Source organism: Bacillus sp. 16GRE42 (assembly GCF_019837435.1).
Lineage (GTDB): Bacteria > Bacillota > Bacilli > Bacillales > Bacillaceae_G > Bacillus_A > Bacillus_A wiedmannii.
Window position 1 is genome coordinate 346,029 of record NZ_JADAXF010000001.1, and the last position, 115,343, is coordinate 461,371.

At 33.3% G+C, this 115,343-nt stretch carries 123 protein-coding genes and 6 pseudogenes (2 of these 129 cut by a window edge); 38 read left to right on the forward strand and 91 right to left on the reverse strand.

Annotation, left to right across the window (positions count from 1 at the left end):
* The 4 genes from ILS93_RS01860 to recQ form a co-directional block, all read right to left on the reverse strand.
* Positions 1 to 1,129, reverse strand: partial view of a HelD family protein gene (locus ILS93_RS01860; RefSeq protein ID WP_222659801.1) — the 5' portion only. It extends 947 nt beyond the left edge of the window; only the first 1,129 of its 2,076 coding nucleotides appear in the window; it begins with the start codon at positions 1,127 to 1,129; its stop codon lies off the left edge, out of view.
* A 116-nt stretch (positions 1,130 to 1,245) separates the two neighbouring features.
* Complete coding sequence (locus ILS93_RS01865; protein WP_222659803.1) at positions 1,246 to 1,989, reverse strand: class I SAM-dependent methyltransferase; 744 nt, start codon at positions 1,987 to 1,989, stop codon at positions 1,246 to 1,248.
* 181 nt (positions 1,990 to 2,170) lie between these two features.
* Complete coding sequence (locus ILS93_RS01870; protein ID WP_064475507.1) at positions 2,171 to 2,554, reverse strand: gamma-glutamylcyclotransferase family protein; 384 nt, start codon at positions 2,552 to 2,554, stop codon at positions 2,171 to 2,173.
* Positions 2,555 to 2,579: 25 nt separating this feature from the next.
* On the reverse strand, positions 2,580 to 4,697 hold the full coding sequence (gene recQ / locus ILS93_RS01875) for a DNA helicase RecQ (protein WP_064475508.1): 2,118 nt from the start codon (positions 4,695 to 4,697) through the stop codon (positions 2,580 to 2,582).
* 279 nt (positions 4,698 to 4,976) lie between these two features.
* Here recQ and ILS93_RS01880 point away from each other — a divergent pair, with 279 nt between their 5' ends.
* From ILS93_RS01880 to ILS93_RS01895, 4 genes are all read left to right on the forward strand, one after another.
* Positions 4,977 to 5,138: a hypothetical protein gene (locus ILS93_RS01880; protein WP_170957602.1), complete on the forward strand. Its 162-nt coding sequence runs from the start codon at positions 4,977 to 4,979 to the stop codon at positions 5,136 to 5,138.
* A gap of 684 nt (positions 5,139 to 5,822) precedes the next feature.
* Positions 5,823 to 6,446, forward strand: coding sequence for an acetylglutamate kinase (locus ILS93_RS01885; RefSeq protein ID WP_222659805.1), 624 nt, complete (start codon positions 5,823 to 5,825; stop codon positions 6,444 to 6,446).
* Positions 6,447 to 6,575: 129 nt separating this feature from the next.
* Positions 6,576 to 6,932, forward strand: a complete 357-nt coding sequence (locus ILS93_RS01890; protein ID WP_064475510.1) for a hypothetical protein — start codon at positions 6,576 to 6,578, stop codon at positions 6,930 to 6,932.
* A gap of 139 nt (positions 6,933 to 7,071) precedes the next feature.
* Complete coding sequence (locus tag ILS93_RS01895) at positions 7,072 to 7,524, forward strand: SET domain-containing protein (RefSeq protein WP_064475511.1); 453 nt, start codon at positions 7,072 to 7,074, stop codon at positions 7,522 to 7,524.
* A gap of 2 nt (positions 7,525 to 7,526) precedes the next feature.
* Here ILS93_RS01895 and ILS93_RS01900 read toward each other — a convergent pair whose 3' ends face one another.
* The 3 genes from ILS93_RS01900 to ILS93_RS01910 form a co-directional block, all read right to left on the reverse strand.
* Entirely contained in the window at positions 7,527 to 7,724 is a 198-nt protein-coding gene (locus ILS93_RS01900; protein ID WP_120340933.1) for a hypothetical protein, read from the reverse strand.
* A 308-nt stretch (positions 7,725 to 8,032) separates the two neighbouring features.
* Positions 8,033 to 8,482, reverse strand: coding sequence for a DUF6884 domain-containing protein (locus ILS93_RS01905; protein ID WP_064475513.1), 450 nt, complete (start codon positions 8,480 to 8,482; stop codon positions 8,033 to 8,035).
* A gap of 20 nt (positions 8,483 to 8,502) precedes the next feature.
* The gene (locus tag ILS93_RS01910) at positions 8,503 to 9,708 is read right to left on the reverse strand and encodes a hypothetical protein (RefSeq protein ID WP_064475514.1); all 1,206 of its coding nucleotides are present in this window, start codon (positions 9,706 to 9,708) and stop codon (positions 8,503 to 8,505) included.
* 161 nt (positions 9,709 to 9,869) lie between these two features.
* Between ILS93_RS01910 and ILS93_RS01915 the strand changes: the two genes are divergently transcribed.
* Positions 9,870 to 10,067, forward strand: a complete 198-nt coding sequence (locus ILS93_RS01915) for a DUF4017 family protein (RefSeq protein ID WP_046954126.1) — start codon at positions 9,870 to 9,872, stop codon at positions 10,065 to 10,067.
* 18 nt (positions 10,068 to 10,085) lie between these two features.
* Here the strand turns inward: ILS93_RS01915 and ILS93_RS01920 are convergent, their stop codons facing one another.
* From ILS93_RS01920 to ILS93_RS01935, 4 genes are all read right to left on the reverse strand, one after another.
* Complete coding sequence (locus tag ILS93_RS01920; protein WP_222659807.1) at positions 10,086 to 11,732, reverse strand: M3 family oligoendopeptidase; 1,647 nt, start codon at positions 11,730 to 11,732, stop codon at positions 10,086 to 10,088.
* Positions 11,733 to 11,840: 108 nt separating this feature from the next.
* Positions 11,841 to 12,770 (reverse strand): manganese-dependent inorganic pyrophosphatase, encoded by a 930-nt coding sequence (gene ppaC / locus ILS93_RS01925; protein WP_000416841.1) that lies wholly within the window; start codon positions 12,768 to 12,770, stop codon positions 11,841 to 11,843.
* Positions 12,771 to 12,931: 161 nt separating this feature from the next.
* Complete coding sequence (locus tag ILS93_RS01930; protein ID WP_064475516.1) at positions 12,932 to 13,597, reverse strand: lytic polysaccharide monooxygenase; 666 nt, start codon at positions 13,595 to 13,597, stop codon at positions 12,932 to 12,934.
* 237 nt (positions 13,598 to 13,834) lie between these two features.
* Entirely contained in the window at positions 13,835 to 14,338 is a 504-nt protein-coding gene (locus ILS93_RS01935) for a GNAT family N-acetyltransferase (protein WP_064475517.1), read from the reverse strand.
* A gap of 105 nt (positions 14,339 to 14,443) precedes the next feature.
* Between ILS93_RS01935 and ILS93_RS01940 the strand changes: the two genes are divergently transcribed.
* On the forward strand, positions 14,444 to 15,085 hold the full coding sequence (locus tag ILS93_RS01940) for an HD domain-containing protein (RefSeq protein WP_064475518.1): 642 nt from the start codon (positions 14,444 to 14,446) through the stop codon (positions 15,083 to 15,085).
* 247 nt (positions 15,086 to 15,332) lie between these two features.
* Here the strand turns inward: ILS93_RS01940 and ILS93_RS01945 are convergent, their stop codons facing one another.
* The 7 genes and pseudogenes from ILS93_RS01945 to ILS93_RS01975 form a co-directional block, all read right to left on the reverse strand.
* Positions 15,333 to 15,770: a carboxymuconolactone decarboxylase gene (locus ILS93_RS01945; protein ID WP_139326442.1), complete on the reverse strand. Its 438-nt coding sequence runs from the start codon at positions 15,768 to 15,770 to the stop codon at positions 15,333 to 15,335.
* 30 nt (positions 15,771 to 15,800) lie between these two features.
* Positions 15,801 to 17,291, reverse strand: a complete 1,491-nt coding sequence (locus tag ILS93_RS01950) for an alanine/glycine:cation symporter family protein (protein WP_064475519.1) — start codon at positions 17,289 to 17,291, stop codon at positions 15,801 to 15,803.
* Between the two features lie 130 nt (positions 17,292 to 17,421).
* Positions 17,422 to 18,905 (reverse strand): annotated as a pseudogene (locus tag ILS93_RS01955) (aldehyde dehydrogenase family protein).
* An 18-nt stretch (positions 18,906 to 18,923) separates the two neighbouring features.
* Complete coding sequence (gene dapA, locus ILS93_RS01960) at positions 18,924 to 19,820, reverse strand: 4-hydroxy-tetrahydrodipicolinate synthase (RefSeq protein ID WP_064475521.1); 897 nt, start codon at positions 19,818 to 19,820, stop codon at positions 18,924 to 18,926.
* A gap of 22 nt (positions 19,821 to 19,842) precedes the next feature.
* On the reverse strand, positions 19,843 to 20,784 hold the full coding sequence (locus tag ILS93_RS01965; protein WP_222659812.1) for a proline racemase family protein: 942 nt from the start codon (positions 20,782 to 20,784) through the stop codon (positions 19,843 to 19,845).
* Positions 20,781 to 21,818 (reverse strand): proline racemase family protein, encoded by a 1,038-nt coding sequence (locus tag ILS93_RS01970; RefSeq protein WP_064475523.1) that lies wholly within the window; start codon positions 21,816 to 21,818, stop codon positions 20,781 to 20,783. Before ILS93_RS01970 ends, ILS93_RS01965 begins: the two co-directional genes overlap by 4 nt.
* The gene (locus ILS93_RS01975) at positions 21,815 to 22,990 is read right to left on the reverse strand and encodes an NAD(P)/FAD-dependent oxidoreductase (protein ID WP_064475524.1); all 1,176 of its coding nucleotides are present in this window, start codon (positions 22,988 to 22,990) and stop codon (positions 21,815 to 21,817) included. The genes ILS93_RS01970 and ILS93_RS01975 overlap by 4 nt, the downstream gene beginning before the upstream one ends.
* 181 nt (positions 22,991 to 23,171) lie before the next feature.
* On the opposite strand from ILS93_RS01975, the gene ILS93_RS01980 reads away from it, so the two are divergent.
* From ILS93_RS01980 to ILS93_RS01995, 4 genes are all read left to right on the forward strand, one after another.
* Positions 23,172 to 24,833 carry a sigma-54 interaction domain-containing protein gene (locus tag ILS93_RS01980; protein ID WP_064475525.1) on the forward strand — a complete coding sequence of 554 codons (1,662 nt, stop codon included), beginning with the start codon at positions 23,172 to 23,174 and terminating at the stop codon, positions 24,831 to 24,833.
* A 71-nt stretch (positions 24,834 to 24,904) separates the two neighbouring features.
* The gene (locus ILS93_RS01985; RefSeq protein ID WP_000182228.1) at positions 24,905 to 25,177 is read left to right on the forward strand and encodes a (2Fe-2S)-binding protein; all 273 of its coding nucleotides are present in this window, start codon (positions 24,905 to 24,907) and stop codon (positions 25,175 to 25,177) included.
* Positions 25,174 to 25,506, forward strand: coding sequence for a (2Fe-2S)-binding protein (locus ILS93_RS01990; protein WP_064475526.1), 333 nt, complete (start codon positions 25,174 to 25,176; stop codon positions 25,504 to 25,506). Before ILS93_RS01985 ends, ILS93_RS01990 begins: the two co-directional genes overlap by 4 nt.
* Complete coding sequence (locus ILS93_RS01995) at positions 25,503 to 26,738, forward strand: NAD(P)/FAD-dependent oxidoreductase (protein ID WP_064475527.1); 1,236 nt, start codon at positions 25,503 to 25,505, stop codon at positions 26,736 to 26,738. The genes ILS93_RS01990 and ILS93_RS01995 overlap by 4 nt, the downstream gene beginning before the upstream one ends.
* Before the next feature lie 40 nt (positions 26,739 to 26,778).
* On the opposite strand, the gene ILS93_RS02000 is transcribed toward ILS93_RS01995, so the two are convergent.
* Both ILS93_RS02000 and ILS93_RS02005 read right to left on the reverse strand, forming a co-directional pair.
* Positions 26,779 to 27,072 carry a YxcD family protein gene (locus ILS93_RS02000; RefSeq protein ID WP_103655049.1) on the reverse strand — a complete coding sequence of 98 codons (294 nt, stop codon included), beginning with the start codon at positions 27,070 to 27,072 and terminating at the stop codon, positions 26,779 to 26,781.
* Entirely contained in the window at positions 27,060 to 27,509 is a 450-nt protein-coding gene (locus ILS93_RS02005; RefSeq protein WP_000914488.1) for a hypothetical protein, read from the reverse strand. The genes ILS93_RS02000 and ILS93_RS02005 overlap by 13 nt, the downstream gene beginning before the upstream one ends.
* Before the next feature lie 259 nt (positions 27,510 to 27,768).
* Between ILS93_RS02005 and ILS93_RS02010 the strand changes: the two genes are divergently transcribed.
* From ILS93_RS02010 to ILS93_RS02020, 3 genes are all read left to right on the forward strand, one after another.
* The gene (locus ILS93_RS02010) at positions 27,769 to 28,533 is read left to right on the forward strand and encodes a DUF1836 domain-containing protein (RefSeq protein WP_000447228.1); all 765 of its coding nucleotides are present in this window, start codon (positions 27,769 to 27,771) and stop codon (positions 28,531 to 28,533) included.
* A 234-nt stretch (positions 28,534 to 28,767) separates the two neighbouring features.
* On the forward strand, positions 28,768 to 29,373 hold the full coding sequence (gene uptA / locus ILS93_RS02015; RefSeq protein WP_064475528.1) for an undecaprenyl phosphate transporter UptA: 606 nt from the start codon (positions 28,768 to 28,770) through the stop codon (positions 29,371 to 29,373).
* A 171-nt stretch (positions 29,374 to 29,544) separates the two neighbouring features.
* A complete protein-coding gene (locus ILS93_RS02020) occupies positions 29,545 to 29,769 on the forward strand; it encodes a hypothetical protein (protein WP_222659814.1) in 225 nt (74 codons plus the stop codon).
* Positions 29,770 to 29,808: 39 nt separating this feature from the next.
* Here ILS93_RS02020 and dltD read toward each other — a convergent pair whose 3' ends face one another.
* The 7 genes from dltD to ILS93_RS02055 form a co-directional block, all read right to left on the reverse strand.
* Complete coding sequence (dltD, locus tag ILS93_RS02025) at positions 29,809 to 30,990, reverse strand: D-alanyl-lipoteichoic acid biosynthesis protein DltD (RefSeq protein WP_098094607.1); 1,182 nt, start codon at positions 30,988 to 30,990, stop codon at positions 29,809 to 29,811.
* A 333-nt stretch (positions 30,991 to 31,323) separates the two neighbouring features.
* Positions 31,324 to 32,946 carry a peptide ABC transporter substrate-binding protein gene (locus tag ILS93_RS02030; protein WP_222659816.1) on the reverse strand — a complete coding sequence of 541 codons (1,623 nt, stop codon included), beginning with the start codon at positions 32,944 to 32,946 and terminating at the stop codon, positions 31,324 to 31,326.
* Positions 32,947 to 32,966: 20 nt separating this feature from the next.
* Positions 32,967 to 33,968 carry a C40 family peptidase gene (locus tag ILS93_RS02035; RefSeq protein ID WP_222659818.1) on the reverse strand — a complete coding sequence of 334 codons (1,002 nt, stop codon included), beginning with the start codon at positions 33,966 to 33,968 and terminating at the stop codon, positions 32,967 to 32,969.
* Positions 33,969 to 34,007: 39 nt separating this feature from the next.
* Complete coding sequence (locus ILS93_RS02040; protein WP_142315085.1) at positions 34,008 to 35,069, reverse strand: dipeptide epimerase; 1,062 nt, start codon at positions 35,067 to 35,069, stop codon at positions 34,008 to 34,010.
* Positions 35,070 to 35,223: 154 nt separating this feature from the next.
* Positions 35,224 to 35,550 carry a DUF3870 domain-containing protein gene (locus tag ILS93_RS02045; RefSeq protein ID WP_064475534.1) on the reverse strand — a complete coding sequence of 109 codons (327 nt, stop codon included), beginning with the start codon at positions 35,548 to 35,550 and terminating at the stop codon, positions 35,224 to 35,226.
* A gap of 259 nt (positions 35,551 to 35,809) precedes the next feature.
* Positions 35,810 to 36,166 carry an FtsB family cell division protein gene (locus ILS93_RS02050; RefSeq protein WP_064475535.1) on the reverse strand — a complete coding sequence of 119 codons (357 nt, stop codon included), beginning with the start codon at positions 36,164 to 36,166 and terminating at the stop codon, positions 35,810 to 35,812.
* Between the two features lie 394 nt (positions 36,167 to 36,560).
* A complete protein-coding gene (locus tag ILS93_RS02055; protein WP_098112140.1) occupies positions 36,561 to 37,151 on the reverse strand; it encodes a DJ-1/PfpI family protein in 591 nt (196 codons plus the stop codon).
* A 257-nt stretch (positions 37,152 to 37,408) separates the two neighbouring features.
* Here ILS93_RS02055 and ILS93_RS02060 point away from each other — a divergent pair, with 257 nt between their 5' ends.
* Entirely contained in the window at positions 37,409 to 37,840 is a 432-nt protein-coding gene (locus ILS93_RS02060) for a cytidine deaminase (RefSeq protein ID WP_064475537.1), read from the forward strand.
* Between the two features lie 261 nt (positions 37,841 to 38,101).
* Here the strand turns inward: ILS93_RS02060 and ILS93_RS02065 are convergent, their stop codons facing one another.
* The 3 genes from ILS93_RS02065 to ILS93_RS02075 form a co-directional block, all read right to left on the reverse strand.
* Entirely contained in the window at positions 38,102 to 38,332 is a 231-nt protein-coding gene (locus tag ILS93_RS02065) for a hypothetical protein (RefSeq protein WP_000789031.1), read from the reverse strand.
* Positions 38,333 to 38,706: 374 nt separating this feature from the next.
* Positions 38,707 to 38,970: a hypothetical protein gene (locus tag ILS93_RS02070; RefSeq protein ID WP_064475538.1), complete on the reverse strand. Its 264-nt coding sequence runs from the start codon at positions 38,968 to 38,970 to the stop codon at positions 38,707 to 38,709.
* 202 nt (positions 38,971 to 39,172) lie between these two features.
* Positions 39,173 to 39,937 (reverse strand): class I SAM-dependent methyltransferase, encoded by a 765-nt coding sequence (locus tag ILS93_RS02075; protein ID WP_064475539.1) that lies wholly within the window; start codon positions 39,935 to 39,937, stop codon positions 39,173 to 39,175.
* A 194-nt stretch (positions 39,938 to 40,131) separates the two neighbouring features.
* Between ILS93_RS02075 and ILS93_RS02080 the strand changes: the two genes are divergently transcribed.
* Positions 40,132 to 40,413 carry a hypothetical protein gene (locus ILS93_RS02080; protein ID WP_098102868.1) on the forward strand — a complete coding sequence of 94 codons (282 nt, stop codon included), beginning with the start codon at positions 40,132 to 40,134 and terminating at the stop codon, positions 40,411 to 40,413.
* A 62-nt stretch (positions 40,414 to 40,475) separates the two neighbouring features.
* Here the strand turns inward: ILS93_RS02080 and ILS93_RS02085 are convergent, their stop codons facing one another.
* The 3 genes from ILS93_RS02085 to ILS93_RS02095 form a co-directional block, all read right to left on the reverse strand.
* Positions 40,476 to 42,269, reverse strand: a complete 1,794-nt coding sequence (locus ILS93_RS02085) for a Xaa-Pro dipeptidyl-peptidase (protein WP_222659821.1) — start codon at positions 42,267 to 42,269, stop codon at positions 40,476 to 40,478.
* Between the two features lie 185 nt (positions 42,270 to 42,454).
* On the reverse strand, positions 42,455 to 43,831 hold the full coding sequence (locus ILS93_RS02090) for a sensor histidine kinase (protein ID WP_222659823.1): 1,377 nt from the start codon (positions 43,829 to 43,831) through the stop codon (positions 42,455 to 42,457).
* On the reverse strand, positions 43,824 to 44,471 hold the full coding sequence (locus ILS93_RS02095) for a response regulator transcription factor (protein WP_222659825.1): 648 nt from the start codon (positions 44,469 to 44,471) through the stop codon (positions 43,824 to 43,826). The genes ILS93_RS02090 and ILS93_RS02095 overlap by 8 nt, the downstream gene beginning before the upstream one ends.
* Before the next feature lie 121 nt (positions 44,472 to 44,592).
* On the opposite strand from ILS93_RS02095, the gene ILS93_RS02100 reads away from it, so the two are divergent.
* A complete protein-coding gene (locus tag ILS93_RS02100) occupies positions 44,593 to 45,009 on the forward strand; it encodes a hypothetical protein (protein WP_222659827.1) in 417 nt (138 codons plus the stop codon).
* 58 nt (positions 45,010 to 45,067) lie between these two features.
* Here the strand turns inward: ILS93_RS02100 and ILS93_RS02105 are convergent, their stop codons facing one another.
* From ILS93_RS02105 to ILS93_RS02125, 5 genes and pseudogenes are all read right to left on the reverse strand, one after another.
* Positions 45,068 to 45,517: a GNAT family N-acetyltransferase gene (locus ILS93_RS02105; RefSeq protein ID WP_064475545.1), complete on the reverse strand. Its 450-nt coding sequence runs from the start codon at positions 45,515 to 45,517 to the stop codon at positions 45,068 to 45,070.
* Between the two features lie 390 nt (positions 45,518 to 45,907).
* The gene (locus tag ILS93_RS02110; protein ID WP_222659829.1) at positions 45,908 to 46,612 is read right to left on the reverse strand and encodes an alpha/beta hydrolase; all 705 of its coding nucleotides are present in this window, start codon (positions 46,610 to 46,612) and stop codon (positions 45,908 to 45,910) included.
* Between the two features lie 169 nt (positions 46,613 to 46,781).
* On the reverse strand, positions 46,782 to 48,161 hold the full coding sequence (locus tag ILS93_RS02115; RefSeq protein ID WP_064475546.1) for a 5'-methylthioadenosine/adenosylhomocysteine nucleosidase: 1,380 nt from the start codon (positions 48,159 to 48,161) through the stop codon (positions 46,782 to 46,784).
* 22 nt (positions 48,162 to 48,183) lie between these two features.
* Positions 48,184 to 49,773 carry a M3 family metallopeptidase gene (locus ILS93_RS02120; protein WP_064475547.1) on the reverse strand — a complete coding sequence of 530 codons (1,590 nt, stop codon included), beginning with the start codon at positions 49,771 to 49,773 and terminating at the stop codon, positions 48,184 to 48,186.
* Between the two features lie 116 nt (positions 49,774 to 49,889).
* Positions 49,890 to 51,158: pseudogene (locus ILS93_RS02125) on the reverse strand (APC family permease).
* 142 nt (positions 51,159 to 51,300) lie between these two features.
* Here ILS93_RS02125 and ILS93_RS02130 point away from each other — a divergent pair.
* Positions 51,301 to 51,735: an Lrp/AsnC family transcriptional regulator gene (locus tag ILS93_RS02130; protein ID WP_000357671.1), complete on the forward strand. Its 435-nt coding sequence runs from the start codon at positions 51,301 to 51,303 to the stop codon at positions 51,733 to 51,735.
* A 33-nt stretch (positions 51,736 to 51,768) separates the two neighbouring features.
* On the opposite strand, the gene ILS93_RS02135 is transcribed toward ILS93_RS02130, so the two are convergent.
* Entirely contained in the window at positions 51,769 to 52,629 is an 861-nt protein-coding gene (locus ILS93_RS02135) for a DegV family protein (protein WP_000538283.1), read from the reverse strand.
* A gap of 834 nt (positions 52,630 to 53,463) precedes the next feature.
* On the opposite strand from ILS93_RS02135, the gene ILS93_RS02140 reads away from it, so the two are divergent.
* Positions 53,464 to 53,895 carry a GNAT family N-acetyltransferase gene (locus ILS93_RS02140; RefSeq protein ID WP_222659831.1) on the forward strand — a complete coding sequence of 144 codons (432 nt, stop codon included), beginning with the start codon at positions 53,464 to 53,466 and terminating at the stop codon, positions 53,893 to 53,895.
* Positions 53,896 to 54,192: 297 nt separating this feature from the next.
* On the opposite strand, the gene ILS93_RS02145 is transcribed toward ILS93_RS02140, so the two are convergent.
* From ILS93_RS02145 to ILS93_RS02160, 4 genes are all read right to left on the reverse strand, one after another.
* The gene (locus tag ILS93_RS02145) at positions 54,193 to 55,191 is read right to left on the reverse strand and encodes a BC_2427 family protein (protein ID WP_483861618.1); all 999 of its coding nucleotides are present in this window, start codon (positions 55,189 to 55,191) and stop codon (positions 54,193 to 54,195) included.
* Between the two features lie 123 nt (positions 55,192 to 55,314).
* Positions 55,315 to 56,010 carry a CsxC family protein gene (locus ILS93_RS02150; protein WP_001294980.1) on the reverse strand — a complete coding sequence of 232 codons (696 nt, stop codon included), beginning with the start codon at positions 56,008 to 56,010 and terminating at the stop codon, positions 55,315 to 55,317.
* 521 nt (positions 56,011 to 56,531) lie between these two features.
* Positions 56,532 to 57,302 carry a GNAT family N-acetyltransferase gene (locus ILS93_RS02155; protein ID WP_222659835.1) on the reverse strand — a complete coding sequence of 257 codons (771 nt, stop codon included), beginning with the start codon at positions 57,300 to 57,302 and terminating at the stop codon, positions 56,532 to 56,534.
* 259 nt (positions 57,303 to 57,561) lie between these two features.
* The gene (locus ILS93_RS02160; protein ID WP_222659837.1) at positions 57,562 to 58,341 is read right to left on the reverse strand and encodes a BC_2878 family exosporium-associated protein; all 780 of its coding nucleotides are present in this window, start codon (positions 58,339 to 58,341) and stop codon (positions 57,562 to 57,564) included.
* 253 nt (positions 58,342 to 58,594) lie between these two features.
* Between ILS93_RS02160 and ILS93_RS02165 the strand changes: the two genes are divergently transcribed.
* Positions 58,595 to 58,915: a hypothetical protein gene (locus tag ILS93_RS02165; protein ID WP_001062728.1), complete on the forward strand. Its 321-nt coding sequence runs from the start codon at positions 58,595 to 58,597 to the stop codon at positions 58,913 to 58,915.
* A gap of 54 nt (positions 58,916 to 58,969) precedes the next feature.
* On the opposite strand, the gene ILS93_RS02170 is transcribed toward ILS93_RS02165, so the two are convergent.
* The 5 genes from ILS93_RS02170 to ILS93_RS02190 form a co-directional block, all read right to left on the reverse strand.
* Positions 58,970 to 60,505, reverse strand: coding sequence for an MDR family MFS transporter (locus ILS93_RS02170; RefSeq protein ID WP_000229631.1), 1,536 nt, complete (start codon positions 60,503 to 60,505; stop codon positions 58,970 to 58,972).
* 23 nt (positions 60,506 to 60,528) lie between these two features.
* Entirely contained in the window at positions 60,529 to 61,236 is a 708-nt protein-coding gene (locus ILS93_RS02175) for a cytoplasmic protein (RefSeq protein WP_098103611.1), read from the reverse strand.
* Positions 61,237 to 61,254: 18 nt separating this feature from the next.
* The gene (locus ILS93_RS02180) at positions 61,255 to 61,965 is read right to left on the reverse strand and encodes a bactofilin family protein (protein ID WP_098103612.1); all 711 of its coding nucleotides are present in this window, start codon (positions 61,963 to 61,965) and stop codon (positions 61,255 to 61,257) included.
* Between the two features lie 13 nt (positions 61,966 to 61,978).
* Positions 61,979 to 62,602, reverse strand: coding sequence for a YhbD family protein (locus tag ILS93_RS02185; protein WP_000102255.1), 624 nt, complete (start codon positions 62,600 to 62,602; stop codon positions 61,979 to 61,981).
* A 159-nt stretch (positions 62,603 to 62,761) separates the two neighbouring features.
* Positions 62,762 to 64,498 carry an ABC transporter substrate-binding protein gene (locus tag ILS93_RS02190; RefSeq protein WP_222655311.1) on the reverse strand — a complete coding sequence of 579 codons (1,737 nt, stop codon included), beginning with the start codon at positions 64,496 to 64,498 and terminating at the stop codon, positions 62,762 to 62,764.
* A 101-nt stretch (positions 64,499 to 64,599) separates the two neighbouring features.
* Between ILS93_RS02190 and ILS93_RS02195 the strand changes: the two genes are divergently transcribed.
* The gene (locus ILS93_RS02195; RefSeq protein WP_098103614.1) at positions 64,600 to 65,826 is read left to right on the forward strand and encodes an MDR family MFS transporter; all 1,227 of its coding nucleotides are present in this window, start codon (positions 64,600 to 64,602) and stop codon (positions 65,824 to 65,826) included.
* 65 nt (positions 65,827 to 65,891) lie between these two features.
* Here ILS93_RS02195 and ILS93_RS02200 read toward each other — a convergent pair whose 3' ends face one another.
* The 8 genes from ILS93_RS02200 to ILS93_RS02235 all read right to left on the reverse strand — a co-directional run bounded on the left by ILS93_RS02200 (position 65,892) and on the right by ILS93_RS02235 (position 71,183).
* Positions 65,892 to 66,560, reverse strand: a complete 669-nt coding sequence (locus ILS93_RS02200) for a YjgB family protein (protein WP_154131825.1) — start codon at positions 66,558 to 66,560, stop codon at positions 65,892 to 65,894.
* 17 nt (positions 66,561 to 66,577) lie between these two features.
* Positions 66,578 to 67,435, reverse strand: coding sequence for a gluzincin family metallopeptidase (locus ILS93_RS02205; RefSeq protein ID WP_222659839.1), 858 nt, complete (start codon positions 67,433 to 67,435; stop codon positions 66,578 to 66,580).
* Between the two features lie 215 nt (positions 67,436 to 67,650).
* On the reverse strand, positions 67,651 to 68,046 hold the full coding sequence (locus ILS93_RS02210) for a hypothetical protein (RefSeq protein ID WP_000847586.1): 396 nt from the start codon (positions 68,044 to 68,046) through the stop codon (positions 67,651 to 67,653).
* Between the two features lie 77 nt (positions 68,047 to 68,123).
* A complete protein-coding gene (locus ILS93_RS02215; RefSeq protein WP_064475557.1) occupies positions 68,124 to 68,366 on the reverse strand; it encodes a GlsB/YeaQ/YmgE family stress response membrane protein in 243 nt (80 codons plus the stop codon).
* A 165-nt stretch (positions 68,367 to 68,531) separates the two neighbouring features.
* Positions 68,532 to 69,497, reverse strand: coding sequence for a nucleoside hydrolase (locus tag ILS93_RS02220; RefSeq protein WP_064475558.1), 966 nt, complete (start codon positions 69,495 to 69,497; stop codon positions 68,532 to 68,534).
* A gap of 77 nt (positions 69,498 to 69,574) precedes the next feature.
* Entirely contained in the window at positions 69,575 to 69,763 is a 189-nt protein-coding gene (locus tag ILS93_RS02225) for a DUF3970 family protein (RefSeq protein ID WP_000621879.1), read from the reverse strand.
* A 69-nt stretch (positions 69,764 to 69,832) separates the two neighbouring features.
* Positions 69,833 to 70,618 carry a class I SAM-dependent methyltransferase gene (locus ILS93_RS02230; RefSeq protein ID WP_098103616.1) on the reverse strand — a complete coding sequence of 262 codons (786 nt, stop codon included), beginning with the start codon at positions 70,616 to 70,618 and terminating at the stop codon, positions 69,833 to 69,835.
* A gap of 196 nt (positions 70,619 to 70,814) precedes the next feature.
* Positions 70,815 to 71,183, reverse strand: coding sequence for a hypothetical protein (locus tag ILS93_RS02235; protein WP_098103617.1), 369 nt, complete (start codon positions 71,181 to 71,183; stop codon positions 70,815 to 70,817).
* Between the two features lie 478 nt (positions 71,184 to 71,661).
* Between ILS93_RS02235 and ILS93_RS02240 the strand changes: the two genes are divergently transcribed.
* The 7 genes from ILS93_RS02240 to coaW all read left to right on the forward strand — a co-directional run bounded on the left by ILS93_RS02240 (position 71,662) and on the right by coaW (position 77,404).
* Positions 71,662 to 71,814 carry a YqbF domain-containing protein gene (locus ILS93_RS02240; RefSeq protein ID WP_071723536.1) on the forward strand — a complete coding sequence of 51 codons (153 nt, stop codon included), beginning with the start codon at positions 71,662 to 71,664 and terminating at the stop codon, positions 71,812 to 71,814.
* Positions 71,815 to 72,104: 290 nt separating this feature from the next.
* Complete coding sequence (locus ILS93_RS02245) at positions 72,105 to 73,307, forward strand: MFS transporter (RefSeq protein ID WP_000269247.1); 1,203 nt, start codon at positions 72,105 to 72,107, stop codon at positions 73,305 to 73,307.
* A 165-nt stretch (positions 73,308 to 73,472) separates the two neighbouring features.
* The gene (locus tag ILS93_RS02250; RefSeq protein ID WP_370458089.1) at positions 73,473 to 73,760 is read left to right on the forward strand and encodes a hypothetical protein; all 288 of its coding nucleotides are present in this window, start codon (positions 73,473 to 73,475) and stop codon (positions 73,758 to 73,760) included.
* Positions 73,761 to 73,930: 170 nt separating this feature from the next.
* Positions 73,931 to 74,293: a hypothetical protein gene (locus ILS93_RS02255; RefSeq protein WP_064475563.1), complete on the forward strand. Its 363-nt coding sequence runs from the start codon at positions 73,931 to 73,933 to the stop codon at positions 74,291 to 74,293.
* Between the two features lie 533 nt (positions 74,294 to 74,826).
* Entirely contained in the window at positions 74,827 to 76,026 is a 1,200-nt protein-coding gene (locus tag ILS93_RS02260) for an LL-diaminopimelate aminotransferase (RefSeq protein WP_222659841.1), read from the forward strand.
* Positions 76,027 to 76,082: 56 nt separating this feature from the next.
* A complete protein-coding gene (locus ILS93_RS02265) occupies positions 76,083 to 76,481 on the forward strand; it encodes a 3-hydroxyacyl-ACP dehydratase FabZ family protein (RefSeq protein WP_098102550.1) in 399 nt (132 codons plus the stop codon).
* A gap of 92 nt (positions 76,482 to 76,573) precedes the next feature.
* Positions 76,574 to 77,404, forward strand: a complete 831-nt coding sequence (coaW, locus tag ILS93_RS02270) for a type II pantothenate kinase (protein WP_088046644.1) — start codon at positions 76,574 to 76,576, stop codon at positions 77,402 to 77,404.
* Between the two features lie 6 nt (positions 77,405 to 77,410).
* Here coaW and ILS93_RS02275 read toward each other — a convergent pair whose 3' ends face one another.
* The 4 genes and pseudogenes from ILS93_RS02275 to ILS93_RS02290 all read right to left on the reverse strand — a co-directional run.
* Positions 77,411 to 77,920, reverse strand: coding sequence for a 2'-5' RNA ligase family protein (locus ILS93_RS02275; RefSeq protein WP_222659843.1), 510 nt, complete (start codon positions 77,918 to 77,920; stop codon positions 77,411 to 77,413).
* A 118-nt stretch (positions 77,921 to 78,038) separates the two neighbouring features.
* Complete coding sequence (locus ILS93_RS02280) at positions 78,039 to 78,518, reverse strand: CcdC family protein (protein WP_064475568.1); 480 nt, start codon at positions 78,516 to 78,518, stop codon at positions 78,039 to 78,041.
* Positions 78,519 to 78,559: 41 nt separating this feature from the next.
* Positions 78,560 to 78,871 (reverse strand): annotated as a pseudogene (locus ILS93_RS02285) (DUF4052 family protein); the annotation flags it as partial.
* Positions 78,871 to 79,240, reverse strand: a pseudogene (locus ILS93_RS02290) (DUF4825 domain-containing protein); the annotation flags it as partial. The pseudogenes ILS93_RS02285 and ILS93_RS02290, both read right to left, overlap by 1 nt.
* Positions 79,241 to 79,679: 439 nt before the next feature.
* On the opposite strand from ILS93_RS02290, the gene ILS93_RS02295 reads away from it, so the two are divergent.
* Genes ILS93_RS02295 through ILS93_RS02325 form a run of 7 tightly spaced genes read left to right on the forward strand, consistent with a single transcriptional unit; the run spans position 79,680 to position 80,835 of the window.
* On the forward strand, positions 79,680 to 79,820 hold the full coding sequence (locus ILS93_RS02295) for a YrzI family small protein (protein ID WP_000156189.1): 141 nt from the start codon (positions 79,680 to 79,682) through the stop codon (positions 79,818 to 79,820).
* Between the two features lie 27 nt (positions 79,821 to 79,847).
* Positions 79,848 to 79,991: a YrzI family small protein gene (locus ILS93_RS02300; RefSeq protein ID WP_064475571.1), complete on the forward strand. Its 144-nt coding sequence runs from the start codon at positions 79,848 to 79,850 to the stop codon at positions 79,989 to 79,991.
* Positions 79,992 to 80,019: 28 nt separating this feature from the next.
* Positions 80,020 to 80,163, forward strand: a complete 144-nt coding sequence (locus ILS93_RS02305) for a YrzI family small protein (RefSeq protein WP_017560126.1) — start codon at positions 80,020 to 80,022, stop codon at positions 80,161 to 80,163.
* A gap of 26 nt (positions 80,164 to 80,189) precedes the next feature.
* A complete protein-coding gene (locus ILS93_RS02310; RefSeq protein WP_098111721.1) occupies positions 80,190 to 80,333 on the forward strand; it encodes a YrzI family small protein in 144 nt (47 codons plus the stop codon).
* 26 nt (positions 80,334 to 80,359) lie between these two features.
* Positions 80,360 to 80,503 (forward strand): YrzI family small protein, encoded by a 144-nt coding sequence (locus ILS93_RS02315; RefSeq protein ID WP_000668981.1) that lies wholly within the window; start codon positions 80,360 to 80,362, stop codon positions 80,501 to 80,503.
* A gap of 25 nt (positions 80,504 to 80,528) precedes the next feature.
* On the forward strand, positions 80,529 to 80,669 hold the full coding sequence (locus ILS93_RS02320) for a YrzI family small protein (RefSeq protein ID WP_000669812.1): 141 nt from the start codon (positions 80,529 to 80,531) through the stop codon (positions 80,667 to 80,669).
* Positions 80,670 to 80,694: 25 nt separating this feature from the next.
* Positions 80,695 to 80,835 (forward strand): YrzI family small protein, encoded by a 141-nt coding sequence (locus ILS93_RS02325; RefSeq protein ID WP_064473550.1) that lies wholly within the window; start codon positions 80,695 to 80,697, stop codon positions 80,833 to 80,835.
* A gap of 239 nt (positions 80,836 to 81,074) precedes the next feature.
* Here the strand turns inward: ILS93_RS02325 and ILS93_RS02330 are convergent, their stop codons facing one another.
* Positions 81,075 to 82,160: an AI-2E family transporter gene (locus ILS93_RS02330; protein ID WP_064475575.1), complete on the reverse strand. Its 1,086-nt coding sequence runs from the start codon at positions 82,158 to 82,160 to the stop codon at positions 81,075 to 81,077.
* A 149-nt stretch (positions 82,161 to 82,309) separates the two neighbouring features.
* Between ILS93_RS02330 and ILS93_RS02335 the strand changes: the two genes are divergently transcribed.
* The gene (locus tag ILS93_RS02335; RefSeq protein WP_064475576.1) at positions 82,310 to 83,131 is read left to right on the forward strand and encodes an HNH endonuclease; all 822 of its coding nucleotides are present in this window, start codon (positions 82,310 to 82,312) and stop codon (positions 83,129 to 83,131) included.
* Between the two features lie 228 nt (positions 83,132 to 83,359).
* On the opposite strand, the gene ILS93_RS02340 is transcribed toward ILS93_RS02335, so the two are convergent.
* From ILS93_RS02340 to ILS93_RS02470, 27 genes and pseudogenes are all read right to left on the reverse strand, one after another.
* On the reverse strand, positions 83,360 to 83,452 hold the full coding sequence (locus ILS93_RS02340) for a putative holin-like toxin (RefSeq protein ID WP_001289320.1): 93 nt from the start codon (positions 83,450 to 83,452) through the stop codon (positions 83,360 to 83,362).
* A 223-nt stretch (positions 83,453 to 83,675) separates the two neighbouring features.
* Positions 83,676 to 84,788: an FMNH2-dependent alkanesulfonate monooxygenase gene (gene ssuD, locus ILS93_RS02345; protein ID WP_064475577.1), complete on the reverse strand. Its 1,113-nt coding sequence runs from the start codon at positions 84,786 to 84,788 to the stop codon at positions 83,676 to 83,678.
* 177 nt (positions 84,789 to 84,965) lie between these two features.
* The gene (locus tag ILS93_RS02350; protein WP_064475578.1) at positions 84,966 to 85,814 is read right to left on the reverse strand and encodes an ABC transporter permease; all 849 of its coding nucleotides are present in this window, start codon (positions 85,812 to 85,814) and stop codon (positions 84,966 to 84,968) included.
* 16 nt (positions 85,815 to 85,830) lie between these two features.
* Complete coding sequence (locus tag ILS93_RS02355) at positions 85,831 to 86,817, reverse strand: aliphatic sulfonate ABC transporter substrate-binding protein (RefSeq protein ID WP_098102407.1); 987 nt, start codon at positions 86,815 to 86,817, stop codon at positions 85,831 to 85,833.
* Between the two features lie 15 nt (positions 86,818 to 86,832).
* Positions 86,833 to 87,588, reverse strand: a complete 756-nt coding sequence (locus tag ILS93_RS02360) for an ABC transporter ATP-binding protein (protein ID WP_098102406.1) — start codon at positions 87,586 to 87,588, stop codon at positions 86,833 to 86,835.
* 227 nt (positions 87,589 to 87,815) lie between these two features.
* Positions 87,816 to 88,544 (reverse strand): hypothetical protein, encoded by a 729-nt coding sequence (locus ILS93_RS02365; RefSeq protein WP_222659845.1) that lies wholly within the window; start codon positions 88,542 to 88,544, stop codon positions 87,816 to 87,818.
* Positions 88,541 to 88,915: pseudogene (locus tag ILS93_RS02370) on the reverse strand (TetR/AcrR family transcriptional regulator); the annotation flags it as partial. The gene ILS93_RS02365 and the pseudogene ILS93_RS02370, both read right to left, overlap by 4 nt.
* A gap of 59 nt (positions 88,916 to 88,974) precedes the next feature.
* On the reverse strand, positions 88,975 to 89,469 hold the full coding sequence (locus tag ILS93_RS02375; protein WP_001057918.1) for an NUDIX hydrolase: 495 nt from the start codon (positions 89,467 to 89,469) through the stop codon (positions 88,975 to 88,977).
* Positions 89,462 to 90,511, reverse strand: coding sequence for a hypothetical protein (locus ILS93_RS02380; RefSeq protein ID WP_064475583.1), 1,050 nt, complete (start codon positions 90,509 to 90,511; stop codon positions 89,462 to 89,464). Before ILS93_RS02380 ends, ILS93_RS02375 begins: the two co-directional genes overlap by 8 nt.
* Positions 90,512 to 90,523: 12 nt before the next feature.
* Entirely contained in the window at positions 90,524 to 90,997 is a 474-nt protein-coding gene (locus tag ILS93_RS02385) for a tetratricopeptide repeat protein (RefSeq protein WP_064475584.1), read from the reverse strand.
* 137 nt (positions 90,998 to 91,134) lie between these two features.
* A complete protein-coding gene (locus ILS93_RS02390) occupies positions 91,135 to 91,824 on the reverse strand; it encodes a phosphopantothenoylcysteine decarboxylase domain-containing protein (RefSeq protein ID WP_064475585.1) in 690 nt (229 codons plus the stop codon).
* A 12-nt stretch (positions 91,825 to 91,836) separates the two neighbouring features.
* Positions 91,837 to 92,637, reverse strand: coding sequence for a BA2930 family N-acetyltransferase (gene aacC / locus ILS93_RS02395; RefSeq protein WP_222660543.1), 801 nt, complete (start codon positions 92,635 to 92,637; stop codon positions 91,837 to 91,839).
* A 377-nt stretch (positions 92,638 to 93,014) separates the two neighbouring features.
* Complete coding sequence (locus tag ILS93_RS02400) at positions 93,015 to 93,959, reverse strand: methyl-accepting chemotaxis protein (protein ID WP_064475587.1); 945 nt, start codon at positions 93,957 to 93,959, stop codon at positions 93,015 to 93,017.
* Between the two features lie 201 nt (positions 93,960 to 94,160).
* Positions 94,161 to 95,408 carry a glutathionylspermidine synthase family protein gene (locus ILS93_RS02405; RefSeq protein ID WP_222659847.1) on the reverse strand — a complete coding sequence of 416 codons (1,248 nt, stop codon included), beginning with the start codon at positions 95,406 to 95,408 and terminating at the stop codon, positions 94,161 to 94,163.
* A 20-nt stretch (positions 95,409 to 95,428) separates the two neighbouring features.
* Positions 95,429 to 96,040, reverse strand: coding sequence for a hypothetical protein (locus ILS93_RS02410; RefSeq protein ID WP_064475589.1), 612 nt, complete (start codon positions 96,038 to 96,040; stop codon positions 95,429 to 95,431).
* Positions 96,041 to 96,229: 189 nt separating this feature from the next.
* Positions 96,230 to 97,420, reverse strand: a complete 1,191-nt coding sequence (locus tag ILS93_RS02415) for a DUF418 domain-containing protein (protein ID WP_149173531.1) — start codon at positions 97,418 to 97,420, stop codon at positions 96,230 to 96,232.
* A gap of 301 nt (positions 97,421 to 97,721) precedes the next feature.
* Positions 97,722 to 98,132: a GNAT family N-acetyltransferase gene (locus ILS93_RS02420; protein ID WP_098111960.1), complete on the reverse strand. Its 411-nt coding sequence runs from the start codon at positions 98,130 to 98,132 to the stop codon at positions 97,722 to 97,724.
* Positions 98,133 to 98,188: 56 nt separating this feature from the next.
* A complete protein-coding gene (locus ILS93_RS02425; protein ID WP_088046647.1) occupies positions 98,189 to 99,127 on the reverse strand; it encodes a DMT family transporter in 939 nt (312 codons plus the stop codon).
* A 69-nt stretch (positions 99,128 to 99,196) separates the two neighbouring features.
* Positions 99,197 to 99,718 carry a DinB family protein gene (locus tag ILS93_RS02430; protein WP_222659849.1) on the reverse strand — a complete coding sequence of 174 codons (522 nt, stop codon included), beginning with the start codon at positions 99,716 to 99,718 and terminating at the stop codon, positions 99,197 to 99,199.
* Positions 99,719 to 99,733: 15 nt separating this feature from the next.
* Positions 99,734 to 100,234, reverse strand: a complete 501-nt coding sequence (locus ILS93_RS02435) for a GNAT family N-acetyltransferase (RefSeq protein WP_064475594.1) — start codon at positions 100,232 to 100,234, stop codon at positions 99,734 to 99,736.
* 34 nt (positions 100,235 to 100,268) lie between these two features.
* Entirely contained in the window at positions 100,269 to 100,814 is a 546-nt protein-coding gene (locus ILS93_RS02440; RefSeq protein WP_222659851.1) for a GNAT family N-acetyltransferase, read from the reverse strand.
* 15 nt (positions 100,815 to 100,829) lie between these two features.
* The gene (locus ILS93_RS02445) at positions 100,830 to 101,531 is read right to left on the reverse strand and encodes a nucleotidyltransferase domain-containing protein (RefSeq protein ID WP_154132153.1); all 702 of its coding nucleotides are present in this window, start codon (positions 101,529 to 101,531) and stop codon (positions 100,830 to 100,832) included.
* A 16-nt stretch (positions 101,532 to 101,547) separates the two neighbouring features.
* Positions 101,548 to 102,231 carry a DNA alkylation repair protein gene (locus ILS93_RS02450; protein WP_222659853.1) on the reverse strand — a complete coding sequence of 228 codons (684 nt, stop codon included), beginning with the start codon at positions 102,229 to 102,231 and terminating at the stop codon, positions 101,548 to 101,550.
* Between the two features lie 240 nt (positions 102,232 to 102,471).
* The gene (locus ILS93_RS02455; RefSeq protein WP_222659855.1) at positions 102,472 to 103,419 is read right to left on the reverse strand and encodes a PLP-dependent cysteine synthase family protein; all 948 of its coding nucleotides are present in this window, start codon (positions 103,417 to 103,419) and stop codon (positions 102,472 to 102,474) included.
* A 166-nt stretch (positions 103,420 to 103,585) separates the two neighbouring features.
* Positions 103,586 to 103,975 carry a VOC family protein gene (locus ILS93_RS02460; protein ID WP_064475599.1) on the reverse strand — a complete coding sequence of 130 codons (390 nt, stop codon included), beginning with the start codon at positions 103,973 to 103,975 and terminating at the stop codon, positions 103,586 to 103,588.
* Between the two features lie 205 nt (positions 103,976 to 104,180).
* On the reverse strand, positions 104,181 to 105,002 hold the full coding sequence (locus tag ILS93_RS02465; protein ID WP_222659857.1) for an MBL fold metallo-hydrolase: 822 nt from the start codon (positions 105,000 to 105,002) through the stop codon (positions 104,181 to 104,183).
* 688 nt (positions 105,003 to 105,690) lie between these two features.
* On the reverse strand, positions 105,691 to 105,951 hold the full coding sequence (locus ILS93_RS02470) for a hypothetical protein (protein ID WP_222659859.1): 261 nt from the start codon (positions 105,949 to 105,951) through the stop codon (positions 105,691 to 105,693).
* Between the two features lie 217 nt (positions 105,952 to 106,168).
* Here ILS93_RS02470 and ILS93_RS02475 point away from each other — a divergent pair, with 217 nt between their 5' ends.
* Positions 106,169 to 106,996 carry a peptidoglycan-N-acetylglucosamine deacetylase gene (locus ILS93_RS02475; RefSeq protein WP_064475601.1) on the forward strand — a complete coding sequence of 276 codons (828 nt, stop codon included), beginning with the start codon at positions 106,169 to 106,171 and terminating at the stop codon, positions 106,994 to 106,996.
* Between the two features lie 280 nt (positions 106,997 to 107,276).
* Positions 107,277 to 107,948 carry a TerC family protein gene (locus ILS93_RS02480; protein ID WP_075307552.1) on the forward strand — a complete coding sequence of 224 codons (672 nt, stop codon included), beginning with the start codon at positions 107,277 to 107,279 and terminating at the stop codon, positions 107,946 to 107,948.
* A gap of 58 nt (positions 107,949 to 108,006) precedes the next feature.
* On the opposite strand, the gene ltaS is transcribed toward ILS93_RS02480, so the two are convergent.
* Positions 108,007 to 109,980: a lipoteichoic acid synthase gene (gene ltaS / locus ILS93_RS02485; RefSeq protein WP_098101519.1), complete on the reverse strand. Its 1,974-nt coding sequence runs from the start codon at positions 109,978 to 109,980 to the stop codon at positions 108,007 to 108,009.
* A gap of 528 nt (positions 109,981 to 110,508) precedes the next feature.
* A complete protein-coding gene (locus ILS93_RS02490) occupies positions 110,509 to 112,134 on the reverse strand; it encodes an ABC-F family ATP-binding cassette domain-containing protein (RefSeq protein ID WP_000633871.1) in 1,626 nt (541 codons plus the stop codon).
* Between the two features lie 164 nt (positions 112,135 to 112,298).
* On the opposite strand from ILS93_RS02490, the pseudogene ILS93_RS02495 reads away from it, so the two are divergent.
* Positions 112,299 to 112,472: pseudogene (locus ILS93_RS02495) on the forward strand (stress protein); the annotation flags it as partial.
* 29 nt (positions 112,473 to 112,501) lie between these two features.
* Here ILS93_RS02495 and ILS93_RS02500 read toward each other — a convergent pair.
* A protein-coding gene (locus tag ILS93_RS02500) for an MMPL family transporter (RefSeq protein WP_222659861.1) crosses the window boundary here: on the reverse strand, positions 112,502 to 115,343 show its 3' portion. Its footprint extends 275 nt past the window's final position; only the last 2,842 of its 3,117 coding nucleotides appear in the window; the start codon falls outside the window, past its right edge — the gene reads right to left on this strand; it ends in the stop codon at positions 112,502 to 112,504.

Genomic DNA, 115,343 nt, shown 5'->3' on the forward strand with positions numbered 1-115,343 from the left:
CATACTTTTTCAGTTCAATTTCAATCCAGCGCTTCATTCTGCCGACTAATCTTTCTCTTCTTTTCTTTAATGGATAATGTTTATATTCAACTTGCATCCATTTTTTTATGTCTTCTACCGGAATAATAGCTTTGTCCCATGCCTCAAAATCACTTGTTGGTACTAATTCATTTTCAAATTGAATCATTCTCTCTTCAATAAAGGACTTAAATTCTAGTGTACCTTTCAATTTACCGAGCATAACCTTTTCTTCATCACGATTAATAGAAAATGCTTCTTTCAATTTTTCTTCTGTCTGCTTCAGTTTCACCGAATCATCTAACGTACGTAATGCCCAATCTGGAAATGTTGTTTGACTAATATTACCTACACCTAATTCAGGAAGCACACTCGAAATATAGTCTAAAAACAGACTATTCGGAGCGAATACAATCATTCTCTCAGCTTCTAATTGTTCACGATATTCATAAATTAAAAAAGCAAGGCGATGTAAAGCGATCGTTGTTTTTCCGCTTCCTGCAACCCCTTGAATTAATAATGGTAAGTTTCTTTCCGCACGAATAATATCGTTTTGCTCCGATTGTATCGTTGAAACAATATCCTTTAGTTTATTATCTTTATTCTCACCTAATCGATATAGAAGAAAATCATCGGCATGAGATACATCTTCATTTCCTTTTACATATGTATCAACAACACGTTCTAGTTCTCTTTTTCGGATTGAGATGTTTCGCTTTAAATAAACATCACCTTCTACTAATCCATCTGGCGATTGATAAAACGCTAATTCATCACCGCCGGTAAATGAATAAAACATACTTGCGACAGGTGCCCGCCAATCAATTACAATTGGTTTCATCGTATCTTTATGTGAAACACCTACTTTACCGATGTAAATCGGCATAACATCTTCCTTACCATCCTCCTGAAAATCTAATCTTCCAAAGTATGGCTCCTGCACACCAATACGTAAGTTTTGTCTATTAGACTCCCTCATACTTTCAAGAATTTGCTCTTTAAAATCTTCTCCATAATAAACTGGAATTTTTTCAAGTTGTTCTAATTGATCCTCCATCGTACATAACGTATCTTTCATTTTTTGTAACTCTTCGTCAAAAATGCTGTTCATTTGATGATTCCCTCCTGTCCGTTCTAATTTTTCAGTCGAGATACAATTGTATTAAAAATCCATTTATAAAGTCAATAGATTTAGCAAGAATTTTCTAAATCAAAAAAGAGTAGAGATTAATCCCTACTCTTCCTTACTTTAATTCGATATGCCAAACATTCATTTAATGTTGCTAATTCTTTATATTTTCGTTTTTCAAAATCATATGCTCCGCCTGGGAAGAACCCTACAATACTTAATCCAGCTTCAGCACATAGATTGCTAATCTCATCTACCGTATAACATCGTAAAGACTGTGTAACTATATCATTGGGATTATTAGGGTGCCACCAATGATCTAACATTCTTTCATTTATACTATCATATTCGTATTTTCGCATAGCTGCACTTAAGGTCATTTCTTGTCCACTTACTTTTTTCCAATACAATGGTTGATACATATCAATAAGTGCACATCCATCATCCTTCATCCAGTTTTTAATGCGTTTTAATAGAATCAATTGCTCATCATCTGTTCCTACACCAAATCCATCAAAATAACTAACAACATCAAACTTTTCTTCAAAATTAATTTTATAAAAATCAGCGCAATGAATATCTATATCATTAGTAGAATGTTCTTTTGCAAACATAACTAACTCTGGAACAAGCTCAACAGTAGTCATCTTTACACGTAACTTAGACATCGCCCTTGCGAATCCACCATTTCCTGCTCCTAGTTCCAACATCGAATGAAATGGATATCCAACTTGTTCTTTAACTTCTTTCGCAACTTGCTCTAACCAGCTTTCTGTATTGATATCGTAATTGGATAGTTTAAATTGTTTTTCGTAAAATTCTCTCACATTTAATTCGTTCATTATTATTCTCCTCCTGCAATAGATTTTTCTTCTACAGGTGAAAAACTAAATCTCTAACACCCATGAAAAAAACCATTCAAATTTCCCTATATTTACAATTTATCAAAATAATAAGAATTTTGAAAGTACCAATATAAAAAGCAGATAATGGATGATACCACTATCCGCTCTATGACTGCTATTATTTTTCTTGTTGATACTCTACCCAATCACCAGAAATGATAACTTTCTTTAACATCCCTATATCTTGAGCAACATACACAAATGCACGTATTTCTCTATCACCTAAATAAACCGTTTCGGTGATTCGGTCATATAAATCACTTTCTGCATTACCTGTATATTCTTCAAGTTCATCTAATTTTTGCAGAACAACCTCATTTACTTCATAAACTTCTCCGTATACTTTGTCCTCATTTGAACAAATCATTGCCGGATACCCTTCGTTTGTATCAAATAATTTACCATACGTCCATGCTCCGTCTGCGATGCATATTGCCCCTTGCATAAAATGAGCATTCGTTTGCTCTTTTCTTAATGTGCCATACACGAAAACGTGATGCATATATCCCTATCCCCTTTTTATATATCTACTTTCTAAATTGTAAATATGCACGAATCATAAAGTAACTCACTTCATTTGGAAGTTGTTCCTTAATTGATTTCAGACCACCCTCTGCATTTTGCACGGCAGTTTCAATCAGTGATTCATATTCTGCAGGAACAAAACTGTTCCAGTCTATTTCCATTCCATCCTCAAAAGAGCGAATTAAATGATTTTCAATTGTTTGTCTTGATAAGCCACGTTCTTTCGCAATTTCATCTAGATCAATGCCTTGTTTATACATTTCATACGTTTCTAAATGAGAATTTGCTGAAGCTTTCCCTGACTTTTTCCGCTCTGTCACCACTTCTGTTTTAACTGTTTCAGCATAGTTTGGATTGTCCTTAATAAAGTGCTGAACTGCTTGTAAGAAATGAGAACCATACTTCACAAGTTTATGTTCGCCGATCCCTTTCACAGTTAAAAGTTCAGAGTCACTATGCGGCATTTTTGCACACATATCTTTCAACGTTTGATCAGAGAAAATAACGAATGGAGGTACACCTTCTCCTTGCGCAATTTCTTTACGTACTTCGCGAAGCACTTCAAATAAAGGATGATCTTGAACAATTTGTCTTGTCTCTACTCGTTCTTTACGTAAAACATTCTCTTTACCTAATAATACTTCTTTCCCTTTTTCTGTTACTTTTAATGTTGGATACGTACCATGTTCAACTGCAATTAACTCATCTGAAATTAGAAACTCAATAAATTCACTGACTTCTTTGACGCTTCGATTTGATAGTAATCCGTATGTTGGTAAAGTATGAAAATTAAATTCAATAACTTTCTTATTTTTAGATCCAGTTAGTACTTGTGCAATCATTTGTTTTCCAAATCGCTGGTTCGTCCTAATCATGCAAGATAGAACCATTTGTGATTCTCTCGTCACATCGATACTTTCGCGGTCGTCCGTACAATTACCGCAGCGGCCGCAATCTTCTTTCGGTTCTTCTCCAAAGTATTGCAAAATAAATGATTGTAAACATTGTTCTGTATGACAGTAATCAGTCATATTTTGCAGTTTTTCAAGTTCATTTGAAAAACGAGATTCTCCTGTCGATTGGTCAATTAAAAAGCGCTGTACTTGCACATCTTGAGAAGAATATAACAATATACATGCACTATCTAATCCATCACGGCCAGCACGTCCTGCTTCTTGATAATAACTTTCCATGTTTTTTGGCAGTTGATAATGGATAACGTAACGAATATTCGATTTATCAATTCCCATCCCAAATGCAGATGTCGCTACCATTACACTCACTTCATCACGTAAAAAGAGTTCTTGCTGCTCATTTCGATCTGTATCACTCATACCAGCATGGTATTTTGATACAGAAACTCCTGCTTTCATTAAATCTTCATACAACTGATCAACTACTTTTCTAGTAGCTGCATATATAATCCCAGATTCTTTTTGATTTTGACGAATATAATCCGCTAAATATGCATTACGATCTTGTCCTTTAATAACAGAAAATGATAAGTTCTCGCGCTCAAACGTTGTCATAATCGTATTTTCTTGATTAATTCCAAGCGTGTTGCAAATATCTTCACGAACTTGTGGTGTTGCCGTCGCAGTTAATGCTAGAACAAGCGGTTTTTCTGGAAGATAATCTAATATGCGATGTATATGTAAATAACTCGGACGGAAATCATGTCCCCACTGCGAAATACAGTGCGCCTCATCAATTGCAATCATCGGGATTTTCATATCGATAAGTTGGTCAACAAATTCCATTGAATCAAGACGCTCCGGCGCCACATAAAGTAACTTATAATGTCCTTGTTTTGCTAATTGAATTCGTTGATTCGCTTCCGCAATCGAAATAGAACTATTAATATAAGTAGCTGAAATACCGTTTTGTACTAATGTATCTACTTGGTCTTTCATAAGTGAAATCAAAGGTGAAATAACTAATGTCGTTCCTTCGAATACTAATGCGGGAATTTGATAACAAATTGACTTACCACCGCCCGTAGGCATGATACAGACTGTATCTTTCCCATCTAATACATTTTTAATTGTTTCATCTTGCCCTCTTCGGAATGACGAATAACCGAAATAAGACGCTAAAAGTTCTTGTGCTTTTGTAAACAAAAAAGAGTCACCTGCTTTTCTTTATCTTTCATCTATTACTATTATATCATCACTTATGTGTCATGAAAGTGATGAATACAAGACTAACAGCTTGCTTTTTCATTATTTTATGCTTCTCTACGTTTTAGAGGTTGTTTAGCAACGGTGTTTTAATGGCTATTTATAAATTTTAAAACATAAATAAAGCACATATAAAATGAATTACAAAATAAATATACATTTTATTAATCTTCCTTGAATACTACTAATCTTATACATATGAATTCAGGAGGTTACTATATGAAACAGCAGAATATTAGTTCCACCAAGCAGAAAACAGTACCGAATCAACTCCAATTCTCGAATCATGATGCGTGGAAATATGAATCATATTATAAATACCAGCCATTATTTTCTTATAAAAAGCTTTTTCATTTTCTTTCTCAACTTTTTAAACGTTAATACGTGTGCGAAATATATCCATTCACAAAACTTTTCTCAATATAAACCTTATAGACTTAATACAATACAGTTGATATCATATGACATATTCTGTTGGATAAAACTCCTTAATTTGACCTGCTTATATAAGCAGGTCTTTTTTGACTATTATATATTTCATTACGCTTTTAGATGCTTGCAAGTCTTTTCTCCATTTTATAACCATACTTCACTTACAACAAATGATTATATTAACCAGAAGTAAAATATAAGTTCTTAACATTTAATGAAGTAATTCTTTTTTTCTCAATACACAAAACGATTTTTACTTGTTACTATAAAAGTACTCTAGATGAGTTTTTGCTCATCTACATTATCTAGTTAAAGGGATCTGCTGCGGGAAGCGGATCCCTTTGACTTTATTAAAGATTCACTTTTATTTGGACACATTTACCAGGTTTTTTTAATAGAATTTTATGATAACATTACTTAGTCGAGTCCGACATCTCGGCAATACCCTTTTGAGGCTCTGCAACTTCCCTTGCAGAGCCTTGTTTATTTTTATATTCATTTTATTTATATATACCACAATAAAATCCTTCATCTTTTTCCACATCAATTTCTGAAATTAATCTAGGACACGTAACTAAAAATAAATTCCCATCATACTTTGAGTTATACATGTTCAAAGGAGTGTTACCGTTTATGTATTCTTATTGGCAATCGTATTACTCCCCCTATCATAACCCTTATGTACACTTTGATACATCTGTACGTAATTACCGAATTAGTAAAAATGAAAACTTTTTAAAAGGTTATATGCGTTCTTTATGGGAACAACATGTCGCTTGGACGAGATTAGCTATTATAAGTATTGTCTTTAATTTACCAGACGTTAACGTTACAGTTGGACGTCTTCTTCAAAATGCAACACATATGGGATTATCACTTGAACCATTCTATGGTGAGGATGCTGTAAAAAAATATAGTGCATTAATTAAAGACCACTTAGTCATTACTGCGGATCTAGTTAAAGCCGCAAAAGCTGGTGATCAAAATGCAGCTGCCGCTATAGAGAAAAAATGGTACGCTAATGGTGATGAAATTGTGGCGTTTCTTGCTAGCATCAACCCTTATATAGAAAAAGAAGAATTCAGAAAAATGTTTTATGAACATTTAGCACTTACGAAAGCAGAAGCGCTTGCCTTCCTAAATAAAGATTTTGAAGCAAGCGTAAAACTATATGATAAAATTGAAAAAGAAGCATTAGAAATGGCTGATATGATAACAAACGCAATCGTAAAACAATTCCCGCAAGTGTTTCAATAATAATAAGCCGATTTGAAAACACAAATCGGCTTATTAAACTTTCTATCAATGAAATTTCACCTCTCCTCTTTACATTTAACGTATATCGATATATTTTATTAATATCCGTTTTTTATAGGAGGAAATAGTTTGATTAACGCCATTGGTCTCGTATTTATCCTCACAAATAAACACGAGAAAAAGAAGAAAGTTTATCTAAATGAAAAATTCGCATTAATAGACATTATTGATTCTAAAGAAGTAATTGATGAAGAAGGGAACTCACTAGTAGAACTAACATGTAAATACAGTATTTATCTAGATGAAAAATATTACTGTAAATCTCTCGATGATTATACTGGACAAGTATTTCCGTTCTTGAGCGCTAAAATAGGAAAAGGTCTTCTTAGAAACTTAAATTACTATTTCTCTTACGTTGATGCCTATGATAAAAAACCACCCGTTAAAGAAATTAGACCACTTATGAAACAAGTAACGAACAGATAGCGAAATATACGCAAAAAAGAAAGCATCTAACTTCGGATGCTTTCTTTTTTTGAATCAAGCACTCGTTAACTTCTATCTTTCTTCTAAAAATATGTATCTAGGCATACTTTAAATTAAAAACATTGGAGGATTAAACTGGATGAAATACTCAGAAACAATTGTTAGTAAACGGCTTCGAACACTTAAAATATTTACTATGTTTATCATGCTAGTTTTAATCGCATGGCTTGGATATACAAAATTAATTTTTGAAAACGGATTTCTTCAAGAAAAGAAACTTTCAGTTGAAGTAATGAATACTAGTATTACAGGTGAAATCGAACAAAGTTTCCATGTGAATTTACAAGGTTACCGTAAAATAGACGTTGATACTATTATAGATGCAAGTAAAACCGATCCGAGCGAACTATCATTAATCGAGCTAATTAATACATCTTGTTCGCGAGATTGCATAAGTGAACCATTGACATATGTGGACGAAAACAATGGATATATCTTTTATAAGGAATCTACCGGAACTAATGTAGCTATCAAGATTAAAAAACAAGACACGTGGGAAATTGTAAAAAAATCTGTTCAAGATGGAATATAACCTTAAAAAATTAAAGAGTACTTAGCGTACTCTTTTTTATTATTAATACCCTTCATGTTTACAATGACATTTCGGTTTCTCTTTACAATTGCATTTTTCACAATCACACTTCGATTTCTCCTTGCAGCGACACTCGTCACAATCACATTTCGGTTTCTCTTTGCAACGACATTCGTGACAATCCCTGCATTTACATCCACATCTTCCGAACATTAAATCATCCCAAAATGAACGCCTGCAATTACAATGATTCCGCATAAATATTCCTCCTCCTAAATAGAATTCATCATATTCTATGATGAAAAGTAGAAAGAGGTTTGTTTACTAGTCTACATTCTAGATTTATAAGTATAGTTATAAATGTTATACTTTTCTATTAGTTGTACCTAATATATTTAAAGAGATTACTACAAAGAAAAAAGCCCAATATTTGGGCTTTAAATTAATATGTATTTTCTATTTTTTTGCTCACAATATATATAACTAAAAAGCTCTTACAACAAGTTGGCTATAGTTCCTTTCCTTCCCCCACAGCCCCTTTCAACCTCTGTAACATATATCCAATTCCTTTACATCCTGCTAACGGATACGTAATGTTTTCTTCTGGATATAATTGTGTCACTACTTTCTTATGCTTCTTGCCTGCAAGTAAAACAATTTCATCAAACTGAAGCAAGTCTTTTTCAATCATCTGTTGTTTTAATTGTTCCACGCTAATAATCTCATCGCTTTTTGAATCAAATGCAAGGTCATAGTTTTCTAGAACAATATCATTTGGTCTTAAAAATCCATGCTTCGCCGATAAGATAACCCAATTCTCGAAAAACAGAGTTGCATACGCCTGACATGCTTTTCCGAACGGGCTAATATATACATCTTTTGCCTCCATCGGTCCGAAATCTGGATACTTATCCCAAATCTTCTTTTTTCCGCATGGAATTATGCATAACCTTTTCATCTTTATTTCTTACCTCACTTCTAACTTTTTAAATATAAAAATATAGAATTCTCTTCTTCTTCATACTCAGCTTCTATATCACCAACACCCACTACGTTCCAACCATTATTTGTTACTATCGGCTTTTCATTCATTATAATATGAACTTGTGTCATATTTTTAAAATTTTCTTCAAAAGATGCTAAAACAGGTTGATTTATCATATATGTTTTATTATGTATACATACACTTAAAAAGGTTTTATGTAACGCTTTATTTTTGTTTAATTTTACATTCATTGGATTAAACGAATTTAATTTTATATTCCCTACAATATACAGATGATACCCTTCTTCTTTATAAAATTGCATAAAATCCTTATCCCTTTCGTTTTGTACAAAATGAAGGATTTGCTTCGTTTCTTTACTTATTGCAAATTCATTATTTAAACTTAAAACAACATTAATGTTTTGTTTTAAAAAAGCATATAATGATTTATCACTATTAAAGAAGCTCGTTCTCCATTCAGAATGCATCTCATCTAATAATAAACATAAAAGCATTCCTGAGCTATAGCAACTCTTCCTAATGTTACAATTAGCATCATATATATCTAAAATAAGTCCGCTATATTTTCGTAATGTTTCACTTTCATCATTTTTACATACTGCAATGTGGGCGTTCATTTCAACATACCAAGCAGGCCCCTCTATACTTTCAACCATACACTCATAAGTGATAAACTCTTCTTTCATAAAACTAGTTCTTTGCTCTCTTAGTTCAATAAATTGCTTAATATAATTATATTTCTCAGCTTGTGACTTACAATGCACAGCATCATATAAACACATTCGTTCTTTATTTCGCAATTCTATATTTCCCTCTATTATAGGATATTGAAATCCTAAAGTTTCATTTGGAAATCTACTTTCTTTATTCAAATATTGATAGCAATGAAAAAGTTCGTGCACCACAACTGCAAGTAAACTTTCATAATCTCTATGCCTATTCATATTCACGATGGCAGTCGGATAATCTTTTAATAGGATAAATGTATCAGCCTTAAATTGTTCATCCCGCTTTAAAATGGCATACTCACCATCATCTTTCAAAAATAATGGATGATGAAATACATACACATGCTCATCATTATATAGTGCAAATGCAGCCCTATTAAAACCAGGCCATAGTGTATTCAATAATTCTATACTTACATCTTTCTTTATTCGATTTAATATATTGTTCATTATATGTAACACCCCTATATCATTCTACATACACCTATTCTATTCCACTTAATAACAACCCTTTTATTTACATAAATGTTAGAAAAACATATATCTTTTCTCAAACTATAATGTATTATACAAATATACATGTGATAATTTTATGAAAAGGAGGTGAACAAATGAAAAATATAATCCCTGCACTAGTACTCTATATTATTGTTTGCATAATCGCTATGATTGCTCCAGCATCTGAAGGTTATAATCATATTGGCTGGAAGTTGTTTGTTGGGCAAGCGTATGCCATACCTATTTTCATCATTGCGGCTATTATTACATTTTATATAAACAAGAAAAAATCTACGAACAAACAGTTATAAGGATAGCAAATGCTATCCTTATTTTAATTCATTAATTAGATCAAAAATTACACTTGCAGTACTTTCTATCCTTTCTTCCGAAAAGTCAAACGTGATACCTGTTTTTTCATATATTTCTTGCATGGATAAATTCCAATCTGCACTCGCACCTTCTTTAAAGAAAGCAATCGCTTTTTCTGGGTCTTCTCGATAAATTTGAAACAATTGCATTGCTCCTATTTGTGCAATTGCATATTCAATTTTATAAAAAGGAAACTGAATAAAATGAAATGATTCTAACCAACTTGAACTAATTTCATCTTCTAATCCAGCAATATCGACTGATGAATATTGATACCTTTCGCATAGTTCCATATATTTCTTATCACGTTCTCCTGGAGTATGGTTTGGATTTGAATACAGCCAGTGCTGAAATACATCTCCTGCAATTGACGACATTAACAGTGAGAAAGCACGATATAATTGTACGCGCTGTACTTCTTTATATTCATCCTCTTGCTTATAAAAGATATGCAGCTTATCCATTACTAGCAACTCAAGACTGAGAGAATAAAGCTCAGCCACTTCTTCGCGAAGATATTTTTCTTGCATACTACTATCATTGTTAAATTGTTTATAAAAATGAAAGGCATGCCCTACTTCATGTATAAGTGCATTAATTGCATAAAATGATGGACTAAAATTAGAATACACAAAAACCTCTTTACTATGAGGCAAGGTAAAACAAGCGGCTCCTGGCGCTTTATTTTCACGTTCTTCTACGTCAATGAATCCAGCTTTCCTTATATGAATAAATTTCTCATAAAAATATAAATCAGTCTTCCGAAACACTTCTTCCACCCCATACAATAAATCAACGGTATTTTGAAATGGGACTTTTAGTAAATTACAAGGCGTTAGATCCCACGGGCGATACGTTTTTACACCGAGATTCTTTTTAGAAAGACTTCCCAACTGTTTCCAAATTGGTACAACATACTTTTCTATAGATTCATGAAGTTTATAACACTCTTCAATACTATAATCTCTATTTTTTTGTTTAAAAGCATATTCACTATAATTATTAAATCCTGCATGTAAAGCTGTCTCATTCCGCAATTGTACGAGTTCATTCATAATACAATCTATTTCTATTTTCACTACACTTCTTGCTTCACATAAAGCGTACCAAGCTTTTTCACGAATAGCTCTATTAGGGTTATCTAGCTTTGCTTTTACATATGCATACGTCTTTTGCTCGCCTTCCCAATTAATAGATATGTTAGACATTATTTCTCTATATTTCGTAATAAGCTCTTGCTCTTTAATGGTAAGAGCAATGTTCTTGTCATTAAACATTTTACTTTTTATCAATCTTGCTTTTGTCATAAAACCGTATTTCTGCTCATCTAATAAGTCGGAAAACGGAGACTCTATAAATTTCTGGTCAAATTTTGCATTGTATCTTTTTAAAAGTGGTTGAATTGTATTTTGATTATACATATGTAAATTACGTTTATTTCTGTCATTTGTATCTCTATACGTGGCGATTAAACTACTTGTTATCTCCTCTTCTATTTCAGCGGTTACACTCTGTTCATCCAAAAGCCAATTCTCTAATTCTGAAACAGAAGTAATATTTCGCTCTAAAAGTGACTGTAATTTACTCTCCAAATCATTAAGCATACACAATCCTCCTGTTTTAAAATTTTAATTTTCTGTTTTTTAGAGATAGAAAAGGACAAATAGCCAATCCGACTACTTGTCCTTGCTGTTTATCTGTACTTAATAAAATTAAGCTTGGAATGCTTCTGTTAATACTGGTACGATTTGTTTTTTACGAGATACAACACCTTTTAATGTAGCAGTGTTGTTTTCTAGAGATACGTTGTATGCTTTCTCAACAACGTTTGCTGCTTTACCGATCGCAAGACCGACAGAATCGTTAGTTAAGATATCAGTTACAACGAATAAGAATAGGTCTAAACCTTTTTCTTCTACTACTGCAGAGATAACTTTTTCAAGTTCCGCTTGGTGTACAAGAACGTCGTTTGTATCAACAGCGTTTACTTGTGCGATTTCAACTTTCGCATTACCCATTTGGAATTCTTTAGCGTCAAGAGAGATTAATTGCTCCATTGTTTTTCCGCTTAAGTCAGCACCAGCTTTTAACATTTCTAAGCCGTAGCTATCAGCATCTACACCAGCGATTTCCGCTAATTCACGAGCTGCTGCTACGTCTTGCTCTGTGCAAGTTGGAGATTTGAATAGTAAAGAATCTGAAATGATTGCAGATAACATTAAGCCTGCAACTTCTTTACGAATTGTAACGCCATTTTCTTTGTACATTTTGTTTAAGATTGTAGCTGTACAACCAACTGGCTCACAACGGTAGTAAATAGGATCGCTTGTTTCAAAGTTAGCAATACGGTGATGGTCAATAACTTCTAACACACGAACAGATTCGATATCGTTAGCACTTTGTTGACGCTCGTTATGATCAACTAAAATAACGTTGTCCACTTCGCTTGCAACTGTCTCAACAAAACGCGGTCCTTCTACTTTAAAATGATCTAACGCAAATTGAGTTTCACCGCTGATTTCACCTAAACGTACAGGCTCAGCATTCATTCCTAATTCTTTTTTCAATTCTGCATAAGCAATTGCAGAACAAATTGCATCTGTATCTGGGTTTTTATGCCCGAAAACTAGTACTTTTTCCATGTTTTCCACCTCTTCATGAAAAGGATATCTTAAAGAAGCAAATATGACAATATTTAAAGCCCATTTTTTTATAAATAATTGCACTTTCTTCTATATTTTTCATCGTTTTTCGGAAAAAAGATCATCTAAAATGAATTAGATGATCGAAATGTATATTTTATTTAAAATAAGGTAGGAGCCTGCACTACATGATTTAGCGCGAAATTTGATGCTAAACCGTTATTTACAAGGTTAACATCTATAACTTGATAAAATGCATTCCCAGTATCTGCAATTTCCCAAACAGCTAAAATAAGGTGATATCCATTTCTATCAGTAGGTACATTTGCTTCATGTGTTACTGAAGTTCCTGGTCTAGTTCCTCCATCATTTTTCACATAGAATGGCACTAAATCTAAATCAGACCTTGTTAACGGCTTATTTGGATTCCAATCTTTTTTCGTAATATAGTATTTCCATTCTTTCGTACTATGAGGTGCCGTTAGTTTCCACTTGAATGTATTCGTCCCGCCGTTTAACGTAACTTTCTTCCACCTATCAACTGTTTGAACGTCTAAAGCAGGAAAATGGCCAGCTCCGGCAATTTGTCCATCAGAAGGTCCTAATTGCGGGAATCCACCTATTCCTTCTACACTTTGTGGCTCATATTGAATCGGTCCGCAATTCACATTTACCCCTTGCTTACATAAATAAGAACGGCTTGCTGGTGATTCAACATATCCATGAGCTGAAGCTTTCTCTGAAAAACCGAAAGTTAACAATCCCGTAAGTAATATGCTACCACTTAACATAACTTTCTTCACCTTCTGTAAACCTTTCGTTTTCATCCCGACATCCCCTTTCGCATAATAAAGCGAAAACAACTATAGTTGCCTAGTCATCTCCTCTACATTCATTATAAGATGAGAGACTATACAAACATAACCCTCTAAAAACTTTCTCAAATTCAATTAGTACATTAAATTAATTTTATTGATACATTCAAATAACACCGCTAGAGAAATATAGGCGGTGTTAAAAATCGGAGTTTATTATTTTTAGCATAATAGCTTTTTAATCATAACTTATAAAACTTTATAATAAATAACTGTAGCATCTAAATCACCACTCGGAGAAATTGCGTATTCTGGTATTTTTCCAACTTCTTTATAGTCTAATGATTTATACAATCTATTAGAAGGGTCTCCTTCTCTCGTATCTAGTACAATAAGAGACCTTTTTTCTTGCTTTGCTCGCTCCTCTGCTTTTTGCATAAGTAAACGCCCAATGCCATTACGTCTAAAGTTTGGATGAGTCATTAACTTACAAATTTCAGCTCTATGAATCCCATTAAGTTTTGTAACTAAATGTAATTGAATACTCCCGGCCACTTCATTATTTATTTTAGCGACATATAAGATTACTTCTGGTGCTAATACAGTTTCCCAATACTTCGCTGATTCTTTCCGTTCCAGTGGAGGTAAAAAACCAATTGACGCCCCATCATTTACAACCGTTTTCAAAAGTTTAGAAAGCTCTTCCACATCATCTTTTATTTGCTTAATTTCTTCAATTACTACATTTTGCATTACTAATCCCCCTTTTATGTCATTGTACCAAGTTTTAAGGAAGGAAAAATGAATTACTAAGATGAAATTATTTAAAGTACAATTTTTTAGAGAAAGGATACCTATATGAAGTATATATTAGATAGGACATATGCAAGAGAATTACTCGAGTGGGCATATAAACAAAGCCCAGGTCCGTGGTTCGAACATTCATGTAATGTTGCCCTTGCAACTGAAAAGATAGTTGTAGAACTTATTAATAATGGGTATGACCTAAATGCTGACATAGCATATAATGCTGCTCTGCTACATGATATAGGAAGGTATAAAGGTTTTACTAAATCTGTTATTCATTCCTATGATGGTTATATGTATATGAATGATTTAGGGTATACAGGAAACGCAATTATTTGCGTGACACACTCTTTCCCGTGCAAAAATGAGCATTTAAATATCGCAGCGGAGTGGAGCCTTGTTCCTGATTATATGAAAAGCCAATTAATTGAAATATTAAATGAAAATAGTGACTACGACTTATACAGTAAGGTCATTACCCTTTGTGACGCACTTGCTGATGCGGAAGGCTTTACTACTCTTGAAAAAAGATTGATTTCAGTTGGTTTACGACATGGAACAACCCCTCATTCCTCTTTACATTGGAAAGGTTTCTACACAATTAAAAACGAATTAGAATCTTTAATCAGTAAGAGTATATACAGAGTTCTTCCTGACGTAGAGAAATCGATTTATAAAAATATGGAATATTAAATTACATACAACTTAATAACGATAGAATTTGTATGTAAACAAAAGAACAAAACAAAAGCTATTGATTATATGAAACAATTAAAACTTTTTAGAAAATCTTAAAACTAAATAAATAATTGTGCTTTCACATTCCCACAAATTTAAAAACCTTACTTTATTACATCACATACCAGATAATTTTTATACTCAAATTTAATCTCACGTAAAAGAACGTTTTAAACATAAAGTTTAAAACGTTCTTTTATATTCAATGCTTTTGATTTTTCAGTTCACTTAAACACTCTTGTACTAATGTTACTGCTTGACTCATTGCAGCTCCGCCAGCAAATGCTGCTGAAACACCGCATGCTTCCAGAATTTCTTTATCTGAACACCCTTGATCAAGACAACCTTTTGTATGATAAATGGTACAGTACTCATCTTGCGTTGCTAGACTAATTCCTAATGCAATAAGTTGTTTTTCTCTTTTTGTTAAAGAACCCTCTTGAAAACAAGCTTGCGTGAATGCATTATATGTTTCAGCAATTTCAGGGATTTGGTTAGTAAAACTACCGATACCTTCTTTATAATGATGTAGAACATCATTTACTGAACTATGTTGTTCGTGTTCCATCTTATTATTACCCCCATTCAAATTATGTGTACCTATTGTAGTATGTGATGAAAAGAAGGCAATATACCTCATTTAAAAGAATGAATATTCAGTTTATTCAGGTTACAATTTCAGACTATCATCCACTACAGATTGTTCCTTATAGTTTTTCCTTTCAATCTCTTTACTTCTCTCTTCCCAAAAAACTAATCCTTCAATCCCAACATTTTTAGGATTAAATACTGGATCTTTCCCTTCTTTTTTCTGTGCTTCATAATCTTTTAACACTTTTAATGCGATTTTACTTAATAGTAGAATCGCAATTAAGTTTAACCATGCCATACTACCGATTCCTAAATCTCCAAGATTCCATAAAAGCGACGCTGATTCAACGCTACCGATGTAAACCATAATTAAAAATCCAATTTTTAAAACTGGTTTTAACCAGCTATGTTTAAGATCACGATCTAAATAAGTAAGCGTCGTTTCAGCAATATAGTAGTATGCGAGTAATGTTGTAAATGCGAAGAAGAAAATTGCGATTGAAATAAATAATGGACCAAACCCTGTCATAACAGTTTCAACTGCTTGTTGTGTATAGATCGGACCTGCATCAACATTCCCTATGTTCTTTACAATAGCGCTTTTCCCTTCCGGTATAACATTATACATACCTGTTATTAAAATCATAAGAGCTGTCGCTGTACATACAACAATAGTATCGATATATACAGAAAATGCTTGAACTAATCCTTGTTTTGCAGGATGGGATACTTCAGCAGCAGCGGAGCTATACGTTGCTTCTCCAACACCTGCAACATTTGAAAATACAGCGCGCTTTACGCCCCATGCAATTGCTGCACCGACGATTCCGCCAAACATTTCATTTACACCAAAAGCACTAGAGAAAATTAAAGCGAACATACTTGGAATTTCTGTTACATTCGCAATTAATACGATACATGTAACAATTACATAACCAATTGCCATAAATGGAACAAGCATTTGCGAAACGCCCGCAATTCTCCTTACGCCACCAAAAATGATTGATGCTAATAAAATAACTAATAATATTCCAGTTATATATTTGCTAATGCCATTAGAGTTTTCAAATCCAACTGCGATACTACTAGACTGAATACCTGGTAATAAAACGCCATATGAAAGTGTTACAACAACCGCTACAATGACTGCAAACCATTTCATTTTCAGGCCTTTTTCAATGAAATATGGTGTACCACCGCGGTATTCATTTCCGACTTTACTTTTATATACTTGAGATAATGTTGATTCAACAAATGCACTCGCTGCTCCTAAAAGAGCCATTACCCACATCCAAAACACGGCTCCCGGTCCGCCAAAAGCGATAGCTGTCGCGACCCCTGCGATATTACCTATTCCAACCCTACCTGATAAGGCTAAACAAAATGCTTGAAAGGATGAAATTCCCGTCTCCGAGCTCTTCCCTTCAAATAATAGTTTAATCATCTCTTTAAAATAACGAATTTGCAGAAAACGAGTGGCAATTGTAAAATACACACCTGCCCCTAATGCAAAAACAACTAACCCAATACTCCATACTTGCCCTACTAACCACTCTACTAATTGCTCCATCCAAATCCCCCTTAACATTCTTTTGAAAACTATTTTATATATAAGAAAACGGACAACTATTATTAAACCTTCCAGTTGTCCGCAGCTCTTATTATTGCACCCCTCTATTTATTAACAGTTAGATTCTCTATTACTTTATATTTACCCAAACGCTTTCACTTCTGTATAGTTATCAAGCGCATATGAACCTAACTCACGACCGATACCAGATTGTTTAAAGCCACCAAATGGTGCAGCTGCATTTTCTAAATTATAATCATTAATCCATACTGTTCCTGCTTTTAATTTATTAGCAACTTGATGTCCTGTTTTAATATTTTGTGTCCATACGCCCGCAGCGAGTCCGTATGAAGAGCGATTTGCTCTTTCGATTACCTCTTCTGTTGAATCAAATGGAAGTACAACGACAACTGGTCCAAAAATTTCTTCTTTCACAATTGTCATATCATCAGTAACATTTGTGAATACTGTCGGCTGTACAAAATATCCTTTTTCAAATGCCCGTTCACCACCAGCAGCAACAGTAGCACCTTCTGCCTTTCCTTGTTCAATGTAATGTAGCACACGCTCTTGTTGCTTTTTAGATACAAGTGGACCCATTTCCGTTTCCTTCTCCATACCTGCTCCAAGCTTCACGTTATTCGCCATTTTCACTAGTTCATTTACGACTGTTTCGTAATGTTTTCGGTGAACGAATACGCGAGATCCGGCACTACAATTTTGGCCGTGATTATACATAATGCCGTGGAATGCACCGTTAATCGCTTCTTCTAAATCAGCATCTTCTAAAATGATATTTGGTGATTTACCACCAAGTTCTAACGTTACATGTTTAATTGTTTCTGCAGATTGACGCATAATATATTTTCCTGTAACTGTTGAACCTGTGAAGGCTACTTTATCAATATCATGATGGTTTACGATTGCAGCTCCTGCTTCTGGGCCAAAACCTGGAACAAAGTTTACAACACCGTTTGGAAAACCTGCTTCTTTAAAGAGCTTCGCTGTATATAATAACGATAAAGGCGTTTGCTCTGCTGGTTTTAATACGATTGTACAACCTGTTGCTAGTGCAGCTCCCATTTTCCAAGAAGACATAACGAGTGGAAAATTCCAAGGAATAATTTGACCTACAACGCCAACAGGTTCATGGCGTGTGTAATTTAAGTAATCTTTTGAAATCGGAATCGTTTGCCCGATAATTTTTGTAGCCCATCCTGCATAATAGCGATAATTTTCTACAGTCGCTGCAATATCATCATCCAGTGCTACTTGATATGGTTTCCCATTATCTAAAGCTTCTAACTGCGCTAATTCTTCTCCATGCTCTTCAATTAAGTCTGCTAATTTATAAATAAGGTGTGCTCTTTCAGCGGTAGTCATTTCTGCCCAAGGTCCTGATTCAAATGCAGATCTTGCCGCTTTTACAGCGACATCAATATCATCTTCTTGCGCTTCACATACGACAGCCAGAACATCTTCTGTTGCTGGATTGTATATCTCAAATGTCTTCCGACTAATGGAAGGAACAAATTCACCATTAATAAACATTTTAATTTCTTCATTTAAAAACGCTTTCACTTTTGGTCTCAGCTCAATGTTTGTCGCTAACATATATGATCTCCTCCTTATTTAAACAGCTGCATGAGCTGCAATTTTTGAAATAATCGTTTGAAGTTTTTGATCTTCTTCTTCAGTTAATCCGAGTCTCGGATAACGAGAAGGCCCCCCCGCTTGTCCGTGTAATTCCATTGAGCGTTTAACGATTTGTACATATTTTCCTGATCCTTCAAGAAACTCGCAAAGAGGTAAAATAGCATCGTTTATTTCCCAGGCTTTTTCTAATTCACCATTTTGGAAATGCTCATGCATTTTCGTAACAAGTCCCGGTACAATATTTCCTGCTACTGAAACCCATCCCGTTGCACCTACTAAATAAGATTCCATAACTAAATCTTCAGATCCACAGAATACTTGAAAAGCACCTTCGCCTTGTCTTACTAAATCTCTTGCTTTACGAATATCTCCGCTAGATTCTTTAATATGTGTAACATTTTCACATTCTTTTCCAATACGTAGCATGAGCTCTGTACTCATATTGATACCAGATGTAAACGGATTATTGTATAACATAATTGGTATATTTACAGCGTTTGAGATTTCTTTAAAATGAAAATAAATTTCCTCTTCTTTCGGCTTACAATAGTACGAGTTAATAATTAATGCGCAATCCGCTCCGTGTGCTTCTGCATGTTTCGTATATTCAATCGTTTCTTTCGTCGTTTCTGCTGCAGTTCCTACAATAACTGGAATACGGCCATCAACTTCTTTTAATACTGTTTCTACCATTTTAAATCGTTCTTCTTTTGATAAACTAACAAACTCACCTGTGCTTCCATTAATAATAATGCCAGCTACCTTTTGATCGATAAAATAGTTTACGTTTTGTTTTACACCGTTCCAATTAATTTCTTGAAACTCATCCATCGGTGTGATCAATACTGGAAATGCCCCTTTAATTTTTTTCATATTTATCTCTCCCTTTACTATTTTATTTTAATAAAAATCCTGTCGGAAATGGATCTGTAGGGTCTAATAGAAACGTCTGCATCCCTGTAATAAATCCTCTACTTTCAAAACTGAAAATGTAACCCGTTTCTTCCTTCTTCACTTTTTCAACTGTTATAAAGCTATTAAATATACTTTCATTTATAAAAGGTTTATCCGCCAAATAATCATTTTTAAATAACGCATGAACATAAGATACAATAGTAGAAACAAAACCTGGCGAACGTACGATAAAGTTATCTTCATGAAATGTAATCGATTTTATATAGTTCTTATCTTTCTGCGAAGAATCTACTAAAATAAGCCTTTTTATTAACGACTGTTTTTGTATAGCTTGTAGTGTAGCTTCTCCCCATTTTTTCAATTCAGAAATGTTTTCAATACGAATGTCTGGTGAATACGTATCTTTTTCTACAACTGCATATACTTTATCTGCTTGAATGAGAGAGTAACTTATATTACCCACTTGTAAATTTTTCTCAATCATATAACATAGTTTACTTTCAAACGAAACTGATACAACTTCATCATTCTCTACATACGCATGGATTGAAAATATACCAGATAGCGTTTCGATTTTGTATTGGTTCGTCTCTCTCTTTTTTAAATACCCGCTTTCTAGTAACATCGTTATTACTGCGACAATGCCTCCATAATGAAGCGGAATGGATCCTTCATGATTAAAAAATAATACAGCGGCATCGACTTCCATATGAATAGAAGGAACGACAATACATCCATTTAATCCGATAAAACCACGTGGCTCATTTAATAAAAGCTTCATTCCTTCTGCTAATTCACCTGAAAATTGTTCGTTTAATTGCTCTAAACTGTAGTAGTATTTGCATGGTACATCTTTCATTACACGAAATGCTTCACCATTTACATGTACGTCTACTGCTGTATACATTTTTTGAATGTTCATTTTACATCCTCCGTTTCATGTTCCATCGGCGGAATTAGCAAAAAGCCTTCTTTCAGTGGGTCCTTTTCATTATAAAAAAATCTATGCATCCCCATAAGCCAAGCTGAACCTGTAATTTTCGTTACGACAGCTTCAATATTTTCTACAGATGTTGTATTTATGACGCACCCTTTAAATAAAGAGCCAACGATACTCTCATGAATAAACTCTTCATCCACTTCAATTTTTTGATTTGCGTATAATACAGCTAACTTCGCTGATGTTCCTGTACCACATGGAGAACGATCAATTCCTCCTGGCGGAACGACAACTGTATTTTTCACATGAGCACTTTCATGAGTAGGATCTGTATAAAATTCAATATGGGTTAACCCTCTAATAAACGAGTACTGCGGATGAATGATTTCAAATTCCTCATTAATGATATTTCTAATATGAATTGCCTTATCGATAATTGTAGATGCATTTTCCGGTACTAACTCTAAACCTACTGACTTCGCATCGATAATGGCATAAAAATTCCCTCCATACGCAATATCTGCTTCTACAGTTCCAATTCCTTCAACTTGTACAGTAATATGTTTCAGTAAAAAAGCTGGTATGTTACAGAAAGAGACTTCTTTCGCTTTTCCATCTTGAACAAAGATATCAACTTCAACTAAGCCCGCTGGCGTGTCTAACTTTAACGAAGTAATCGGTTCAACTACCGGAATTAAACCTGATTCAATTAAAGCTGTACATACACCAATTGTATCGTGACCACACATTGGTAAATATCCACCTGTCTCTATGTATATAACACCAATATCTGCTTCAGGATGACATGGATCTGTTAATAATGCTCCTGACATTACATCATGACCACGCGGTTCATTCATTAACAATTTGCGAATCCAGTCATACTCCTTTTTCATATGTAACATCTTCTCTGCCATCGTCTCTCCAATTAACTTTGGAAGTCCGCTTATCAATGTCCTCGTCGGATTCCCGCCCGTATGTGTATCAATCGTCGTAAAGACTCTTTGTGACCTCATCCGTTTAACACCCTTTCTGTAAAACGACTCAAACGAAGTGGTTCAATAGGAATGATTGTTTCTTTTTCATTTAACAACTCTTCAATCACTTTCCCTGTAACTGCTGCCAGGCTAATGCCATCCCCTTCATGCCCCGCGGCGATAAAGTAGTTCGGGATATGTTCCACGCGTGAAATGATTGGCAAATGATCTTCTGTCCACGGGCGTAATCCAGCATATGAACGAATCACCATCATATCCGCCATTTTCGGATAAAAACGAATTGCTCTGTTTGCAATACATTTAATAACCTCGTTGTTTATCTTCGTATGAAAGCCTACAAACTCTCTACTACTACCAATTAAAAAATTTTGGCTTTCTGTCGGCTCAAACACAAGAGCTATCCCATATTTCTCAGTTAAAGCATCCACTTTTCGTTTTCCGCCAAATTTAGAAATTAAATAACCAAATTCCATTACTTTACGGCAACCAACGTGTTGTTGCCTTGAAGCTACAATAATATGTCCTTTTCTCGGTTCAATTGGGATATTTACATCCAACATTTCTCCGATTTTTGGAGCCCACACACCAGCTGCGTTCACCACTTGCTTCGCGGTAAACGTCCCGTTAGTCGTTTCTACAATAAAGGAACCGTCTATATCTCTTTTCATTTCTTTTACTTCCGTATGATTAAAAGCTTTCGCACCCATTTTTTTCGACTCTGCTAAAAGTGAAAATGCAAGGAGATATGGATTTACAGTAGAATCCGTTGCGCATTCTAAACCACCCAATAAATCGTCCGCAAAAAATGGCGATTCCGCTCTTATATCTTGCCTATCAAGCATTCGGAACGGTAACCCAACTTCTTTTTGACGATTCACCCATTGCTGTGCTGCTGCCATTTCTTCATCTGATTCACATACGAGAATACTTCCTGGCGCCCTATATTCAAATGAGTGCTCTAACTCTTCACTTAAATCATTTACTAATTTTTGACTTACTAACGACATTTGACTATCAAATCCTGGGTCTTTATCAATAGCCAAAATATTCCCGTCACACCGTGAAGACGTCCCACTGACAAATTCTCCTTTTTCAATGATTGTTACGTCTCTTCCATATTTTGATGTGTAATAAGCGATAGAACAGCCTATAATTCCACCACCTATTATTAAAACGTCACAGTGCCTCACGTAGCACCCCTCCCTTCTTTTTAATCCCTCACTTTCTTTCATGCAATTGACGTGCCAACTATACATATATACACTTTTTAAAAAAAATATTTTTATTTGTAAAAATATTTTAAATTTATCGTAAATAGGTGTATTATTTTTTTATCACTGTCAAAATTTTTATACATAACAGGAGGACAATATGGCATTCTCATTTCCCACAATAAAAGAATTTCTAAAAATTTTATCCATCGATCATACATACAGCATGCAACCTACCCAGCAAGTTAACGAAAAATTTTATTACCGCCCTTCTACTACAGAAGAATATAACTGCGCAGTTATATATGAAGATGACTCATTCACTGCTTTAATTGACGCGTTTTCTAATGAAATGGCCGTTATCGTAATGAACAAAAATAAAGAGCCTATATGCTGTATAACGTCTCAGCAAATCATTCCGTTTCTTATTAAGTCTTACAATGAACTACAATCTTTTTATAACACCGTAATACAAACAACGGATTCTTCTGTTACAGTTATCGATGATAAAGAATGTGTTCGCACTTGGACAGATGGCGCCGAAAAGATTTTTTCAGTCAACTATACTGAAATTATTGGACAACCTATCACTCGTTTTTTTGACTATAAAGATTTGGAAATCTTGCAATCATTACATGACGGAAAAAGCATAATTGCTCAGTTCCATCAGCCTCGTCCAGATTTGTTCGTATTAATTAATTCAAATCCAGTGTATTGTAACGATGAAATTATCGGAGCTGTCGTTTCAGAAACTGATGTAACAAATCAAGTCGCTTTAAATGAAAAACTATTTAATATGTCACATGAAATGCACCGTTTAGAACAAGAGGTTGCAAAGTACAAAGATGAATCCGACCCTTTCCTTGCGATGAATGGAAAAAGCCCTGTTATACAAAGAACGATACAATTAGCTAGAAAAGTTTGTTCGGTGAAATCAACTGTTTTAATACTCGGCGAAAGTGGTGTTGGAAAAGAAGTATTTGCAAAAGCGATTCATGAAGCAAGTGAATCAGCTAAGGCACCTTTCATTTCAATTAACTGTGGCGCCATTCCAGAAGCGTTATTTGAAAGTGAATTATTTGGGTATGAACGCGGGGCGTTTTCTGGTGCAAGTAGTAAAGGCAAAAAGGGTAAAATAGAGCTCGCGCAAGGCGGTACTTTATTTCTAGATGAAATAGGAGAAATGCCGCTCGATATGCAAGTAAAACTATTGCGTGTACTACAAGAACGAAAATATTACCGAGTTGGTGGAGAAAAAGAGATTCATATTAATTTCCGCATTATCGCGGCTACAAATCGTGATTTACAAGAAGAAATGAGAAAAGGTACGTTCCGAGAAGATTTATACTATCGCCTAAATGTAGTTAGCTTGCATATTCCACCGCTGCGAGAAAGACGCGAGGATATTATTGAATTAACTTATTCTTTCTTAAACGATTTTTCAATCAACTACAACAGACCAATTCGTGACTTACCTTCTAGCATTATGCATGAACTGCTTCATTACAATTGGCCAGGTAATATTCGCGAGCTTCGTAACGTCGTTGAAAGACTTGTCGTATTTGCGACTGACGGGATTATAAAACAAGAATATTTACCATTTCATACAACTGAAACGTTAGACAATCATACGGCTCATTCCGTATTACTCAGCAACAATCATACAATCCTCTCCTTACAAGAAGAGATGGATGAACATGAGAAAAAAGTCATCGAGAGGGCTTTACGCATTTTAAATGGGAATAAATTAGAATGCGCGAAACAGCTCGGTGTTACGAGGGCCACTTTATATAACCGCCTAAAAAAACTCGGGTTACAATAAACCTTCCTTCTCTATTTTGGCATAGTTTTTGCATAATAATTTGTGCAAACCGAACTAGAGGAGGAATACATATGACGAATAAAGATCACTTAATTGTTTGTCGATGTGAAGAAGTTACATACGGACAACTTCAATCGACAATTGCTGCATATAAATGCTCGGCAAGAGAATTAAAACTAAGAACACGTGCTGGCATGGGATTTTGCGGTGGCCGCACATGTAGAATGATGATAGATCGAATGATTGAAAGTGCAAATCCCGACGTAAACACTAATGAAATTCCATTAAAATATCAACCACCAGTTCGCGCAGTTACCTTTGGAGCGGTAGGTGAAAATCAATGAATAGAATTACACATCACCCTATTTTAGGAAGTTTAAATAGTAGGAAGCGCATCACTTTCCAATTTAACGGGCAACAGTATGAAGCCTATGAACATGAAACGATTGGGGCGGCTTTACTTGCAAACGGAATAAGAACTTTAAGAGTGCATGAAGATAGCGGAACACCGCGAGGTATTTACTGTAATATCGGGCATTGTTCTGAATGCCGCGTGACAGTAAACAATCAAACGAACGTACGAGCATGCTTAACTGTTGTTGAAAAAGATATGGTAGTTGATAGCGGCAAACAGCATCCAAATATCGTGAGAGAGATGGTGAAAAAGCGATGAACGATGTCATTATTATCGGAGCTGGACCAGCAGGTTTGTCAGCCTCCATCTCTTGTGCTCATTTTGGACTAAATGTACTTGTTATTGATGAATTTATGAAGCCTGGCGGAAGGTTGCTCGGACAATTACATCAAGAACCTACTGGAGAATGGTGGAACGGAATAGAAGAATCAAAACGCCTTCACGAAGAAGCAAAATCACTTTCAGTTGATATTCGATGCGGCATTTCCGTCTATAATTTAGATAAAGATGAAAGTTCTTGGTTCGTACATACGAATATCGGTACGTTAGAAGCACCGTTCGTTTTACTTGCTACTGGCGCTGCTGAATACTCCATTCCCCTTCCTGGTTGGACACTTCCAGGAGTCATGTCAATCGGGGCAGCCCAAGTAATGACAAATGTACATCGCGTTCAAGTTGGGCGAAAAGGAGTAATCATTGGTGCTAACATTTTGTCCTTCGCTATTTTAAATGAATTACAATTAGCAGGTATTAAAGTGGAACATATCGTACTTCCTGAAAAAAGTGAATTAAGTCAAAAGGCTGGTGAACCAGAAGAAGTTTTAAACTCTCTATTACATGCTGCACACCTTGCCCCTTCGCCTTTATTACGTATAGGTAGTCGATTGATGAAATATAATTGGGCGAAACAAGCTGGATTAAACTTCTATCCAAATAACGGTATGAAAATAAATGGCACACCGCTTCACCTTCGAAAAGCAGCTCTTGAAATTATCGGTACAGATCAAGTTAAAGGTGTACGCGTTGCTACTATTGATACGAAAGGAAACATCATAACTGGATCGGAACAAATATATGAGGCAGACTTCGTTTGTATTGCCGGCGGCTTATACCCTCTTGCTGAGCTAGCCGCTGTAGCTGGTTGTCCTTTCCGTTACATTCCGGAATTAGGCGGGCACGTTCCTCTCCATTCCGAAACGATGGAAACCCCTCTTACCGGTTTATTTGTAGCCGGCAATATAGCTGGCATTGAAAGCGGAAAAATCGCTATGGCACAAGGAACTGTTGCTGGATATTCAATCGTAAAACAAGCAAATACAAAATCCCATTCGGTTGAACTACACTTGCAACAGGCGATCCAACATGTACATACCGTACGACAACAAGCTGCCATTCAATTTAACCCGATGATTGATGTCGGTAGACGGAAAATGAATGAAATTTGGCGTGATTATTCCCTAGCATATGCACATACTAAAAAGAGCTGCTGAGATTACTCTCAACAGCTCTTTTTTCTACTCATTTGAGTTATTAAAACTTTGCTAATGCGTAAATGCCTTCTTCATCGTCTAATTCAAGTTGTAACCTTGCTGCAAATGAATTGACATTATATTCTCTATCAAGCAATAAGCGTAGTGCTTCGATTAAGTTCGCTTGAATTAAAATTTGTTTGCGACCATTTACCTCTACTTCAGCAGAGAAACCATAGTCATCGTCATACATTAATTCAACTAAAACTTCTTCTGGACCGACTTGTCTTTTTTCAGCGATATATACGCAAAGTGCATTTATTAATTCTTGTTCAGAAATTTTTATTGTTTCCATGCTACTTCATCTGCCTTTTTCTTACGTTGATCTTTGAAGTATTTAAATGCACGAACTGCTAACATTACGATACCAGCCATTACTAACATATTTACCATAAACGCTAATACAGAACCAAGAGCTCCCATATTTGCAAATAAGCTACCCATTAGTAAACCACCAAGACCACCTAGTAATAAACCTTTCATAAAGCTTCCTTTATTACTTTTTGGTGCTGTGTTTGTTGCTTTGTTTTTTGAATCTGTTGTTGTTTTTTGTGAATTCACGTTAGTATCTTTTTTGTTCAAATCAACTTTTGACTTTTGACCAGAACTTGGTGTGTATGATTTTTTACCAGATTTGTAACTCTTCGCTGCTGCGTGATCTACAAACATGAAGCTACTAGCTCCAAAGATAACCATGAATGCTGTCATGACTGCTACAAGTTTTTTCAACATATTATATCCATTCTCCTTTTATATAGATATATGTGAAATCTACCTTTCTAGTAAATTCAGAATGATAGATTTGTTTTTAAAAACATTTTAAAGGTTCTTATGAACTTATTATATGAACTTTTGTCGAAATATGCAAGCTTTATTTACTTACAACAGTTTGGTGACAAAGGAAAAATTAAGCAAAACAGAATTGACTTTAAATGAAACAAAACATATTATAGGTTCATAAGAACTTTTTAATATTTTTGGAGGTGAAAAGATGGAAACATTTCATCTCACACGAAACGAAATGGCTACCCTTCTTCTATCTTTAAGAGGATGGAATACGAAAAAGCCTCTCGGTATTTTACAAGAAGCGTGGGCAAAGTCACATAAAAAAGATATTGAAAGCGGACAAAGCGTAACTGCTTTTATTACTACCGCACTTTCACCTATTTTTGAAAAACTGATTAAAATTGATGATACAGACGTCGGTTTTTCATTAAATGAAATAGTTGCGCTTGGAAATCAGATTGAAAATACAAGTTTCTCAGTAACGGCCATGCAAAACTGGGTAAAACGAGATATTAAAGAAATGATTGGCTCCCCTCAAAAAGGGAAAAAATATTCAATTGAACAAGCAGCCTTACTATTCATTGTCGAAGATTTAAAAACAGCACTTGATTTTGAATCCATTCGTAAGCTATTACGCCTTATCGTAAATGACCCAGCCGATCGAAGTGATGACTTAATCAATCCTGTTCATTTATATGGAGCATACTCTTCCCTATTTGAAGAACTCAATCAAGGGAATTGCTTACAACTAAATGCAACAGATACAGTTCATACAATTGAAAACATCGTAAAAGAAAAAGCTGATAAAATCGCAAGCAAGTTCGATCAGGTTAACAACGAACAACGTGAAGCAATTCGTAACGCTATTATTATTGCGACACTTTCTGTACATACCGCTTATGTACAAATGTTAGCGAAACGTTACGTAACAGCAACTTTATTTTTACAAAATTTAGAAGTGAAACCGTAAAAAAAATAGGAGCAGCAATGCTTCTATTTTTTATGAGAAATTTTTAATAATTTTTTCATTATCTCTTCATGAAAACTGGGCTTATATCCTTCACTATAATACTTATGAGAGACATAAAAGAATTGAAATAGCAATCCCCTATATAAATAAGGTATAATCTACATATAGTGAACCTTTTACATTGTTAAATAAAGGGACATTTATTCAAAAATACATAAACTAGAAGGTGCAACAATGGTAAGTAGTTTTATTCATTCAGTATTAACATTTTTTGAAGGATTAGGTTATTGGGGCATTATGCTTGGTCTAATGATTGAGATTATTCCAAGTGAAATCGTCCTTGCTTATGCGGGATTCTTAGTATTCAATGGTAGTATCTCATTTGTAGGCGCCGTTGTATTCGGTACAATTGGCGGCGTTATTGCTCAAATCTTTATTTATTGGCTTGGACGATACGGTGGACGACCTATATTAGAACGATACGGAAAATATATTTTCATTCATAAAAAACATATAGATGCAGCTGAAGATTGGTTTAACCGTTACGGGACTGGTGTGATTTTCACTGCACGCTTTATTCCAGTAGTACGTCATGCGATTTCAATTCCTGCTGGTATTACAAAAATGCCATTATTACGTTTCACTACATTAACAGCACTTGCAATCATCCCTTGGTCTATCATTTTCATTTATTTAGGTGAAAAACTAGGTCAAAATTGGGAGAATATTAATGATATTGCTGGGCCATATGTGAAATCATTCGCAATTGGCGGTGTCATACTCGTTCTTTTATACTTCATCATTAAAAAATGGACAAAAAAACGTAAAAATCTTGCTTAAGATAATAAATAAAAACCGCTATATATTCATTACGAACTATAGCGGTTTTTTATGTTTAAATTGACTAATCTTGAGAAATCACAAGAAAACCCCTCAGTTTAACATTTACATGGATAAGCAACAATTCACTCGTCCATTTCGTATATTATCTCAAAAAGGAGTGATTTCCCTATGCATTGGCAACAAAAAATACAATACTTAATCGGACGCCCTATCGGTATTTCTTTCATAAATGGGCAAGGAACTTCTGGTGTATTATGTTCAGCACATGATGGTCAATTATATGTGAATGAATACCTTTATCAAGCTCAATTCGCAATGAAGCATTATGATTTTAGACAAATTCAAGATATACATGCCTTTCCGAATTGCCCACATCAAAATCCTCTGTACTAAAAAAAGGAACAGCTTATAGCCGTTCCTTTTTCTCCACACTTATTTTTCAGTATAAAAGTTATGCACTGCTTCATCAAAGTAAATCCAGCCTTTCCAACCTAAATGAATTGTATCTTTTAAGAAATACTTATCATATTCATGGCCAGAAAAATCAACTACTGGGTATCCTGCTTTCTCAACTTGTTCCCGAACTTTTTTATAATACACTTCGCGGCGTTCTTTAGGGAAACCAGCGTAATCATACCACGGTCCATTTACAGGTACAGAAATGAATAGTGGCTTAACATTTTTCTCTTTAAATATATTTAAAACAATTTGTAAGTCATCATATTCTGGTGATTCTTCATATGATTCATTTGCTCTAAAGTTTTTTAAACCTTTTAATTTTTTCTTCAAATTATGTTTATAGTAATACGGATTTTCAATTCCGAATGTGTTTGTAGTAGATTCCAATTTCCCTTCTTCCTCCGCATGTTTACGTGCATCTACCCAAGAAATTGAACGTAGTCCTATATTTGTTTTTTCTTTCATCGGTTCAATCTTAAATAAAGAGTTAAATACATCTCTATGATCTAAAATATTTCGATGCATATAAGCAAGCGGTTTGACTAAACCTGCTTTTATGTTATGTTTCGTATCATTATATACAATACCTTCTAATGAATTTTTTAATATATCATCTTTTTGAACAACTTTATAGTCTAATAGTCGTTTCGCAATTTGCTTCTTCATTTCAGTATTTATTTCATCATTAAAAATAAAATGATATGCTTGTTGTTTAGAGAAATTGTTAGTGAAATCCCCCTGTGATACCCCTGTCTTTGTAAACCATTGTGGCGATAAAACAAAGACTACTTTTTTACCTTCTAATCCATCCATCGTAGACGTCATATTCAATATATGAGCTAAACTTTGCGTACCGCCAATTCCCATTAAATATGGTGTAAAACCTGCGGGATTTACTTTAAAGTAATTAGACGGATGATATGCATCCATTCGTAAAAATTCAGATGAACCATACATCGGTAAATACTGCGAATTCTCTAACATTTTTTGCTGCAAGAAAACACTTTGCAATTTTTCTTTTTGTAAGGAAGTTGCCGCATCTTCTACCTTTTTATCACTAATAAGTGATACTAAACTTTTCGATGGAATGAGTATGATAATGAAAAAAAGCACACACGCTAAAATTATGGGACCAAAAGCATGCTTCATTTTCATCGTCTCTTCCTCTTTCTATCGCTATTAAATTGTAACCCTTGTTTTTGACACGCCATCATTTCTCTCCTTTTTCTCTTTACATGTTCCATTCTATTTATCTATTATATACATGTATGTATTTCTTTCCTTGTTCTATTAAGTCCTATATAAATAGTACAAGAAAATGTTTCCATAGAAACACGTTAATTATACAAGATTCTACATGAATTTCACACTGGAATTTTACTAATAATTTTATTTTTAAGACATGAAAAAATATATAAAATGTCTATACATTTGAAACTGTACAAAAAAACAGACAATCACATACGTGAAGTCTGTTTCTCCATAATTTTATTTCTGCACATCTGCCCATTTTAAACTTGTAGCTGGACCGAATTGATGTACATATAAATCTTTCACATGCGGCTTTTGTAAGTATGATAATCCGCGCTGGAATACCGGTGCAATTACTGCATCATCGAGTAATATTTTCTCAGCATCTTGCATTGCTTTCCAACGAGCTTTTTCATCATTACCTAATTCTGTTTTAATCTTCTTAATTAACGCATCGTAATCTGGGTTTGCATATTCTGTATTGTTCACACTGCTTCCAGAAAGGAATACTTCTAAATAAGTCATTGGATCTGGATAATCTGGTAACCAGCGTGATAATGACATTTCATATTCCTTCTTCTTCTCTAACGCCAGTTTTTGCGTATGTGGTTGTAATTTTACATTTACCTTTAAGCCTGGTAAGTTTTTCTCTAGCTCTTCTTTAATGTATTCTCCTACTTTTTTGAAGTTTTCTAAGTCATAGTTTAATAACTCAAGCGTCACTTCATTTGTACCAGTCTCTTGCTTCGCCTTTTCCCAATATTCTTTCGCCTGTTTTACATCAGTTTTATTAAACTCACCTGCTGTACTTCTAAAATCTTTTTTATCTGGACCTTTTAAAAATCCTTTTGGTACGTAATAGTTAGCAGCAACCGAACCATCATTTAAAAATGAATTCGCAAGTCCTTTCTTATCAAACACTGTACTTAGCGCAAGCCTTGCGTTTTTATTTTTAAGAATAGGTACATTTTCATTGAATCGGAAGAAGTACATAACCGGATCTGTATATTGTTTTAGCTCTTTATTATTTTTATATTTATCGACGAATTCTGTAGAAATGACAGCTCTATCCACTTTATCTGTTTCATATAAATTTACCGCAGTTGAAATTTCCTTTACAATTTGATAGTTTATTTCATCTAGCTTCACTTCTTTTTTATCCCAATACTTATCGTTTTTCTTCATTGTAAAACTCGCTTCATGCTTCCACTCCGATAATGTAAATGGCCCGTTATATACCGCTTTATTTGCTTCTAATCCGTATTTATCACCTTGTTCTTTCGCATATTTTTCGTTAATTGGATAGAAGGACGGTAAAATAAGTAGTTTTGTAAAATACGGTACAGGATGTTCTAACTCTACAACGAACGTTTTATCATCCTTTGCTTTTACTCCTAATTCCTCTAACCCTAGTTGTTTTTTATTTATTTTCTCCGCATTTTTCACATCGTACGCAATGTATGCATATTGAGAAGCTGTATCTGGATTAATAAGCTGCTTCCAAGCGTATACGTAATCTTGTGCTGTTACTGGATCTCCGTTAGACCATTTCGCATCAAGTAAGTGGAATGTATATGTTTTCCCATCTTGACTCACTTCATATTTTTGTGCTCCAGCTTCAATCACTTCATCATTTTTCGATAAACGGAATAATCCTTCCATTATGTTATTTAAAACGTTAAACGATACCGCATCTGTTACTTTCCCTGAATGTAAAGACAGAATTTCACCTGTTTCTAATAACTGTAATACTTTTTTCTCATCTTTCGGCTTTGTCGTTGTTTTTTCTTTTGCGCAGCCAACTAAAAATGAAGAGGCTAATAAAGTACTAACTAATGAGTAACGAACAACTTTTTTCATTTGAAAACCCCCTCTACTTTTTATGGTAAGTAACGACGAGCACCAGCGTATTCTTCTATATATCCTGGTGTATTAAGCGGTATAATCTCTACTGATCTTTCAGCTCTCGGCGAGTGAATCATATTTCCGTCATCAATATACATCCCCACATGATGAACACTGCCTTTTCCTTGATCATGTGCAAAGAAGATTAAATCTCCTTTTTGTAAATGTTCTTTATCAACTGCAACTCCATTTCTCGATTGCGGACCTGAATCTCGCGGAATTGTAATACCGTGCGATTTATAAATCGTATGTGTAAATCCAGAGCAATCAAATCCGAAACCACTTGTACCAGCCCATATATACGGTAATCCTAAAAACATTTTCCCTGTGTTTATTAAATCATCGGCCGCCGGAGTTGGAATATCATTTTGAGAACGGTAAACCGTTCCATCATTTTTTCGTAGCCAAGCTTTCTGTCCGTTTGGTAACAACACGCGATATGAAATCGTATCTTCACTAAGTAGCGGCAGTCGCGTATTATAACTCACTTCAAGCGATTTATGTTTTTCAGAAGGATTTATATATAAAATGGCTGTCGGTTTCGTTACTAATACGAAAGGTTCATTTGTTTTATCTGCAAATTCTTGATTATATGTTAACTGTTTTTCAGGCATCCACCCTGGGTAGCCTTCTTCATTTCGCGGTGTTGGCTGACCGTGGACTAGCACTTTCACCCAGTCCCCTTTTTTATCAACAACCGTTACTTCTTGACCTAATAGCGCTTGCGTTTCTAATTTATTTGCATTTGTTAACCAAAGTTTCTCATCAAGCGTCATCGATTTCGTCCACTTCCACAAATCAACTGGATTTGTAGCACTCGGTGCATCAATTGGTCGTAATGAATCAGGTGCAGTCCAAAGTGTTGCGGCAGATACATCGATAAACGCCTTACTATCTTTCTTTTCTTCAGCATGTACTGATGTAAACGATGAAAATATAAATAAAGTTGTTAAAAATGCAGTTCCTACTTTTTTCATACATATCCCCCTTAAAAGATAGTTTACTTGTCTCTTCTCCTAAGATTTACTATTCACTGTTGATTGAAGGTTTACCTTTGATCCCGCATAAGTCATTCCTTCCGGTTCTTCCATTAACCAAAGTGGTGCATCCAAATCGAAGTAATGAATATTAGGATGTGCAGCAGCTAAATGGGCTACAGCACTAACAGAAAGTGAGGATTCCATCATACTTCCGACCATACATTTCACACCAGCTGTTTCAGCAATATCGGCAATACGCCACGCTTCACGTATACCACCACATTTCATTAATTTAATATTGATTAAGTCTGCATATCCTCCTTGAACAATTTTCAATGCATCACTCGCTGAAAATATGCTTTCATCTGCCATAATGGGCGTTTGCACATGATCTTTGACGTACTTTAATCCATCCCAATCTTTCGCATGAACAGGTTGTTCAATAAATTCAATATTTAAATTGCGATTTTCCATCTCTTTAATGATCGTAACCGCTTCTTTTGGATTCCACCCTTGATTTGCATCTAATCGTAACGTCGTATTTTTTGGTACGCTATTTCGAATCGCTTCAATACGTTCTAAGTCTAAAGGAGCAGATTTTCCCACTTTAATTTTTAAAATTTGAAATCCTTTTTCTACATGTTGCTTTGCCTCTTTCGCCATAATAAAAGGCTCATCTACACTCACCGTAATATCTGTATGAATATCTTTCTTCCCGCCTAATAATGCGTAAAGTGGAACGTTTTGGTGTTGACAATACACATCATATAAAGCAATATCTACCGCCGCTTTCGCACTTGGGTTTCCAATACAACTCATCTGAATGTGCTGTAGTAACTGCTGAAATTGAATGATATCTTGACCAATTAAACAGGAACGCATCGGCCCAATTATTGCTTCTTCAATCCCGTTAGCGAAATCACCTGTAATAACGGGTGTTGCGGTTGCAGCCCCCTTGCCAACAATTCCTTCATCAGTATGAATATATACATCTAAACTTTCTATTTCAGTTACGGTACGAAGCGCTGTTTTAAACGGTGTGTGAAGATTAACACGTCTACGATTTACTTTTACATCAGTGATTTTCATATTGTTCATCCTTTCGTTGTCTAACAAAGTGGAACCTTACTATTTAAAAATAAATTATGTTTTTACGTACAATTCATCTCCTCCTTTGCTTGCTTTTCATGTAGGAGGTTAATGTGAAATAAAAAAATCCAGCCATAAGAAGATTCTTACGGCTGGATTTTGTCTAGGAATGTGTAGACAAAGCAGCGATTTGATTATATTTTTTCCGCGCATCTTTTAACGCTACAAGTAGTGCTTTTTGAGACGAACCGAAGTATCTATTTTTTATTTCTGTTACTAATAGTGGGTCATTAATATTTTTATGTAGAAACAAATATTTAACGAATTGAGATGTTAATGCAATTGTCGCTGAGCAATCTGCATCTACAATTTCCCCAGTCTCCTTAACAAGTACAAACGCTACAAAATAGCTTTTAAACTTTTCGGTAATGGGATTATTTTGAGGTGCTTTCGCATCCCCTACGACATAAATTGTATTTGAAGCGTACACAGCTATCTTCCTTTCTAATACGGGATAACGGTTTTCTTAATAGTCGCATGAGTGATAAACTCAACGTTGATTAAAAAATGTATCCGCTTACCTTGTATTATAATATAATTAACAGAATTTTAACAACATTTATTTCGGTATATATTCCATAACTATAAAAACAGCTCAAACTCTTCATGTTTACAATATGTGATTGTTTCTTGTACCATGCCATTCATACATGAAAAAACAGTTAGCTATCGCTAACTGTTCTATTACACTACTTCGGCAACACAAATATAGTTTCATTTGACTTAGAAAACTGATATTCTTTTCTCGCAAACTTCAAAATTTCTTCCTCATCGTCTGTTAAATTTTCTATGTTAGTCTTTAAAGAAGCCTGATTTTTCTTTAAAGAAACCAATTGTTTTTTTTGATTCGTTATTGTATCTTTTTTTTCTACGATTATTTCTTGTTGTTTCGTTAAAATAAATTGAAGGTACAAAGTAGCCGCCACAATAAATATAAACATGAATATAAATCGTCTTAGTTTTTTCTTATTAATTGCTCGCTTCTCATTAGGCTGTGATAGTTGCTCTTCTATATTAGGAACATTTATTCGCTTGAGTTTCCTCATTATGAAATCCCCCTAACACATATATTTTCACTACCCTCGGCATAATCCCTTACTAACTTTAATTCTATTCTTATAAAATAAGCTCCTTCACAAAAATATCTCACAAATTAACCAATTAAAGATAGCATTCGACGACATTTCCATATTTACATTGCATTTTTTTATGTATGCTGCCATAAAATAGTAGTTTCTGTTATTCTTTTTCTACTATTGTAGAAGAGTTTTTTCACACACAAAATTTCTCCTTGTTATAACATGCTTACAAGGAGGGAAAAGATAAATTATCGTATATTCGATAAAACTGGAATTACTGTTTTAGAACTAAGACTTTGAGCATAGATCACCTGTTAAGAAACTTTACTAAATAAAAAAGCCCCAATTGGGCTTTTTTATTTTACAATTCAATTTCATATTCCATGCTTTTTGCCGTATTCTCAGCATTCTCCTCACCTAACAAATTTTTCACGATATGAAATGACATGTTAATACCAGCTGAAATACCTGCAGATGTAATAATGTGTCCTTCATCTACAAATTTCACATTCTCCATTACTTCTACATTCGGAAAATCTTTTTTGAAGGTTTGAATACTAGCCCAATGCGTTGTTGCTTTTAAGCCTTCCAGTAAACCGGCTTTCGCAAGTAATAGCGCACCCGTACAAACTGAAGTCATTAGCTTTACTTCTTTCATTTGCTGACGGACCCAATTTATTATAATATCATTTTTCACTTCATTTTCCCGAACTCCTTTACCACCTGGAATGATTAAAATATCAACTGATGGTAAATCTTCAATACTATAATCCGGCAGTACCTTTAATCCGTTTCTTGCTGTAATCATTTCTCCATTTTGGCTAACTGTATAGACAGTAAATGGTTTTTCTTCATCCGCTTCGGTTACAGAAAAAACTTCAAATGGCCCAGCAAAGTCTAACACTTCTACCTCGTTAAATAAAAATATGCCTACACTCCATTTATTTATCATACGTTCACTTCCTGTTTTTAATAATGTAAAAGGTGATCATGTCCTTTTGCTAATGCAATATGAAATGCTGTTCCCCCATCTTTCAAAATATTTAAGTATCCCTTCTTCTATATGTTCTATTGATTATGATATTTTCCTGTTAAAACTAAAGTTTACATAATAATATTATCTATCTAATTCCCATCTTTTGTTTTAAATGTTAAAATTTCCTGTCAAAATAACTATGATCATGTTTAATACGGAGGATAACATATGATATGTTACAAGTAATGCATTTAAATAATGAAGACTATGATTTAATTACAGCTGCTAAAAAAGTAATTGAAAAAAAATATAAATATGGCCGTCATCATATCGGTTCAGCTGTAAGAACTAAAACAGGTAATATTTATGCAGCAGTGCATGTTGAAGCGAATGTTGGAAGGATAACAGTATGTGGTGAAGCAATGGCGATTGGAAAATCTATTTCAGAAGGCGATTATGAATTTGATACCATTGTAGCAGTTGCTCACCCGCACCCTCATAAAGACATAGAAAAATGTTGGGTTGTTGCTCCATGTGGTATGTGTCGAGAATTAATAAGTGATTACGGAAAAAATACGAACGTTATACTTTCTTATAATGGTGAACTTGTAAAATGTAACGTAATGGAATTATTACCTGAAAAGTATACAAGTGAAGTAGAATAATCATTCATACTTTCAACATATCAAATAATATTATTCCAATAAAAAAACAATTCATTTTAAAAACGGATTGTTTTTTTATTTCTTTTTTATGCAGTTTATTTTATTTTTCTATTTTCGATAATTATGAAATTAACATTAACAAAAATGAAATACAAATATTTAAGTACGTATTGCGGTTCGTTTTTCATTTGAAAGTAAAAATATAATTTCTCCTTACATTTGAAAAAAATCAATATGGACCCTCTAAAATCAGCAGTCTTATCATACCAATCTATAACAATTCTGTCTTCTTCCCTTACCAGTTTCCTTTAACACATATGATTTTAAAACAAGGGCCGTTAATGAATCTGTTAATGTTTTATATGATAAATTAGATAATGCCAATAGATCGTTCGTATATAACATTCTATGCTTCTCTAATAATAATAGTACTAATCGTTCAGACGGTTTTAATGCCTCATCACTTTCTAGTATAAAGTCTATATTTTTCATTTCTCTAATTGTTACTCCTTATATAAAAAAATACTTGCACAACTAATTTAATATAAAAATAATACACAACAAGATTTGAAGTATATTAAAATAACATCATTTCGAAACACTATTATACTATAACATAGAAAAAGCATTTCCCGAAATAGGAAATACTTTTTAAAATTTCTTATATATTTCTTCCAAACTTACATTATATTTCGAATTCTTATCCGTACAATTTCCTCCTAATTTTTGCTGGTCATACAGATGTATTTGTATTAAATTAACCTATTCTAAATTGATTTAAATAAATAAAAAACGGTTAGTCTATTATGCTCTAAACATGAATGACTAACCGTTTTCCAGCTTCTTCTCAATTATCATGTTCTACCTTAAATATTTCTTGCAATATGCGGCTTACTGTAATGACTTGTACCACCGCCACCTACTACTACTTTACCGCCTTTTTCAAAAATCAGTAATTTACTTGAACCATCTGCAAGAAGTACTATTACTTCAGCATTGTTACTTGTTGCTACATAAATTACATAACCACTTTTTGATATACACGTTTCCCAATTCGCATCAAATTCTGATCTTAATACACGATTGGAATACACTTGATTTTCAACTCTATCTTGTGCTTCGTTTCCCAAAATTTATCCCCCTAATTCTCCAAAATATCATTTACAAAAAATAACGATTCTATTTAAAATAGTAACTGTCTTTAATATAAATAGTATATGTAGGTAGTAGAAAAATGCTTGGACAATGAAAACGTAATAACATGTAAGTAATATACAATTGAAATAAGGCAATCGATACAGTATCGATTGCCTTATTTTCATAAATAATTCTTTATTTTTCATTTCGCATAGCTTCAAAAGTAAACATTTGATTTGCATTTGACGGTTCATTTTCATAAACATAGTCAGCCGAGCAAGTAATGTTAGAGAAACCTATACTTTCTAACAGAAGTTTAAACTCGTCTATTCCATACCAGCGCACCGCAAAGCGTTGCAGTTCTGATTGTACTAACTGTCCCTTACTCCATTTTTCATATTTTAAATATGATAGAGTAACTTGGTTCAACCAATCTATTTCAATTGATTTATTTTCTAATGTAATTCCGTCTCCGCTTGGCAAAGAAAAGGTCGATGTATGAATCTCTCCAGTCTTCCAGTCATGCGGAAGCATAATATCTACGATTAAACGCCCGCCTGGATTAAGGTGTTCATAAAAACATTTCAATGCGTTTATAGAATCCGCACGATTTTCAATTAAACAAAAGGATCCAGTAGGAATGATAATTGCCTCATATTTATGCGGCAGTGAAAATTGTTGTAAACTTCCTTCATACAAATGAGGATGTAAGCCTCTCTCATTACATCGTATACGGCACGATTCTAGCATTTCAGGTGAATAGTCAATCCCATCCACTTTAAAACCAGCTTCAAGAAGTGGGATGATAACACGCCCTGATCCGACTGCCGCTTCGAGAATTCTTCCTCTACCATTTTTTAAACGTTCTTCGTAATACTCAATATCACCATTTAAAGAATACCCGACAGGCTTTGTGTAATCATAAAGTTCCGTGCAAAGTGTACTATAAAAACTAAACATTTATTTTCTCCTCCGTTTTATACGTACGGAAGATTTTAACTCAATTAATCTTCCTGCACCTTTATTTTTAATAAAAATTCGAAAGAGCTGACTGTCATAATATATCACTCGCTTTCCATACAATATAATTATATTGTATAATATTCCATTCAAAATGAACATATGAAAATTCAGAATTATATTGAAAGGAGGATATGATGAATTCATTAATTGGATTTATTTTTCTTCTTATCACTTTTAATACACTGATTTTCTTTATAGCAAAGAAATATCAACGAATATGGAAAATAGCCAGTGGTATTTTCATACTTTCTTCTCCCGTTGTTTTCTTCGCCACTTTGCACGTAATTGGTGAAAAAGTAGGAGATGGATTCGCTGGAGGTTTTGCTGGGCTTACCTTTAGTGGTCTATTGATCATGAATGCAATTTTTTTATTTGTTGTAAGCATTTTTGTATCTACTAATAAAAATTCATAATAAACTCCCCATTTCAAAGTTTAAAGAGCTTACTATGCAGTAAGCTCTTTATTCATAACTATTTATTTCACAATCGGCAATGTTACTTCACTTAATTTTACTGTAAGCTTCGTGCCCGCTTTCGGTCTAATTGTATAATCATAGTCACTAGCGATTAAAATGACCCCTATTTGATGCCCCGCTTTAAATACATAATCATCAGGCTGCATATCCCATGTAAATGTATAATCTTTGCCCGGTTGAATCGCTGTTGAATTTTCTATACTCTTTAAGTTTTGTGGATCCATCCAGCCTCTCGTTACAATTTCCGGCTTTGCTCCACCATAATCAACAAGTAAAGCAGTTAAATTTGATACAGATCGATCAATATTTCCTCTAATTGAAATCTTTGGTGTACCGCTTATACGCGTATCTTTTTGAAGTACAGGCATTGTATACACTAATCGATTGGCTACTTCTAATTCTGGGTTTGCTATTAATTGATTTGATTTCATTTTTGCATCATCTACGAATGAGAAAACTTTATTTGCAGAGCCCATACTTAATGGCAAATTAACTGCTTTGTTACTTAAATACATACGAACTTTTGACGGTACAGCTGCTGGATCCGGCCAATTTTTTATTTTATCCCAAGTTTTATTTTCACGTTGAACATCAACCATTGGTTCATTCATAATTCCATTTTCAATTCCATACAACCAATAATCGAGCCATTTATTTTGTGTTCTTTGCCAGTCATTCGTTGATGTTCCACCATGTCCACCCTGATGTAACCACATTTTACGAGGAACATTATTTTCTCCAAGTGCATCCCACCATTGCGCGAACTGCTTCGTCTTTACATTCCAATCATTTAAACCATGAACAACAAATACGCTTGCTTTTACATTTTTAGCATCTTTTACATAATTACGTTTATCCCAAAAATCATTATAATTACCAGTTTTTCGGTCTTGTCCAGCTGTTAACTCTTTTATTACTTGTCCGCAAACTTCAGGATTTTCTCTTGTTAGAACTGCTTCTGCCATATTATCAGTATCTTCTCCTTGGTATCCACCTGGCGCAATGACTGCACCGTTTGCACGATAATAATCATACCAACTACTAATCGCTGCGATTGGAATAATTGTTTTTAAACCTTCAACACCAGTCGTCGCTACAGCATTCGGTAACGTACCATTATAAGAAACTCCTGTCATACCTACATTTCCTGTAGACCAATCAGCCTTAACTTCCTCACCATTTTCTGTATACGCTTTCGCACGTCCATTCGCCCAATCAATGACCGATTTCGTCCCTAATATTTCTTGCTCATCCCCAGTAGTCGGACATCCATCTGATTTACCAGTTCCAATACTTTCACCTAAAATGACTGCATAGCCTCTTGGCACATAATAATTTCCGTATGAACCAAGATTAACAGCTCCATACGGTTTCCCTTCATACGCATACAATTCTTCATCTACATTATATACAGGAACATCTTTTAAGCCAGATCGATATGGACTCATTTCATAAATAACGGGAACTTTCACATTCGAATCAGTTTTTGGACGCATAACTTTTACTGATACACGATCCTTTTTTCCATCTCGATCACTATCAACTTCTGTTTCTACAAATAAATTTTCAATAATTGCTTCATCAAGCGAATAAATCGGTTTTGTCATTCCATTTTCTAATTCTATCTTCGTGTTTGAACGTACCGCTTCTGAAACATTTCCATTTAACTTCACATCATTCTCATTTATGTAGTTTGTTTCTTTACTGTCTGCATACGCAGTCATACTAGAAACTCCTGACGTAATTGATAAAGATAATATTGCTGATAGTGTTGCTATTTTCTTTTTCCCCATATATTTCTCCTTTTACTATACACTAAAATTACAGAAAATTCAGTTTATATTTTATGCAACAACTTGAAAAATTTGTATAACACTCTTCAAACGAGCTTTCGAGTTTATATTTTATGATTTACTGCTCTCATATAATCAATAAAAAACATCGCCTAATAATAGACGATGCTTCTAATAGTATTGAATTAAACATTCTTCATATCAATATAAAATCGTATTTCTCCATCTATAGTAGATACTCCATATTCAAAACCATGTCTTTCTAAAATACTTTTTACGATCGCTAAACCTAATCCTGTACCTGAATGGTCTTTACTGCGAGAAGATTCTAAGACGTAAAAAGGTTCCCAAATTTTATCGATATCTTTCATTTGCTCAGTGTTCATACCATTTTGAATTTGAAAATATATATTTTCATTTCGATTTTCTAAAGTAATTTTTATATTTTGATTTGCTGTATATTTTATCGCATTAGATATTAAGTTTTGAAACACCATTCTCATTTTATTTACATCAGCATAAACAACTGCATCGCCAACATTATAGTTCACATGCAAATTAATTTCTTTCGATTCCAGTTCAATCTTATGCTTATCTAATATACTTTGTACTAGTGATTTAATATCGAATTCTTCTTTTTCTAAAACATCTCTTTCTAGTTTAGAAAATCGTAATAACTCTTCAATTAGGTTTGAGATGTGATCAGTTTGTTTTATGATTGTATCTATGTATGTACCATCATCTAAACCATCTTTTATTCCCATAGAATATGCTTTCACTAATGCGATTGGAGTTTTTAATTCATGCGTCACATCACCCATAAATCGTTTTAAATGTTCATTTCGATCTGTTAAATCTTCATGCGCTTCATGTAGTTTCTCACTCATAATATTAATACTATTAGCTAAGTCCCCTATTTCATCATTTGTTTTCACTTTCGCTCGTTCAAATTTCAAATTTGAAATATCTTCTGCAACATTACTTAATTCTTTCAATGGTCTGGTAATTGTTGTTGAAAGTATCCATACAAGTACGATAATGAGAAAAATCGTAATGCCAAAAATATAAAAATAAAATGAATTTAACGTTTTTATTACTTCATTAGAATTTGCGATCGAAACTCCTACCAAAATTAACATATCGTCTTTCGCAATGTATTTCACAAAAAAACTAGATTTAATCTTTTCTTGATCATATATTTTATTCGCTTGCCCGAAGTTCTTTACTTTCATTACTTCTTCTTTTGTAATCCAAAGTTTATTAAGGGCAACCCTTTTCCTTGTAAGTTGCATACGTAACTCATCATTAATTTGATCTTCCGAATTGTTAATCAATGTATACGCAATCGTAACATTTCCTTTATTTTCAATACTAGTAATTGCTTCATCCAGTTGTTTGCTCGGTATGGACTGTATTTGTGCTGTAATACCTTCTAAACTTTCTCGCGTTTTGTAAATATTATATTTCGGTAAAAGATAGTTAATTAATAATAAAGAGATTGTAAAAATAAGAATAACAGTTAAAGAAATGCTGAGAAATAGCTTTTTTCCAAGTTTATTCACTCTGCTCCTCCAAACTATATCCTAAACCACGATGCGTCTTTATAATATTTTCTCCTACTTTTTTACGTAATCTTCTTACATGTGTATCAACAGTTCGCTCTTCTCCAAAATAGTCAAATCCCCATACGATATCTAACAATTTTTTACGAGTTAAAATCATGCCTTTATGATTTAAAAAACATTTTATTAATTCTAGCTCTGTTTTTGTAATATCTAACTCTTTGTCATTTTTATAAACTTTATTTTTAGTGAAATCTATTTTCAAATCTTGAACTTGAATGACATCATTATGCTGTATAAGCTTTTTCACCCTAGTTATTAATACGCCTGGATGAAATGGTTTTTTTACGTACTCATCTGCACCACTTTGAAGCGCCGCTAATTCGTCTTCGCTTTCACTTTTCGCCGTAAGCATTAATACTTTAACGCTTGAGTTCTTTTTTATTTCCTGACAAACAGTAATACCACTATGTTTCGGCATCATCCAGTCTAAAACAGCTAAATCAATTTTTTCATCATAAAATATTTGAAGTGCTTCTTCTCCATCTTTCGCTAATAAAACTTCGAAGCCTTCTTTCTCGAAATAAGCTTTTAAAATCCTTAACATATCTTGTTCATCATCTGCTATTAATACTTTCATACATTATCCTCCATTGCTTTTAAACAAAAACCAATTGTATTATATAACTTCTTTGTTACATAAATGTGACAGAAAAATATTTAAACTTTTTAAGGGTATAGTAAAGACGAGGTGTTGTACTATGATTAAAAAAATCGGGTTCATTACTCTTCTTTGTTTCTTATTATCAACAAATGTGTTCGCAAATACAAATCAACAAATTGAAGTGTTTGATTGTCAAAAAGAAATGGTCGTTCAAAAACAATCTTTAGATCCAGCTATCCAAAAAGAAGCTGTTCAATATGCTAAATCCATTACTGGCCCGTTCAAAAACTTAAACGTCGTTCCAAAAGATGGTCACATGATAAAGATCCCTTTATCTAAACCAGTTTCTATTACAAATCAATGGTTACATACAACAATTGATGAAGTACTAATTCTTCTACCGCTTAATCAAAAGCCTTATATTATGCTTTACGATGATGAAAACAACCCGCATTTTTATTATGTGAAAGGTGATCCTGGATTACTATTGAAACAAATGAATGTTAAAACATAATTGATTAGCAAAAAGAGACTTCATAAGCTTATTTTTCGAAGCTGGGGTCTCTTTTTTACTAATATAATACTTTATAGTGACTAAATCCTTTATATACTTCCCCCTTCACAAATCCATTTACAGTATAAAACGCATCGCCTTGCTTTGTATCTGTATGTAAAACAACCACTTTAAAATACTTTTCCGAATGAGATAATAGCCGGTTTAATAACAAGTTCCCTAGCCCTACACGACGATAGTCCTTTGAAATATAAAATCTCCTTACCCTACCAATCTTATTGTTTTCTGTATATGGATCCTCATTTAGCCCTCCTATTCCAATTAACTTTTCCCCTTGAAAAATCCCAAATAAGCATTCACCATTTTTATTAAATGTGTTTATTTTATTTTCATATTCACTTATTAGTTTTATTAGGAAATAAAACCCTTCGTCTTTGCTTTCTTGAACAAGGTAATCGTGTTCGTATATCATTAAATCTTCTATTTGTTGAATATGTATATCTTTCAAGTGATTTCCCCCTTAATTTGAAAATACATAAAAATGCTCAAGAATCATTTATTCTGAGCATTTTTATGGTTGTTACTTTATTCAATTCGTAACATGCGTATTCTTCACTTCAGATGTAAATCGATAATATAGTTGTTTTATTTTATTATGAAAATATAAGAGCCTTGCTACACTCTAGTGTGTGGTAAAGCTCTTTAAAGTTATTTAATTTCTATACATATAAAGATATTTGTACTCAAAAAATCATTAATAAAGTTGTTTAATTCTTATTGAACTAAGGCAATTGTTTGTTTAAGTGAATACTTTTACATTTATAATGTCTCTCAAATATAATATTAGTTTATATATTCACTATTCTTCTCTAACAGGTTCATGATAAATTATAATTTGTTAATCGATATGTTTGTGTAACCACTGTTCAAATATCTTGAACTGTTCTTCAGTATGAAAATAATGTTCACCTGTCTCCATGACTTCTAATTTACAACGATGTTTTTTTGTAAAATAGTTAATAGTTTCAAATTCGCACAGTTCATCCTTGGATCCGTACATAATATATGTATCTGTATTCCATGTATTAATAGGATGTTCTTTTACATAACATAAATAATCCCAATATAACTTTTGACCAATCGGTGTCTCTATAGTCATTTCTTTTTGCAAAAGCTCTGGTGTTACATTAAACCATTTCATCATATTTTCGATAATTCGTTCCATATTAACTACTGGTGATAAAAATAATGCCTTTTCTATCACATCATTTTGATAAGCTAAAAGGCTAAAATAAGCTCCTATACTACATGCAAACACGCTTACTTCTTTCCAATGTTCTTTTGCGTAATTCATAATTATAGATAATTCACTAACACAAAACTGTACTTTGCAAGGAGTATTATCATTTTTTCTGTCTCCATGCTCAGGTAAATCAAAGCTTAATACTTGATAACCTTTTTGATTAGCTTCTTCAGCTAATATTTGAATAACTGCATCTTCCTTATTTGATATATTTCCATGTACTGCAATAAAAACTCTTTCACTTTTATCTCCCCACAAAACCGCGGGAATATTACTAATTTTAAAATTATCTTTCAGCATATTTCCTCCGTGGAATAAGATATATAGGAATTGGCAAAAAACTGCACACACTTAATAATCCTCTACTCAGTTTTTAAAAAAATCAAACTATTACTAATTTATCACAAATGATTCTACTCCGTTCGTGGAAGAAGGATTTTTAAAATATTATATGATTTGTTAAATGACTTTATAATCTCTGCACAGTAGGCAATATCCCCTTTAGCTCCATTAAATCATCTATTACTAAATCCGCCTGCGCAAGTTCATCTTCTTGTGCAAAATCAAAATTACATCCAATCGCAATCAAGCCATTATCTTTAGCTGCGTTTATATCAGATAAACGGTCCCCAACTACCGCTGCTTCTTTTATCTCATATTTGTTCAAAATACTTTTTACTAAGTCACTTTTATTAAGTGAGTTTATTTGTTCAATACTAAACGTTTCAGTAACCCACTGGTCTAAAGAATAATAAGATACGATTGCTCGTAAATATTCAGTTAAACCATTACTAGCAATATATATTGAACAATTATTTTCTTTTATGTATGTAAAAACTTCTTTTACGTTCGGATATAAAGCACCTTTTCCACTCTTAATGTTTTCAATTAGTCTTTCTAAAAAATATGCATCTGTTTGTTCTCTTACTTTAAGAGAATGATGCGGTAATAAAGCTTCCCAAACTTTCGGTAATGGCACACCCATAATTTCACGATATTTTTCAATAGGTGTTACCGTATCCCATAACTGTAATGATCTTAAGTGATCAAATGTATCATCTAACGATAATTCTAAAATTTTATCTGTCTGAAATAACGTTCCGTCCATATCAAAAATTAATGCTTGTAACATGTCATTCTCTCCTTTTGAACTATAAGTATTACTCGATATATTTTTCAGCATCTCCACGATAATTTCTGAACAATAATTTGCGGCAGTTTTCGCGAAGTCATCATAGGAAACTTGCGCTTCATCGTCTGCACTGTCAGAAATACATCTTATAACGAGAAACGGTACTTCATTTATGTAAGCAACATGTCCAATTGCTGCACCTTCCATTTCTGTACAATGCGGCGCATATTCGTCTATTAATTTCGCTTTTAGTTTTGAATCTTCAACAAAACATTCACCGCTGACAATTCTTCCTTCATGAACCTCTATATGTAAACTACTACTATTGCATGCTGTACGTGCTAACTCTATTAATTCCTTACTTGCATTAAATTCTTCTTGGAACGGGAATAAGTTTTTCATTTGAGTTTTACTTACATCATGATGGGTAACATTCGTTGAAATAACTACATCACCAACTTTTACACCCGGGTGTAATCCGCCAGCAATACCCGTATTGATAATAGCATCTACATGAAATTTATGAATTAATGTTTGCGTACATGCGGCTGCATTTACTTTTCCTACACCACATCTTGTAATAATCACTTCAGTTCCCATGAATTCGCCAATGTAAAAAGGCATTCCCGCAATCGTCTGTTCCTCTTGTATAGCTAGTTTTTCTAAAAGTAAGTCTATTTCAATTTGCATTGCTCCGATAATGCCGATTCTGTTCATGTATCTTGTCCCCTTTTTCACTCTAAATAAGCCTCAAATATTCATCAATATCTTTAGAAATTTGTCTAAAAGCTTTATCCCAGAACGCATAACCTGTTATATCTATTTCAAAATGTTTTTTCATAAGCTCTTCCACTGGAGCTTTTCCTGTTTCTCGTAAAAACTCTTTATATTTCGAATGAAAAGTACTTTTACTTTCTTGAGCTATTTCTAATAAACTAAAACTAGCTAAATACCCAAATGTGTATGGATAATTATAAAAAGGAACATCTACAATATAAAATTGAACATATTTCATCCAAACAAACGGCTGATATTCTGATAATGCATTCCCGTATGCTTTTTCTTGCGCTGCTATAGATAATCTCTCGATTTCATCAGCACTTAAAGGACCTTCTTTACATTTTTCATAAAAATTCTTCTCAAATTCAAATGATGCTCGAATTGCCATTACATAATTACAACAGTTTCTTATTTTCCAACTAAGCAATGACTTTTTCATATCTATACTATCTGTTGTTTGAATTAGATAGTTTATAAGCACGGTTTCAAAGAATATAGACGCCGATTCAGCCGTACTCATTGGCAAATAATCATCTAAAAAAGAAGAGGATTGCTCAAAACTCATATTATAAAAGTGCCAAGCATGTCCTAGTTCGTGTGCAAGTACTCTTACACTATCAATACTTCCGTCATAACGCATAGAGATCCGTGATTCTTTTTCACCGAAGAAAGGAGCACAAAAGCCACCTGGTGGTTTATTCTCTCTCGGTTCCGCATCTACCCATCCATTCTCTATTGCATTCCGTGCAAATTCTGCTAATTCTTTATCTATATTTTCAAACGCATCGTATATGCTTTGAAGTGCTACTGAAAAAGGGATATTAACCTCATTATTTTCCTTTACTGTCATAAGTTCATGCCATGTAATTGAAGATTCCCCCTTCTTATACACGTTTAAAGCACTTACTAATGTATCAAGATTTTCTTCTGTCGCATTCCACATTTGTAATAATACAGTTTCAGAAATACCATTCGCATGTAGAGATTGAGTTAAAATCACTCTATCTTCTAATTCATTACTCTTTGTATTGCGTAATCTCCCTATTTGATTTAAGACAGTAGCGAAGATTTCTTTTTCCTTATGTAAGGCACTTGTTAATAACTCGAATACTTCTAATCTTTCCTTTTCATTATCACTATTCATTTCAATATTATTTGCTTGGCCAAATGATAATTGCTTATTATCGTGCTCTATTTCTATTTTATTCCTTAATTGTATGTACATATTTTCCCATGCGTTAAGTTCATCTTTTATTAACCTAGTATTAATATTATCGGAAGTTTCCACTTCACTTTTTTGTATTACTTGCTGCACTTCTCTTTTCAGATTTTTTACTGTAGCAGTCAATATGGTAAGATCAGATGAAACACTTTCTTCAGCTGATCGGCAATACAAAAAGTATTCTGCTTTTTCAATAGCTTGTATAAGTTTTGAAAGAATCGCTACATCTTTTGTCGCATAATATTGTTCTTTCAGCCCCAATATTGGAGTTAGAATATCCTCAATCGGATACAATCGATCTAAATCCCACTTAGCAATTTCATTCACTTTTATAGCCGCCTCCTATTTTTACAAATAGTTACAGATGTTTCTCCCCACACAATTATAAACGAAATGTAAAAATTTTAATATCTTTAAATATTTCGATTTATACAAACACATTCTTATTTATATTCTTTTCTTCTGCTACTGAAACGCACATAACATAAACATATGAATGCTACGGCTACTGGAATCAGTATTACTCCTCCAATAAAAGGATAAACTACTATACAACATGTAAAAGCTACTATAGAAAAAATTTTACCTAACCTATTCTTTATTAATTTCATTCCAGAAGCAGTACCTACTATGTATGTAACAACCCCTAACGAATTCGGTATTAAAACAATTTTATCTATACTAATATGGAAAACGAAACTTATTAACAAACCTATTATTGCAATACAACCTACAACTTTTACTGCATTTGTTGGTGTTTCTCTTTTTTTATTAATATGTGCTAAATAACGCGGTGCAACTTCTTCTTTTCCTAGTGAATAACCTAGGCGCCCCATACTTGCGATAAATGCATTTGTCGTCCCTAAACAAATGATAAAAGCTACAAATCCAATTATCCATGAAAATTAGCCGCCTAATGTTTGCTTGATTACAAGCACGAGAGCTGTCGTATTATCAGTATTTATATGATAAGATTTCGTTCCAATTACTGATAATGCAATACCAATATATAAAACTCCAATAATAACGATCGCAAATCCCGTAGATAAAATAATATTTCTTTTTCTAGGTGTTTTAAATTCTGGAGCCAAACTTGCAATGGCTTCCCAGCCGAAAAAAGACCAAAAAATTAATAAAGATGCATCTAAAATCGAATTTATTTTTTGCATAGAAATATATACATTTATATTTTTCATTTCAATATAAGGTAGTGAGCTAATAATCGTTACAATTAAAATAAAGAAAGTTAATACACCAATACACACTTGAAACCAACCACTCATTTTTAACCCGTATAAATTAAAACCAATTGAAATACTTAAAATAATAAGCGCTATAACGTAAGAGAAATATGGTGATAAAGCAAACACTCTCACTATATACATTCCACCAGTCATTGAGACTACGATTTGACCAACACTACCCGCAATAAAAAAACACCATCCTATAATAGCACCTATATTTTTACCGAAAGCTTTTTCTGCAAACGTGGCAATTCCACCTGCACTTGAGTACTCAATCGATAAAAAAGCGAACGTAAATGCAAGTGGAATACTAAGTAATATCATAACAAGCCAAGAAACAATCGCATTCCCTTCTGCTACACTCGCGGTCATACCAGGTAATATAAGGATTCCCGATCCTAAAACTGCTCCGACATATAAGGCTGTTCCCCTTTTAATAGAAATTGTTTCGTCAAAATGATTAGACATTACAAGCACCTCCATTTATATTTTAATTATAGAAAGTTATCAGTCTATTCAATATACAAAAGTGTATGTAATTTAACTTAAGGTTTTATATTATGTATTTGTTTAAGAAATTTACTTTCAATTTTGCAAAGGAGTATAATTCATGGATAAAATTGACAAGAAAATAACCCTATTGCTACAAGAAGATGCCAGAATGACAATTACAGAAATGACTGAGCACTTACACCTCAGCCGCCCTAGTGTTACCGAAAGACTAAAGAGATTACAAGATGCAGGAATAATTGAGAAATATACCGCACGGATATCATTAGATGCAGTTGGAAAATCAATTCAAGCATTTTTAAGAATTGAAAATCTAAAGATTCCTTGTAAAAAATTTGAGGAGAAAATCTACGAAGAATATAGAATACTCGAATGTCATCGAGTAACAGGTGAAAGTAGCTATTACTTAAAAGTAGCAGTTCACTCTATGAAAGAATTAGAGGAATTAATTGATATCGTTATTCCGTTTGGCACGGTGAAAACTTCGATGATATTATCTTCACCGATACCATATAGACCGATTATTACAGATTAATAAGAAAAAAGGATTGATCAAAAGACCAATCCTTTACTCTACCTCATTTAAGAAGAACAATGTTAACGCACCAGGTCCTGTATGCGCACCGATTGCTGCTCCAATTGTATTTACAATAAATACTTCACAACCAAATCTTTCCGTAATTAATGTTTTTAAAGCCTCAGCTGTTTCTAAGTCATCACCGTGAGTCATAGCGATTGTTTGACCTTTAAGGTCTTTTCCGCGCTCTTCCATAATATCTACAATTCGGCCAAGTACTTTCTTTTTCCCTCGTACTTTTTCAAGTGGTACAAGCTTTCCTTCTTCCACGTTTAAGATTGGCTTAATATTTAGTAAACCACCGATAAAACCAGCTACTTTACTTAAACGTCCACCTTTCACAAGGTACTGTAAATCAGCTACAGTGAAGATGTGCTCCATATGGTTCATTAGAAAATCAACACGTTTTAAAATATCTTCCTTTGATGCGCCGTCTTTTGCCATTTTAGCAGCTTCTAATACGACAAGCCCTTGACCAAGCGAAGCACATTTCGTATCGATAATTTCTAAATCTAAATCAGCATATGTTTCTTTCACTTCTTCTTTAATAACAACTGACGATTGATATGTACCAGACAGTTCAGATGAAAAAGCTAAATATATACAAGGATTACCTTCTTTTGCATAAGAAATAAATTTTTCTTGGAAAGTTTCAAGTGAAGGCAATGACGTTCTATAAACAGCGCCTTCTCTCATGTTTTGCAATAATGTAACTGACTCTAATGTAACTCCATCTAAATACTCTGTTTCTGCTTCATCATAAACACGGAGTGGAATTAAATCAATATCATATGCTTGCAGCAATTCTACCGGTAAATCCGCCGCACTATCCGTAATGATTTTAACACCCATTTTTAAACCTCTATTCTGTTATAAATATAAAAAATATAAAATAAAAATAGTACTTTTAAATTATATACGTAAAACTTAAATGAAGAAAGGAAAAGACTTTATATTGTATGCACTATTCTTCAAAACTTGAACTGTTATTAAAAATCATTCCATTTTAACCATTTTTTTATTGTTATTTTTTCTATAACACAAATAATTTTATGGGAATTTTACATAATTGCATTTAAATTATTTAATTTAGGATAATCTTTTCAAATTTATACTGTTTAAAATTTAAAAGCTAAATCCAATAAAGTAGTGCTTTGTTTTACTGAAAAGAGGTTGCGGAAACAACCGCCTATTTATTTGGAATAAAATAAATCTTTTATATAAAGGGTCCATAATTAAATACACTTAACTTCATATGATATATTGCATCCTTTCTTTTTAGAATGAGTAGTCATTACTGAAGGGCACTTTTCGAAGTGCTCTTATATTTAAATCCCTCTTCCTTTTCCCCTATTTCAAGAGGAGTTTTTGACCAAATCTTAATACGATTTGTATCACTCAGGCTGGCAATTACCACATTTCCTTAATAGTTTCAATTAATACAGTAGCTGCTAATTAAAATAACTCTATGATCTCTATACGCATAAACTAATTTTCATTTTGACTATGTAACACTAAATTCACAAGATTATTATCCTCTGTTTGGTGAAGCCATCATTTCAATACCAGTAAACCCATACCTTCAACTAATAACTTAAATAAATGTGCTATATCAAGGTTCTTTTGATATAGCATCTTATGTTTTATATAATGAAGATAGCGCTAATATTCCGAAGGAGGATGTATATGAGTATTCAATTGGCCACATCTAACGATTTAGAATGGATTAACAATCAATATGATTCAATAGGATTTGTACGAAGTGATTTAAAAAGTGATAAAGTTGCAATTATTACATACAACAACGAGTATGCAGGTATGGGTCGATTAGTCCACATAGATGAAGATACTATAGAAATGGGCGGGATTTTTATTCTTCCTAAATTTAGAGGTCTACAATTAGCTAAGAAGCTCGTGTCATTCTTAATACAAACTGCGAAAACATTAGAAATACAAAACGTATATTGTCTTCCTTTTGAAGAACTCGAGAGTTTTTATAAAACATACGGCTTTACTGATGTTGATACAACGAAAGAAATTGTCCATCCAATTATTCTAAAAAAATATAATTGGTGTTTAGAAAATTATGATAAACATGTATTACTATTTAAATTGTGAGTCCTGTAAAAAAAGAAGTGAATACACTTTATTTTACACATCAGTTTATAACAAGTAATTATCAATGTTTTTTATTAAATTCTTAAATTAAACCACATATAATCCAAATTTTATATCTGTTTTTAATAAGTGTTAGTAAGTTTGTTTTCAAACATGTTAGCACTTATTTTTTTATAGACCTAAATAGATTCATATAATAAAGTAACTATCCCCGTTAGCAAAAATTAGTATTCATAAATATTACACTGAATTTATTGAGGAAAAACCATTTGTAGCATTTAGAGAATATATTCATTTTTATTTCATTCGTACTTGTACTTCCTGTTCTTGTATTACTTGAACGACTAATTCCAGTACAATATTTTGCATTAATTGATACATATTATTATGAAATGTACTTTGTTCTGATATGTATTCAATACATTGATAAATATAGCCTTCTACAAATAAGCTCCCTTTTTCAACTGTAAATGTATTTTGTCCATTTTTTATTACTTTTGGCACTAAGAATTCAGTTTTTGTCAAAACAATCTCCTGTTCCACCTCTTTTATTCCTATGACTTTTTCTTTAAATACAACTTTTTCTCGTAAAATAATTTCACCTTTATATTTTCCTATTTCTATTGGTAGCTTGGCTGTTATAACATTATTTATTTCTCCTTCATTTTCACCCTCTAATACTATGCTATGTATTGGGGTCCATGAAGATGTCTCTACCTTTTTCTCTTCAATATTCCCTATAACTTTTTTATTATATAATTCCATAAGCACTCTCTTTTCATGAAGATTAAAAGAAACTATTTCACAATAAGCCTCCGAATGATACTGTTGTACTGTAGTTAATAACTTAGAATCTAATTCACGCCTACCTACATCTTTTTCATTTTGAAAAACAAACGCTTCTTGATTTTTTATGTTTATTTTTGGAAATATTTTAAAACTTGACACTTCAGAAATAATAGAAAATGGTGTTTTCACTACCATTGAACGCACTGAAGATTCTAATTGTGATTCAGATGTTGCATTTTCTTTCTTTACTTCAGATACTTCTTCTTCTTTCTTTACTTCAGATACTTCCTCCTCTTTCTTTACTTCACATACTTCCTCTTCTTTCTTTACTTCACATACTTCCTCTTCTTTCTTTACTTCACATACTTCCTCTTCTTTCTTTACTTCAGATACTTCCTCTTCTTTCTTTACTATTCTTTCTCGTGAATTATCTTGTTTATTTAGATCTTTATACTTGTGAATTTCATCCCATAGCACCTTACCAATCCATGGCTTATTCATCACCATCCCCCCATCTAATAAAATTCAGGAAAATATGTTATTTTACACGTATTCATTTTCATCATTATATATGTTTTATAATAATAAAAAAGACATTGTCTTTTTATCAAAGACAATGCTTTTTTAGTTTTATACTTGTACTTGTTGTACTTGTAAAACTTTTAAAGTAAGATCTAGTACAATTTTTTCACGAAGAGTATCAAATGGTTCATTTAGGTCTGTTGGACAAGGCGAAAAGTCTAATTCGAAAAATTGAGCGCTAACTAACTCGCAATATGGTTGTTCGTTATAAAAAACTGTATTTTCGAAGAAGTATTTGTCTAAACGTGGTAAATCACCATTTTTAGGATTAATAAAGTGAGAAGTAGTATCTGAGGAAGCAGCTACTATAGCTAATGATAGAAAATCAGCTTCTGTTAAATCTGCAAAACCAGAAAATGGAACATTTGCAATACGGTCATATAGCACTCCATTACACTCATCATTTGCATACTCAATATTTTTTCGAATATATCCTTGTACAAATAATTTTGCTCTTGTAACTCTTCGGTAAGGTGTACCTGGTACTGGTTCGAATGCTACAGGAACTAACTTACATTGTGTTAAAAATGCATTTTTTAAGATACGTTTAATTTCAACTGCTGGAGGATCTAATGAAATATCAGATTCTACAACAATTTGAATCGTTCTTTCTGCTAATACAACTGGTATTTTTACAATTGGTGCTCCTGGAGTAGTAATTGGTGTTGCAGGTGCATCACTTAATGGTGTTTGAGTTTGTCCTGCTACCTGACATGGTACATTAATTGGGCATTGTTCACTCATATTTTATAATCTCCTTTATAAAAAAATTAGAGTTTTTTAACTCTCTTTACTGTATATGTATTTTTTCTATTAATGCGTGGGTTTGTATCATAGTCACTTTTATCATTTGCAAATAAAGATAGTATTCTATCTTTATTAGTCAAATACACACAGTTTAATATAATTAGTTTTTATGAATATTTACCTATTAAAAAAATTCTTAACTATTATCGCGGAAAAACACCATAATATGTTGATTAAGTTCAATAGTAAAAAGGATATCCATATTTTCGAAGAAACTTTCAAAAATCTATTCTTAAATTTATTAAGACAAATAAAATTAATTTTGTTAATTTCTTCATTCCATAATATCTATGCAACAGCAAATTAATATTGGATGCACCTTATTGTTAAAAAATAAAAACCGACTTTTTCAAGTCGATTTTTATACCCAATTTGTAATTTTAAAAAAGAGTAATTAACACGAATTTTATAGGATTTTCTAGACTTTTTCTGTTGTACAATTGTACAAATTCATTCATTTACCTATTATCCACAAAATAAGCATCATACGCCTTATCAAAAACATATCCTAGCTTTTCTGCTAGTTTAGCAGACGTAGTATTCGCTGCATCCCAATTTGGATATATTCTTTTTTCTAGACAGTCCAAGATTAGCGCTGCACTAACTATAGTCGCCAACCCTTTTCTTCTATGATTGTGATCAGTCGCCACTTCAATTTCAATGCCATTATCATAAATACTATAAGATGATGCACCACATACAACTTCATCTTTATATAAAACGCTATAACCTATACCTCGGTTTATATAATCTTCCACCGTTTGAAATTGACTTGTAAAATCTTCAGAGACCTTATGTAATGTGGGAATATTTACGATATGTTCATCTATTTTTCGTAACTCGTATCCTTTTGGAAGCGCTGATATAAAAGATTGTAATTTTGAATGATTAAAAACTTCCGCATTCCGTTTGAACTTATAGCGTAAAAACTTATCTATTTTTCTTTCGTAACATGTTTCTAAACGCTTTTTCCACTCTTCACTATTTGCGATTACTAACATTCTATCAGGAATGTTACGTACTAATTCTTCAGTTTCTTTCGCATTCGAATCACCAGCGTAAAATGTAAAGATCCCTACCGTAACTTGCGCTACTGTTGGATTTTCAAGATTATTTACCCAAGCAGTACCCATATGTCCTTGTAAATAAGAAAGTAAAACAACGTTATTGAAATCCTCGAACATAGTAACTAATTTTTCTCTCGTATGTATACTCGCTTCATATATCATGTACATTCCCGCTTTCTTTGGAATCAGTTTAACTCTACTTTTCATATATAAACAAAAGTTTATTAAACTATATATAATCGTAAAATATTCGTAAATATAAAATTATTATAACATCTAATGAATAGTAAGCGACTGTCCTGTATAAAGGTTAACAGTAAATATACTTAATAATAATTTGCAATCTACATGTAACCGATTATCATCTTTTATTATGTAATACCCCTCAATACTCGTTTGAGGGTTCATTTAAATACGTATGTTATAACTCATTCTTATAAATATATGATTCTGTTCCTCCAATCTTATATACTTTAGTCAATTTAACAACTGACTTGTACGTATTATTGTCATTCGTCACCATCTTTTTCATCTCTTCTATTTCAGCATTACCAGTTCCACTCTCGATTTTCAAACAATTCGAAATATTGAGGTGCCCACTCGATGCGAAAAGAATAATAAACGTAAGATCAGGGAAATTAATGAACAGTATTCCAAACTTTAAAGGATTCGTAGCCGTATCAGATAAAACTAATTGAAAGTTTAATAGTTCTGGCACTTGAACAAAATCTTTAGAAACAATCGCTTCACCTATTATAGTAATTTGCTTTACGACATTCCCCATCTCATCTATAAATTCAGTACAACTAGGTGCATCAATTGTTTTTGCTTGTAGTGATAAATTCAATTCTGGATTGTAAAAGTCAAAAAAGAGTGTACTACCCTCTGTTAAACATTGCGGACAAACATTTCCAAGTAAACTAAAATCCTCTTCAATAAATTTAACTTTCGTTTTACAACTACAAACTTTTCCTATTCGAATTGCATCAATCCTAGAGCAATCTACAAAAATAACCTCATTGTCCTCTTGTACGAAGGATACGATACCATTCCTCTTATTAAATGAAAGAAAATAAGATACAACAATTTCGTTTCCGGCGATTACAATACTCTCAACTTTTGTAAAAGGCTCTAGACTTCGCAAAAATTCACAAATACTATTTTGGCAGCATTGATAATTTCGTTTCGGCTCACAACCCACTTACACTCCATCCCTTTCCTATATGTTTTATCTAATACATATAATATGAACGGAGCATAAAAAAGCTTGGACAATATAACTTTAACTCAGGAATATAGGTACTTACTTATCACATTAATAATGAAATTACGCCAATAATGAGTAATAACACATAAATTTCCCTATAAATACATATAACAATTTCATCTTTCATGAAAAAAACGTTATAATAAGGTGTAGCCTCTACGATTACGTTATAAAGGAGAATAAAACAATGGCTAAAATTAAAGTATACCAAGCAAAAGAAGAAAATATGGATGCAGTAAAGAACATCATTGATGTTGAGGAACAAAACCCAACTGCTGAAAACTTACAAAATCTATATGCATGTGTATTAGAAACAGAAGATATGGCATTGCCTGAATCATACATTGAAGAAGATATCTTAATTGATTCTATGGAAGTTATGGTTAACGCTTCTCAAAACAAACTAAGAGACTTAGGTGCATACGATGTAATCGAAGTTCAAAACAAAGGTAAGAAGACACAAATTTTATTATTAGCAGACGAAGAATACGAAATTATCGAAGGCTAATCTAAATCCGTACATACGAAAAAGCTCCTTTCCAATTGGAAAGGAGCTTTTTCATTACGCTTTTGATGTTTCACTCTTTTTATTCGTTTGTTTTTTCTTAATTACCATACGCTCATTTCCCATAAAGAAAATAAATATGAATGCTAGACCTGCTGGTACCAATGCCCACATAAATGTTTGAACGATGGAGCTAGAAAGAGCATCAATAATTTTATCTAATATTTGCGGCGGGATTTGAGATCTTGCCGATTCTGATAGAATAGCTCTTGAATCTCCTAAAGCGTTTGTATTCATTCCTCCGCTCATACCTTTAAAAGCTTCTTCTAATTGATCTTGGAAACCTGTTCTTTGAATCATTCCGAAGATTGTAATACCAAGTGTCATTCCTAGTGAACGAATGAAATTACTCGTTGAAGTTGCAGAACCACGCTGCTCCATACCGAAGTTGTGAATAGCTGCCATACTTAGTACAGAGAATGAGAAACCTACTCCAAATCCAATAATAATCATATAAACCGTTAATAATATACGACTTGTTTCTGGCGTTAATGTGCTTAATAAGAATAGTCCAATTAGCATAATAACAGCAGAAATAATCATAATGTTTCGGTAGCTAAGCTTCGTCGTTAAAAATCCACCTAATTGAGCTGTTACGACTGATCCTAACATCATCGGTAAAAGTAATAATCCTGAGTTTGTTGCGCTACCACCGTATACACCTTGAATGAATAACGGTATGTATACAGTTGCTGACATGAACGCAGCACCGTAACATAATGCAATAATGGTACTCATTCCGAATAAACGTTGTTTAAACATTTCAAATGAAATGATCGGTTCTTCTACTTTACGTTCAATAAAAATAAATGCAATAATTAAAATAGCGAATCCGCCAAATAAACTTAAAATAAAGTTAGAATCCCAATCATACTTTTGTCCACCTAGTTCTAAAGCAAACATTAGCGAAACTACTGCACCAACTAAAGTAATTGCGCCAAACCAATCAATTTTTTGCTTTCTATGAACTCGTGATTCTTTATAAAAGAATGTAATAAAAATAAGTGCTAAAACGCCAAGCGGTAAGTTAATGTAAAATACCCAGTGCCAGCTTATGTAATCTGTAATATACGCACCAAGCAACGGACCAAAAATACTTGATAAACCAAATACTGCTCCGAATAATCCACCCATTTTCCCGCGCTTTTCAGGAGGGAAAATATCAAAAACGATTGTAAACGCGATCGGCACTAATGCCCCGCCGCCAATACCTTGAATGGCACGATAAATACCTAACTGTGTAATATTTTCAGCAGTACCACAAAGTGCCGAACCAATCATAAAGACGATTAAACCGAAAATAAAGAATCTCTTTCTACCATACATATCTGATAGTTTTCCGAATATCGGCATACCTGCCATTTCTGCGACCATATAGGCAGAAACGACCCATACAAAATTTTCAAGGCCTCCTAAGTCACCAACAATCGTTCCCATCGCTGTTACGACAATGGTATTGTCCATTGATGCCATTAAAATACCTAGCAATAAGCCCGCCACAACAAAGCCGAGCTTATTATTCTTCTCAACCATAACCTTGCTCTCCCTCGTACTACTTATATTTGTTTATGTTCTTTTACGACTGCATTACCTTTTTGGTTAAAACTAGTATAATATTCTACAACACTAATTTCACATCCTGGACCAATGGTAACGTTGTTTCCTCTTACAACTTCAGCAATCGTATGCTCTAAATAAATTTCATCTCCTTCAATGATAGACGTTTGGAGGCTTCCAGCATGACTTGTAAATGGAATAAATCTCGCTTTTTTATGAACGGTAATCTTCTTACCACCAATCTCTCTTACTTTACTTCCTTCATAACGAAGTGAAATATCAATATTTTCAGCATTAAGTAATCCATCACTTTCAAGGCCACCAGTTAGTGATAGTTCTTCAACTTCAATATCTCCTTTCACATTTAAAGCGCCTTTCACATCTACGAAATCACCAGTAAACTTCCCTTTAACTTCTATCATACCTCTTACTTTCGTTTTTTCAATATGGGCATCACTATTCATTTGTGTATTTCCGTATACTTTTACATATTCAGCAGTTACATTTCCTTGTACTTCACTATCTCCATACACGACATAATTTTTCACTTTCATATTACCGCGCACTTCACTCGTTCCGTACGTTTTAAATTCATTACAGCTCATATCATTAGAAATCGTTCCTTCACCGCGAATCTTCACTTTGTTATAATCCCCGCCTGCTGAACTACCAGAACCATTGACAGTAAGACTATGTTGATGTTCCATATTATTTTCTCCCTCCCATTAAACCTGCTTCATTTCTTTTACATTTGCGTTTTTATCAACAGTAAGAACACCAGTATATTCAATCAATTCAATCTCACAGTTCGCTCCTACTGTAACATTGTTTCCTCTTACCGTTTTTATGTGAGCATAATCAATATCGATATTGTCACCTTCTAATAGTTCAGCCTCTAATTGCATACCAAATACCGATTTAAACAGTCTACTAAAAGTACTTAGTCTATGTTTTACTTTAATCGTTTGACCACCAATTTCTTTCGCTCGACATGTACCGTGAATATTAATATTTATTTCATCGGCGCTTAATAATCCACCAATTGTAAATTGTCCTTCTGAAGAAAAAGTATCCACTTCACAATTACCATCAATCGTTGCTTGACCGTTGATTTTAAATTCTTCACCAGTTACATTTCCACCTATCGTACCTTTTCCTGCAATTTTTAAACTGTTCGCCTTCACATCTTGCGTAATTGTTGCTTTTCCATCAATTCGCATCGTTTCCGCAATAACTGTACCATCGACTTTACCCGATCCACTAATTCTTGCATTGCTACTTTTCAAATTTCCAGTAACAGCACCGTAACCGTTACATTCAAATTGATCACATTCAACATTTCCATTAACAGTACCTTTTCCATTTAATTGCACTTTAAGAAACTCGCCGCCATTCGATGAACCGTAACCATTTATAATCAAATTATCTGTACGCATACTTTCTCCTCCACTACAACAGTTTCGTTTTTAATGCTTCGGTATATTTCATAATCGCTTCGCGTAAAACTATTTTGGTACCTTTTTCAAAAATTAAATCGTCCACGTTTGAAACTAAGAAACATGTAGAAATCCCTAACTTTCGGACGATGATTAAGTCACAAGCTTTATGCTTAATCGCCTCATAATTTTCACGTAAAACTTGCAAGACCATTTTTCCTTCTTCTAAACTAATCTCTCCCGATTGTAGTAATTCTTCTAACATATACACATAAAGAATATCTACAAATTGAAACTCTGTTGTTTTATTCGTTTGTTCTATGAAGAATTGTAAAACTGGCTCTGATGCAATTCCTTTACGTAAGACGTCTTCCTTTGTTAAAAGGATTTCTCTTACACTCGGTGAAAACATATTTGCTAGTTCATCAAGTGATAAATCTTCTTTCATCGTTTGGATTTTATCAATACGCTCTAATATCTTTTCTTTCGGAAAAAATGTCTCTTGACCCGTGAATGTTGACTTTCGTACAAACCAATCTTCCGGTATTAAATTTTTTCTTTTCCACCTATATAACTGTCCGTATGAAATACCAGTTAGTTCTAATAAATCTTTTTTTGAAATTAAATCTGTACTCAACTGTATAACACTCCTTCCTGATAACAATGTAACATAACACTGTTACGCTGTAAATAGACTTTTATCATAAGTAGCGTAACAATGTGTAAAACAACCCTCTTTCACACAAAAAAATAAGGTTCTCACGCATCCTATAAAATGCGTAAAAACCCTTATATATCAGCATGTAAACCATATTTCATAAAAATCAATCCACCCTTGTGAATTAATCATTATATTTTGTACTTTTTCGTGAGAAGTTACTTGTTGTTTGTTACGATATAAAGGAATAATATGAATGTGACGCAACAAAGTGTCCTCAATATTGCGTAACAATGTAACTCTATTCTCTAAATGTTCTTCTTTAAAATACGGGGACAACATTTTATGAAAGTTCATGCTGCTTTGCCCATGAATAAAGCTATTTTTTGTAAGAAACATATATAGCAGACTATCTTCAATACGTTCACTAATAGTTGCACTATCATGCATCATATCAGCCTTTTGTATCGTACTGATTTCCAATAACTCTTCAACTTCAAGAAATTTATTTTCTACACGAATCCCATACTTCGCACACTCTTTCTGAATCCATTGTGCATCTTCTACGTGATCTTGTCCTGTAAATGTGTAGAGTTGTAGCACTTCATAATGGTACGTACTCCTTTTAATTAAACTAGCTATATCTTCCTCAATCTCTACTATGCTTTCATTTGCTAATATTAGTTTCTTTGCCACTTCTCCACGTTCGCCGCAGAGCTCTTGAACAATTTTATCGCCATGAATAATTTTATAAAGCGCCTTTCGAAACAACTCATCTTGCATTGGCCCTTCTTTTACAAGATTGCACGTTACATATGTCACGTTCGATTCAAGCCGAGACAACTCTTTATTGGGCTTTTCTTTATCTTTATACTGCGTCTTTACTAATACATCATACGTATTTACATTTTGCTCTACATTCATTAGTTCAATTCGGTCAAGAAAAGGTCTTTCACGATAATATAAATCATGCACTTCTAATACAAATAACTGTGCATTTTTCTCACGTAATATAAAAGGACCTGTACCAATAAAGCTTCCTTTTTCATCTTCATGTACGATAGAACACTGTTCTGCACTTAGCATATGTAAAAACATCCTATTTTCCGTATGTAATTGAATTTCAACAACAAATTCATCCACTGCATGGACATTTTTAACATGTTGCAACATCCATGCGTGTGGGTTGTTTTCCGCTTTCATAAATCGATTTAATGAATGTATAACATCATGTGCGGTAAGTCGTTTTCTATTATGAAGATGAACGCCTTTTCTTAAATAAAATGTCCAAACCTTTTCAGCGTCATTATATTGCCAGTGAAAAGCAAGTCTTGGCTCTATACAATTTGTTTCCTCATTCACATATACGAGTGTATCAAAAATATGTTTAACCATATGACATTCTGAGCGCATCGTAGCGTATACCGGATCTAAAGCGATGTCTAGATTCATTTGTACTTGCAACCGAAGTACATCTTTTCTTCCATCAGGTGTCCTTTCTATTTTATGACCAAATATTGAATCTACCCAAGCTTCATATTCTTTCTTTACTGATGGAAATTGTGAGCTGTAGCGTTCCACAAATGAGATTCCACTTTTCACATCCCCTTTTTTCGTTAGTTCTTTTCCTCTGTCTAAAATCAATGTCATCGGTTGCTTTTGAAATATTAATTTAGAACGATTCCCTCTTCCGCGCCCTGGAAACCAAGCGATCCAATTTAACTCTTCTAATTTTTTTATTATTAATTTACTATTACGCTCCGTACAAAATAATGTTTCTGCTATCATTTGTACGGTTACTTCTAATTGTTCTCCTTCTTGTCTCCCTTTACCATAGGTACACCATAGTGCAATATACTGATCTAAAATAAACATCATAATCCCCCTAAAAGGTGAAAAATAACCCCTTTTGTTTCTACCCTTTTTCCACTTCTCCTTTCATCTTATCATTTCAATATAGAAAGGAGGAATTAATATTGAACAATCTCTTACTACGTTATAATAAACCAATTATTATAAGACTGTGCGGCGAATTATTAACCCGAACAACCGAATCCATGTTAGCTCTTATTATGATTATTTACGTTAATAAAATGTTAAACGGTAATATAATAATAACTATGCTCATCTTTGGACTACAACCACTATCAGACATTGTATTTACACTTATTGCTGGGGGAATTACTGATAAATATGGGCGAAAGAAAATTATGTTACTCGGCTTATTGCTACAAGGCGTTGCAATCGGTAGCTTCATCTTTGCTCAATCTGTTTTTATATTTGCTTTGCTTTACGTCATAAATGGGATTGGCCGTTCCCTATATATTCCCGCTCAACGTGCACAAATTGCTGATTTATCAACACAAAAACAACAAGCAGAAATTTTTGCTCTTTTGCATACGATGGCTGCAATTGGTTCCGTAATCGGTCCAATAATTGGTGCTATCTTTTATCGTACTCACCCTGAATATTTATTTATAATGCAAAGCATTACACTTATGGTATATGCAGTAGTTGTATGGACGCAGCTTCCAGAAACCGCTCCAGTATTTATAGAGCCAAAGCAAAAAGTTGAAGTATCATCTTCAAAACAATTTGTAAGCAAGCATTACGCCGTTTTAGGACTTATGATTACTACACTCCCTATTAGCTTTTTTTATGCTCAAACTGAGACAAATTATCGCATTTTCGCTAAAGATATATTTCCAGATTTCGTATTCATGCTCGCTTTTATTTCAACATGCAAGGCTATAATGGAAATCTTCCTGCAAGTTTTCCTTGTGAAATGGTCTGAACGATTTTCTATGGCGAAAATTATTCTTATTTCTTATACCTGCTATACAATAGCTGCAATTGGCTACGGGATTTCAGCAACAATCACGTCACTATTCTTCACTTTACTTTTTTTAGTCATTGGGGAAAGTATTGCCTTAAACCATTTACTTCGATTCGTTTCAGAAATCGCTCCTACAGATAAGCGTGGATTGTATTTTTCAATTTACGGGTTACATTGGGATATATCTCGTACGTGCGGTCCTGTACTTGGTGCGGTTTTATTAAGTAAACTAAACGGTAGCATGCTATTTTATATTTGCGCTTGTTTCTTAATAATGGGAGGGATTATTCAAGCACTGTTTATTCATAATGTAGAACGTAATAAAATAAATAAAGACGTTTCGGAGCATACCCCTCATATTTTATAGGATGCTTTCTTTATAAAAAGAAGGATGTCACAAAAGTCTCGAGACTTTTGTGACACCCTTTTTTATTACCCTGCCATTTTATTAATACTATCTTCTGGTGAAAATACCGAAATATGATTTACCTTACCAGTCGATTTTGGAATAATGAATTTTAACTCAAACTGATTGTTTACTTTATATACGTATATTTTATCTTCCCCATTTACTTTAACTGAAGCTGGTTTTCCTAATGCTTTCTCTATTTCTTGTAATGTAATTAATTTTAGCTCTGCATGATAGGAGCGTACATCAAAAACTTGTGATCCTTTATTAAAACCGAAGGAAACATTTTTATTTGTAAAGGTAGCATACATTCCGTTGCCTGCTTGTTCCGTTTTATCTGCTTTACCCCAATCTCTTTCTATTTCTTCAATATCACCTGTATGTGCTGCGAACGGAACATTAGGTACTTTTCCTTCTTTCGCTAGTTCAAACAAATCTTTAATGTGGTTAATTGATTTTTGATTTATAACTGTATCTTTCGTGCTTGAATCTGTCTTTGTTTTTTCTGATCCTTCATTATTTGATTTTACTTCAGGCTCTTTCTTTTCTTCAGAAGAATTATTTTGTTCGTTTTTACTATTTTCCGAGGTTGGGTTTGTTTCCTTTTTTTCGTCTGTCCCTTTACATGCTACTAATGCAAATATGCATGTAAAAGCGAGAAATAACATAGCTATCTTTACATACACTTTCATACATTTCAGCCCCCCTATTATAATCTTATTCCTTTCGATAACCAATCCATGACACCGCTTTTCAAATTGTGTTTGTTCCAAAAAGTAAATGCTTCACTCTCTCCCAATACTTGTACAACATATTCTACAAAAGCTGTTCCTAAAAAATAACCGAGTCGGTTGTATCCAAAATACTGTCCTCCAGATAACCGAAACCACTCTTTCTCTTTTTCAAACGTCCATCCTTCTATATAATCTTCCAAAAAACGATTCTTTATTTGTTCTTCATTTTCTATATAGCATTGTAACCAACGTTCGCCATCATTGTTATATGAGTAGTACACTGATTCATTTAAACCTCTCATAATTTGCTTTGATAAATATGTTGCAACACCTTCACGATACAAATTAACTGATCCGTCAGTCCAATCGGCTTTCCCCCAATCCATTCCATCATTGTGTAACATAACATTATGATATATATGTCCTATTTCGTGAGCGACAATAACACGAAGGTGATTTACATCTGGAGATAATTTTTCTGCCGCAAAAAATATGTCTCCAATAATTTCCCTTTCTACAAATGCATTAGAGCCAAAAGCTCCAACAAATAGATGAAAATTCATATTTACATCAAAGTTATATTTATAATGATATTCATTCGTTATTTCTTGAATAATAGTCGGTAATGTTTCTGCAATGATACGAATTTCTTCTATTTTTGCGGGATATTGTTTAATGGCATTAGAAACTCGTTCTCTCGTATGTGGACAATGATACTTAAAGTATTCTTTAAATATCTCTGGATACGAAGTAAAGTATTGGTTGAGGACTGCTAATTCTACATCGTTACTTTCCCATAATTTTAAAAAACTTGGAATTGTATTATTTATCATTTTTTCCATCTCCTTATATATCCCTTCTCGCCATTTACACTGCAATCCTTCCTGAAACGTAGAAAAAGCAACAAAGATGAGTCTTCTTTGTTGCTTTTTCTGTTTAATCAAACCATTTATCACCATCAGAAATCCATTTACCATTATGCAAATCATAACATTTATTATAATAATAAAAAAAGCTGCCCAAAAAGGACAGCTTTACATATGTATTTTTACACTTCGATTGACTTACCATCTTCAACAATATGATAAAGTAAGTGAGCTAAATGATGAATTGGGCCATACTCTTCCTCTTCCTCATCTGTTTCACCGTGGAATTCAAGATCATTTAAGTATAGTGCTAAAAATTGATAGTATAATTTTAAATCAAATCCGTAGCACGCAGTTGGCTCTTCATGATCCCCTTCGTATTGTAACATTAAGTATTGATCATTACCTTCTGCATCTTCTGCATCAAAGAATACGAAGAATCCAACGTTTGTATCTAAATCAAATAGATGACGAGTGCCTTTTTCTGTTGCTTTATTGAAGTCCTCTTCACTTAATTTATGTACTGTTGTCGCTTTAGCATTATCTTCTTGATGGAAATTTACTGTAAATGTTTTCAATGCTGACACCTCCTGATTGTATAATACTAGCATAACATATAAAAAGGACTGCTTACAAATGTAAACAGTCCGTACATTCATTTCCGCATTGCTCGTAATAAAAAGCTTACGATGAAAATTAAAATAATCGCACCGATTAAAGCTGGAATAATTGCAAACCCGCCTATTACAGGGCCAAAACTACCAAGTAATTTCGTACCAACCCAAGAACCGATAATACCAGCAATAATATTACCAATTACACCACCTGGTACGTCTCTTCCAGTAATTAAGCTTGCAAACCATCCTAATAAACCACCAACGATTAAAGACCAAATCATATGATAACCTCCTTTATATTTCACCAATCAAAATATAATTAGAAACAATTGCTTACCATTAGTTATGTTACATTTTCCATAAGTTATTCATACAGCTTAACCACTAAGTTAGTTCAAAACAGTGAACGATCTTTTTTGAACTGACAATTTATACAGTTCCACATATTAAGGACAATCAGGCTTTAATATCGTTCGCATAAATTCTTCTTTAAAAGCCAGATAGTTAAAACCAACTGCAATTTTTTGGATAGGCCTATTATCAAACGTTGTCGGCTCAGCTATTTTTCTAAAGTCTGCCACACTTTGTCCTCTTGTTACGTCATTTGTCGTACTAATCCAAACTGCAGATTTTTTATATTCAAAAATATCATCATTTATAAAAGAAATGAACGGAAGTAAATCGTGAATTGGACTTCCAGCAATACCCGGGTATTCTTTTTTATAAAAGTTCTCATAATAAAAATCGATCATTGGTTTAATGAGTTTTGCCTGCCCTGTTCCTTCTTTATTAATCATATCCAACATTTCAGGAGTAATTAGAGCGTCTTGTGTTACATTTAACGGATAAATAGTCGCATTCTTTGCGTACTTCATAACAATATTTGCGGCGATTGGATCTCCATAAAAATTCGCTTCTGATACAGGAGTAACGTTACCAGGAAATAAAAAAGCACCACCCATAATATAATACGAACATACCTTATCCATGACATTTGGATATAATAAAAATAACGTTGCCAATGTTGTTAATCGTCCTGTCGCTACAATAATGATATCTTCTGGACAAGGCTCAATTAATTTAATTAATTCACAAAAATTTTCCCGTTTACAAATCCTCATATCAGGTGGAATAATTGGACCTAAACCGTGATCTCCATGAATTTCAGGAAAGAATAAAGGTTCTTCTGCTGTCATCGGTCTTGCTGCACCCTCAATGATTTTTACTTCTGTAGCATAGTATCTTTCTAAAAAATACACATTTTCCGTTACAATCTCTCGCGATACATTCCCATATTCAGCAACAATACCTATAATATCTAATTTACATGTTTTATTTGCATAAATTAACGCCACAGCATCGTCAATACCAAAGTCTCCAAAAAAGATGATTTTCTTATTAACTATCCTCACCCCTCTTCAGCATAGTCTACTACTATTATTATGTGAAAAAGACAAGGCTGTGAAACGGTACAAACTAAAAAAGCCACCTATTTATTGGCGACTTCAATCTTTTTATAAGATAAATATGCTAGTACATTTTTACTTGAATCGTATTTTGGATTATTTCCTTTTCTCGGTTCTCTCATATGTGTTTTTTCAAATCCAGGAATATCTGGCATTTTCTCCATAAATTCAAGCATTTCTTCTTCAGTTCCTTCAATACGTACGCGAATCATTATTATATTTCCTCAATTCTCATTTTCTCTGTACTAAGTATAACGTACTTTGAAAAGACTGCAAGAAATTTATCTTTTTAATGTCACGCTTTTTTTGCATACAAACAATGCCATTTCAGTATAAAACGAATTTATTTTATTATTTTCAATTTGAATATTAAAGAATTCTTGCATTTCAACTGGTGTTTTCATCATACATTCTGTTAATTTCATACGTTTCTGCAAAGGTACATTCATCATATCGCACCACCAGTCAAATTCAAATTTCTTGTCAAAAGTAAGGCATGATTGCATTTGCAAACCGTTTTTTTCTAACATGGTAATCCATTCTGTTTTTTTCAGCGCTCGTTCATGACTCGGATCTCGCTTTTTTTCTATAAAATTATAAAATGTATCAAATTCATTATTTTCCGGTGAAACATTATCTATCAAAATAAACAATCCATTATGTTCTAACGTACGATTTACTTCATAAATAAACTGAGCTGGATTCGTAAAATGATGTGCTGCAATTCGGCATGTAATCGTATCAAAAGAACTATCGGCAAACGGTAAACTTTCAGCGTTTCCAGCGACAAAAGATACATTTTCATATCCATTACTTATAATAAAGTTTTTTGCATTCTCTAACATTTTTTCTGTTAAGTCTAAGGCAACTACTTCTTTAAACAATGGAGCTAATACATTCGCAACATGTCCACCGCCAGTAGCAATATCAAGAAGACGATTATTATGACGAGACTCTACTTGTTGAACTACATATTGTAAATCCGGTCCTTTTGCATGAATTTTACTTTTTACATACTTTTCCGCATTATTACCAAACTGTTGTTTTACAAGCTCTTCTTTACTCATTTTATCATCTTCTTTCTATTGTTACTTACATATAAGATTCATGTAATAATTAAAGTTCTCTTTATGTATTTTCAAATCCTCTTTTCAGCTTACTTCTTATCATGCTGTCCTATCATCGATATAATATTAATGTTACGTTTTATTACTAAACAAAAAAGGCTACGGGAACTTGTCCCCTAACCTGACTAAATATTTATTACATTTTTACTTTTTCATATACATCTATATAATATAAATCCTCTTTCAACTTCATAATAACGTCTACTTCGTTATAAGTAGCCTCACGAGCATGTAAACCAAATTGATCCATACCAATCCATATCCATCCAGGTGTATGCTGTAGAACATCTATGTTAAAATAATCTAATTTAATAAGCTCCGATTTAATAAAATTATCTTTATTAGCGATTTGTTTATCTATTAAACCATATTCTTTTCCATTTTCAAGTAGCGATATAATTTTCCCTAAAATCGGATGTTCACGTATAATAAAATGATATTCCCTTTCGTCTACATTCGCCATAATTAAACAAGAATTAGATAAATCAGATCCTAAATTAGACATCTTTATTTATTCACCTCCTTTATGAGTTTCACAAACATAATAACAAATGAATATTCAAATAAAATTAATATAATGTAAAAAATAAAAAAGCTGACTCCCTTTTAGAAATCAACCTTTATATTTGGATCATCTGTATACTTTTACAAACTATTATAATGTTTCTTTTTCCTCATCATTCCCGGAAACTAAATTCCCAATAGCATCTGCCGTTACTTCAACTACAAATTCACAAATACCTGCTACAACTTCTCCAATTACTTCATCCATCTTTTTACCCCCTTATTTTATGTAACTTATTTGTAGTATAGAAGAGATTGGTTATTTTTAACTATCGGAAAACGTGACAAAAACATTACAATTTTGTAATGTTTTGTAATTTGTTTAGTTCCTATCCTTTGAAACTCCAAGTATGATTAACAAGCATATAGGCCATCATAATATCAATTAAGTTCCAATTATGCTAGAGGAGGCGTGTAAAATATACTACGTAAAATTAATTAAAGGTCAATCATTCTATGCTTTTGATCATCGTTTCTTAATGTCTGAAGAAGAAAAGGTTTCCGAGAAAGTTTATAATTACTTACGTCGTAATGAATTTTTCGAAGTACGTAAAGAAGAATATTCAGCCTGATGTATTAAAAGCATCAAGAAAAATATCATTTAATTGTGATATTTTCTTGATGCTTTTATTTTATTTATCCTTAATTTCAATGAATATGTAATCATTGGTTGTATGCATTTTGACTTACTTGTTTCATCTATTAACACATCAAATTTTTGACAAATCAAAAAGATTGAAATCCACTCATGAAACACGTAATATAGACTCTGACTCTAAAAAAGTTCGTTATAAATTATACATAAAATAAGGAGGTTTTATATACGAGTTTTTCATTTTAAAAGACGGAGAGGTTTTACATTATGTGGCGTAATAAAAATGTTTGGATTGTGTTAATTGGAGAGTTTATTGCTGGTCTAGGGCTATGGCTTGGTATTCTTGGCAACCTTGAATTTATGCAAAAATATGTCCCTTCTGATTTCATGAAATCAGTTATATTATTCATCGGACTATTAGCTGGTGTACTAGTTGGTCCTATGGCCGGTCGTATTATCGATCAATATGAAAAGAAAAAAGTTCTTCTTTATGCTGGGTTCGGTCGCGTTATTAGTGTTATTTTTATGTTTTTCGCTATCCAATTTGAAAGTATTGCCTTTATGATTGCATTTATGGTTGCTCTTCAAATTTCTGCAGCATTTTACTTCCCTGCATTACAATCTGTAATTCCACTCATCGTACGTGAGCATGAGTTATTACAGATGAACGGTGTACATATGAATGTAGGTACAATCGCTCGTATTGCAGGTACTTCACTAGGTGGAATTCTTTTAGTTGTAATGAGTTTACAGTATATGTATGCCTTCTCAATGGCAGCATACGCTTTATTATTCCTCTCAACTTTCTTCCTACAATTCGAAGATAAGAAATCAACAACACCAAGTAAACAAGCTGCGAAAGATAATAGCTTTATGGAAGTCTTTCGTATTTTAAAAGGAATTCCTATTGCTTTTACAGCACTTATATTAAGTATTATCCCTCTATTATTTATAGCCGGATTTAATTTAATGGTAATCAACATTAGTGAAATGCAACATGATCCAACGATTAAAGGCTTTATATATACCATTGAAGGTGTAGCATTTATGTTAGGGGCCTTCGTTATTAAACGTTTATCTGACCATTTCAAACCTGAAAAATTATTATATTTCTTCGCTGTTTGTACCGCTTTTGCACATCTTTCCTTGTTCTTTAGCGATATAAAATGGATGTCTCTTACATCATTTGGTTTATTTGGTTTTAGTGTTGGTTGCTTCTTCCCTATTATGTCGACAATTTTCCAAACGAAAGTGGAAAAAAGCTATCATGGTCGTCTCTTCTCATTCCGTAATATGTTTGAGAGAGTTATGTTCCAAATTGTCTTACTCGGCACAGGCTTCTTCTTAGATACGATTGGATTGCAATATATGGTTCTCATTTTCGGTGTGATTTCATTATTAATTATTTTCATTTCATTATCTAAACAGAAACAATATGAAAAACAACCTTCGCAATCTGCGAATTTATAACATAAACAAAGACGCATGGATCATATTTGATTAATCCATGCGTCTTTGTTATATAAAGCCTTATTTATTACGTTTATTGTAATTATTTAAAGGAGTACCCTCTTTCGCTTTCGAATACAGTATACTAACATGATATATACAGGAGGTGCGAAATTGTCTGATGTTATGCAGTTATTTAGTATCTTTATTTTTGTATTAGCTCTGTTTAGCATCATAAACTTTTTAGCTATTTCCTTATCTGGACATAACTTTAAAAGAAGAATTATCGCAGGTTTCATATTTTTACTGATAACTCCTATTGTTTTTTTTGCTACCTTAGCATTCGCTTCTATATTTGATAAAGCTGGATTTGGCGCAGGTGGGCTAGCCTTCATTGTTGCAATTATATATATTTTAAATGGAATAATGATCCTACTTTCCTCATTATTTTTCCTCAAAAGAGACATAACATAGGCTATAGTACTCTGCATGAATCTGACTTTATACTAGATTCATGCTTTTTCAATTCTCCCAAAATTTTTATGTGAAATTAAATAATTCTTTATAAAAATTTAAACTTTATTTATTACAATATTTGTATCGTATTCGCACGTTTATTGAAAATGAAAAGAAAGGAGTACAAAATGAAAAAGATTCTATTAATTATTCCAATATTCATCGTTCTACTTAGCGGATGTAGCAATAATGATATATACGGTTCTTGGGAAGTCGTTGACAACAAAAATGGTCTTTGCCCTGCATCTTATAAATTTGAAACAGTTGTAAAAGAAGAAAAGAAAGAAAAAATTGTTCAATATTTAGTTGAGATGCAAACATCAAAGGAAAAAGAAGATTTATACAAAGGCTCATTTGTAAAGAATTCTAATGTATATCACATTGATTATGGTAACTCATTTACATCGGATCAAACTTTAAAAGTTGTCGATGGCAAATTAAATGTATACTTTTATGCAGTGGAAAAGTTATGTACATATAAAAAGAAATGATTACACTTCATATAAGACGCAGAAAATATTTTCTGCGTTATTTTTAATTTACAAAACCTCCCCAAAAACATTTCCCTCTTTTAAATCTTTAAATTTAAATGTAGTATTATATAATAACAATATTTTAATGCGAGGTGCTTTTTTTGAGAAGTTTAAGTTCATTAATTGTATCAACAATCTGTTCCATTATCCTAATCCTATGGAGTGCACTTTCATTTTATGAAAGATTCTCGACAGGAAATTCATACTATTGGCTTAGTGGTATATTAGGCCTCGTTTTCATGTTCTTTTTCATCCAAAATATGCGGGATATACTTAATAAAAACTATAAAACATCCTAAACCGTATAGAAATATATAATAAACAATTCAGTTAACCAATCCTTATTTACAACGCCCTTTCAAAAAAGACTAATCCTCCCTCTAAATTTGTCAATCGTTTTAATTTTCATAAAAAAATGATAAAATGTAAACATGTGTTTTCAGAATAATTAAAAACGCAGAAAGAAAACACTGTTTTTAGGAGGGGTTTTGATGACTTACACGTTAGCAACTAGAATGAAAGCATTCCAATCTTCTATATTTAGTGAATTAGGGGCTTATAAAAAAGAAAAAATTGCAGCAGGTCACAAAATGATTGATTTAAGTATCGGGAATCCTGATATGCCGCCTGCTGACTTCGTAAGAGAAGAAATGGTACATACAGCAAGTAAAAAAGAAAGCTACGGATACACATTAAGTGGTATTCAAGAATTTCACGAAGCTGTAACTGAATATTACAACAACACTCATAACGTTAAATTAAATGCCAATAAAGAAGTTTTATTATTAATGGGTTCACAGGACGGACTCGTTCACTTACCTATGGTTTATGCAAATCCGGGAGATATTATATTAGTTCCGGATCCAGGATATACAGCTTATGAAACTGGAATTCAAATGGCTGGTGCAACATCTTACTACATGCCATTAAAGAAAGAAAATGAATTCTTACCTAATTTAGCAGCTATCCCCGAAGATATTGCTGATCAAGCAAAGATGATGATTTTAAACTTCCCAGGGAATCCAGTTCCAGCAATGGCTCATACAGATTTCTTTAAAGAGGTAATCGCATTTGCGAAAAAGCATAACATTATTGTTGTCCATGATTTTGCTTATGCTGAATTTTATTTTGATGGCAATAAACCAATTAGCTTCCTCTCTGTACCTGGTGCTAAAGAAGTTGGAGTAGAAATCAACTCTTTATCAAAAAGTTATAGTTTAGCAGGTAGCCGTATTGGATATATGATTGGAAACGAAGAAATTGTTCGTGCACTTACTCAATTTAAATCAAATACAGATTATGGTGTGTTTTTACCAATTCAAAAAGCGGCATCAGCGGCACTAAGAAATGGCGCTGCGTTTTGTGAGAAAAATCGCAGTATTTATCAAGAACGTAGAGATACTTTAGTTGATGGATTCCGAACATTTGGTTGGAATGTTGATAAACCAGCTGGTAGTATGTTCGTCTGGGCCGAAATTCCGAAAGGCTGGACTTCTATAGATTTCGCTTATGCATTAATGGATCGTGCGAATGTCGTTGTTACACCAGGTCATGCATTTGGACCTCATGGAGAAGGCTTTGTACGTATTGCACTTGTTCAAGATAAAGAAGTGTTACAACAAGTTGTTGAAAACATTAGAAATAGCGGTATTTTTTCTCTTGAAAAAATAAATGAATTAGTTAAAAATTAATGATAACTCCCCTGCTTAACTGTAGCAGGGGTATTATTTATTGGAGGTACTTTCATATGCATATTAAAGACACTCTTCCTCATCGTTATCCTTTTTTAATGATTGATAAAGTAACAAATATAATCCATAGTCAATCCGTTACGGGATATAAACTCATTTCAAATAATGAGTGGTTTATAAATGATAATCAAAAACATATGCCTCATATGTTAATTGTAGAAGCACTTGCTCAGCTTAGTCCATTTGTACATACAAGTGACTCTGAAGGGCTAGGCTTCCTCTCCTCATTAGATGGGGTTGAATTCCATGGAAACGCATTTCCCGGTGATAAGCTTGATTTACATTATGAGCTAACTCGTAATCGACGAGGTTTTATTCTCGGTAAAGGTACTGCAACTGTTAACGATCAGCCGATTGTAACTATAGAAAAACTATTAATATATCAAGCAGAATAGAGATGATGTAATTCGTCGGGATATCTCACTCCTACAAATTCGTTTCACTAATATGAACAGAGTAAATAAATTACTTGGTTAGGGGCATGAAAATGGAAAGTACTATCGGTATCGATGCCGGAGGAACATTAACGAAAATTGCTTATTTGAACGAACAAAAGCAATTAGCTTTTGAAAAATTTTATTCAAATGAACAAGATAAAATAATAAATTGGCTTAAGAAAAACACTCGTATAAAACAAATATGTATTACAGGTGGTAAAGCAAAACAATTACAGCAACTACTTTCACACTCATATAAAATAGTAGAACGAAACGAATTTGAAGCTACTCTAATAGGTGTCCAATACATATTAAAAAAAGAAAAATATGATATAAATAACTTTATATTAACAAATATCGGTACAGGTACTTCCATTCATTACGTTTATAATGACCAATATATTCGCGCTGGTGGAACCGGTGTTGGCGGTGGTACTATTATGGGGCTTTCAAAATTGTTAACAAATATAGACTATTTTGAAGATGTGATTCCTTTAACAAAAGTAGGTTCTAGAAAAGAACTAGATATTACGGTTGGAGATATTTATGGTGGCATTCTCTCTCCTATTGATAATAGCTTAACTGCAAGCAATTTCGGAAAAGCTACCAAAACAGATTCAAATTTTAGTAGTGCTGATATACTAGCAACTGTGCAAGGGCTTGTAGGTGAAGTCGTTACTGCATTAAGCCTTCAATTCGCCGAAACAAAAAACATTGACCATATTATTTATATTGGTTCCACTCTATGTAATAACGTACACCTTCAAAATATTATTAGTAACTACACAAAATATCAAAATAAAACACCAATCTTTTTACGAGATGGTGGTAATAGCGGTGCGATTGGTGCTTTACTTCATGTTACGAATAAAAAAAGCTGACTTTTGTCAGCTTTTTTGCAACGGTACTTCAAATTCAATAATCGATTTCCCGTTTTCTCCAATTCGCTCTACACTAATTCTATCAATTACACATTGTAACTTTTCAGGGAAACTCTTAATTTCCTTAGCTACTTCAGCAGCTAACTCAGTACTTTCTTTTCTCCCGACTGTTAAATGCGGTATGTACGAAATATCTTCTTTCAAAAATTGTAATAAAGCGCCTGTATACAGCATATCATGAAGTTCTTCTATTTGTTTTTGCCCCTTTTCAACTCGTAAAAATAAATATTCCCCTTCACTCGTAATTTGATTCGCAAATTCAATTTCTATCTCCTGTATCCCTTTTGATAATTTTAAAATATGTAATTTCAGCTCATCATTTGAAGTCGAGCTTTCAAATGGGAATACAATTGTAATATGCGGTGGGATTAAACCGAATAAAGGATCATGTTGTTTCCTAATGTCCTCTATTTCATTAATAGACATGTCGTTTAGAAAAAGTAAAATTGTACGCATTTTTATATCCCCTACTTTCTCTTTTTTATATTCATCATATTGTATGGTAGCTTGCACTTCAACAAATGATTTCAATTACATATAAAAAGAAAAAACTTCTCAAAAGAAAAGTTTTTTCTTATAAAGCATGATTACTATTTTCCCGCCAAACTTTCCTAAACTTTATATAACTAGCTATTCTCCAAGGGATAATATACGATACTGCAATAACATAAAATAATAAACCAATCGTTTGTTGATCTAAGTCAACAATATATTGTCTTGAACCGTATCTTAAAACGACAAGTGCAATAAAAGTAATTAAAAAGGCTGCACTTTTTTTCGTATAAATATTCCCATCATCTCTTCGCTCATAATTTGTTAAAACTATAAGTGGTACGGCGAAAAGAACCCCAATGAATGCTGCTATTATACCTTGTAAAATAGCTGGATGTACGGGACCAAAAAACCATAAAACACCAGGTGTTAAAAATAGTAATGGCCACAAAATACGTATCCCACTGCCCTTTATTGGCTTATACATAGAACGATAACGACGCCAGAGTATTAGTAGTGCAATGCATAAAAAGACTGTAACGAGTGAAGATGTATCTCTCATTTGTTTTTCCTACTCTCCCAAAATATTTACTTAATTACACTTTAAATTGTTTGCTCAAATGATACTTTTTGAATAAATATACCGCTAGTCACGATATAGACGATAGTTAATATAATTGAAATGACAATAAAGTATGGGATATCTATTAAAGATAGATTAGATGTAGAATTTAAATCCTGTATTCCTACGTCTGCATAAAGCACACTATTCAATGATATAAAAAATGTTCCGCCTATCATAAGACCAATCCACTTAAAACGTTTCTTAATCACTACTGCTACTTGAAAAAAAGTTGCTATTGTAACATACAATAATAGTTGTACAATAAACTGTTTAACTGAGTGTTCTCCTAACCTTTTGCATTTGGTACTAAAATCGCTAGATAAATAACGTTAAAGAGAAAATTCTTCTCCATCGTATCCTTACCATCAAACCAATATGTCTCAACCATATCTTCTGTAAAGGCTCCATTCCCTCTTGCACCATAGTTTACCTTTATACTTTCATTCTCTAAACTTATACTTTGAAATGTTTCACCACCGGGTAAATGATTAAGAATTGCAACCACATCTGAGTTATTATCAAACATATGTCCCAGCATATTTCTTAAAAGCACCAGGTTCAATATCAGATATTTCTTTTATTCTTTCTCCGCTAGAACAAGCAGAAATAAGTAAAAAAATTGTTAGCATAACAACCACATTACGATGCATATATTTCATTTAGCATCCCCCATTATTATCGATATTTCGTTCATTACAATACTTCTTCTCAAAACCCTTTAAAATATACGCATTTTAATCAAAATTAAAAATTTTCGATTTTTATGTTTACAATTATCCATTAATTGTATATACTTACTAACGTAAGAAAAAATTCTAAAAGGAGGTCGAAGGAAATGATGAAATTACAATTACATGCTTTAACTTTAGCGTTAACTGCACCTTTGTTTTTCGGACAATTAAATATGAATTCGACCACCCTAATGGAGAATTGAAAATCGCACTTTATTTCTATTAATTCATAAATTCGCCACAGGAGGTCGTATACTTTCCTGTGGCTTTTTGACGCCCAGCCGTAGGAGAACTATATCTTCCTGTGGCTTTTTTGTGCGATTTTTTAGCCTCTTATATTATTTTTTAAAGAAAGGAGCAACATTCGATGACTATTAGCGTATTGTTTTTAAGTATTACGATTCAAAGAAATACAATTTCCAAAGATGAAATTTTTCATAACGAGCAAATTGAAAAAGCTATGAATGATGTTAAGGAGCGCCAAGCGCTTTATTGTGATCACCTGTAATTCCTTTTCGAGAGGAGGAATTCATTTATGGCTTTTCATATTTTCTTTTTTACAACTGTACTTCAGAAAAAGACTTTATCTGAAGATGAAATCATTCGTAAACAACAATTAAAGCAACTGACTGATAAAATGACTGACATTAAAAGTTCATACTATACGCAAATGTATTAAAAATATATTTTTAAGGAGCAATACCTTCATGAAATTTAAAGCATTCTTTTTAACAATCACCATTCAAAAACGTAAGCTTTCTCAAAGTGAGATTTTGCGTGAGCAACACATTCAAACTATTATGGACGAAGTGAAAGAGCACCAAGCTTCTTATTACAGCCGTCTTTTCTAAATAACTTTTAAAGGAGCAATACCTTCATGAAATTCAAAGCATTCTTTTTAACAATCACCATTCAAAAACGTAAGCTTTCTCAAAGTGAGATTTTGCGTGAGCAACACATTCAAACTATTATGGGTGAAGTGAAAGAGCGTCAAGCTTCTTATTACAGCCGTCTTTTCTAAATAACTTTTAAAGGAGAAATATCCTAATGAAATTTAAAGCATTCTTTTTAACGATTACCATTCAAAAGCGTAAGCTTTCACAGCAAGAAATTTTGCGTGAGCAACACATTCAAACTATTATGGGCGAAGTGAAAGAGCGTCAAGCTTCTTATTACAGTCGCCTTTTCTAAATAACTTTTAAAGGGGAAAAAACATATGAAATTTAAAGTATTCTTTTTAACGATCACCATTCAAAAAACTAAGTTCTCAGACAGTGAGATATTGCATGACCATCAAATTAATAAAGCTATGGAGGATGTAAAAGAACGTCAAAGTCACTACTGTAGCCATCTATAATTCCTTTCGAAAGGAGGAATGTATCATGAAGTTTCACCTTTTCTTTTTAACAATTACAATTCAGAAAAAAAACTATTCTGATGCGGAATTAAAACAAGAACAACAATATAAACAGGTTATAGACGAAATTCGAGATCGTAGAAGCAAATACTACTCTCACCTATAAATCTTTAAAATATAAAAATTGAAAGGAGTCGATTATGATGTTGATAGCACGTTCTAAAGAAATGATTTGGATAGTTCAGAGGGATTCCACATAGTTTTATAGACATACTATCACACAAGTATATCGTTATATTTGATGTGTAATAAATATATAATAAAATTACACCCGTACACTTTTAATGTTGAGTAATAAACAAAAGATACACCACTTAAAAAGCGGTGTATCTTTCTCAATTTATACTATTTCCGATTATTTCGTTTCGTCTTAAACAATCTCACTAAGTTCGAAACAACTGTTTTCGTTACTGCATAAACTGGCACTGCTAAAATCATTCCGATAATTCCCGCAAAGTTACCTACCCCTAAAATTAAAATAATAATTGTTAAAGGGTGGATATTTAATTTTGAACTCATAATACGCGGTGAAATGATGTTACTTTCAAACTGTTGTACAATTGTTACGATAATAATTACGTACAACGCTTGCATCGGAGATACGAACAGACCTACAATAACAGCTGGTGCTGCACCAATAAATGGACCTAAGTTAGGAATGATATTTGTAAATGCTGCTATAATTCCTAAAACGAAAGCGTACGGTAAATCGATAATTAAATAACCGATAAAAGTAAAAGCACCTACAAATATACAAACGAGCGCTTGCCCTTGAATATACGCAGATAATGTTTCGTTCGTTTCCTTAATGATACGAAGTCCTTCTTCACGGTAAGACACAGGTAATAGACTAACTGCTTTCCCTGGAAACGCATGTCCATCTTTAAACATATAAAATAAAATAAACGGTACTGTGAAGATAACTAATGCAACGTTTGTGATAATACCAAATAAAGCCGTTGCACTCGACGTAATCGTGTTTGGTATATCCTTTAAGTATTCAATCGCGTTTTTCTCAATTGTTTCAATGGAAACGTAGTTTTGTGTAGATAACCATTCAAATAATCTGTGATGGGATAAATCTTGTATGTATAGTTTTCCCTCTTTAATATAACCTGGCATATTTTTTACTAAATCCATTAACTGTTGTGAGATCGTTGGAACAACTACCCCAACTCCAACTGCAGTTAATGTTATAATAAAAAGATATAACAGTAAAATCGCTAAATTTCTAGGTACTTTTTTATTCTCCAAAAAGACTAACAATGGGTTAAATATGAAGTATAAAAATAACGCGATTAAGATTGGGAAAAACAACGTAGATATGAAGATACCAATCGGTTGAAATAGAAACGATATTTTTGTGCAAATAAATATGATCGCTACAACCATTAGCACTTCTAATGTCCAAAAGTGCACTTTCGATTTCAAAAAAACGTCCTCCTTTAAACTAGCACTTCTCTTCATTGTACCAAAATAAGCAAGAATTTCACATAATATTTTCCTTTACAATATTCCAAAATACCAATAAATACACTACAATGAGATTACATACAAATTTGCAGGTAAAGGTGATAAAAATGACACAATGCATCATATGCAGAAAAGATACGAAAGAACTTAGTGAACAATATGTCATCCCCGAAATATTATGTGGATATTATTTCACAAACTCAATTTGTGATACTTGCCATGAACAAATGACAACAAATATTGATCGTCCCTTAATTCGGCATAAATTAAGTCAATTTAAGATTGAACAAATGAAAAAACAAATTGATTCCCCGCTCTATACGAATGAACATGGTGAGGAACTTGCGGCTGCTGAGACAGATGTTGTTGAAGTAAGTGATGAAATACTTTATTCCAATACATTAATTATGAAACTATGTAAAAAGCACGATATTTCACTACATAATGAAATTTGGAAAGAAGAACGTGTAACGAAAGTAGCTAGCTCTATTCAACGTGAATTACTTTTAGATAACCGTAAATACAAAATGAGTGTATTAAAAATGGCTTATACTTTCGCTGTACAAGCTGTTGATGGCTATTTTGAAGATCCAGATGCGATTGATATTTCTAACATTCTATCAAATGCCGATTTTATGGAATTAAAAGAAAAAAGTATAGTTCGCGATTTAAGTAAAAGTTCTTTATGGAATACATTAAATACAAATAGCGAGAACCATTACTTTATTTTATTAAGTGATAAAGATGGCCTGTTCTGTTTCATTCGTTTATTTGATATATTTGACGTTGTCGTTCACTTATCAGAAAAGAGATATGAACTTTCATCTCCAATTGTCGGCGTAAATGATGTAAATAGACAGGAATTTTATATCCAAACTTTAAAACAGTATATGGATGGGCTATTTAAAGAAAAAAAACCTTCTATTTAATCGAAATCAGAACATACGGTCTCCTTCCTTGACGAAAAGACACTGTGTTATAATAAGTATGAAAAGAACAATACAATCACATAAACCAATTATTAATTGTAAATAAATAAAAAAGACCAGTGTGCGGCTACACACTAGTCCACGTAACTTAGCAGATTGGATTGTTCATTTATCCTATTTGTTTCTTACAAACAAAACAACCCACATTCTATTGGCATAGGTGGGTTGTTATTTTTTGAGCTTGTCTATTAAAACGACGACGAACGTTAACAATGCAACGAGAAACAGTCCACCCTGCAGTAACAACGCTATTTCACTCACGTATTATCACCCCCCTCCTATTCGGAGAAGTGATAATTGAACAACCAACCGTACCTTAAGTTACTATTTAATTTTACCATATTTTCTAATAGTTTACGATGAAAACCCGCAAGTGAAATACTTGCGAGTTTTTTTATCCCGTATTAACAGGCAGTAAACAAAATGAAGCAAAACATAGGTGAAACTGCCTGTAAATGCCCGATTGGTTCAACTTTATTTCTCACTATTTTTTTAAAGCAAATGCATCAGCTATCATTTCACCAACAATTTTATTTTCTTGTTTCTTCTCGTCTTTCAATAAAGGAAATAACAGTTCTGCCACTTCATATGCCTCTTCTAAATGGGGGTATCCTGATAATACAAACGTATCAATTCCTAACGCTTCATATTCTTTTATTCTTTCTGCTACTGTATGCGGATCTCCAACAAGCGCAGTACCCGCACCACCTCTTACAAGCCCAATTCCAGCCCATAAGTTAGGACTTATCTCTAACGACTCTCTCGTACCTTTATTTAAGTGTGTCATTCGTTTTTGTCCGACTGAATCATATCTTGCAAATGTTTTTTGAGCGAGCTCAATTGTTTCATTATCTACATATTGAATTAACCTTTCAGCCTCTTCCCATGCTTCTTCTTCTGTCTCTCTTACAATTACGTGTAGTCTAATACCAAATCGTACGTTACGCCCCTTCTCTTCCGCAAGTTTTCTTACTTCTTCTATTTTCTCTTTCACTTGCTCTGGCGGCTCCCCCCAAGTTAAATATACATCACTATGTTCCGCTGCAACTTCTTTACCTGCAGCAGACGATCCGCCAAAATAAATTGCTGGATACGGCGTTTGAACCGGAGGAAATACAACTTTACTATCCGTAACTTTAATATGCTTTCCTTCTAAAGAGATCGTTTCACCTTGCAAGGTCGATTTCCAAACTTTTAAAAATTCATCGGCTGCTTCATATCTTTCATCATGTTCAAGATATAATCCATCGCCATGCAATTCAACAGGATCTCCTCCAGCTACTACATTAATAAGTAACCTCCCATCTGAAATTCTATCAAATGTAGATGCCATCCTCGCTGCAACTGTCGGTGACATTAGTCCTGGTCTAACTGCTACTAAAAATTTTAATTTCTCTGTCTCAGCTGCAAGTGCCGATGCTAATACCCATGGATCTTCACACCCTTGACCAGTTGGAAGTAATACACCCGAATATCCTAAATAATCAGCTGCAGCTGCAACTTGTTTATAATAACCATACTCAGCTGCTCTTCCTCTTTTTGTCGTTCCTAAATATCGACCATCTCCATAAGCCGGAATAAACCATAATAATTCCATACCTTTACACACCCCTTATTTATTTTGAAACGCATACTAACATACTCTATATAAATTACCCCTAATAATTTACCCCGCTATTTGCGGGCAGTAAGATCCCCACCTTAAAATTCAGCGAAAGCAAAGAAGTTAGGTGGGGGATGACCCTCCCCACTGATTAAAGTTTCACTTTATATGTTAATTCCCTGTCTCTCCTTTAAAATTATCTCGCCATCTTAAAAACTTCACTTCTAGTAAACGTACGAGTGAATCAGAAAACTTTCCAACGAATGCAAAAATAATAATGCCGACAAATACGATATCTGTATTTGAAAATTGCCTTGCATCCATAATCATATAGCCGATACCTTCTGTAGACCCCATAAGTTCTGCTACTACTAAACTCACCCATGCAACTCCTAAAGATAACCTTGCTCCCAGTAATAGATTTGGCAATGCGGCAGGTAAAATTAATTTTGTAATTAATTTTCTTTTACTAAACTCTAACACTCTCGCAACATCGAATAGTTTTGAATCTACACCTCGTATCCCTAAAAACGCGTTTACGTATAAAGGAAAAAATGCACCGTCCGCAATTAATAATACTTTCGATGTTTCTCCAAAACCGAACCATAATACGAAAAGCGGTGCAACAGCTAAATGAGGTACAGTTCTTAACATTTGTACAGATGGATCTAAATATTGCTCACTTCTCGTTGAAAATCCAACAATCGTTCCTAAAATAATTCCTAAACTCCCGCCGATAAAGAAACCAGCCGCAGCCCTGAATACACTGAAACTTAAATGACCGAATAACTCTCCTGTTTTTATAAGTTCTTGAAAAGCTAGTAATATATCTAATGGTGTTGGTAAAACTGTTTTAGAAACTAAATCGAATACGCCGGCTAACTGCCAAATAATTAATACGATAATCGGTATAGTAATCGCTCTTACTAGCACTTTTACATTCGTCTTTCGCACTTTCTTTACATTATTTTTGCCAATCGTTATACCCGTTGGTTTCATAACAGCTTTCGTATTCTCCAATTTACAAAACCTCTTTTCATTTCGCCTTTAATGCTTTTTCTACGAAAGAATTGTCTACTACTTTATCTGTCTTAATTTCTTTCTTTATAGAGCCTAGCTTATATTGAAAATCCGCTGTCTTTTGCTGTTCCGCTATTATTTCTTTCGTTACTGGAACTAAAATTGGTTTGTCGTGATTAAACACTTCTTTTACAATTTCGGCATCTATTTTCTTTGCAGAAGTATATATTTTTATCGCTTCATCTAAGTTTGACTCTTGCCATACACGTGCTTTTTCATAAACTTTAAGGAATTTCTCAACTAATTCTGGGTGCTCCTTCGCAAATTTTGTTCTCGCAATTAAAAATTCTGGAGAAGAAACATTTAATAGTTCACCATCTGCAATAACTTTTGCCCCTTTATTTAACGTATGTAGCGAGATGAATGGATCCCATATCGCCCATACATCTACTGATCCGGATTCAAATGCCGGCTGTGCTTCATCTGGTTGTAACTGAATAACATTTACATCTTTCGCATTGATACCTTCTTTTTCTAAGGCTCGATACAATAAATTAAACGCGCTACTCCCTTTTGCTACCGCAATTTTTTTACCTTTTAAATCTTTTACACTCGTAATCTTACTATCTTTTTGTACAAGAATCCCTGTTCCTTTTCTCGCATAACTTGTATTAGCAATTTCGGTAAATTCAATACCTGCTGCTTGCGCTGAAATAACTGGGGAGTTCCCCACTTCACCAAAGTCTAATCGATTTGATGAAATCGCTTCAAAATAAGGAGGTCCGCTTTGAAACTCTGTCCATTTCACCTTAACCCCTTCTTTTTTAAACTCCTCTTCAAACCATCCTTTTTTCTGTGCTAATAATAGCGGGCTTAATCCTTGCTGTATACCAATTTGTACTGTTACATCTTCCTTCTTACTACTTGCTGTGCTTTTTTCACATCCAAATAAAAATAAAGAAATAGCTACTGCAAAAGAAAGAACTTTAATTTTTTTATACATATACTCACTCTTTCCCTATATACTTGTTTGAATTAATCCCCCGTGTTCAAACTGCTGTAATACTTTCTTTCGAATTTCTTGGAATGAATCCGAAGTTTTACTACGCGGATAAGATAAATTATTTTCAATCACTTTATGTATTTTTCCAGGCTTTGCACTCATGATGACAATTCGGTTCGAAAGATATATTGCTTCGTCTATATCATGTGTAACGAATATCATTGTCGTCTTTTTTTGTTCCCAAATGTTGAGCAGTACTTCTTGCAAATGACTTCGGGTAAATGCATCCAGTGCTCCAAATGGTTCATCAAGCAATAATACATTGGGATCCCTTAACAACGCTCTTGCAATCGCAACACGTTGTGACATCCCGCCTGATATTTCTTTCGGATATGATTTTTCAAAACCGTCTAATCGAACAATTTCAACCCATTCCTTTACCTTATCCTTCACATACTTATCTTTTAATGACAAATCAGCTGCAATATTTTCTTCCACTGTTAGCCATGGAAACAATCGATGCTCTTGAAATATAAATCCTTGCTTCTTACTCGGTTTTGTTATACGCTCCCCGTCAATAATGATTTCTCCTTCAAAATCGCTGTCTAAACCTGCAATAATTTTTAATAGTGTACTTTTTCCGCAACCACTCGGACCAATTACTGTAACAAAATCCCCTTTCTCTAATTGAAAATTAATATTCTCTAATACTTGAACCGTAGCATTTTGTTTCGAAAAATATTTTGATACTCCATCAATTGAAACAGTCACTTCTTCGCCTCCTTGAAATGATTCATCTAAATGAACAGATTCAGTATTTATGCAATAAAAAAACCAAAGGCATTTTATCAATAGATAAAATGCCTTTGGTTTCTCCAATCAGCAATACGTAATAGAATTAAGTACATATTATACAAATATTTCCGATAAGTCAACTGGGTTTTGTTTAAAAATACATATGATTCGTTTGAACATCCTTATTGTTATTTATTTAAAAATTATTTTTTATGGTTCTTAATCCACTGTAACCAATAAGAAAACTCACATGCCAAATGCATTTGATGCGATTTAATAAGGCTATTAGGACAAAGTGCCGGAAACTCTACAACTAGACTTACTTCTATACCAGTATCTGTATCTTTGAATTGATGTCGAACTCCACCAATAGTAGTACCGTCTTTCATACGTGCAACACCTGTTGATTGGTATTGATAAGACTTATCTCGAGGTGTCTTCAATCCCGTTTCGTCACCAAAAACAATAAAAAATTGAACTGGAAATGGAGAATTACCAGTAGTTTCGATAACCTCTAATTCATTTTCCCCAAAGGGTCTTAGTACGTAGTGATCTGGACAGGCTGATAAATTCACTTGATCATTTTCATCTGATTGTTCAAGCATAAAACTATCAATTCCATTTATCGCTTCTTCTGCTGTAATCCCATCTAAATAGATACTTGTTTTTGAAAATTTTCGTCTATCACTAGATAAAACAGTACAAATACGCATACCCATTTCACTTAATTTCAGTTTAATTTTCAACTTATCATACATTTCATTGTATGAATGATTTAACTTTAGTTCCGTTAGTTTTTTTTTCATAACGTCTGTATCATTTAATTCCGGTTCTTTATGTCCTAATGTATTTAAAACTTTTTTAATACGTTCTCTTTTCCACTTTGTAAGTTGTTCATTCGAAATATTGTTTCCATCAATAATAATTTTCATATACATTCTCCTTCGATTTGATCGTATCGTATTGTATTTAATACTAAATTAATCATTTCTTGCTTCGTGTCTAGATTCAAATTCACCTCTGAATGAGCAATACTGCTAAGACCGTATAAAATAAATCCTGATGCTAATAATGAGTTATTAGTATTAAAAATCCCAGTTTTCACCCCTTCTTCGATTACTTGTCGAATTAATGGCTGCATTCGCGTAAATAATTTCTGTTCCAGTTGAAAATGTTGTTCCGTCTGAAACGAACTCACATTTTTATAGGGTGCTAATTTTTCGATAAATGTCCAAAATATATTTAGAGAATCTTTCAGCTTTTGCATGACAGACCGTTCATTAGAAATAAGTATTTCTTCAATTTATATAGTGATAAAGAAGTGTTTGGTCTCCAAATACACAATAAAAACTCCCTCTTATTTTAGAAGGAGTTTTTCACTGTCCATGTTTCATATTTTTTCACTTCTAATGGAAGCTCATTCGTTTTCAACCACTTCACTGCACTACATACAAGTGGAGATGAATTGTCTTCTGTAATGCTTTCTATAGAAACCCATCTCGCTCCTAAAGAATCTTGACCTTCAAATTGTTTTGGTACTATGATTTTCCCTGCACTCTTTTCAACATCATACAAAACTGCAATATGGTGTACATGTGTATAATCTTTAAACTTTGAAGGGTATTGAAAATCAACCGTACCTACTTGCTTTATAACCTTTACTTCTAATCCAGTTTCTTCTTTACATTCCCTATGGAGTGCCGATAACAACGACTCCTCTTCATTAAAGCTCCCACCAGGTAGATCATATCTGTTCTTATATGGACCTTTTGATTTATCAATTACTAATATATTATTATTTTCGATACAAATACCATACACACCAAGCGCACGATAAAAATTAGTAGCATTATTCATGGTTCAATTTCTCCACCATCACATCATAAAATTTTCGTTCCTCATCAACATTTAAGTAAACACGACTTACTGTTTTAGAAAATCCATATAATAATTGTGCTTTCATTGGCTCTTTGAGTATTATTTCAAATATTGGAGGTTCCTTTATAAATTCCATCACCGTTGCGTCAAGAACCTCTTTCTCTTTTTTTAAAAGTTCCCCTTTATAAAACGTAATCTTATCAATTTGTGTAAACGGTATAATGATTTTCTTCCCTAATCCAATTTGAATAATTACCTGTTCTTCCGTAACAATAATTGGATTTTTACGCATTGCTTGAATTTCAGCTAAAAAATAAAACATTGCATATACATTTAAAATAAGTAACACCCATGCTACAACTGGATTCCATTGATGAAACAAATAATGAAAACCGATACTTTCTATTAAGGTCGCATGGATGATCATAATATATACACCTATTGCACCAGTCTTTTTGTGATATGAGTATACGTATTCACCTTCTGGTACTTTTTCACGCCACGATAAAAATGCATAATAAATTAGCTTACACTCTGTTACAATGATATCTATTAATTTATTTCTTTTCATAGTGGCGTCAAACGCAGCATCAATTGCATAAGAAAATGAAGAATACTGACTTTTATATTCTTTATATTTTTTTATTATGTTAGGAAGCTTTCTAACAATTTTATATAGAAGGAATAACTCTAAACATACAAAAGCAATTTCTCCTGCAACTATACTATAAGAAACGTATGAAAAAGCTTGTAAATAGTCGCTTGGAATAATAAATCTTGCAAATATATAACCAGCTATTACAACAGGAAATATATAAGTTAACGAGTATCTTTTTCGAATAATAAAGAAATACGTAATGACTGGAATTACAAACATGCAATCTAATAATGATCCAAGAACAACTTCTTTCGGAGTAGCTGGTACAATCGGAAGAGCATACAATAAATAGTTTGATAACAAGATTAAAGATACGAGTCCAATCCAGATACCTTTTCGCCTTCGCGAAAGTGCGACACTCATACTTTCACTCCTCTATTTAAAAACCTCATTTAAATGGTCTTTATAAAATGAAATAGCACGTTCAAATTCTTTAACTTCTTCTACTTTCACGACTGTTTCAAGTAATAATTTCATAGCGGATTCATGATCGTTTACGTTATATTTCGCTAATGACAAAAATACTTTCATCACATCATTATCTGGAAACTGCTGCAAACCTGTTTCTAAAACAGTAATTGCTTTGTCATACTCACCTATACAACGATATGTACTGCCAAGACCGATAAATGCACCGCAAAGCGACTCCCCATCAAGACCATTTGCAATTGCCTGTTCATAATACGGCACAGCCTCTGTTTCAAGCCCCATTACATCATGTATCCAGGCACATTGAAAAAGCACTTCTGCGTCTCGCGTAAAATTGGTTAACCCCATAAGTATCTCTCTAGATTGCGCATATTTCTTTTCATTTCTTAGTTTAATCGCTTGCTTTAATAAATGTTCCATAGAATCCACTCCTCACCAATTATTTTATGTATCCATCTTGAATGGTTAACATTTGTGTAAAAGTAAAATTCCCATAAATTAAAGTTTCGCTTACCTATATATACTATGCGGATTCACTCTTATCCAAATACTTAAAATTATAAAGCAATAATGTGATTACATAGTACTTCTAACCTTTTGACAATTTCTTTCGCCGTTTCATCTTTCCCATTACATAACTTTCCTTTACCGTCCTGTCCAATTACGTAGTGCACCGCTCCGCGTGAATATAAAGAATGCGGTGAATTTGCAATCATTACATTTGCCTTAGATTCTTTCATTCTATTTTTCGTTCTTTCAAACAATTCTTCTTCATTTACATCACTTTCAAGTTTAAAGCCAACTAGTACGGTTTCTGGATCCCACTCTTTTATTTGCTTTAATATTTTTGGAGCCTTTTGAAAATGAATAATTGGCGCTATATCACTTGAGATTTTCCCATTCATATCAAGAACATTACCATCTTGATCACAAATTTTGTCTACAACCCAATCTGATCCAGCCGCTGCCATAATGACCGCATCGACCTTTTCATGCGTAATGATACTTTTCATTTTATCTTGCAAATCAACAATTCCTTCAAACGGGTGTAATTCTAATTGATTATTTACATCGTTCGGTTTCTCAGCGAAATAACCGTGTAAATATATAACATGTGCTCCTTTACTTATAAGCTCTTCCGCGATTATTCTTCCAATTGTACCTTTTGCCATATTCGTATGCCCACGTACTTGGTCCCATTTCTCTAAACAACCACCACTCGTAATTAATACCTTTTTCCCCTTCATTGTAACCATCCCTTACTGATTTTTCTTACGTAACCATTCTGTTCCAAAGTCAACGATATCTCGTTGCTTCATAAGACGGCACGTTGCATTTCCTATTTTTCCATTTGTTACTGTTCCTTTTCGCTCAAACTCTACACCGATTTCTACAAACTTATCAGAATCGTAATCCATATCAACAAACTCTTTCCATACTCTTTCACCATTTTCTAAAATAGGTGCGCCTACTTTTATTAACTCACATGCACCAGTACGTACTTCAGATAAATGTACAGACGTATTGGAATCATATCCAACACCAATTAATAATATGTATCCATCTAAATCATATATTTTTCTTAATGGAGATTCCTCTCCTAAACTCATTGATAGCGACTGATTCATCGTTATTTCTTCTGCATGTTTTCCCCATGCAGCAAAACTTCCTAATGGATGGTTGCTGCGTACTACATCCGGATATGTACGAAAACATTCAACTACTTTTCCCATTGCCCTTGTTGGTGTTATATGTGGTTCAAACGCCGGGACGTTATCTCGAATGATTTGCCACCATTCTTCAGGTACAGGTGGTCTTGACCAATGTTTCGGATCAGATAAATCCGAAGATTGTGTTGGCATAATAATTGTTCCCTCTTCCGTAATAACTTTCATTAACGCCTCTACTACCGCAACTGCTCCGCCAGATACCCAGCCAATAGAACTTAGCGAAGAATGCACAATAACCGTCATTCCTTTTTCTAACCCTAATTCTCTTAAATCATTTGTAATTGTTTTGATTGTATTTGGCAATTGTGTACTTGCCACTATGTCATTCATTTTCACGATTGTTCCCCCATTTTTTAAAACTAATACATACATATATTATCATATTTTTCTTAATTTTTAACTTAATCATTTTTCATATTTATAAAATAGCGAACTATAAAAACAAATTGTTTTTTAATATATATAGCAAGGACGTTTAACATTTCTTACAAACATGTAGTTTTTATCAATAAACAAAAATATTTTTCAAATCAATTACAAATATAACACCGAAAAAAAGAATCACATATTATGTTAGTGATTCTTTTTTTATAAGAGAACGACGCCCCATTCCAACCGAAAAATGGCATATTTAATTTTAAAATGTGTTTCTTATAAAAAGTTTTCAATTTATGTATTTAAATCTCGAACTTCAGGAACATTTGAACTTATTTTTGCCCTTGTAGTTGCTCTACTATAGTTTTTGCCTGTGTATCAAGTCTCTGGGCCGCTTCACCAATACCATTGAATTCATGAACTGCTTGTTCTATACATGAGTAACTTTCAGTAACTCTCTTTTCTGATTGAAGGGTCCCTGCACTAATCTTTTGTACCTGTTTGGTTATATTCTCTACATTAAAGTGTACATCTTTCGTTACGGCTTTAACTTTATTTGCTAAATTACGAACTTCATTTGCAACAACATTAAAACCACTACCATAGGTACCTGCATGGGCGGCCTGAATTCCAGCATTTAAGGCCAATAAATTAGTTTGTGTGGCAATTTCATTAATCGTTTTCACCATGTCGCGTATCATATTAGTTTGTACGTTAAGCTCTTGTAATAACTTCATATTGTCATTAGTTTGTTCGACTATTTGTTTAATAGCCGCGGAAACAATATGACTACGCTTAATCCCTTCTTGCGCACGTTCCTTTAGATTTTCCGCCATCTCTTGCAATTCAAATGTTACCTTAGCCGTCCCATTCTCACGCGCAGTAATATCTGTAGCGACTTTAATAACCGCTTGAATTTTTCCATTCTTATCTACAACAGGGGTATATGTCGCTTCTAGCCATATAATTTTCCCTTGTTTAGTAATTCTCTGTATTTTCCTTTGAAATGAGACTCCATTCCGAAAATTTCTCCAAAAGATATCATATTCTGGACTTTGAGCAAACTGTGAAGTACAAAACTGACGATGATGACTGTTTAATAGTTCATCCACTTCATAGCCCATTGCATATGCAAAATTATGATTTGCCCATATTACTTTTCCATAGGGATCAAACTCAATCATAGCTAGTGAACGTTCTAATGCAGCAAGTACCTCCCCTTGATTTAATACTTGTGTACTAAGTGAAGTAGTTTTTGAAATATGATCACTCTTCATATGCTTTTCTCCATTTCAAAAAAATTAAATATCATAGCATCTCGCATTAAATATACCACTATCGAATTATACTAATATTTATATAATTTGTCCCACTTTAATTTATATATATCAACGATCTTTAATAATATTTTTTCAAAATAAAAAGAGCACTTTTAATTTCAAAGTGCTCTACCATTAATGCTTTTTTTCATATATTTCTTATCCTTCAATTGTAACCCCAGTAAACATCGATAAGTTTCCCGTAATTTTCTCGCCTACACGTAAAAATAACCCAGCGGCTCTCCCACTAATACAGTGTGAGCCAATTAATAGTTTACCAGTATACGGACCATCCCATGTGTCAATTGTATAGTCAGGCATTTCTATGTATTGCTGATATATTTTTCGTTGTTCAAAGTAATACTCCGTTTTATCTTCAGCTAATAGTTCGTCATTTTCGTATATAGATACCCCTCCGCCTTCACGGCCGTATAAAGGTTTAGAAACATATGATTCATTTCTTTCTATGAACGGTTTATTTGTAAAATATGTTGGTAAGAAGTAGTTCTGAATGTTTTCTCGCTCTTCTTTCTCAAAGAAAACTCCCTCTTCGAACAGTTGCCAAATTAATGCGAGTACACTTTTATTTTGCATAAGGAAAGCAGCAGGTGGATTAATGATTTTCACTCTTCCTTGCGCTATATGATCTAAAAATTGAAGTCCAATTCTTTTCCCATTTTTATCAGTATCTGAAACTAAATATTCAATTGGATATAATCTATATAAATAATGAATTCGTTCACCATTCGGCGTATATATACCATCATCTGCAACGACGATATCTTGTATACCTAAATAGTCCGTTGATTGATCTAAGCAATAGCTTCTTAAAAATTGAACTGTTTGATGATCTTCATCGTGCCAATCATAACTAGTAAAATATATCGTCTCTATAGGACTTATATTATAGTCATGTTTAATTTGTTCCCACGCCTGTACAATATGCTCTTCTATATGATTCGGATGGTTCACATCGTGATAACGGCACAACACTTCATTCGCGACAGACGGCTCTAAATAACCTGTTGGTGTATCACAATTTACTTCTATTAATTTAATATCTTCACCATTTACGATAAAATCAAACCTTGTAAAATATGAAAACAATCCAGTATGTTTCATTCTCGCAATTTCCCACGTTTCAGCTGGAAATCCTAGTTTTTGAAAATCTTCTGTCGTATTTACAATATATTGATACGTTCTATATAACACGTACATAATTTCCTCTGTCGCTTTTGAAATAGCAGTATAAGTTTTTACTGGCATACGATACATACTTGTTGCCATATATTGATTCCATTCTTCCTTCTCTAAAAGACTCGGCCACGTAAATCCATTTCGACCAACCTCTTCCGCAAGTGAAAACCATACTTTCATATACTCTTTCTGCTCTTGTTCTGTATACATGATCCTATTATCCTTTCGTATTATGATCCGGCTGGCGCTTTTGCGTTTCCAATTCCACTTGAACCAGAATTCACTTTCGGCGTTTGAGTAGTAGATGATTTCGGCGTATTTGTATCTGGCGTCACTTTATTTGATGTACTCGGCTGTTGTTTGTTTAAATCTACTTTATTGGAAGAATTATTGTTGTTACTGTTAGTTCCACCGTAGTATCCTCCACCACCGCTGCCACCAGTTCTACTTTGGTCTTTTTCACGATATGGAATAATATTATTTGCATACGGTTTCTTCATTACATTGGGTTTTGCTGTATAATTCATATTTGAAGTTCTGCTTGCTAATAAATATCCTGCTACGAATGGCAGTATCGGTAAATGTGAGTTTTCATTATACGATGAAAACGATGGATTAATTTCCTTGCATAACTCATCATTTTCTACATTTTCATTGGTAGGAGTTTTATCATCACAATGTAAAGCTTCTTGTTCATTGCCTTGCTTTGCACCATCTGTTTTAACAGCGGTACTTTCTTTCTGTGCAGTTTCTTCTTCATAATCACCACACCCAGTTAATAAAAATGATGACACCCCAATTGAAGTAGCAATTTTTATAAATTTACTCTTATCCATTCTCATGTGTTATACACCTAATTTCTTTTATCTATATTTTTCCAGATACCTTTATTATATAATGTATCTGTTAATTTTTTCAAACTAAAGCCTATATGCACATTTGCATATTTTATGCTTTTTATTCCATAAATAAAAACAAACTAACATTAGATTATAATTTTGTTTATAGACTAAAATAAATTGAAAGACGACCTAATACCCAGGTCGTCTTTCAATTATTTTATTTTTATATATTAAACGTCTCAATAAAATCTCTAATGGTCCATTCAGATTGTTTTTTTCCATTATTGTAGCTAATAGGACAGACAATATCCAAATACTTATAGCTATCAATGCAGCAAAAGCGTTACTTACATGCCCTCCTAAATCAAATGCTACAGGTGATAAAAGTATAACAAGCAGTGCCTCATTCAAAACAAAAAATGTTAATGAACGCTTTCCTAGAGCAATTAATGAACGGCTAAAGTACCCTAGATTTTTTAATCTACTCCCTATTATACCGAAACCCGTTGCATATGCTAATCCTCCAACAATTCCAGTTAAAATATGGATTCCATTTATCATTCCAGCTGTAAATACACTTGGATACCATATAGTCCCTATAAAAGATAGAGGCAAAGCACCTATTAAGGAAATTGCTAATCCTATAATTGTTATATAATATAATTTTTTCAAATGTTGCTCTGGTTTTATTAATAACTGATATCTAGCAATCCACAAACCAAGAATTACCGAAGGAAGAATTGGGAACATAAAATGGATGAGAACAGGTATAACAGGAAAGAAAAGTAATCGTAACATTATAGTACTTAGATACGTGTCTTTTGCTGAAACATCTGGTGAAAAACCGTAATCACCTATTGCTTGCATATTAAATCCCCATATTATTGGAATAAAAATGATATACAATATAGTGATAATCGTAAATGTTCGAATTAATGTTTTCATTTTACACTTTAATAGCGGGCTAACAAGAAGCCCCGCTACGCCATAGGCCATAAGAATATCTTGCCCTCCAATTAAGACTGCTAACACAACCCCAAACAGTATTAAATACAAAGAGCGTCTTCTTACAATTTTCACAGCATGATTTTCATTTTTCCCTTTTGATATTTGCCCTTCAAGTGCTAGAACCAAACCGTAGCCTAATAATACGGCAAACATCGCTCTAGCACGGTTATCAATTATGAATATACCAAAAAAGTTTACAATTTGATCAAAGAAACTTCCGCTTTCCACCCTATGCATAATTCCAGGATCTGCAGCATACAAGTAAAGCGGTGCATGGGCAAGTACGATTAATAGTAACATAGTACCTCTTGCTAAATCTAATGAGACTGCACGCTTCTTCTCAATTGCTCCATTATTTATTGATTTACTCATATTTTACTTCCTTCCTTAGCACCAACTAACCTTTTTTACATTTTTATCAAAAACTAACAACTAGTTGCTATTAAAATTAGAAAAAATAAAGTGAAACTTTAATCAGTGGAGCTTTTGTTCATCCACGCACTGATTATTATCCCCGTACCAATTGGCGTTTACTGGCTTCAGGGCTTCCACCTAGCTTCCTTACTCCAGCCGAATTTTGAGGTGGGAGTTTTACTGTCCACAAATAGCAGGATACATATAAAACGAACTATTTCTTCAAATCCTATTCCGGATATTATATTCTAAGATAATTTTAATATGTTTTATTTTTAAAATACAAATGAAATCTTTCAATCCCCGGATATCTTTCTCCTAAACTTTTAACCTGAAAACCAATTTTTTTATAAAATTCTACTGCCTCATTGTCTGTCTCTGCTTCTATATAAGTTAATTGAAGCATTTTTACTACTTCTTTTATCATTTGCAACGCAATTCCTTTATTACGATATTGTGGAGCGACTGCTATGTGACATATTCTCGCTTTATTTGCTCCGATTATTTCAATACCTATACAAGCCTTTTCTTCATATCTATACAAAGTCCCTTTACTACTTTCATAATATAAAACTGCTTTCTTTAAGCTAGTTTCACTTGGCCCGACTGCATACTGTAACACATTTAAAATTGGATTTTTCTCAATTTGTTCCACGCGTTGCAAATTCATTTCTACATCCCTTTCCATGAAAAAAGACTAGCTCTTTCTATAAAGAGCTAGTCTCATTACGCCGTTATTTTTTCTTCTTTTTTCACAACGACCGCTACATAACTATGTAGTATCATTCCGACAATAACAAGACTCATTCCGATCCAAGATAAAGATGACGGAATTGGCGCAGATAGCAAGATGAGCTCTCCTACTAGCGCAAATAAAACTTCACCGGACTGTGTTGCTTCGACTGTTGCTAGTTTTTGTGGATCATCTTTTACAAGATCTGTCGCAAAGAAGAATAGTACTGTCGCGATTAAACCAGAACTAACTGCTACAATAAAACATTGGAAAACTTGGCCACTTGACGGTAATCCGCCTGTTGATACTTCATAACCTGATAGTAAAAACCAAAATGGTAAACTTGCTAATGTCATACCAAGAACTCGCTGGAATACATCTAATTCGCCTTTACAAACTTGCATCATTTTTCGATTTCCAAGAGGATACGCAAACGCTGCAATAAGTACAGAAACTACACATAAAACAGTTTCTCGAATCCCTAATGAAGAAGCGTGTTCTACTTGCATGAGTACAACACCGCATAAAATAACCCCAGACATAACTAATTCCTTCATTGGAAGTTTTTTATGTAATGGATCTGCTGCAAAAAATGGTGTTAACAAAATTCCTGCGACAATCGTAATTTGCCATGTTGATGCAACAAGCCAACCAGGTCCAAAAGCTCCGGCAAAACTAAGTGGTGCATAGAAGAGACCAAATCCAACGATACTCCACACTAACCATTCTTTCGGATTATTTTTCATATATTGAAAGAGTTGCTTTAAGTTCCCTCTATACATGACAATAAGTAAAAGCATTGGAACCATAAAGTAGTACCGTAATGAAGCACTCCAAATCCAGCTTCCACCTTCTAAGTCCATCGCCCGGTTTAAAACAAAGGTAAAGGCAAAGAAAAATGATGCCAATATCCCTACTGCAATAGCTTTCATTATAAAACCCCTTGTTTAGTTTCTTCTTATACTATACAACAAATTAAATATAATTAAAATTCGAAATCTTCATCTCGCATCTATTCTAGCTCTATATAGTTTTCTTAACTGACTAATATGAGCTTGATGGTACCGATTATGATCGGCTATATGCCATATTCCCCACCTTATAGTCGCAGTTTCTCCCTTCTCATAAAAAACTTCCCTTGTTAAATCATTTTCTGTTAGTTCCATACACTCCTCATAAAACATATGTTGCACCGCTTCATAGTCTTGCATTAATTCTTGTAATTTATACTTTCTTAAACTAGGCAATCCTCCCATTTCATTCAACATTGGTCCATATTTATTTTCAAGTGTCGGTGGAACTTCCTCTCCTTTTAAACGGTACACCCAGTGTAAATCGACTATTGCTAAATGCTGAAGTAGTTGCCCAATACTATTTTCATTATTTTCTGACTCTTTGAAGGACAGTTCTTTCACATCAGTACCTTCTACTAACTTTTGCAATCGTTTAAATGTATCAGTAACCGTCGCATACAAAATCGCTACTTGCGGGTTCATATTTTTTTCTAAATGGAGATCTTTCATACTAAACTCCCCCCATTAAAAGAACAACACCATATGTTCATCATCACTATACACACCATTCATTTTTATAGCTCTCTTTTCAATCCCATACGTTTTAAAGCCCATTAATTCATACAATTTTTTTGCTGGTTCGTTTGTGGACACAACACCTAATGTTAATTGTTCCAAGTTCAGTTCTCTTGCTCTTTCAATTGCCTTACGTATTAACTCACGTGCAAAACCACTTCTTCGATTGTCAGCATCTACATACATCGCAACGATATGACCTTTATGTTTATACGCCTCTTTCTCTTCTGTTAGTAAAGTGACAACTCCAACTAATTGATAATCCTCATTAAAAGCACCAAATGTACAGCTAGTAGTAGCTGTTAAATTACTTTCCACTCGTTTAATAGGATTTTCCTGACGAATCGCCTCTTCATAAGTTGTTACAAATGCCTCTGGATTTATTTGTAATGCTTGTAAACGTAAATCCCAATATTTTTTCGCATCTTCTTTCGTAAGTAATCGAATCATATTTCTCCATCCCCTTTTAGTTAACATAATATTTTTATAAGCTACCATTTAAAGATTCGTATTCTTCTCTTAACATACTATAACGATAACGATGAATGAACTTCCCTTGACGTAATCGATCATTTCTCATTAATCCTTCACAAATAAAACCAGCCTTTTCATAACTCTTTCTAGCTTGAAAATTATCTTCATCTACACGTAGCCAAACTTTCTCTAATTCAAATTCAATGAATGCTAGATGTAACATACTATATAAACCTGCTAATCCATATCCTTTACCCCAATACTCTTTATCACCAATCGCGATTCCCAGTTCTGCATTTTTATTTGTTTTATCAAAGTTTTTAAGGTCTACCCATCCAATATGTATGCCGTTCTCTGTTACTATAGCTCTTTGTTCATAACCATTTTTTCGATTTATACATGCTTCAATCCACTTTTTCGTATCATCACGAGTGAACGATGGATATTGATCTGGTACAACTAAATGATTTGTCACTTCTTTATCTAATGACCATTGATATCGCTCTTCTACATCATCTAGTGTCAGTTCTCTTAATTGAACGTATGGTACATTCATTGCGTTATCCCCTTTTTATTTTCCTATAGAAAACCCTTCAAACATTCTTCCTCCGTACTGTTCTAGCGTTTTTTCTACAAAAGTAATTAATTTTCTTTTCTCTCCCGTTGTATAAAAATGATCGAACGCCGCTACAAATTGGTCTGCATATTGTTCATCATATTTTCTAAGTACCCTTATAAACCATTTTGAATTTCCAAGCCATTTACCATTTACTCTTAATACATATTCATGTAATAAATCAGCTAATAAATTCGCGATAAACAATTCTTCTTCTCTTTTTGATGCACCAATAAAATCGTCCAAAGTATCCGTAATAAAATACCGTTTCTGCTTCATCATTTCTTCCGTCCATTTAGCTGGCCCTTTATTTAGTAAATCATTTGCTTCACTTTTTAATTTCTCAACAATTTCATTTTCCCCTTTCAATACAATACCCTCTGAAACTAATTGTGGTAACGAAGGTCTCCCTCGGTCACAATCCATTTTAAAAAAGGTTTTACACGTTTCAAAATTATGTACAAAGACTTCAACAGGCCATCCATTACTATAGAAAGATTCTCTATAACAAGACGTTAAATTTTGATCAACTATAACAATGTCCAGATCAGATGTTTTTGTCGCTTCTCCTCGTACAACGCTTCCTCCCAGTAAAGCTACATCACAATTCGGAAATTGTGATGTAATTATGCTTTGTGCCGCTTCCATTGGTTTCATAACCGTTCCCCTTTTCTTATTTCACTTTCTTTTTTTCAGCTCTTTCTCTCGCTTTTTTTATATACGGCTCTGCGTCTGGTGTTTTGCATGATGTTGCCCCGTGATCAACTTGTACTTTTCCAATTTCACGTGCAATTACAATCGCCTTTCCCTCTAAGTCTTCATTACGAATTCCTATCGCGATTAAAGTACTATTCATCGCTTCTTTTTTTCTATTTTTTTCATTATGTATATTTGTTTTAACCTCTTCTAAATACGGAGAGAAGAAATCATCATGTAACGTTTTATTTTTAATCGCTATATTTGCTAATAAAGACCAGCCAGCTCTTCCAATCCATTCATCATCAGACTTTGTCCATTCTTCCATTCTTTCTATCGCGATTGGCGACGTACAAATAGCCGTCATCAAAACGTCCATTAAACAATAATAATCAACTTCCTGTACCCATTTATTAAGCTGTTCTGTCGTAACTTTCTTTGGATCTAAAATCATTGTTGCTAAAGTCATTGCATCCATATTTTTTGTTTTCCATAATGAAATTGCTAAATCATGATCTTTTTTTATCTTCTTTTTTAACAATTTTAAATTAGCAAAACTAACTCCGAATAGTGGTTCTTTCGCTCCGTGGTTTTTATACGTTTTACGATTTTGTTCTGTTCCATATTCCTCTAGTAGTTGCATTACTTCTTCAAGTAACATATGCCCACCTCTTTATCTTTTATGTTGACTTCATATATATATGTACGATATATTCTACATTACTTTTTGGTTTTCCTATATGTATTTTTTAAATACGGTATGTGAAATTTTATAGTTGCTATATATAACTAAAACAACCACGAAAAACCTGTACATTTTACATATACAGGTTTTCATTTCTTCAATTTCTCATATTGTAAGAAATAGAATATGATAGAACTTTTATTGGTCTGATTTTCTCTATATTTGTTGTAAGCTCTTTACATCTGACCACTCTTCTATAGACCCGGCGTCCGGAAAAACTGTAACTACATTAAAATTCGCACCTTTTTCTTTTCCAATTTGTTTAGCAGCTAATAAATTCGCTGCCGCAGACGTTCCTATTTTCATACCAGTTTCATTATAAAAACGTGCCATTTCATACAAGGTTTCTTCATATGAATATGTCCATTGTTTTTCTATCAAATTGTCTTCCTGTTCTATGAAATGTTGTTTCCTTCCTAGGCCGAATCCACCTGATCCTGCATATTTCTTTAAATCATTTGGTGGTTGTTCGGAACCATAAGACAATTCAGCAGGCATTACTAAATGTAGCTCAGCTTTTTTTGTATAATTCTTTACTACTTTATAGACCCCCATTAGAGTTCCACCAGTACCAGCAGATGCTACCCATGCGTGTATTGGCTTTCCATTCATTTGTGTAATAATTTCTCGTCCTGTTCCTTCTATATGACTTAATAGATTTGCATTATTATAATGTTGGAATAAAAAGTATAACTCTGGTTTTTGTTTGCTAATCTCAATTGTCTTTTCAATTACTGCATAAAAACCCATACATTTATCAACTAAAATCACATTAGCTCCATAATGTTTAAGTTCATTTAGTAGTGATTTACCAGTTCCAGAACTTAAAACTAACGTGCATTGAACTCCTAAACAATAACAAATATAGCCAATTGATCTCGCTAAGCTTCCACCGCTATACTCTAAAATAGGTTGTTTTTTGTCCGCTTCTTGTAAATATTTATTAATCATTCCAAGTGCGGCTCTATCCTTAATCGATCCTGTAGGGTTGTGCCATTCACATTTAGCATAAACAGAAAGATCCTTCGTTTCTTCGCATTCTAATTTAATGAGAGGTGTATTCCCAACATTTTTAGCGAACTCATTAAAATGCTTTAATGTCATACTTCTATTCCTCCTACATAAATCATATTTATTTTTAGCTAAAATACTTTCTACATTTTCATAACTCTCTTGGCTAAATCTTTTTATATAAAAATCCCTACAAATGCTGTAGGGATTTATGACTAAATCATTTTGTTACACTCCATTACATACGAAAAGAGCTTCTTTATTCAAATGCGTTCATAAGCACAATTCTCCAACCATCTGGATCCTCTATTGTGGTCCCTTTCTCTATCCAATACGGATTTTCTGGTTCCACCTCATGATAGCCCATATTACTTAATCGATTCACTATTTTTTCAATTTCATCTTTATTTGGCATATAAAATACTAATAAATTATCTTTTGTCGGTGCCGGACATGGACTTCCATTAACGTGCGTTGTAAACTCTAAATGATACTCGGCATCCGGTACTCCAAACATAACCCCATCATATCCTTCATGATTGTGAAATTCTCCTATACGCTTTAACCCTAATCCTGTCTCATAAAAACCTATAACTTCTTCAAATTTATCTGTTGGTCTTGCAATTCTAAATTGAACCCAATTCTTCATGCAAATCTCCTCCTTTTCATTTTCCAAAGCTTTATAGTAATTATTATAAGTTACATATATTTCCTTTCATATCCCTCATTAGTGTGAGAACTACCTAAGTTGAAAGACCTATTAGTTTATAAATAGTAGGACTTTAGTATTAAATTCATATAAAAGTAGTTATATAAATATTGAGATGAAATAAATAGTTCTTCCTTATATTTTATTACGTATGAAAAAGTTCTCCTTGCAGGGCCTTTATATACCGATCAGCAGATCTTTGTACAGCCTTATTCGCATCTTCCACCACACCATGAAATGCATTATATAGTCGACTAAACTGGATATCTTTTACTTTCTCTGCCATATCTCTAACTTTATTCGCTGGTAATGGGATGAGATTTGGATAACTATACATAAAACTTACCCATTTTTGATCGGAAACTACTTGTATAATATCACCTGATAACAAAATTCCTTTCCCTTCGTTACCTTCTTTCCAATGCATAACAGTCCCGCCCTTAAAATGGCCTCCTAAACGATGCAATGTAAGTTCTTCCGATAATATCAAATGTTCCCCAGACCAAAATTTAATTTGTTTACTCGGGCGAACTACCCACTCTTTATCATCTTCATGAATATAGATAGGTACATTGAATGTTTCCGCCCATTTTACTTGTGTAGAGTAATAATGTGGATGAGAAAGTGCTATTGCTTGAATACCACCTAAATCATATATACTCTTGATCGTTTTATGATCTAAATAGCTAATGCAATCCCACATAACATGTAGAGTTTTACTTTGTATTAAAAATGCTGTTTGTCCAATTGCAAATTTAGGTTTTGTAGTAATGCTATACAAACCATTTTCTTCTTTTATTATTTCATTTTTGTATAAATTGCTATTTTGCATAGTTTCTAATGTTGTCCATGACTGCCCAATTGGATTCACATATTGCCTTTCCTCATTGCAAATATTACAACGGGAAGGTGCTTCTTCATTTTCGGGATACTGTACTCCACATGTAGTGCAAATATAATTAACCATATTCCCACTCCCTTTTTAAATTTAATTGTTCTTATACCAATATTTTAATAGAAAACAAAAATATTCGAATCAATAATTGGAATGAAAATGAAGTAATACGAAAGTATGATTAGCCCCCTTCCTTTTAACACTTTAGTCTAATTTCTTAAATTTTTTATTTGCTGCTTCCAAGAAAATAGAATTTTTAATATATTAAAACTTTCTAATATACTTAACCCTTTAATCGTTAAAAGAAAGAGCACATCTTCATAAAATAAATGAAGCAATTGAAAGATTTTGTTACAACTTTATCACTATAATACTTACTAATACACATCAGGGGGATAGTAGATTTAAATTAAGGAGAGAGTATAATAAAAATTGTAATTATACTGTACGAAGTATGTAATACAGAAAGCAGTAGCAACATAAAGTTTGTTGATAAAACTATCGGGTGAATTTAATTTGATGATTGAAGAGTTTGTAAAGATAAATGAATATTGATTTCAAGCTTCATTTTAGGGGAAATAAACATCACAAACTACATGAATTAAAAAGTAGCCTTAAGACAAAATTTAAATCCATGAAATATTTAAATGCATATGCAATTTTATACAACCACTTTTTTTATAAAGTAAGAAAAGTGGTTGTATGTTTTAAAAAGTATTCTTTGTTACAAAATCACGTTACATATTTCATTAATCTAGACCTACTCATTTTCTTTTTTCTTCTTTTGTTCCTCAGATGGCTCTTCTGTTGGATCTGGTTCGTGTTCATCCTTTTTGTTTAACTCATTATTTTTTTCTTTAGCAGGATCTTGTTTTTCATTTTTTTCCTCCTGTCTTTGTTCAGAAGGTTCCTCCGTTGGATCTGGCTCCTTTTCGTCTTTTGGAGCTGGATTACAGCCAATTAATAATCCTACTGTAAATATGCTTGTCATAAATATTGAAAGCATTTTTTTATAATTCAATTAAAGCACCTCCTAAAATTAATATCCCTTGTATTGTTTCCAACTCATAATTAAAATTATCCAATTATTTGTGACGTTTCTTTCAAAATGACATCCCTTTAAAATCTTGCATATTTTCGAACAAACTTTTTTGCACTTGTAAAAAAGTTTTTTTGCAATTACCTCCCTATAATTGCTAATATAGTAGAGTAGAACTTTTATAGAAAGAAGGAAAATTATGCACAATGGAATTCGAATGACAACTTTAGTAAAAAGGGCTATGTTGATTTGCGCGGGGGTATTATTTACATACGAAGCGGCTTTAGGATCAGCACATATTGCTCTAGCAAGCACAGAGGATGAAGCAAAATCTGTTCAACTTGTAAGTGAAATTCAATCATCTCTTGCACCGAAAGAAGCTCCAAAACAATATAATGGGCAAGTTAGAAAAGTAGCTTACTTAACATTTGATGATGGTCCTGGAAAATACACAGCTGAGCTTTTAGATATGTTAAAGAAAGAAAATGCAAAAGCAACATTTTTCCTAATTGGTTCAAACGTAAAAGCTTTCCCTGACCTTGTAAAACGTGAAGATGCTGAAGGCCACTATGTTGGGATGCATAGTATGACTCATAACTACAAGAAACTTTACACAGAAGGTCGTTATGTAGATGAAATGAAGGAAGATCAAGGCTTAATCGCTGGTGTTCTAGGTAAATCACCAGTATTAACTCGTCCATCTTACGGCTCAATGCCAGGATTAAATGAAGCTCTTCGTAACAAAGTTGTTGAAAATGGGTTGAAAGTTTGGGATTGGACAATTGATTCTTTAGACTGGACATACAGCAAAATGCCTGTTGATGCTGCATCAGCTAAAATTGTACAAAACGTTGTAAATGGAGCTAACAAGCCAACAGAAGTAATTCTAATGCACGATATTCATCCACAATCCGTTAAAGCAGTACCAGGAATTATTAAAGGGCTGAAAGAAAAAGGATATGAATTAGAAAGTTATAGTGAGAACGAACACTTCCCATTAAACTTCTGGCACGATAATCGTATGTAATGAAAAAGACTCTATTTCCTCTAGTAGGTTATTGAGTCTTTTTTTATCGTTTTTGAAATTTCTTCTCGTATATTCGATTTCCCCCTCTTCCTTTATATCAATAGAAAATATAAATCACATTAATTTAGTAACATCACATGTTATTCTAAAAACGACTAGTACGAAATTAAAACATATATCAAAATACAGTAAGAAATTATAGATTGAATATACAAATTCAATCCTATTTTTTATATTATCAACACTTTAGCACATATTACTCTTAAGGAGTGATGTGTATATGGATTTTCTTTCAGCTGAATATTTGTCAGCCTTACTTGCCATCATTGTAATTGATTTAGTGTTAGCCGGTGATAATGCTATTGTAATTGGATTAGCAGCAAGACGATTACCGAAAGATCAACAAAAGAAAGTTATTATATGGGGAACTATCGGGGCAATCGCGATTAGAGCCCTCGCTACTTTAGTTGTCGTTTGGTTGTTAAAAATACCAGGGCTACTTCTAATTGGTGGTGTACTCCTTATATGGATCGCTTACAAATTAATTGCTGAAGGCAAAGATCATGACATTAAGGCAGAAGAAGGATTTTGGTCTGCTATTAAAACCATTATTATAGCTGATGCGTTAATGGGAATTGATAATGTTCTCGCTGTTGCCGGAGCTGCGCATGGCAATTTTTCTTTAGTCATCATCGGGCTATTAGTGTCCATTCCAGTAGTAGTATGGGGTAGTACATTAATTTTAAAATGGGTGGACCGATTCCCTGTCATCATTACAATTGGAGCAGCTGTTTTAGCTTATACTGCCGCGAAAATGATTGTAGATGAAAAATGGTTCGCTGGATTTTTCGAAAGTAATCCTTTCATAAAATGGGCATTTATCATTATTATCATTGCCGGTGTAGTATTCTTTGGAAAGATGAAACAAAAAACGAAAGATAATTCTATATAATGACAACGTTATATGTACAAACAAAAGCGCTACTCATAGGAGTAGCGCTCTTTAATATTTATTTCGTTTCCCCGTCTTCAGTCGTCTTTACCTTCGTTTTATTTTTATCACGATGGTTATAGTTATACTTTGAACGATCGACCGGTGTAAATCCTTCCGGTGTATAGAATCGTAATAAGTCACCGTTAACAACTTGGTCAGAGTATTTCAGTGATTTTTGAACCATTTGTTCATTTTGTTTTATTTCGTCTGTTAATTCTACAGATTCACCAGTAGCTGTATCATAGTATTTTCCATTCAGTGCAGTAACTGTTGGACTTACGAAGTTACCGTTACGGAATGGAACGACTTGTTTATGCTCTGGTGATAATAAATCTGATCCGAACTGGACATAATTTTTCGTATCTGTACCTAGTAAGTGTAATAGTGTCGGAAGAACATCAATTTCTCCGCCGTATTGATGTTGTACGCCACCCTTCATTCCTGGAACACGAATGATTAATGGTACACGTTGCAGTTGTGCATTTTCAAATGAGTTCATTTCTTTACCCATTATTTGAGACATTGCTGCGCCATGATTATCTGAAATACCGTAATGGTCACCGTACATAACGATAATTGAGTTATCGTATAAACCAGATTGTTTCAAGTAATCCATGAATCCTTTTACAGATTCATCTAAATAACGCGCTGTTTGGAAATACGTATCTACTGAAGAGTCACCTGTTTTAGCTGGTTCAATCGTCGCTTCCTCTTTATCAATTGGATAAGGGAAATGGTTCGATAACGTAATGAACTTCGTATAGAACGGTTGTTTCAATGTTTGTAATAACGGAATTGATTCATTAAAGAACGGTTTATCTTTTAATCCATAGTTTACTACATCTTTTTCATTCATATCATAGTATGACGCATCAAAGAATTTATTGAAACCAAATGATTTATAAATATCGTCACGGTTCCAGAACGTTTTGTAATTACCGTGGAATACAGCTGATGTGTATCCTTGTTGACCTAAAATAGCTGGTGCTGATTGATACGTGTTATGAGCTTTATTTGTAAAAACAGATCCTTGTGGTAATCCAAACATTGAGTTTTCTAACATGAACTCCGCATCAGATGTTTTACCTTGTCCTGTTTGATGGAAGAAGTTATCAAAGTATAACGTATTCGCATCTTTTGTAAATGAGTTTAAGAACGGTGTAACTTCTTGCCCATTTAATTTATAATCAATTAAAAAGTTTTGGAATGATTCTAAATGAATATAAATTACGTTCATTCCTTTTCCTTTACCAAAGTACTCAGGATTTGGACTTGCATATGTTGATGCAAGATAATTTCTAACCTCTGTCATATTATCTCCATCAGCTAACGCTCGTTCTGTTGATGCTTTCGCACTTTGAATGCCATCATAAATCGTATAGTTGTATGCCCCTAAATATTTCACAATATAATTACGGTCAAATGTTCTTGTTAATAATTCAGGACGATCGGATTCTGCAAGACCTAAATTAATGCTGAATAATAAAATACCTGCTACAAATACTAGTGATAATTTATGTTTCGCAACACGAATTGGTTTTGGACTTGCAAATTTTGTTGCGACTAAAGCAATTAAAATGATTGTATCTAAGAAATATAGTGGATCATAGACGTGTAGCAATGCAAAAATACTACCACCTAAATCTCCAAAGTTATTCGTTTGTGTTAATGTCGGGAACGTAATAAAGTCACTGAAAAAGCGATAATATACTACGTTTGCGTATAACAGTATAGACATTAACAAATTAATAACAATTAACCAAATGTAAGCACGTTTCCCCTTTGCGAATAATGCGAGCCCTAAAAATAAAACTGCTGAGCTTAACGGGTTGAAAAACAGTAAAAACTTTTGGATTGTGTTGGATATCCCTAAATTAAATTCTGTCACATATGCTGCGTATGTTTTTAACCAGAATAAAATAATGGCAAACACGAAAAATCCAAAGTGATTGCTTAACACTCGCTTACTCTTTAATAGTAATTGTTTCATCTCTCCACCTCTTTTGATCATCCAAGGCTTATTTTTTTATAAGTCTGTCTCTATTCAATTTTTATCTTCAAATAGATTTTGTTTGTTTAACTAAATGAAGAATATTAGTAATTATAATTTGAAGCTAGTATTTATTCAACTATTTCTTTCTAGACATTTTGACCTTGGTTTCTATTTAATAAAATAAATTTGTAACATTTTCTGTTTTCTCCCATGTCCCATCCACTAATTATGACACCACATACTATAAACTTTTATTCACTGCTTCGCAAATAAATATGTCTCCAGTTCTGGAACATTAATGTAATATAATGAATTTAACAATAGATAGCATTAGTTTTTTTGGTGTATATTACATCCCTTCATGAATTTCATAGTTTATTCATGCTGTAGCCATTTCTCTATATGCAACATCAAAATAACTTTCCACCGCTAAAGTTATTTCTGTATAATTATTCACAATTCATAAAAACAATGATTATAAAAAAACCTCGCTCTCATAAAGAGAGCGAGGTTTTTCATCATTTATTATTGACCTTTGTACATTGCATCTACTTGTTTTTGAAGTTCTTCATTTTCTAAGAACTCATCGTAAGTAGCCTCTTTATCAATTACACCGTTTGGCGTTACTTCGATAATGCGGTTTGCAATTGTTTGTACGAACTGATGGTCATGAGATGTGAATAACATTGTACCTTTGAATGCGATTAAACCGTTGTTTAATGCAGTGATAGACTCAAGGTCTAAGTGGTTCGTTGGATCATCAAGTGTGATTACGTTCGCACCACTTAACATCATTTTAGATAGCATACAACGAACTTTTTCGCCTCCAGATAATACAGAAACGTTCTTCTTAACTTCTTCACCTGAGAATAACATACGGCCTAAGAAACCACGTAAGAAGCTTTCTGACTCATCTTGTGGAGAGAATTGGCGTAACCAATCAACTAAGTTGGAGTCACTGTTCTCAAAGTATTTAGAGTTATCTCTTGGGAAGTAAGATTGAGATGTTGTAACGCCCCATTTGAATGAACCGCTATCTGGCTCCATTTCACCCATAAGGATTTTAAATAATGTTGTCATCGCAATATCGTTACGACCGATAAATGCAACTTTATCACCTTTATTTAAAGTGAAGTACACATTATCTAACACTTTTTCACCATCAATTGTTTTAGAAAGACCTTCAACAGTTAATAAGTCATTTCCTATTTCACGCTCAGGTGTAAAGCCAACAAATGGGTAACGACGTGACGATGGTCTAATATCATCTAATGTAATTTTATCTAATAATTTTTTACGAGAAGTTGCTTGTTTCGCTTTAGATGCGTTTGAGCTAAAGCGTGCAATGAAGTTTTGTAACTCTTTTACTTTCTCTTCTTTTTTCTTATTAGCATCTTGTGTTAATTTTAAAGCTAATTGGCTTGACTCATACCAGAAGTCATAGTTACCAACATAAAGTTGAATTTTACCGAAATCAAGATCAGCCATGTGCGTACAAACTTTATTTAAGAAGTGACGGTCATGGGATACAACGATTACTGTATTTTCAAAGTTCATTAAGAAGTTTTCTAACCATTGAATCGCTTTTAAGTCCAAGTGGTTGGTAGGCTCATCTAGTAATAGAATGTCAGGTTTACCAAATAATGCTTGAGCAAGTAATACTTTTACTTTCTCTGCACCAGTTAATTCTGACAATTTCTTATCATGAACATCTTCACCAATACCTAAACCTTTAAGAAGGATTGCAGCTTCTGATTCTGCTTCCCAACCGTTAAGCTCAGCGAACTCACCTTCAAGTTCAGCAGCACGCATACCATCTTCATCACTAAAGTCTTCTTTCATGTAAATGGCATTTTTCTCTTGCATTACTTTGTAAAGTTGCGTGTGACCCATAATTACTGTTTCTAATACTGGGAACTCTTCATATTCGAAGTGATTCTGTTTTAATACTGCTAGACGCTCACCTGGCGTAATATGTATATCACCTGTTGATTGTTCGATTTCACCAGATAAAATCTTTAGAAATGTTGATTTACCCGCACCGTTTGCTCCGATTAAACCGTAGCAGTTACCTGGCGTGAATTTTATGTTAACATCTTCAAATAATTTGCGATCCGCAAAACGCAAACTAACGTTACTTACTGTAATCATTTGTGTCCTCCTACTAATACCGCTTATTTCAGCGTTTTCTCACCGATTGTCTTAAAAAATCGCATATTACGACTCAATTATTGTAGACTATAGCTATTATATAGTAGAAGATGGATGAATAGCAACGGTTGATTGCTATTCATCCCTTTTCTACCTTGAATAAAAAGAAAGAAGACCTAGAAAAAGTTAAGAAATATTATGATGAATTAGGAAATTCTGCTCCTATGTTATTCTCTCATACACACGCAAAAGGCAATTTTCTTTTACAAATGAATGGAGATATGAAAGATGAAGAATTTGCAAAATATATAGACGTGATGGACAAGTTTATTAAATAAGAAAAATCCCCTTTTAAAAGGGGATTCTTTTATTTTCTTTTACTTAATTTCTTCGTATAATGCTTCATTTTACTCGTTAACCCTATTAATGCAGGTAACAATATTGGCATCACAATGATAGCTAATAGTAACAGTGCAACACCAACAACAGATGCTACTTGTATAAGTGTCAATACACCTGAAGGGATTAATGCAGCAAATGTACCACCTAAAATAAGTGCCGCTGATAATACGACTCCTCCTATGTGACGAGATGCATTTACAATTTTCGTTGCGGGGTCCCCTTCTAGCTCATTGTATCGCATCATTACAAAAATGCTATAATCCACACCTAAAGCGACAATCATAATAAAACTAAAGAATGGTACATTCCAGCTTAATGACTCTACATTTAGTAAGTGTGCACTAATTTGTTCACTTATGCCAAGTGATGCAAAATAAGCTAATATTAAAGATCCAATAATGAAGATTGTATTTAAAAATGACCGTGTAATAATGAGTAATACAATCGCAATTCCAATTAACATAATTGTAGCTGTACGTAAGAAATCTTGGCCTGTTACTTCTTTTAAATCAACATTTCTAGCTGTTGTGCCGCCGATTGCTTTTTTCACCGATTTTAATTCTGTACCATTTAACGTACCGTCTATCGTTTTATTAATTTCTTCAATGATTGGCATTGCTTCTTTTGAATACGGATTTACGTCTAAAATGATTGTCATTTTAGCAGTCTTTCTATCTTGTGACATGTACGTATTCAATGCTTTTTGGAAATCTTCCCCCTCTAAAACTTCTTTTGGTATATAAAATTTCGCAGAGCTTTTTGATTCATTTAGTTCTCCTAAATATTTTTGAGCATCTCCTAGTCCGTTACTTACCTTTTCAAGCCCTTCTGTACTTTTAGATAATCCTGATTGTAATTGCCCCATCTGTTCTTGCAAGTCTTTCAGCCCGGTTAATAACTGGCCTTGCCCATCATTTATTTTTGTTAATCCGGTTTGTAACTCAGATGACTTGTTCGCAATTTGTTTTGAGCCTGAAGCACCTTCATTTAATCCATTTTTAAGATCAGCTGCTCCTTTTTGTAACTTAGTAACTCCATCGCTCATTTCTTTTAAGCCGTTATCCACTTTCGATAACGATTGATTTGCTTCTTTAAATGAACCCATCGCCGCTTTATGTTGCGTTGCTAATTGGTTTAATTCATTTGAAAGCCCACCTAATTGCTTTTGAGCCTCTTTAGCGATCCCTATCGTTTGCAGTATGTTCGGATCATTTGCTAATTCTGGTTTCGTTTGAATGAAATTGGTCATTAATATGTCAATTTGTTCATAGCCTTTTTTCGCCCCATCAATCGCTTGAGAAATACTTCCGAAGTATTGATCGTAGGAACTTAAACCTTTTTCTAACTGCGAATAACCAGCATGAAGTTGTGACGTTGCATTAGATAGAACATTTATATTTTCATTTACTGAGGTTAATCCACTCTCAATTCGCTGCGCACCTTGTGCTCCGTTGTTTATACCACTTGAAAGTTGATTTAAAGCTGTTCCTAATGCTGTTACACCATTTTTCGCTTCCGTTGTTCCATCAATTAATTTTTGAACGTTTGCAAGACTATTTGAATCTTTACTACCCATTTTATCTTTTGCAGTAGTTAATCCATCATTAATTTCATTTATACCACCATTCGCATCTCCTAAACCTGTATTCAGTTCTCCCGCTTGTTTATTTATATATAGTTCTTTTATCCTTTCACCGTTTGGACGCGTCGGTGAATATACTTCTGAAACACCTTTCACTTTCAAAATCTTATCAGTTAGTTCGTCTAAAGTTTGCAGCGAACTCGCCTCATCTAACTTGTTATCTGATTGAATGACTAACGTACTTGGTGAAGAGAAACCAGGTGGAAAATGCTCTTCTATTACGTTAATCCCCATTTTCGACTCATATTTATTATCTACTTCAAATAAATCATTGTAATTTAATGTGTTAGAGTATTTCATTACGAAAGGAATCGATATCACAAATACGATGATTAAAGCTGCGAATGGTCTTACTACTGAGTTTTTCGCAAGAAATCCCCATAAACGACTATCCTCATGACCTTTAAATGTTTTAACTGGATAAAACATTCCTTTTCCTAAAAGCACCATAAAAAATGGATTTAACGTAGTTAATACGAGTAATAATACTGCGACACCAATTGCTACCGCTGAAGTAGATTGATATAATTTAAAACTCGCTAAAGCAAGAGATGCAAAACCAATTAGTACTGCTATCCCACTATATAAAACGGTTTTCCCTGCTGATTTAAACGTTTCTTTCGTAGCCAAAAATGAATTCTCTTGTTTACTTAATTCTTCTTTAAATCTTGTATATAATAAAATGTTATAGTCTGTTCCAACCCCAAACAGGACAACGACTACAAACACTTGTGTAAAGTTAGAAAACGGAAAATTAAATTGATCTACTAAATGGGCAATAATCCCCATTGAAACTAAATATGATACACCAACAGTAAGAAGGGAAACAATCGGAACAATTGGCGAACGAAATACAATGATTAATACAACTAGAATGAAAATGATAGAAATAACTTCTGTCTTCTTCACTCCCTCTTGAGAGGAAGTAAGAAAATCACCAGCTATTAAATCACTTCCTGTTAAGTACGTTTTTACCCCTTTCGTTTGCACTTTTTTATGAAGCCCATTTGCAACTTTTGATATTTCACCATTTTTTTTATCTACTGAGATTTGCGTTAAAATGGTCGTATTGTCTTTAGATATCAACTGTTTTTCCAAATCTTTATTATCTAAATGTGAAACAACTTCCTTAATTCCTAATTGCTCTTTTTCATTTTGTAAAGCA

Coding starts and splice junctions, on each gene's coding strand:
- ILS93_RS01980 (WP_064475525.1), top strand. CDS start 23,172: ATGGCATTCTCATTTCCCACAATAAAAGAATTTCTAAAAATTTTATCC.
- ILS93_RS02080 (WP_098102868.1), top strand. CDS start 40,132: ATGATGAATTCATTAATTGGATTTATTTTTCTTCTTATCACTTTTAAT.
- ILS93_RS02110 (WP_222659829.1), bottom strand. CDS start 46,612: ATGCTGAAAGATAATTTTAAAATTAGTAATATTCCCGCGGTTTTGTGG.
- ILS93_RS02320 (WP_000669812.1), top strand. CDS start 80,529: ATGAAATTTAAAGTATTCTTTTTAACGATCACCATTCAAAAAACTAAG.
- ILS93_RS01910 (WP_064475514.1), bottom strand. CDS start 9,708: ATGAACAATATATTAAATCGAATAAAGAAAGATGTAAGTATAGAATTA.
- ILS93_RS02050 (WP_064475535.1), bottom strand. CDS start 36,166: ATGAGGAAACTCAAGCGAATAAATGTTCCTAATATAGAAGAGCAACTA.
- ILS93_RS01915 (WP_046954126.1), top strand. CDS start 9,870: ATGAAAAATATAATCCCTGCACTAGTACTCTATATTATTGTTTGCATA.
- ILS93_RS02020 (WP_222659814.1), top strand. CDS start 29,545: ATGCATTGGCAACAAAAAATACAATACTTAATCGGACGCCCTATCGGT.
- ILS93_RS02245 (WP_000269247.1), top strand. CDS start 72,105: ATGTGGCGTAATAAAAATGTTTGGATTGTGTTAATTGGAGAGTTTATT.
- ILS93_RS02235 (WP_098103617.1), bottom strand. CDS start 71,183: ATGTCTAATTTAGGATCTGATTTATCTAATTCTTGTTTAATTATGGCG.
- ILS93_RS02355 (WP_098102407.1), bottom strand. CDS start 86,817: ATGTATAAAAAAATTAAAGTTCTTTCTTTTGCAGTAGCTATTTCTTTA.
- ILS93_RS01990 (WP_064475526.1), top strand. CDS start 25,174: ATGAATAGAATTACACATCACCCTATTTTAGGAAGTTTAAATAGTAGG.
- ILS93_RS02390 (WP_064475585.1), bottom strand. CDS start 91,824: ATGAAGGGGAAAAAGGTATTAATTACGAGTGGTGGTTGTTTAGAGAAA.
- ILS93_RS02060 (WP_064475537.1), top strand. CDS start 37,409: ATGTTACAAGTAATGCATTTAAATAATGAAGACTATGATTTAATTACA.
- dltD (WP_098094607.1), bottom strand. CDS start 30,990: ATGAAAATGAAGCATGCTTTTGGTCCCATAATTTTAGCGTGTGTGCTT.
- ILS93_RS02300 (WP_064475571.1), top strand. CDS start 79,848: ATGGCTTTTCATATTTTCTTTTTTACAACTGTACTTCAGAAAAAGACT.
- ILS93_RS02130 (WP_000357671.1), top strand. CDS start 51,301: ATGGATAAAATTGACAAGAAAATAACCCTATTGCTACAAGAAGATGCC.
- ILS93_RS02175 (WP_098103611.1), bottom strand. CDS start 61,236: ATGGAACATCAACATAGTCTTACTGTCAATGGTTCTGGTAGTTCAGCA.
- ILS93_RS02260 (WP_222659841.1), top strand. CDS start 74,827: ATGACTTACACGTTAGCAACTAGAATGAAAGCATTCCAATCTTCTATA.
- ILS93_RS02095 (WP_222659825.1), bottom strand. CDS start 44,471: ATGAAAGTATTAATAGCAGATGATGAACAAGATATGTTAAGGATTTTA.
- ILS93_RS01930 (WP_064475516.1), bottom strand. CDS start 13,597: ATGAAAACGAAAGGTTTACAGAAGGTGAAGAAAGTTATGTTAAGTGGT.
- ILS93_RS02265 (WP_098102550.1), top strand. CDS start 76,083: ATGCATATTAAAGACACTCTTCCTCATCGTTATCCTTTTTTAATGATT.
- ILS93_RS02215 (WP_064475557.1), bottom strand. CDS start 68,366: ATGATTTGGTCTTTAATCGTTGGTGGTTTATTAGGATGGTTTGCAAGC.
- ILS93_RS02180 (WP_098103612.1), bottom strand. CDS start 61,965: ATGCGTACAGATAATTTGATTATAAATGGTTACGGTTCATCGAATGGC.
- ILS93_RS02100 (WP_222659827.1), top strand. CDS start 44,593: ATGATTAAAAAAATCGGGTTCATTACTCTTCTTTGTTTCTTATTATCA.
- ILS93_RS02430 (WP_222659849.1), bottom strand. CDS start 99,718: ATGAAAGATCTCCATTTAGAAAAAAATATGAACCCGCAAGTAGCGATT.
- ILS93_RS01935 (WP_064475517.1), bottom strand. CDS start 14,338: ATGCAAAATGTAGTAATTGAAGAAATTAAGCAAATAAAAGATGATGTG.
- ILS93_RS02475 (WP_064475601.1), top strand. CDS start 106,169: ATGCACAATGGAATTCGAATGACAACTTTAGTAAAAAGGGCTATGTTG.
- ILS93_RS02250 (WP_370458089.1), top strand. CDS start 73,473: ATGCAGTTATTTAGTATCTTTATTTTTGTATTAGCTCTGTTTAGCATC.
- ILS93_RS02435 (WP_064475594.1), bottom strand. CDS start 100,234: ATGATTCGATTACTTACGAAAGAAGATGCGAAAAAATATTGGGATTTA.
- ILS93_RS02385 (WP_064475584.1), bottom strand. CDS start 90,997: ATGGAACATTTATTAAAGCAAGCGATTAAACTAAGAAATGAAAAGAAA.
- ILS93_RS02380 (WP_064475583.1), bottom strand. CDS start 90,511: ATGAGTGTCGCACTTTCGCGAAGGCGAAAAGGTATCTGGATTGGACTC.
- aacC (WP_222660543.1), bottom strand. CDS start 92,637: ATGAATGACATAGTGGCAAGTACACAATTGCCAAATACAATCAAAACA.
- ILS93_RS02200 (WP_154131825.1), bottom strand. CDS start 66,560: ATGAAAGTGTATGTAAAGATAGCTATGTTATTTCTCGCTTTTACATGC.
- ILS93_RS02420 (WP_098111960.1), bottom strand. CDS start 98,132: ATGAATTTGCAACGCGTGGAACAAATTGAGAAAAATCCAATTTTAAAT.
- ILS93_RS02465 (WP_222659857.1), bottom strand. CDS start 105,002: ATGGTTAATTATATTTGCACTACATGTGGAGTACAGTATCCCGAAAAT.
- coaW (WP_088046644.1), top strand. CDS start 76,574: ATGGAAAGTACTATCGGTATCGATGCCGGAGGAACATTAACGAAAATT.
- ILS93_RS02085 (WP_222659821.1), bottom strand. CDS start 42,269: ATGGGGAAAAAGAAAATAGCAACACTATCAGCAATATTATCTTTATCA.
- ILS93_RS02165 (WP_001062728.1), top strand. CDS start 58,595: ATGGCTAAAATTAAAGTATACCAAGCAAAAGAAGAAAATATGGATGCA.
- ILS93_RS02035 (WP_222659818.1), bottom strand. CDS start 33,968: ATGAAAAAAGTAGGAACTGCATTTTTAACAACTTTATTTATATTTTCA.
- ILS93_RS01905 (WP_064475513.1), bottom strand. CDS start 8,482: ATGAAAAGGTTATGCATAATTCCATGCGGAAAAAAGAAGATTTGGGAT.
- ILS93_RS01945 (WP_139326442.1), bottom strand. CDS start 15,770: ATGAGGTATATTGCCTTCTTTTCATCACATACTACAATAGGTACACAT.
- ILS93_RS02295 (WP_000156189.1), top strand. CDS start 79,680: ATGACTATTAGCGTATTGTTTTTAAGTATTACGATTCAAAGAAATACA.
- ILS93_RS02325 (WP_064473550.1), top strand. CDS start 80,695: ATGAAGTTTCACCTTTTCTTTTTAACAATTACAATTCAGAAAAAAAAC.
- ILS93_RS01880 (WP_170957602.1), top strand. CDS start 4,977: ATGAAACAGCAGAATATTAGTTCCACCAAGCAGAAAACAGTACCGAAT.
- ILS93_RS02000 (WP_103655049.1), bottom strand. CDS start 27,072: ATGGAAACAATAAAAATTTCTGAACAAGAATTAATAAATGCACTTTGC.
- ILS93_RS02335 (WP_064475576.1), top strand. CDS start 82,310: ATGACACAATGCATCATATGCAGAAAAGATACGAAAGAACTTAGTGAA.
- ILS93_RS02310 (WP_098111721.1), top strand. CDS start 80,190: ATGAAATTCAAAGCATTCTTTTTAACAATCACCATTCAAAAACGTAAG.
- ILS93_RS02410 (WP_064475589.1), bottom strand. CDS start 96,040: ATGAGAATGGATAAGAGTAAATTTATAAAAATTGCTACTTCAATTGGG.
- ILS93_RS01970 (WP_064475523.1), bottom strand. CDS start 21,818: ATGAGGTCACAAAGAGTCTTTACGACGATTGATACACATACGGGCGGG.
- ILS93_RS01940 (WP_064475518.1), top strand. CDS start 14,444: ATGAAGTATATATTAGATAGGACATATGCAAGAGAATTACTCGAGTGG.
- ILS93_RS02010 (WP_000447228.1), top strand. CDS start 27,769: ATGGAAACATTTCATCTCACACGAAACGAAATGGCTACCCTTCTTCTA.
- ILS93_RS02205 (WP_222659839.1), bottom strand. CDS start 67,435: ATGATAAATAATACAATTCCAAGTTTTTTAAAATTATGGGAAAGTAAC.
- ILS93_RS02115 (WP_064475546.1), bottom strand. CDS start 48,161: ATGAACAGAATCGGCATTATCGGAGCAATGCAAATTGAAATAGACTTA.
- ILS93_RS02280 (WP_064475568.1), bottom strand. CDS start 78,518: ATGAGAGATACATCTTCACTCGTTACAGTCTTTTTATGCATTGCACTA.
- ILS93_RS01865 (WP_222659803.1), bottom strand. CDS start 1,989: ATGAACGAATTAAATGTGAGAGAATTTTACGAAAAACAATTTAAACTA.
- ILS93_RS02140 (WP_222659831.1), top strand. CDS start 53,464: ATGAGTATTCAATTGGCCACATCTAACGATTTAGAATGGATTAACAAT.
- ILS93_RS02490 (WP_000633871.1), bottom strand. CDS start 112,134: ATGATTACAGTAAGTAACGTTAGTTTGCGTTTTGCGGATCGCAAATTA.
- ILS93_RS02460 (WP_064475599.1), bottom strand. CDS start 103,975: ATGAAGAATTGGGTTCAATTTAGAATTGCAAGACCAACAGATAAATTT.
- ILS93_RS02425 (WP_088046647.1), bottom strand. CDS start 99,127: ATGAAAGCTATTGCAGTAGGGATATTGGCATCATTTTTCTTTGCCTTT.
- ILS93_RS02275 (WP_222659843.1), bottom strand. CDS start 77,920: ATGCGTACAATTTTACTTTTTCTAAACGACATGTCTATTAATGAAATA.
- ILS93_RS01920 (WP_222659807.1), bottom strand. CDS start 11,732: ATGCTTAATGATTTGGAGAGTAAATTACAGTCACTTTTAGAGCGAAAT.
- ILS93_RS02455 (WP_222659855.1), bottom strand. CDS start 103,419: ATGACATTAAAGCATTTTAATGAGTTCGCTAAAAATGTTGGGAATACA.
- ltaS (WP_098101519.1), bottom strand. CDS start 109,980: ATGAAACAATTACTATTAAAGAGTAAGCGAGTGTTAAGCAATCACTTT.
- ILS93_RS02065 (WP_000789031.1), bottom strand. CDS start 38,332: ATGAAAAATATAGACTTTATACTAGAAAGTGATGAGGCATTAAAACCG.
- ILS93_RS02450 (WP_222659853.1), bottom strand. CDS start 102,231: ATGTTACTTGAAGAAGTAATGCAACTACTAGAGGAATATGGAACAGAA.
- ILS93_RS02400 (WP_064475587.1), bottom strand. CDS start 93,959: ATGAAGAGTGATCATATTTCAAAAACTACTTCACTTAGTACACAAGTA.
- ILS93_RS02440 (WP_222659851.1), bottom strand. CDS start 100,814: ATGAATGTACCATACGTTCAATTAAGAGAACTGACACTAGATGATGTA.
- ILS93_RS02030 (WP_222659816.1), bottom strand. CDS start 32,946: ATGAAAAAAGTTGTTCGTTACTCATTAGTTAGTACTTTATTAGCCTCT.
- ILS93_RS02005 (WP_000914488.1), bottom strand. CDS start 27,509: ATGTTGAAAAAACTTGTAGCAGTCATGACAGCATTCATGGTTATCTTT.
- ILS93_RS02155 (WP_222659835.1), bottom strand. CDS start 57,302: ATGATATATGAAGCGAGTATACATACGAGAGAAAAATTAGTTACTATG.
- ILS93_RS02190 (WP_222655311.1), bottom strand. CDS start 64,498: ATGTTTATTTTAGATCAGTATATTGCACTATGGTGTACCTATGGTAAA.
- ILS93_RS02230 (WP_098103616.1), bottom strand. CDS start 70,618: ATGAGTAAAGAAGAGCTTGTAAAACAACAGTTTGGTAATAATGCGGAA.
- ILS93_RS02375 (WP_001057918.1), bottom strand. CDS start 89,469: ATGAATAATGCTACTAATTTTTATCGTGCGCTTGGTGTGTATGGTATT.
- ILS93_RS02170 (WP_000229631.1), bottom strand. CDS start 60,505: ATGGTTGAGAAGAATAATAAGCTCGGCTTTGTTGTGGCGGGCTTATTG.
- dapA (WP_064475521.1), bottom strand. CDS start 19,820: ATGAAAAAAATTAAAGGGGCATTTCCAGTATTGATCACACCGATGGAT.
- ppaC (WP_000416841.1), bottom strand. CDS start 12,770: ATGGAAAAAGTACTAGTTTTCGGGCATAAAAACCCAGATACAGATGCA.
- ILS93_RS01985 (WP_000182228.1), top strand. CDS start 24,905: ATGACGAATAAAGATCACTTAATTGTTTGTCGATGTGAAGAAGTTACA.
- ILS93_RS02150 (WP_001294980.1), bottom strand. CDS start 56,010: ATGAGTGAACAATGCCCAATTAATGTACCATGTCAGGTAGCAGGACAA.
- ILS93_RS01965 (WP_222659812.1), bottom strand. CDS start 20,784: ATGAACATTCAAAAAATGTATACAGCAGTAGACGTACATGTAAATGGT.
- ILS93_RS02145 (WP_483861618.1), bottom strand. CDS start 55,191: ATGGTGATGAATAAGCCATGGATTGGTAAGGTGCTATGGGATGAAATT.
- ILS93_RS02075 (WP_064475539.1), bottom strand. CDS start 39,937: ATGTTTAGTTTTTATAGTACACTTTGCACGGAACTTTATGATTACACA.
- ILS93_RS01885 (WP_222659805.1), top strand. CDS start 5,823: ATGTATTCTTATTGGCAATCGTATTACTCCCCCTATCATAACCCTTAT.
- ILS93_RS02365 (WP_222659845.1), bottom strand. CDS start 88,544: ATGAAAATTATTATTGATGGAAACAATATTTCGAATGAACAACTTACA.
- ILS93_RS02255 (WP_064475563.1), top strand. CDS start 73,931: ATGAAAAAGATTCTATTAATTATTCCAATATTCATCGTTCTACTTAGC.
- ILS93_RS02445 (WP_154132153.1), bottom strand. CDS start 101,531: ATGAAACCAATGGAAGCGGCACAAAGCATAATTACATCACAATTTCCG.
- ILS93_RS02405 (WP_222659847.1), bottom strand. CDS start 95,408: ATGTATACAGAACAAGAGCAGAAAGAGTATATGAAAGTATGGTTTTCA.
- ILS93_RS01895 (WP_064475511.1), top strand. CDS start 7,072: ATGAAATACTCAGAAACAATTGTTAGTAAACGGCTTCGAACACTTAAA.
- ILS93_RS02305 (WP_017560126.1), top strand. CDS start 80,020: ATGAAATTTAAAGCATTCTTTTTAACAATCACCATTCAAAAACGTAAG.
- uptA (WP_064475528.1), top strand. CDS start 28,768: ATGGTAAGTAGTTTTATTCATTCAGTATTAACATTTTTTGAAGGATTA.
- ILS93_RS02040 (WP_142315085.1), bottom strand. CDS start 35,069: ATGAACAATATGAAAATCACTGATGTAAAAGTAAATCGTAGACGTGTT.
- ILS93_RS01995 (WP_064475527.1), top strand. CDS start 25,503: ATGAACGATGTCATTATTATCGGAGCTGGACCAGCAGGTTTGTCAGCC.
- ILS93_RS02480 (WP_075307552.1), top strand. CDS start 107,277: ATGGATTTTCTTTCAGCTGAATATTTGTCAGCCTTACTTGCCATCATT.
- ILS93_RS02315 (WP_000668981.1), top strand. CDS start 80,360: ATGAAATTTAAAGCATTCTTTTTAACGATTACCATTCAAAAGCGTAAG.
- ILS93_RS02055 (WP_098112140.1), bottom strand. CDS start 37,151: ATGATAAATAAATGGAGTGTAGGCATATTTTTATTTAACGAGGTAGAA.
- ILS93_RS02415 (WP_149173531.1), bottom strand. CDS start 97,420: ATGAGTAAATCAATAAATAATGGAGCAATTGAGAAGAAGCGTGCAGTC.
- ILS93_RS02225 (WP_000621879.1), bottom strand. CDS start 69,763: ATGATTCGCGTACGTATTGAAGGAACTGAAGAAGAAATGCTTGAATTT.
- ILS93_RS01870 (WP_064475507.1), bottom strand. CDS start 2,554: ATGCATCACGTTTTCGTGTATGGCACATTAAGAAAAGAGCAAACGAAT.
- ILS93_RS02135 (WP_000538283.1), bottom strand. CDS start 52,629: ATGGGTGTTAAAATCATTACGGATAGTGCGGCGGATTTACCGGTAGAA.
- ILS93_RS01950 (WP_064475519.1), bottom strand. CDS start 17,291: ATGGAGCAATTAGTAGAGTGGTTAGTAGGGCAAGTATGGAGTATTGGG.
- ssuD (WP_064475577.1), bottom strand. CDS start 84,788: ATGGAATTATTATGGTTTATTCCGGCTTATGGAGATGGTCGATATTTA.